This window comes from Pseudomonas sp. RIT409 (assembly GCF_003052515.2).
In the GTDB taxonomy this organism is placed as follows: domain Bacteria; phylum Pseudomonadota; class Gammaproteobacteria; order Pseudomonadales; family Pseudomonadaceae; genus Aquipseudomonas.
This window is the reverse complement of record NZ_QARE02000001.1, coordinates 460,338-572,266: the sequence shown is the minus strand read 5'-3', so window position 1 is coordinate 572,266 and position 111,929 is coordinate 460,338. Positions and strand designations below refer to the sequence as shown.

Genomic DNA, 111,929 nt, shown 5'->3' with positions numbered 1-111,929 from the left:
GTAGGTCATCGTCAAGATTCAATTGCAGAACCCCGTTTGCGAAAGCAGACGGGGTTTTGTCTTTTTCGGGATTTGGAAACCGCGGCACACCTTGAGCGGACCTGCGACGCGGCTACAGGTCATGATCCCCCTCTGTTAGTCTTCTCTCTTTCCAATGCCAAGGAAGCACTCATGCCGGTGACATCCCACCTCCAACCAGGGTTCATGGTGATCCATGGCAACAGGCTGGATGAACTGCGCAGCCTGATCGTGTCGTGGATGCGACGTTATCCGCTGGCCCCCCTTGAAAACGAAATCGCGTTGGTCCAAAGCAACGGTATCGCGCAGTGGCTAAAGCTCGCTTTGGCAGAAGACGCGCAAGAGGACGATCTGGGGGGCTGTGGCATTGCCGCCGCTATCGACGTTCAACTGCCGGGCAGTTTCATGTGGCAGTTGTACCGCGCGATTTTGGGAAAAGACGACATACCGGAAACCTCTCTCCTCGATAAAGCGCCCCTCACGTGGCGTTTGATGCGTTTGCTTCCCGCGCTGATCCACCAACCGCATTTTGAACCTTTGCAGCGGTTTTTGACGGCCGACCACGACCTTCGCAAGCGGTATCAGCTCTCGGAACGCCTTGCCGACCTGTTCGATCAATATCAGGTGTACCGAGCCGATTGGCTGGAAGACTGGGCCGCGGGCCGTCATCAATTGAAGAACGTCAGAGGCGAGGGCAAACCGCTGGGTGCGGACAATTGCTGGCAGGCCGAGCTGTGGCGCGCTTTGCTTCACGACGTCGGGGCCGAAGGCATGGCACAGAGCCGAGCGGGGGTGCATCAGCGTTACATGGAGCGTATCCAGGGCTTGACCGCAGCCCCTGCTGGGCTGCCTGCGCGGGTCATCGTCTTCGGGATCTCTTCGCTGCCAGCCCAAGCGCTTGAAGCGCTGGCAGGTCTGGCCCGGTTCAGCCAGGTATTGCTATGCGTCCACAACCCTTGTCGCCATCACTGGGCGGATATCGTCGCTGACAAGGATTTGTTGCGCCATGAATACAAGCGCCAGTCACGCAAGGCAGGCATGCCGGTCGTGATCAATCCTGACGCCCTGCATCAGCATGCGCATCCGCTGTTAGCCGCCTGGGGAAAGCAAGGCCGCGACTACATCAGCCTGCTTGACAGTCATGATGACCCGACAAGTTATCGTTCGATCTTCCAGGATGGCCGCATTGACCTGTTCAGTGAAAGCGATCCACAGACCCTGCTCAACCAATTGCAGGATGACATCCTCGAACTTCGCCCGCTGAGCGAGACCCGGGAGCGGTGGCCGGCCATCGATGTGCGACACGACCGCTCGATCCGCTTCCATGTAGCCCACAGTGCCCAACGGGAGGTGGAGGTTCTTCACGATCAACTTTTGGCACGCTTCAGCGCAGATCCTGAGCTACGGCCTCGCGATGTCATTGTGATGGTCCCGGATATCGACAGTTACGCCCCTCATATCCGTGCCGTATTCGGCCAGATTGATCGGGACGATCGCCGTTTCATTCCTTTCACCTTGGCGGACCAGGGGCAACGGGGTCGCGATCCATTGCTGATCGCGGTCGAGCATTTACTGAACATCCCGGACAGCCGTTTTCCGGTCAGCGAAATTCTCGATTTGTTGGACGTGCCGGCCTTGCGTGCTCGTTTTGGCGTGCACGAGCGGGACCTGCCGACGTTGCACCGATGGATTGAAGGCGCCGGCGTGCGCTGGGGGCTGAACGCCCGGCAGCGTGAAGGCCTCGGTTTACCTGAGGCGCTGGAGCAGAACAGTTGGCATTTCGGTCTGCGCCGTATGCTATTGGGCTATGCCGTAGGCGCCGGGGATGCGTTCGACGGTATTGAGCCCTACGACGAAATCGGCGGGCTGGATGCGGCACTGATCGGCCCGTTAGTCGCTCTGATCGACGCGCTTCAGGTGGCTCACGCAGAGTTGTCACGGCCAGCGACGCCACCCATTTGGGGAGAACGTTTGCAAGCCTTGATGCGCCTATTTTTCAGTGCCGACAGCGAGCACGACGATTACGTGCTCGGCCAACTCGAAACCCTTCGTGAAACTTGGCTGGAGACCTGTGAAACCGTTGCATTGCTGGAAGAATTGCCTTTGACGGTTGTCCGGGAGGCATGGCTCGCGGGCCTGGATCAAGGAAAGCTGTCGCAGCGTTTCCTCGCTGGCTCGGTCAATTTCTGCACATTGATGCCGATGCGTGCGATTCCTTTCAAAGTCGTGTGCCTGCTTGGCATGAATGATGGCGATTATCCGCGGGCCCAACCGCCCTTGGATTTCGACCTCATGGGCAGTGACTACCGCCCTGGCGACCGCTCCCGTCGTGAAGACGACCGCTATCTGTTGCTCGAAGCAGTACTGTCGGCCCGCAAACAGCTCTACATCAGTTGGGTAGGCCGCAGCATCCGGGATAACTCAGAGCGTCCGGCGTCTGTGCTGATCGGCCAATTGCGGGATCACCTTGCCAGCGGCTGGCGGATCGCCAATGCCGTCGAGCCAGAAGACGATCGCAAGCGTGATCCCGGGCAGCAGTTGCTGCATAAGCTGACTCAAGAGCATCCCTTGCAGCCGTTCAGCGCCAAGTATTTTCAGGAGAGTCCGGAGTTCTTCAGTTTTGCTCGGGAATGGCAAACGCTGCATGAGGTGAAAGACCAACGCGGTCCTGAGAAGCCGCTGGCAGTCTATACGCCCGAGGAGCCGCTCAGCCTGATGCAGTTGCAGGACTTTCTACGCAACCCGGTCAAACATTTCTTCAGCCAGCGCCTGAAGATTTTCTTTGAGGTCGCTCAGGCGCCCTTGGCGGATGAAGAGCCATTTGTGCTCGATGCTTTGGAGCGGTACGGATTGAGTGACCGTCTATTGCAAGTCGCGCTGCACGATCCTGAAGGTGGTGAGGACGCACTCAAGGCGCATGCGCTGCGCCTGCAATCCAGTGGTCTGCTGCCGATGGCCGGTTTCGGTGCGCTGTTGCAGGATGAGCTGATCGAGCCTTTGCCGGCGTTGGTTCGCAGGTACCAAGAATTGCTGGCCAAATGGCCAGACCGACTGCAAAGCGCACTTCCGGTAAGCCATGCCCATCAGGGTATCGAACTGGATGGCTGGCTTGACGGCTTGTATCAGAACGCTCAAGGCGAACTGCTCGCCGTGAGCGCCGTTCCCAACGCGATCGGCGGCAAGAAAACCCGGAAATGGCACAGGCTGACCAAGCCCTGGGTCAACCACCTTGTGGCTGGTGCGTGCAACCTGCCACTCACCACTGCGCTGGTCGCCAGTGACGACACTCTGCTGTTGCCGCCGTTGGAACACGCCGAGGCGACCGACATTCTCAACGACCTGCTACTGGCGTGGCAGCACGGGATGCAACGCCCTTTGCCTGTTGCTGTAAAGACGGCGTTTGCCTGGTTGGGCCAAGGCGACCCTGCCAAGGCAGAGGCCGCAGCGCGCAAGACGTATGAAGGCGATGGTCAGGCTGTACGTGGCGAATGCGCCGACAGCCCGGCCCTCGCGCGGCAATTTCCTGACTTCGATGCCTTGCTCGACAGTGAAGAATTCGCGGGTTGGTGCGAAGCCCTCTACAAACCGCTTTACGATGCGCCCTGGCAATCGTTGTCTGGCGAGGAGGGTAGAGCATGACCCCTACGCAGCCACCTCTGGCCCTGCGTTTTCCACTCAAGGGCAGCCAGTTGATCGAGGCCAGCGCCGGCACGGGCAAGACCTTTACGATTTCCGCGCTGTATCTGCGTCTTGTACTCGGTCACGGCGACGCGGTCTCGGGTTTCGGCCGCGAGCTGTTACCGCCGCAGATTCTGGTGGTCACCTTCACCGATGCTGCCACTAAAGAATTACGCGACCGCATCCGCACGCGGCTCGCCGAAGCCGCCCGTTTCTTCCGGGAGGAGATCGTTGCCTCGGATGCCTTGCTCGAAGATTTGCGCCGCAGTTTCCCTCAGGAACAATGGGCCGGTTGCGCTAGCCGGCTGGACATCGCGGCGCAGTGGATGGATGAGGCAGCGGTGTCGACCATTCACAGTTGGTGCCAGCGCATGTTGCGCGAGCATGCATTCGACAGTGGCAGCCTGTTCACTCAGAGCCTGGAAACCGACCACACCGATTTGCTAAGTGAAGTGCTGCGCGATTATTGGCGCAAATTCTGTTATCCCATGAGCGGCGACGCGCTCGAATGGGTGCGGCAGAACTGGGCTGGTCCCGCCGCGCTGCTGCCGCGGGTTCGCGCGATGTTCGGCAGCCCTCGGGCTGAGGTCACACAGACTCCGACGCAGTTGATCGAGGCCGCGATGCAGGAACGTCGTCAACGCCTGCAAACCCTCAAGGCTCCGTGGGCGAACTGGGCTGCGGAACTGCACGCCATCTGTATCGATGGCGTCAACTGCAAGGTGGTCGATGGCCGCAAAATGCAGGAACGCTACTTCAAACCCTGGTTCGACAAGCTGATCGCGTGGGCCAACGACGACCAGCAGGAACAGCTCGATCTGGGCACAGGCTTTACTCGCCTGACTCCGGAGGGTATTGCCGAAGCATGGAAAAGCAATGCGCCGACGCATCCTGCGTTCGAGGCCATGGTTGAACTGAAAGTCGCTCTGGACACCTTGCCCACACCGGACGCCGCTGTGCTGGAGCACGCCGCCCAGTGGGTCGGTGCGCGATTCGAAGAAGAGAAACGCCGCCGTGCGGAAATGGGCTTCGATGACATGTTGCTGCGCCTGGATGCGGCATTGCGCGGCGCGGGGGGCGAGCGCCTGGCGACCCTGATTCGCGAGCAGTTTCCGGTGGCGCTCATCGACGAGTTCCAGGACACCGACCCTGTCCAATACCGTATTTTCGACAGTATTTACCCGCTGGAAGCCAGTGATGAACACACTGGGCTGTTCTTGATCGGTGACCCTAAGCAGGCGATCTATGCTTTCCGCGGCGCCGATATTTACACCTATTTGCGCGCACGGACCGCCACCGAGGGTCGATTGCACACCTTGGGAACCAACTTCCGCTCCAGCCACGCCATGGTGGAGGCGGTGAACCACGTGTTCTTGCGTGCAGAAGACAACCCTAGCGGACGTGGGGCATTTCTCTTTCGTGCTGTCGACGTCAATCCCGTTCCCTTCACGCCGGTAGGTTCACAAGGCCGCAAAGAGCAGTTTCAGGTGGATGGCAACACGGTCGCCGCGCTGAACGTCTGGCAGTTGCAGAGCGATCAACCCGTTTCGGGAGCCGTCTATCGACAGCAGCTGGCGGCCAGTTGCGCCAGCGAGATCGTGCGCCTGCTCACTGCCGGACAGCAAGGCCGTGCAGGTTTTTCCAAACCCGGCGAACCCCTGGCCGGGCTGAAGCCTGCTGACATCGCTATTCTGGTGCGCGACGGGAAAGAAGCGCAGGCGGTGCGTGAGCAGTTGTCTCGCCGAGGTGTACGCAGCGTCTACCTGTCCGACAAGGATTCGGTGTTCGCCTCGCAAGAGGCTCACGACGTGCTGGCCTGGCTCAAGGCTTGCGCGGAACCCGACGCCGAACGCACGCTTCGCGCCGCTTTGGCGTCGATCACGCTGAACCTGCCGCTCGCTGAGCTCGAGCGGCTCAACCAGGATGAACTGGCGTGGGAAAGCCGGGTCATGCAGTTCCGCGACTATCGCCGTCTCTGGCGCACCCAAGGCGTGCTGCCCATGCTGCGCCGCCTGCTGCACGACTTCGAATTGCCGCAGGTCTTGATGCAACGCAGCGACGGTGAACGGGTGCTCACCAACCTGCTGCACCTGTCCGAACTGATGCAGCGCGCTGCCGCCGAGCTTGACGGCGAGCAGGCGCTCATACGTCATCTGAGCGAGCATCTGGCGATGGCCGGTCAGGCCAATGAAGAACAGATTCTGCGCCTTGAAAGCGACGAGCAATTGGTGAAGGTGGTGACCATCCACAAATCCAAGGGGCTCGAATACCCCTTGGTATTTCTGCCCTTCATTTGTTCGAGCAAACCGGTGGACGGCAGTCGCCTGCCGTTGCATTTCCACGACGCCGATGGCCAGGCGCAGGTCAGCCTGAACCCCACGGCGGCGCTGATCGAACAGGCTGACGACGAACGCCTCTCCGAAGACCTGCGCTTGCTTTACGTTGCCTTGACGCGTGCGCAGCACGCCTGTTGGCTGGGGGTTGCCGACCTCAAGCGCGGGAACACAAAAGGCTCGATCCTGCATCGCTCGGCGCTGGGCTATCTGCTCGGCGGTGGCGAGGCGTTGGCCGAATCCACCGCGTTGGCTCAGTGGCTCCAGGCCCTCGTTGAAAACCAGCCAACGATGCGCGTTGAGCCGGTGCCGGTCCCGACCGACGAGACCTTCAATCCACCGCCCAGCGAAGTGGCATTGAGCAAGCCTCGTCTTCCCAAACGCAGTGCCCGGGAAAACTGGTGGATCGCTTCCTATAGCGCCTTGCGCATCGGTGACGTCATCACCGACAGTGGCGATCAGTCCCCGGAAAACCCGCAGGCGCAGAAGCTGTTCGACGACGAACGCCTCGACCCGGATGCGCCGCGGGAGGCGCAAGCCAGTAGCGGCGACATTCATCGCTTCCCTCGTGGTCCGAATCCTGGAACGTTCTTGCATGGCTTGCTTGAGTGGGCAGGGGAAAAGGGCTTTTCCACGGTCGCGAACGATCCGGCGGCGTTGAATAAGATGGTCGGCCAGCGTTGTGCTCGACGCGATTGGACAGGCTGGATCGAAACCCTGAGCGACTGGCTTGCCCACCTGCTGAACATGCCTTTGCGGCTCGGGACAGACGTCCTGCCCATTGCGCTGAGTCAGCTCGATCAGCCCAATCAGTACCGGGTCGAAATGGAGTTCTGGTTTGCCTGCTCGAAAGTCGACGTGGCGCAAATGGACGCGCTGGTTCGCCGTTACACCCACGGGGGCGCGCCTCGGGCTGCTGCGGAAACCGTGTCGCTCAACGGCATGTTCAAGGGCTTCATCGACCTGACCTTTGAGCATCAGGGTCGCTATTACGTGGCTGATTACAAATCCAACTGGCTGGGGGCCGACGATGAGGCGTACACCCCGGCGGCGATGGAAAGCGCCATTTTGGAAAGCCGCTACGACTTGCAATATGTGCTCTACCTGCTCGCCCTGCACCGCCAGCTCAAGGCGCGGCTGGCCGGATACGACTACGACCGGCATATGGGGGGCGCGGTGTATCTGTTCGTCCGAGGCAGCCGCTCAGCCAGTCGGGGCGCGTGGTTCACACGGCCCCCGCGCGAGTTGATCGAAAACCTGGATCGGCTGTTTCAGGGTAATGCCGTTGCGCGGGAAGACGCGCTGTCAGGAGACTTCGCATGACCCGCACGTTTGCCCATCTGTTGCCCACGCCGCTGGATGCCGAGCGTCTGGCCACGCTCGCCCCTCTGAGCCGCGTCGATGACCTGCTGTTGCTGCTGGAGCGCTGGGTGGAACGTGGTTGGCTCCGCGCGCTCGACAAGGCATTTGTGGCGTTTCTCGCGGACCTGGACCCGGCCGCCGATCCGCTGGTGCTGCTGGCAGCGGCGCTGACCAGCCACCAGCTCGGCCATGGTCACGTCTGCCTGGATCTGTACGAAACCCTTAAAGAACCCGACTTTGCCCTTTCGTTGCCCCCTGAGGGCGATGTGCTTTCCACGCCGATGCTGTTGCCGTCCGCGCTGCTCAGGACGCTGGATGGCGCAACCTGGTGCCAGGCATTGGCGCGCAGCCCATTGGTGGCCAAGGGCGACGATGCCAGCGAAGCGGCGGCTCAAAAGCCTTTGGTGTTGGCCGACCGTCGCTTGTACCTGCGGCGGTACTGGACGTACGAACGCCGGATCGACGCTGCGCTGCAGCGCCGCCTCTCTCACATGGAGTCTGCGCCAAGCGACTTGCGGCAGCGCCTGGACGCGTTGTTCGGCCCGGTCGATGCGGCGCCGGATGCGCTGATCGATTGGCAGAAGCTGGCCTGTGCCGTGGCCACTCGTGGAGCATTCAGCATCATCACCGGAGGGCCGGGGACCGGCAAAACCACGACCGTGGTGCGCTTGCTGGCGTTGTTGCAGTCGCCTGCGGTCGAAGGGGGTAAACCGCTGCGCATCCGCCTTGCCGCGCCGACGGGGAAAGCGGCGGCCCGGCTGACCGAGTCCATCAGCGTTCAGGTGCGCGATCTGAAAGTGCCGGAACTCGTTCGGCAGAAGATTCCCCATGAGGTCACGACCGTCCACCGTTTGCTGGGCAGTCGACCTGGCACGCGACATTTCCGCCATCACGCAGGCAATCCGTTGCCGCTGGATGTGTTGGTGGTCGACGAAGCGTCCATGATCGACCTGGAGATGATGGCCAACGTGCTGGACGCATTACCCCCCCACGCGCGTATGGTTTTGTTGGGTGACAAAGATCAGTTGGCGTCGGTCGAGGCGGGGGCTGTGCTGGGCGACCTCTGCCGCGACGCGGAGGCCGGCATGTACAGCCCGCAGACGCAGGCCTGGCTGGAGGCGGTCAGCGGGGAGGATCTAGCGAAGAGCGGCTTGCAAACAGGCGATGCTCAGCGCCACGCCCTGGCGCAGCAGGTCGTGATGTTGCGCCATTCCCGGCGTTTCGGAGAGGGCAGCGGTATCGGTCAGTTGGCCAGCCGAGTCAACCGGCAGGAGGATCAGCAGGCGCGCTCGCTGTTGGTGGAGGGGGGCTATCGGGATCTGTACTCGCTGGTGCTCAAGGGCGAGCAGGACCGGGCGTTGTCACGGTTGCTGCTCGACGGCCATGGAAACGGTCCGCAGGGCTACCGTCACTACTTGGAGCTGATGCGAGCGCGTCGGCCGCTGGAGCTGACGTCTATCGAAGATCCCCGCTGTGTGGAATGGGCGCGCCAGGTTCTTCACGCCTTCGACGAGTTCCAGCTGCTATGCGCCGTGCGCAAGGGGCCTTGGGGCGTCGAAGGGTTGAACCAGCGCATCACTCAGACGCTGTTTGCGTCGGAGCTGATCGAGAGCGATCAACAGTGGTACGAAGGCCGTCCGGTGTTGATGACGCGCAACGACTACGGGCTGGGCTTGATGAACGGCGATATCGGCATTGCCTTGCGCTTGCCCGAGGGCCCGGTGGAAGAGCGCCGCACCGCGTTGCGGGTGGCCTTCCCGCGCAATGACGGTGAGGGTGGCGTACGCTTCGTCTTGCCGAGTCGACTCAACGATGTGGAAACGGTCTACGCCATGACGGTGCACAAGTCCCAAGGCTCGGAATTCGCGCACACCGCGCTGATTCTGCCGGAGGCGCTCAACCCGGTGCTGACCAAAGAGCTGATCTACACCGGGATCACGCGGGCCAAGCACTGGTTTAGCCTGATCGAGCCACGTCAGGGCGTGTTCGAGGAGGCGCTGCGGCGCAAGGTCAAGCGTTTGAGCGGGTTGATGCTCGGCCTGTAGCTGGACAGGCCGGCGTCACGTTGCGCAAAAGGCATTGCTCAGGTCCACCCTCCCGAAGCTGGCGCCCTCGTCCAACGGGGTGATGGCGGCCAATTGGTCCAAACGTACATCGTCCAGTCCCTCGGCGAATTGCAGGAATTCTTCCTTGCTGGGGGCGGTGCGCGTCGTGACCGGTCGGCCCTCGAAGTGCGTGCCGTCGACCAACTCGACCTTCAGGCGATAAGCGTGCATGCAGGCGATCTCCAGGTAGTCGTAGAGATCGCAATTGAGGGGTGTGTATCGATCCATGGCAAATTCCCGGGCGGCGTGATGCTTTATACGGCGTGTGCATCACGATAGCCGCTCAGGCTTCTTTGCGCACCGGCGCCGACGGGATGTCCAGGCTTTCCAGGCCCATGAACTGGCGCACCCGCTCACCACACTGGTTGCCACGGATGGCCTGCGGCGATGCGTCAACCTGCACCACGCCGTTTTCCATGAAGATGACCCGGTCGGAAATCGACAGCGCGAAGTCCATTTCGTGAGTCACGATCAGCATGGTCATCCCGTCTTTCGCCAGGTCGCTGATTACCTTGAGCACATCGCCCACCAGCTCCGGGTCCAGCGCCGAAGTGGGTTCGTCGAACAGCATGATGTCCGGATCCATTGCCAGTGCCCTGGCAATCGCTACCCGCTGTTGCTGTCCGCCGGAAAGCTGGTGGGGGTATTTGTGGGCGTGGGCCAGCAAGCCGACTTTGTCCAGCAGGGCATAGGCGCGTTGTTCGCTGATGGCTTTGTCACGGCCGTGGTAACGCGGCGCGAGGGTCACGTTGTCGAGGATGGTGCGATGGGGGAACAGGTTGAAATTCTGGAACACCATCCCGATGCGCTGTACGCCGTTGCGGATCTGCCGCGCAGTGGGGCTGTCACCGGCATGAATGTAGCCTTCGCCGAAGAGAATGATCTCGCCTTTATCGATGCTTTCCAGGCTGTTGACGGTGCGAATCAGCGACGTCTTGCCGGACCCGGACGGGCCGATGATCGAGATGACCTGGCCCGGATTGACGTCCAGGTCGATCCCCTTGAGCACCTCATGCTGACCATAGCTCTTATGGATGTTCACCAGTTGCAGCGCAGGGGCCGAACCCGGCCCGGTCTGAGGCTGGCGCGCCTTGATGGGGTGGGTGACCAGAGAGGATCGCAGACGCGCCACTGCATTGTCGTCCAGCGTCTGGGGTTTGCGATTGTTCAGTTCCAGATGTTGTTCCAACCAGTGAAACAACCAGCCGAACACGGTCACGATCATCACGTAATACACCGCCACCGCTGCCAAGGTCTCCATGACCAGGAAGTTCTGCGCATACAGGCGTTGGCCGACCGTGAGCAGCTCGGTCAGGGAAATCACAGACACCAGCGAGGTCAGTTTCACCACCGTGATGTATTCGTTGATCAGCGTGGGCAACGAGATGCGGAAGGCTTGCGGAATGACGATCAGGCGCTGCATGCCGATCAGCCCCACGCCCAGCGCGCGGCCTGCTTCTTTTTGCCCCTTGGCGACCGAAATCAGACCGCCTCGGTGAATTTCGGCCATGTAGGCCGCTTCCGTGACGACCAGCGCCAAAAGGCCGGAGTAGAACGGATTGGACAACACCTCGCGGGTGGCAGGCACCATTTGCGGGAGGTTGTAGGTAAAGATCACCATGACCAGCAGCGGAACACTGCGGAAGAACCAGATATAAAGCGACGCGGGCACGCTCAGCCAGCGCGCGGTCGAGAGTTTGGCCGACGCCAGGAGGAAGCCCAGCAGCATGCCGATGAACCAGCCCAGCGCACTGAGCTCGATGACGGTGATGCAGGATTCCCAGAAGTCGGAGACCGAAAACAGCGAAAAAAAGTAGGACCATTCAAATTGCATAACACACCTCGGCGGGGCATGACCCAGCGGGGAAAATCTCTATCGAACAGGGTTCCTGTAGGCGCGCGCTTGCCCGCGATGACTTTCGTTCAGACACAGTTTCATAATCTGACACGACGCATCGCGGGCAAGGGCGCTCCTACAGGGGTGAAGCCTCAGCCGTCAGTTACTCGGCTCTTCCAGGTTGTACTTTTTCAGCAACGCCGCGTATTCACCGGATTTCTTGGTTTCATCGAAGGCTTTGAGCAGTGCCTGATACAGCTCTTCATTACCCTTCTTCACATAGATGCCGAGGGTCTGCTGGTAGATCGAGTGTTCGGTGCTGACCATCACGCGACCCTTGGTGCGCTCGGCGATCATCCCGGCGGCGCCGTCGATTTCCACCTGCGCTTGCACGTTGCCGGACAATAGGGCCTGGGTCACTTCGGGAGCCGAGGGGAATTCGCTGACCGCTATCGCGCCTTTATTGTTCGGCACGCAGTAGTCGGTTGACAGCTTGTTGAACTGCGCCACCCAGGTGGTGCCCTTTTCCAGGCCGACTTTGAGGCCGCAGAGGTCCTCCGGCACCTTGGGTTTGATGGGGCTGTCCTTGAGCACCATGATCGCAGCGCCCGTCTTGGCGTAGGCGATGGTCTGGGCCTGGGTCTGGCGCTCAGGCGTGATGTACATGCCCGAGATGATCGCGTCGTAATGGCCGGCGTTCAGGCTGAGGATCAGGCTGGAAAATTTGGTATCAACGAATTCGGCCTTCAGCCCCATGTGCTTGGCCAGCAGGCGGGACAGATCCGGATCGGAGCCGACGACGTTTTTCTTTTCGTCGTAGGATTCGAACGGTGGATAGGTGATTTCCATACCGACCTTGAACTGGCCGGGCGTCACGGTGCTGGCTGCCTGGGCCGCCGTGCCGAAAACAGCGGCGCCGAGTAGGGCGGTGGTCAGAACGCTCAGGCGAACAGCAGTGTTCAAAGTGTTGCGCATCGTCGGTGACTCCACGTCAGGAAAGTAAGGCACGGTGTAGTGAGAGGTGCTGGGGGGCATCAGGACGCGTCCTGTGCCTGGTTTTTCAAGTGGCCGAAGCTCGAAGGCTTGCGGGCCTTTTCGTACAGTTTCAGCTCGCCGCTTTCGACCTTGCGCCGCAGGTACTGGTAGGTCTGCAGGGCTTGGCCGAACATGTGTTCACCAATGGTGATCGCTTCATATTCCTGATTGCCGTTGTCGAATTGAGGCAGCGGCTTGATCTGCGTGTGGAAATCGCAGGCGAAGAACAGCGGGAACGAATAGCGTTCTTCGCTGACCGTTCGTACCCGGTGAGCCGTAGCAACGAACGTACCAGCGGTCATCACCTCCAGCATGTCGCCAATGTTGACCACGAAGGCGCCCTCCACCGGTGGCGCATCGATCCATTGGCCCAGATCGTTCATCACTTCAAGCCCCGGCTTGTCGGCCAGAAGCATGGTGAAGCATTCGTAATCGGTGTGTGCACCAATACCGGGCGCGTCCTGCGCGGCGTCATCGAAGGGGTAGTGAATCAGACGCAGCTTGGACGGCGGCCGGGTGACCATCGCGTCGAAGTAACCTTCTTCCAGCCCCAACGCCAGGGCGAAGCCGTCGAACAGCCGTCGGCCCAGCGCGAAGACCGCTGCGTAGTAGGCTTCGACGGCTGGACGGAAGCCAGGCAGGTCAGGCCACTCGTTGGCGCCAATCAACGGCGTTTTGGCGATCACCAGCGGGTCCTCATCGCCTACCTCGAACCCGATGTCGAAGGCTTCCTTGTGATCCGGCTTGCCTTTGGCATACACCTCTTCGCCCTCGGGCACGAAGCCTTTGTGGCTGCGGGATGTGCCGATGTAATGCTGCATCTTGTAGTCGAGGGACTGGGCGAACAGGTCTTTGGCCGCCTGACGCAGTCCGGCGATCAACGCTGGGTCGATACCGTGATTCTTGACGTAGAGGAAGCCGACCTCCCGAGCGGCCTTGCCCAGCTCGTCGGCCACGGCCTGACGATCGGCAATGTCGGCGCTGTACAGGCCGGCGATGTCCACCACCGGAATGCTGTTGAAGTTGGCGACCCTGGGTTCGGCTGCTGCGGCATCCGGGCGAGACTGATCAACCATGGCGGAAACGCTCCTTATCGGCTTGTTGTGTGGATGAAGCGCTGAAAGTGCTCTCGCTCGGCTTGGCCCATCCAGGTGTTCAGCGACCAAAGATCGGCCACCGGGACGTTGGTGAAGGGCAGGTGATGGAGATAACCGTCTGCGCCGAATTCCGGAGTCAGCGTCGTGGCTTCATAGCCCCGCGCCTGTTGGGATTTCCAGACCGCCTCCCAGTGCTGCTGATGGAACGCGAGCTCGGCGGCGCGTTCGGGGGCGGCAGGGTGCGGCACTTGCGGACCCTGGTCGTAGCCGACCCGGGCTTGAATGTGATGAACGCGTTCGACGAAGGCGCTCAAGTCGTCTTCCGGGTCGTCGAGCAGCCGCTCGCAGGTGACGATCCAGTGGCTGATGTCGCTGGTAAAGCGCAGGTCGGGCAACTGGCGGATCAGTTCAAGCGTGACCCACGGGTTGAACAGCGAGCGGGCGCGGTGAGTCTCGAAGGTGACGGGCTGGCCGTGCTTGCGCGCCAGTTCAAGCGCCTGGCCAAAGAACTCGACTTGCTGCGGTAACTGCCAGCGGTCATTACCGGCCAGTACGTTGACGAAGCGCGGTGCCAGTTCGCTGGACCAAGCGAGCTTCTTTTCAAGGTCGTTCAGGTGCTCGGTGACGGTGGCCGACTGCTCGGGGAGCACGTCATAGGCGGTGAAAACGGTGGCGATGTACGGCAGTTGGTTGGCCCGCAGGAAAGCACTGAATTCCGCGCGTTCGACCGGCGTCAACGGCAGACGCGCTTCCATGCCGTCGAAGCCGGCGTCCAGCAGCTCATCGAGCGCCTGAGCCTTGCTGGCGGTGTAGCCCCACATCGTGCGGAAGATTTCCAGTTTCATCGAACGTCCCCAAAGATTGCATCAAGCGCGACTCAAGACATGGCTCCGCCGCGGCGCGGGCCGGAACGGGATACAACGGCAGTCACAACTGAAAAGGCAATCTTCGGGCCGGGTCTCTTACTGGACGGGCTCCTTGTTGAGGGGGATGTTAGGTTCGCCCCGTGAGCGGAAAAAATAGTAAAGCTCAAATGCATAGTTCAGAGATTTCTAAACTATGGTGGCGAGGTGCGATCTAGACATTCACGCCCATGTAGGGGCGCGCGCTTGCCCGCGACTGCGCTCGCCTGCCTGATACATTTTCGCCCTGTGTGCCGGCCCTTCGCGGGCAAACCCGTTCCTACCGGGTTAGTCGATAAACGTCATCACCTTCGTACTCCCCAGCAAAAACGCCTGATTCTGTTCGGTCACCCCTCGGATGTAATCCCACAGCAGGGTAATCCGCTTGAGCTTCCTCAAATCTTCCCGGCAGTACATCCAGAATTGCCGCGTGATGCTGACATCGCTTTCCAGCACCGGGAGCAATCGCGGGTTTTGCGCGGCGAGGAAGCAGGGCAGGATTGCCAACGCTCGGCCTTGCAGCGCGGCGACGTACTGGGCGATGACGCTGGTACTGCGCAAATGGGCGTGCGCTGCGGGCACCAGGTTATTCAGGTAGAGCAGTTCGGAGCTGAACGCCAGGTCGTCGACATAACTGATGAAGGGGTGATCGGCCAGATCCTCAACGCGTTGGATGGGGCGGTGGGCATCGAGGTATTCCCGCGTCGCGTACAGCCGCAGGGTGTAGTCGCACAGTTTGCAACAGACGTAAGGGCCATGTTCGGGGCGCTCCAGGGCGATGACAATGTCTGCTTCGCGCTTGGACAGGCTGATGAAGTGCGGCAGCGGCAGAATATCCACCGAGATGGCAGGGTAGAGGTCGATGAAATGGCTGAGCTGCGGGGTGATGAAAAAGCTGCCGAACCCTTCGGTGCAGCCCATGCGCACATGCCCGGACAATGCGACGCCGGAGCCTGAGACCTGTTCGCAAGCGATGTGCAGGGTGCTTTCGATGGACTCTGCCGAGCTCAGCAGACGCTGACCCTCGGCGGTCAGCACGAAGCCGTTGTTGCGCGACTTTTCGAACAGCAAGGTGCCGAGAGAGGCTTCCAGCGAGTTGATGCGTCGCGACACCGTGGTGTAGTCCACCCCCAGCCGTTTGGCTGCCGAGCTGGCTTTACGCGTGCGCGCCACTTCCAGAAAAAACTTCAAGTCATCCCAGTTCAGTGCGCTCAGAGACGTGATGCTTTTTTGCATGTTGGACCTGCTTTTATGTGCGTTCTTGTTAGAAGTTTGCACATCTATACTTCGAAGCGGGCTATAACGCGAATCTACTTACGTCGGAGTGCGCTTGCCCTCGAATGACGTGGCTACATCCAGTACATCTGTATCGCCCGTACGGACCCTGCGCGGGCAAGCGCGCGCCTGCAGTGTTCAATCAAACCGGAGACTCACCCCTCAACCGACACACCCACACGCCATAACACCCTGCACAACAATAAATAAGCGGAGGAGTTTATGAAGAACGCTATTACGGCGAACGCCGGCGCACTCGATGCCAGCGCTGCCCGTCAAAAGACCAAGGCCTATCGGCTTGCCGGTGCGGCGAGCATGGCAGGCACCACCATCGAGTGGTATGACTTTTTCCTGTACGGCACCGCGGCCGCTCTGATTTTCAACAAGATCTTTTTTCCGGCACTGGACCCGATCATCGGCGTGCTGGCAGCGTTCGCCACTTACGCGGTGGGTTTTCTCGGACGGCCATTGGGCGGCATTGTGTTTGGCCACTTTGGCGACAGAATCGGCCGCAAATCGATGCTGCTGTTCACCCTGATGCTGATGGGGATTCCCACCATCATCATCGGCTTGATTCCCACCTATCAACAGATTGGCTACTGGGCGGCTGTGATTCTGGTGGCGATGCGTTTTCTGCAGGGCATGGCAGTCGGCGGCGAGTGGGGCGGCGCGGTGCTGATGGCGGTCGAGCATGCGCCCGAAGGCAAGAAGGGCTTCTATGGCAGCCTGCCGCAAACCGGCGTGGGTGCGGGGCTGGTGCTGGCGTCACTGGCAATGGCGCTGGTCGCCAGGCTGCCGGAAGCCGACATGCTGAGCTGGGGCTGGCGCATTCCGTTTCTGGCCAGCGTCGCATTGCTCGGGGTTGGCTGGCTGATCCGCATGAAGGTGCCCGAATCCCCTGATTTCGAGAAGTTGAAGAAAGCCAACATTGCGGTCAAGGTGCCGCTGTTCAAGGTGTTCCGCGATCACCCGAAGGAAACCCTGACCATCATCGGCGCGCGCACTGCGGAGAATGCGTGGTTCTACATGTCGGTGACGTTCGCGCTGGCGTATGCCGCCAACCAACTGCAGATTCCCCGCGCCGACGTCCTGGGCGCAATCACCGCCGGGGCGGCGCTGTCGCTGGTGACCATGCCCTTGTGCGGGCACATCTCCGACCGGGTCGGTCAGAAGCGTCTCTATTTCACGGGGCTGTTGCTGCTTTGCGCCTTTGTCTACCCCTTCTTCGCCATGCTCGGCACACGCGACCCCGTCCTGGTGTGGTGGGCGATGGTGCTGGCTGTTGGCGTGGTGTTTCCGATCCTGTATGCCCCGGAATCGCTGCTCTTTGCCCGGCAGTACCCCGCTGAAATCCGCTACAGCGGCATCTCGGTGTCGGTGCAGTTGGCCGGTGTGCTGGGCGGCGGTTTCGCGCCCATGATTGCCACCCAATTACTGGCGATGGGCGATGGCAGCCCTCGTTACGTCATCGTTTATCTGATCGCCATGGCACTGGTGGCGCTGGTCTGCACTGCCCTGATGAAGCGCGATCCCGCTCGTCATCGCCTGGTCTGAAGCACCCCTTACCCGTGGCTGCACGGTGGGGCAGTGGTGAGCCTTGAAGCCCCTGCCCGCTGGACGGCTCGAACGAGGCACGCGACGTCACGAACAGGACGTCGCTTCGAATGGAGAACCTGCAATGAACGTGTCCCTCAACAAAAACAATACGACTGTCGCCCGCGTGAAGATGCTGATCGGCGGCGAGTGGGTCGAATCGCAGACGAGTGAATGGCTGGACGTGGTCAACCCTGCAACACAGGAAGTCCTCGCCAAAGTCCCCTTCGCCACTCCAGCGGAAGTCGACGCTGCCGTGGCGTCGGCACAGCAGGCGTTCAAGACCTGGCGCGACACCCCCATCGGGGCCCGGATGCGCATCATGCTCAGGTTGCAGGCGCTGATTCGCGAACACTCCAAGCGGATCGCCAGCGTGCTCAGCGCCGAACAGGGCAAGACCCTCGCCGACGCCGAGGGGGATATTTTTCGCGGCCTGGAGGTGGTGGAGCACGCCTGCTCCATCGGCACGTTGCAAATGGGCGAGTTCGCCGAAAACGTGGCCGGCGGCGTCGACACTTACACGCTGCGCCAGCCCATCGGCGTCTGCGCGGGCATCACCCCGTTCAATTTCCCAGCCATGATTCCGCTGTGGATGTTCCCCATGGCCATCGCTTGCGGCAACACCTTCGTGCTCAAGCCCTCCGAGCAGGATCCGATGTCGACCATGCTTTTGGTCGAATTGGCCGTCGAGGCAGGTGTACCAGCGGGCGTATTAAATGTCGTCCACGGGGGCAAAGCGGTGGTCGATGCCATCTGTACCCACAAGGACATCAAAGCCGTTTCATTCGTCGGCTCGACCGCAGTGGGCACCCATGTCTATGACCTGGCCGGTCAACACGGCAAGCGCGTGCAATCCATGATGGGCGCGAAGAACCATGCAGTCGTGCTCCCGGATGCCAATCGCGAGCAAACGCTCAACGCACTGGTGGGCGCCGGTTTCGGCGCGGCAGGGCAGCGCTGCATGGCAACCTCGGTGGTGGTGCTGGTTGGAGCAGCCAGGCAGTGGACTCCGGACCTCAAAGCGTTGGCACAGAAGCTCAAGGTCAACGCTGGAAGCGAGCCGGGCACCGATGTCGGGCCGGTGATTTCCAAACGTGCGAAGCAGCGGATTCTCGACCTGATCGACAGTGGCATCCGCGAAGGGGCTACGCTGGAGCTTGATGGCCGGGCCATCGAAGTGGCTGGGTACGAAGACGGCAATTTCGTCGGCCCTACCTTGTTCACCGGTGTGTCGACCCAGATGCAGATTTATACCCAGGAAATTTTCGGCCCGGTGTTGTCCGTCATTGAAGTCGACACGTTGGATCAGGCCATCGAGCTGGTGAATGCCAACCCGTTCGGCAATGGCGTTGGGCTGTTCACTCAGAGCGGCGCTGCGGCGCGTAAATTCCAGAATGAAATCGACGTGGGCCAAGTGGGCATCAACATTCCCATTCCGGTGCCGGTGCCGTTTTTCAGCTTCACCGGTTCCCGGGGTTCCAAGCTCGGCGACTTGGGGCCTTACGGCAAACAGGTGGTGCAGTTCTACACTCAGACCAAGACCGTCACCAGCCGTTGGTTCGATGACGACAGCGTGAATGACGGCGTGAACACGACGATCAATTTGCGTTAAGGCAATCACGCGCGATTAACGCACCCCTTGTAGGAGCGCGCTTGCCCGCGAACGCGTCGGGTCAGATAACGAGGAGGTGTCTGAACGAATGCATTCGCGGGCAAGCGCGCTCCTACAGGCGGTGCCCTTGAAGCTGAAAAGGAAAACACCATGAAAATCGCATTCATCGGTCTGGGCAACATGGGGGCGCCAATGGCGCGCAACCTCATCCGGGCCGGGCATCAGTTGCACCTGTTCGACCTCAACAAGCAGGTGCTGGCCGAACTCGCCGAATTGGGCAGTCGCATCAGCGAATCGCCTAAACACGCTGCACAAGGTGCGGAGATGGTCATCACCATGTTGCCGGCGGCTGCACACGTCAGAGCGGTCTATTTGAATGACGACGGCGTACTGGCGGGGATTTCAGCCGGAGTACCCGCGGTGGATTGCAGCACCATCGATCCACAGACCATTCGTGACGTGGCGACGGCGGCGGCCAAGCAGGGTGTGGTGGTGGGCGACGCCCCGGTGTCCGGGGGGACCGGTGGTGCTCAGGCCGGAACCCTGACCTTTATGGTCGGTGCCAGCCTTGAACACTACACCGTCCTCAAGCCGGTCCTCGCGCAGATGGGGCGCAACATCGTGCACTGCGGCCATGTCGGCACCGGGCAGATCGCCAAGATCTGCAACAACATGCTGTTGGGCATTTCCATGATCGGCGTCGCCGAAGCCATGGCGCTGGGCGATCGCCTGGGTATCGATACCGGCGTGCTGGCAAGCATCATCAACAGTTCGACGGGCCGCTGCTGGAGCTCGGAGATGTACAACCCCTGGCCGGGCGTCGTCGACACTGCCCCGGCTTCGCGTGGATACACCGGAGGCTTCGGCGCGGAGTTGATGCTCAAGGATCTCGGGCTGGCCACCGATGCCGCCAAGGCGGTGAAACAGCCCGTGATTCTGGGTGCGCTGGCACAGCAGCTCTACCAGGCCATGAGCCTGCGCGGAGATGGCGGGAAGGACTTCTCGGCAGTGATCGAGGGCTATTTGAAGAAGGATTAGCCGTTCGGCCGAAGACGCTGTTGGCGTCTTACCCGCACGCCAACAGCGAGGGCTGCCATCGCTTATCCGTCAAGCCGCCAACAGCGCATCCAGTTCGCCTTTGCGTTCGAGCAAAGCCATGTCATCGAATCCGCCGACGTGGTGCTCACCGATGAAAATCTGCGGCACGGTCCGGCGACCGCTGCGTTCCATCATGATGCTGCGCTGTTCCATCGAGGCTTGGACATTGATCTCGCGGTAACTCACGCCCTTGGCCTTGAGCAGGTTTTTCGCCGCTACGCAGTAGGGGCAGGTTTGGGTGGTGTACAAGGTGACTTCAGACATGATCGAACGCTCCGGAGTGGCTGCGGACAGACAGCCTTGGGCAGAAAAGGAAAGGCGCCGCAAGTGGCGGCGGATTTCATGACGGTTTACATACTATCCTCATTTGCTCAGGTTTCGGCGGCCGCATGTCGCGCGACGTGATGAATGTGTGGAAGGTCTTAAACCTGGTGCTGGCGCAGGCGCAGTTCGGGTTCATCCCGCGCGGCATTGAGTGCCTCGCAGGCCTCGTTGATGGCGCCTTGGATCTTGGCGGACACCTGAGAGAGGGTGAAGCGCGGGATGCGTTCGTAGTTGGCCACCGTGCGCAGCTCGATGCGCGGCAGTGAAGGCAGTAGTGGGCTGTCGATGATCGGCGTGGTTTTCGGAATCAGCGAGCGCTCGCTCAAGCCGATGCCAGCACCGGCATTGATGGCGTTGAACACCGAGAAGTTCGAATCGGAACTGAAGCTCACACGCGCTTCGATCCCGGCCATGCGCAGCGCGTTCACCGAAATCTCGCGGCAAATGCAGCCTTCGGGAAAATGCACCAACGGCAGGGGTTGCCCGGGTTGCATCAGGGATTGGTCACCGATCCAGTTCAGTTCCTCGTAGCGAATGTGCTCCGCGTTGGCGAGGGTTTGCCCTTCGGGTGTGGCGATGATCACCAGATCCAGATTCCCGTGTTCGACATCGGTGATCAGCAGTTGCGACGTCTTGCAGGTGACGTTCAGGTGGATCGTCGGTTCGAGCGTGTTCAGCGCGCGGATGATGTCGTGGAGAAAGAACAGAGAATAGTCATCGGGTAATCCAAGACGTAATTCGTAGGAGTTGACCTTGTCCTTGAGCCTGAACAGGTTGTCGTTCATGGTCAGGATCTTCTCGGCGGTCATGAGAACTTCTTCGCCGATGGGCGTCAGCCTGAATCCATGGTCCCCCCGAATGAACAACTGCAGGTCGAGCAGTTCTTCCAGTTTTTTGATTTGCATGCTGATGGCCGGTGGCGTCTTGCACAGCACAGCGGAAGAGCGAGTGATGCTCCGGGTTTCGCTGACCGACTTGAATGTGCGCCAGAGGTTGGTATCAACATCGAAAATTCGAGACATGCAGTTCTTTCCTGAAGTGGCTGATTTCGGCGGTTGAAATCAGTTCACTACCCGCGTTCGTATAAAGGTAATGGTGATCGCGCAAGCCTGCGCAGGGCGTTTGGTCGTGAGGTTCAGCACTTCCATGGTGGGCCGAATGATTGGTGATGTGCAAGTGCTAGCAAGACGGGAGGAAGCGCATTTGGTCGTGTTTCATACCATGGCGCGCCGTGGCTCGCCGAGGCGGGCAGGCCGAAAGCATCCGGCCTGCCGGGTGATTCATAACGCGTCGAAAAAGGCCAGGCGCGCTTGAATCATCTGAAACGCTGCGTGGCGCACCACCTCTGAACGCGCCGGGTGTTGGTCGACCTGTCGCGCCAGGATGGCCAACAGCGTGTCGGCGTGTCCATCATCGCATTCGATGTGCAGGGTGAAGAATCGCAGCCTTTGCCGGTCGATGCCCTGCTGCACGAAACCGCTGACGATGTCGCTGTAGATGGCAGGCACAATGGCTTCTGCGCCCAGGCACAGTGCCGCCAGGCCGTAGGCAGCTTCGGGCTGTTTGCAGAAGTTCATCATGCTGTCGATCAGCCGTTGAGTCGCGAGATGGGTTGGATGTGCATCGAGTTGCAAATCGAAGTCTTGCAGCATGTCGCGGTAGATCTGCGAATGAGGTGGCTCGGTCACGTCGCCGAAACCCAGCTCCTCGAACAGGTTGTCGAACACCTCGAGCACGTCCTCACTGGACTCCAGATTGACCATTAGCTGGCAGATGTAGCGGGTGAAGTGTCGGCTGTACTTGCCCTGCTGCACCAGGAAGCCCTTGAGCCGCTCCAGCGACACGTCGCCGTTGCGGCATCCGGTCAGAAAAGGATGGCTGGTGATCTGCGAGATCAATGCCTGCTTCAGGGCAGCCAGGTCTTGAAGGACGTGGGCGCTGGGGTTCCAGTGAGCAATTGGTGTGTCGAGCGGTTGAATCAGGGTGTTCATCAGGCAATTCCTCGCAGCGAGTGGGTGAGTGGGGTGTCAAAGGCCATGGTGCTGAGGCAGGCGCGTTCAAGCGTGTCCAGGCCCTGTTGCAAGGTGGCCGTGTCGATGGTCAGTGGCGGCATCAGCTTGAGGACTTCGTTCTGCGGGCCGCAGGTTTCCACCAGCAGACCCTGTTCGAGACAGGCACCGACCAATGCGCCGGCGACGCTGGCGTCCCGGAACCTCAGGCCCAGGAACATCCCGCGCCCGACGACGTGCGCGTAGCCCGATGGAAAGCCGGAGAGGATCCTTTCGAGCGCGGTGCGCATCAGCGACGCATGCTCGGCGATGGCGTCCTGCAGTTGGCTGTTCTGCCAATAGTCCAAGGCGGCACAGGCGGTGACAAACGCTGGGTTGTTGCCGCGAAAGGTGCCGTTGTGCTCGCCCGCTTCCCAGCAGTCGTGCTCGGGTTTGATCAGCACCAGCGACATCGGCAGACCGTAGCCGCTGATGGACTTCGACAGGCAGATGATGTCCGGAGACAAACCGGCCTGTTCGAAGCTGAAAAAGGTGCCCGTTCGCCCGCACCCTGCCTGGATGTCATCGACAATCAGCAGCGCCCCCAGCGCCCGGCACAAACGCTCGATGCGTTGCAGCCAGCCCGGTTGCGCGCAGTTCAGGCCGCCTTCGCCCTGCACCGTCTCCAGGATGATCGCGGCGGGCGCCTCATAACCGCTGCCCGCGGTCTGGTAGAGCGAGGCGATGATTTCGGCGCTGTCGATGTCCGGGCCAAAAAAACCGTCGTAGGGCAGGCGCACGACGTTGGAAAGCTCGACCCCCGCGACGGCGCGTTTGTCCGCGTTGGCGGTGGCAGCCAGCGCACCCAGAGACACACCATGAAAACCATGGGTAAAGGCCGCGACGCTCGAGCGGCCGGTGACCTTGCGCGCCAGTTTCAGCGCTGCTTCAACGGCGTTGGTGCCTGTGGGGCCGGTGAATTGCAATTGGTAACGCATGCCTCGCGGCGCGAGGATCACTTGTTCGAAGCGTTCGATGAAGCGCGACTTGGCATCGCTGTGAAAATCCAGCGTGGTGGTCACGCCATCCTGTTCGATGTAGGCCAGCAAGTGCTTTTTCAGGTAAGGGTTGTTGTGGCCATAATTCAGCGAGCCGGCGCCGGCAAAAAAGTCGATGTAGGGCTGGCCTTCGATGTCCGTCAGGGTTGCCCCAGATGCGGTGGCGAATACCACGTCGCAGCTCCTGCAGTAGGCGCGCACATTGGATTCGAGCCGGTAAATGGAAGTCGGTGTGTTCATAAGGGTCCGTCCTGCGCGGCGTCAGCCGGCGTTGCGCATCATGATGTAGTTGCCCAGCCCGTCTTCCTGGCCATAAAAGATCGACAGCATGTCTTTGATGTCCAGGTGCAGCACGGTGCATTCCGACGCTTCGTTCAGCTCATCCCGAAAGCGGATGTTCAGGTCACGAAACCCCAGATGAGTGAGGGCCTTGATCGGTGTGGTGCGGGTTTCGACGAAACAGTTGGCCAGCACGTTGTAGTTCTTCTCCCTGAGGCAGTGGTGCAGCGCGGCCTTGACCAGCGCGGCGAATACGCCATGAGGGTAGGCGGCGAATTTCTGGTCGCGGTATCGAGCCGGAACCATCAGGCGCGCACATTCCACCAGCCGGCCTTGTGCTGATTGGCGAAGGGCGGCGATGTCGATGAAGTTCTCCACCGGCAGGCCCTGATCACCGTCGATGACCATGCGCATCACGCCCACCGGTTCACCGTCAGGCCCGGTGGCCAGCAAGTACACTGAAGTGGCGTGATAACGGTCGGTGCACGGGTTGGTGTGGTGCTCGTCGAGCCAGCCGAGTTCTTCTTTGTAGACTTCTTCCCAGACCGTGCGGACCTTGGCCAGATCGTCTTCGCTCTGGGCGATGATGACCCGATTGGTGCACCGGTTCGGCATAGGGAAGTCAAGCGCATGTGTTGAGCGGCGCATGGTGCAGACTCCAGAAACGATGGGTGTAGGAAATGAAAACGAGGGCCGCCGTCATGGCCAGCGCACTGCCTAGGCTCACGATGGTTGCGTCCAGGTATTCGAGCAGGGTGCCGAGCAGCAACGACCCAAGGGGATTGCCGCCCATGAAGAACAGCATCAGTAGCGCCAACACTTGGGCCCTGTTGCGTGGCGGCGCATGTTCTTGGATCAGGGTCTGGCCCATGCTCAGCGCGACGCCACCGAGGAACCCCCAGCCAAACAGCAGCGAGAGCAGCAGCCCACGGTTGAACACGAACGGCAGGGCAGCCAGCAACAGCGCCGCCAACAGGCAGCTAGCGATCAACGCGCGCGGTTTGTGGCGAAGGCCGCCCGTGACCACCAGCGTCACGACTGAAGCGATCAGCCCGATCATGAACACGGTGTTCGCAGTGGCCAGCAGCGAGGCGTCGCCGCCTGCCAACTGCGAGACATGCAACGGCATGACGACGAAATACGAACCGAGGAAAAAGACCCCGATCAGGCCGTTTATCAAGAGCACGGGAAAGACCACCGGATGGTGTGTCGAGTAGCGCCAGGCCGCGCGCGTTTCGTCCAGCACGGCCGAGCGAGGCTTGGTGGGCGTGCTGGTGGAGATGCGCGACACGCTGAGCGAAGCGGTCACGAACAGCAGTGCCAACAAGACGAACATCCATCCGATGCCGAGCTCAGGCGCCTGTCCGCCGAGGGCGTAACCGACGATCTGAATGCCGAATTCGATGCCGATGTTGAGCGTGACCCACTTCTGCAACTGGTGCTGCCCGAGCAGGTTCAACCAGGCTTCCCTCGCCGGGGCGCAAAAAGCCGACAATGCGCCGAACAGCAACGAGTACATCAGCACCATCGGATAGCTCAACCAGCCCTGTGCCACTCCAGCGGCGAACACGAGCGCGAGCAGTCCGGCGCACAGGTAGATCCGCGCCAGCCAACGACGCAAGGGCTGCCGGTCTGCCAGATAGCCCCCGTAAATCACCAGCAACAACACGGGCAGCATCAGGCACATCTGCGCGATACCGAACTGAAAGGGCGAGACGCGAAGCTCGCTGAGCAAGACCCACGGCAAAAAAATGCTGTGGATGCCGACACCGATGAACCACAGGCCGGAGCCGCCAAGGAACAGCGCGATATCGCGGGTTGCTCCGAGTGAAGGGGTGATGTTCAAGACGCTGACCTCGGTGTGGCCCCCGCGAGCGAGGGCCGTGACACGTCAGGCGACGTGGAAGTGTTTTTGGTGTTCGTCCGGGTTGGCCCATTGCCCATCGAACTCGAAGATGCCGTTGTCGAAGGTCGAACCGTCGAACCAGTAATACTTGGGCATGGCCGGCAGCGGTGTGCTGTAAGGGGCGCCTTCCAGGTCGCAGAGCATCAGCGCCGAACGGCACAGGATCAGGTAGTGAGACGCGGTAGGCGCGATCGACAGGATCGGCACATTGCCGGTGTCCTGCATCCAGCCGTAGATGTCGGGGATGCTCGGGAAGCGCGGCTGGTAGGACGCTTGTAGCTTCACGAGCTTATCCACCAGGTCAGGCGTCATCTGCACGTCTTCAGGAACGCCATAAAAGTCTTCCAGCGTGAGACCGTCCTTCTCGAACTTGTAGATGTTGGCGCCCCAGCCCACGACGGAAGAGGCCAACATGCCTTTGCATTTCGCCGATTTGCGATAGGCGCGATGCAGGGCGTAGCGTTCGCCGATGCTGTAGAAGTCCATCTGGTCCAGCACCAGATCGCAGCCGTCGACGAAGGCATCCGCGGTGTGTTTTTGAATGCCCTCGGGATAGACCTCAAGCGTCACGTCACCGGCCAGTTTGTGGACTTCTTCGGCCACCACCAGGGCCTTGTTGCGGCCTACGGTGGAAACCGAAGCGCCAAACTGACGGTTGATGTTGCTGATCTCGAACGAGTCCGGATCGGCGATCTTGATGTGCCTCACTCCCAGACGCGCCAGCCCCAGCGCTACAGCGCCCCCGATGCCGCCAGCCCCTGCCACGCCCACTACGGCGTTGGAGAGCTTGGCCTGGTTCGCGACCTGTTGCTCGGGCGTATTTCCCAGAAAACAACCGCTGCGCGAGACGCGCTCCTGGTACACCTGTTCATTGAGGACGCCTTGCAGCGTAACGATGCGTGCTTTCTTCAGCATGATGGTGCTCCTTTTCTCAATTGCGGCCGCCGCAAAAACTGCAGGTCAATGCCAGTGGGGTATACGTGCCGTCCAGAAACAGTTGAACTTCGCGGTACAGTTCAAAACGCTTTTTTTCGAACAACATGGCGTGGGTGCCTTTATCAATAAGTACCGAGCGCTTGCTGGGGGCATTTACTAAATGGCTGTATAGCCAGTCCGTATCTTCGCGAGGGGTCAATACATGGTCGTAATCACCGCGGATAATTAATACCGGGACTGTGATAGTTGCCGGGTCCCAATAAGTACCGTGCCACGCGTCATAAATATCCTGGGCGAATCCGCCCGGAACTTTGATCGTGCCCTGTGGCGTGCCGCGCTCGGAGAGCGAGTCTTTTGGCCACTGAGTCATGAAGTCCTTTTCCAGCTGTACCTCGGTGCCTGGCGGTCGGTCGTCGGTGAGCATCGCCAGGCGCTTGTCCATGGGGATCTCGTAGAAGTTCTGGCTCGGTCTGTCGGCGCTGCCGAACAGGCTTTTGATGATCGCTGGATCGATGTTGTCCCTTCGCACGATGGGCGAGTTGAACACCACCTTCTCCAGCTTTTCGGGGTGGGCGGTGGCGTAGTAGCCCGCTGGAATCGCACCGCGCGAGGTTGCGATAAGGGTCAGTTGGGTGGCGCCGCTCTGCTTGAGGATGAAGTCGACCGCAGCGTCCAGCACCGGCACCAGGCTCTTTGCATTGCCCACGGGATCGGCCGTGGTCTGGGCCTCGGACTTGCGCATTTCGGGGTAGTCGTCCGAGCGGCCATAACCGGGCAGGTCGATCACCCAGGCGTCCCGCCCGGAATTGGCGACATCCTTCGACCACGAATAACCGTCGATGGGATAACCCGCCGATAACTTGCCGGAGATCGTGGCGCCGTGAACGAAAAGTACAATTTGAGATTGTTTGGGTACCGACTGTTGCGGGCCCGTGGCGGGGTCGTGCCATAGCGCAACTTTCATTGAAGTGCCCGGCAGATTGAATGTGCTAAGTGCTGTTTCGGGCGGCGAGTGAGTTGAGTGAGTGTTTTGCGTTACTTGTTCGGAAAATGCAGTTGTACAGGCGAGCGAAAGCAATAAAGCGGTTACGGTCCGTTTCATGAAAGTGCGTCCAAGGCAAAAGGTGGGGCAAGACTTTCATGATCGTTCCGCGCTGTCTTTTCATGATTTTTGAAATCGATTCAATTTTTTTGAATGGGGTACCGGCGCGAGGCGCTTTAGTCTTGCACCCAGGAGGACGCCATTCATGAATGCAAGCAAGCGCTTCAACGATCTGCACAGGCCCGGTAGCCCCATGTTTGTGATGCCAAATGCCTGGGACGAGGGCAGCGCGCGACTGATCGAACAACTGGAATACCCCACCCTGGGGACCACCAGCGCAGGGATTGCCTATGCCCACGGGTACGGCGACTCATCGGTGACGATGGACAACCAGTTTCGTTTCGACGCCATCGACCGCATCGTGCGCGCCGTGCGGATTCCGGTCAGCGCGGACCTGGAAAACGGTCTGGCGAAAACCGCCGAAGGGGTGGAGAGCAACTTCCGACAGGTTTCCGATATGGGATGTGGCGGTGCCTCCATCGAAGACATCGCCGATTACAGCTCGCCGCAGGGCCCGCTTTTCTTCAGCGTCGAACAGGCCAGCGAGCGGGTGATTGCGGCGTGTGAAGCGGTGCGCACCCGCAATCCGCATTTTGTGGTCACGGCGCGAACTGACTACTTGCTCGGGTCTCATGAATATTCGTTGAGCGAAGTCATCAGGCGCCTCACCGCTTTCGAAGCAGCGGGTGCCGACTGCCTGTTCGCGCCGGGTCTGCGCAGCATGGAGGATTTGAAGACGGTGCAAAGCGAACTGAGCAAGCCGATCAACGTGCTCCCTGCCAAACGCATGACCCTCGATCGATTGCGCGCGGCGGGCGTTCAGCGCGTGAGCCTCGGCAGCTCATTGTTTCGTGCGGCCTACAAACAGATCGCAATGGTCCTGGCGGAGTTGGATCAGGTCACCGGAATGGATTACATGCAGCGGGCGTTGGCGCCCGGGCATCTTGAAAAAATAATGCGCTGACCGGCCCCATCCTGCGCAAGCGTGGTTGCGCAGGATGGGTGGCTACCGTGGCGGCTGATCCACTGTAGGGGACCCGCTTCGGCCTTTACGCAAACACGAAGTACTTGCGCACGGTCTCAACCACTTCCCACGTGCCTTTCATTCCGGGCTCGACGATGAACTTGTCACCGGCTCGCAGGTGAATGGGCTCTTTGCCTTCCGGCGTGATGATGCAATAGCCTTCCTGGAAGTCGCAGTACTCCCACTTCACATACTCGACATACCACTTGCCCGGCGTGCAGATCCAAGTGCCCATGATTTTCTGGCCGTCGGCGCTGGTGTAGGCGTTGAGGTTGACGGTATGCGGGTCGCCGCCGATGCGTTCCCATTTGCACGCGTCGACGACGGGCACCGGTGTGGTATCGCGAAGAACAATGATCGAGTCGCTCATGAAAGCTCCATACGAGGTGGCGAAAGAGGGGTGAATGGCGCTCGCACACCTTAGGGGGCCCGGTGGGCGCTCAGTTGTCTGTGCTCGACATCGGGGTGTCTGGAAGCGCAACGGTGCTCGCCGTTGTCGGCCGGGAGTGACGTGTTGATTACCCCTCCCAGCGAGCAGGGGATGACGGTCGCAACCGGCCTGCCCACGCCACCCTTACAGTTCGGTTCGGATTCTGAAGGCAATAATGACTTAGAGATTCGTGACTTTAACGCAAATGTTTTTTGCTCTGACGCAGGTTATTCAACGCGTGTTGAACCGCTATCCTGCCGTCCATTCCCTATCCATTCTCCCTGACTGATCCCCCGCATGGCCCACTTTGAGTCGGCCAGCGCTTGGGCAGTGACGAGGTGCTTTCATGAAAAAAATACTCTTCATCAATGGCGGCAAGCAGTTCGCTCACTCCGATGGCCGTTACAACGCGACCTTGCACGAAGCGGGCATCGCTTTCATGGACCGTGCCGGATTCGACGTGAAGCAGACCTTCATCGACGGTGGCTACGACATCGCCGAGGAAGTGCAGAAATTCCTCTGGGCCGATGTCATCGTGTGGCAAATGCCGGGGTGGTGGATGGGCGCGCCCTGGACCGTGAAGAAGTACATCGACGAAGTCTTCACAGAGGGCCACGGAAGCTTGTACGCCAACGACGGCCGTACCCGCTCCGACAGTTCCCAGAAGTACGGCAGCGGCGGCTTGCTTCATGGCAAACAGTACATGATCTCGGCCACTTGGAACGCTCCCCAGCAGGCATTCGACGACCCGACCGATTTCTTCGAAGCCAAGGGTGTAGACGCCGTTTACTTTCCGTTCCACAAGGCCAACCAGTTCCTGGGCATGACCGGCTTGCCGTCCTTCCTGGCTGTGGACGTGATGAAAGTGCCGAACATCGAACACGATGTGAAGCGCTACGAGGCTCACCTCGCCTCGGTGTTCGGCGTCTGAAACGTGTCGTGCGGAGTTTCGCCGCACGGCACACCGGGCCTCACTTCACGCCGTTCAAAAACAGGGTGGCGTGTTTGACGAACAGTTCCGGATATTGATAGATCGCGCCGTGATTCGAATCCGGGTAGATCACTAATTGGGCGTTCGGCAGGTTCTGTTGCAGCGTCACGTCGTTCACCGTGTAGAACACGATGTCGTTGCTGCCGGCCACCACCAGCGTAGGCTGATGAATGTTCTTGAGGTAGTCGTTGGCATGCTCCGCTGGAGTGCCCCAGCCGGCGATCGCGGCGGCTTGCGCGGGGGCCGTCTTGTCGTTGACGTCGACGTCGCGGTTAACCTTGCGCGCCCGCAGCCGCGTCAGGAATTCCCGCCCCGATGCCTGGCTTTCGGCGCTTTGGGTGAAGAATACGTCGAGCAACAGTTCGTCCGGCACTTCGCGTTTCTTGGCCAGATACCCCTGAAACTCCGGTGTGAGCGAAGCCATCCCTACACCCGCGCGAGGGGATGAACCGACCAGAATCAGGCGACGCACCAAATCAGGATGATCGAGCGCCACCTGCTGAGCGATCAGACTGCCCATCGAAAACCCCAGCAAGTCGGCTTTTTTCACGCCCAGCGCCTGGAGCAGGCCAGCGGCGTATTTGGCCATATCTTGGATGTTGTTCGGCACCTGGCCGCTCGAGCTGGCAACGCCTGCGTTGTCAAAGAGAATGACTTCGCGATCACGGGCGAAGCCGTCGATGACTTCGGGGTCCCAGCTGTCCAGATTGCCGACGAAGTGCTGAAGAAACACCAATGGCACGCCCCCTGTTTTGCCGAAACGTCGGTAGGCGAGTTGGGCGCCGTCCACATTGACGAATTGAGTCGGGGCGGTCTGATGGGTGTAATGGCTGCCTGCTTTGCCAGCTACGCGGGTGGTATCGGCGTGAGCCGTCATCAGCGTGCAGGCGGAGGTGAGCGCGACGATGGTCAGGGCGTGACGCAACGCACGACTAGGGGTGTAAACGGTCATGAACAGTCTCTTCAAAGCGTGAGATGAAGGGGTGGGGTGCCCTGATGCTGTGCCGCTCATGGCGGGAAGAATCAAGCCGGATTACGCACGCTCGGACGCTGCTGTACGTTGGCTTGCCAGGATTTCAGCGCGGTGCATTCATCCGGAATGTCGATATTGGCGAAACCGGCGAAGATCAGGCCCCCGAGCACGGTAATGTCGGCCATCGAGAAGTGATCCCCGGCAACGTAGGGCTGGCTGCGCAGCACGTGGTCGAAATATTTCATCCCGGCCACTGCCTTGTCGCGCTGGCGGTTGCCCCACTCGACGCGGCCTTCCCACTCAGGGCTCTTGTACGGTTGCAGCGCAGCACCCAGGCCAGGCGTCGCGTGGTGGAAGTAAAAGCCGACCGGGTCGGCAAGCTCGGACTCGGCGCGTTTCTGCATCATGTGAATGACCGCTTTTTCCTTCGGCGTCTTACCGGTCAGCGTCGGGTTGCCGTCGAGATTATCGAGGTATTCAGTAATGGCCGTGCATTCGGAGATGTATGTCCCGTCATCCAGTTGCAATACGGGGACGGTCCCGGTGGGGTTGATCGCCAGAAACGGCGGCTGTTTGTGTTCGGCGGCGGGCAAGTCCACCTTGATGAACTCCACGCTCGACGCCAGACCTTTTTCCGCAAGAACGATTCGGATGCGCAAAGGATTGGGAAAACCGGGAATATCGAAAACTTTCATGCGAGCTCCATAGCTGTCTATCTATCGGTAGGTATACACTGCGCTGAGATGATTTCGCCTGTCAACGTCTATCTATCGATAGGAAGGTAAATTTATGACGATGGATACTCGGGAAACGATCATGACGGTCGCCCGGAAAATGGTTCAAACCCGCGGCTACAATGGCCTGAGCTTTCGCGAATTGGCCAAGGAAGTGGGCATCAAAAGTGCGAGTATTCACTACCATTTCCCTACCAAGGGGGATCTGGGCAGCGCGTTGGCCCGACGCTACACCGAAGACGGCATCGCCTATCTGAGCGGTCTGCGCGAGGACTCCGACGACCTGAACCTCTGGATGAAGGGCTACACCGAAATTTTTCGCATGGCGCTGGTCAACGATAATCGGATGTGTCTATGCGGCATCATGGCCGCCGAGTACGACGATCTTCCCCCCGAAGTCCGGGTTGAAGTCGACAACTTCACGGACGTCAACGTGCGTTGGTTGAACGACGTGCTTTCGGTCTGTCGGCCTCAGTTGACCGACGATGAGCGATTGAGCCAGGCGCTGGCGATCTACGCAGCGGTGGAAGGGGCACAGTTGGTGGCTCGCGGGCGTGGCGATATCGCCGTCTTCGATACCACGATCCAGGCCTATCGAACTGCAGGGCTGCTGCCGTGATGCGGATGGTGTTTGCTGGCGCCGCGTTTCCACAGCCACGACGTACAACGGAGAATGACCTTGAAAGCCCGATCCGATGAGCTGCAGGTGTTCGTGTCTGTGATCGAAAGCGGCTCTATCTCCGCTGCTGCCGAACAGATGAACCAGACGCCGTCGGCGATCAGCCGCACGCTGTCCCGTCTTGAAAACAAGCTCGACACGACATTGATCAACCGTACGACTCGGCGGATGGACCTGACCGAGGAAGGCAAATTCTTTCTCGAGCGGGCGCGGCAGATCCTGGCGCAGATGGAAGACCTGGAAGAGCGCCTGTCTCTTCGGCAACAGACGCCCTCCGGGCGTTTGCGAATCAATGCAGCATTTCCGTTCGTGCTGCATTCCATCGTTCCGTACGTGGCAGAGTTTCGGGCGTTGTATCCAGAAATTCAGCTGGAGCTGAACAGCAACGACGTGATCATCGACCTGCTGGAGCAGAGCACCGACGTCGCCATTCGTATCGGAGACCTGGCCGACTCGACGCTGCACGCGCGCTCCCTGGGCACCAGCCCACTGAACATCTTGGCCAGCCCCGAGTACCTGAAAAAACACGGCACACCCAGGACAGTCGATGACTTGAACGGGCACGCCTTGCTGGGTTTCACCCAGACCGAAACGCTCAACCACTGGCCGTTGCGACATGCCGATGGCGAGCAGTTTCTCATTCGGCCCACCGTGGCAGCCTCCAGCGGTGAAACCCTGCGCCACCTGGCGCTGGCGGGCGAAGGCATCGTCTGCCTGTCGCACTTCATGACCCATGAAGACATTCGTCAGGGGCGCCTGGAGGTCGTATTGCCCGACGCGAACAATGGCTACCGTCAGCCTATCCACGCGGTTTATTACCGCAATTCCCAATTGGCGCTGAGAATTCAGTGCTTTCTGGACTTTATCCAGCAGAAGTTGCGGCGGTACGCGGCGTGAGTTTCACGGTTTGCGCCTTCAACGGCGTCTCGTGCGATCACGCCGTGCGATGACCTCTGGACAAGGGAGGAAGCGATCTTTGCCACACACGCAAAGGTCATTTGGTTCGATGCTGGTTTTTTTCAACAGTGGGGCCGTAGTTCCATGGGCGCATTCCATTCGATTCAACGGAGGCATTCATGAACGTTTTCATTACCGGCGCGGCGGGTTTCATCGGCGGTTCCATCGCCACGGGTCTGGTCCAGAAAGGCCATCACGTTACGGGTCTGGTGCGCAGTGCCGAACAGGCGGAAGAATTAACGGCGTTGCGTATTGTCCCGGTCGTCGGGACGCTCGACGACAAGGCTTTGCTGATCGAGCAGGCACGCCGGGCTGATGCGGTGATCAATGCCGCCAGCAGTGATCACTTGGGCGCGGTCCTAGCGCTGATCGAAGGGCTCGAAGGTTCTGACAAGCCGTTGCTGCACACCAGCGGCTCCAGCATCGTCGGCGATGCTTCGGGCGGCGAGCACTCTGACGTGATCTATTACGAAGACAACCTGCCAGCGCCGACCTCCGACAAAGCGGCTCGCGTCGCCATCGATGATCGGGTGATCGCCTCTGCCCAAGAGGGCGTGCGCTCGGCCGTGCTCTGCAACACCTTGATCTACGGCCACAGCCTGGGCGTGAACCGCGACAGCGTGCAACTGCCAAGTCTGGTCAAAAAGGCTCGCAAGAGCGGGGTCGTCCGGCACGTCGGCAGCGGTGGCAATATCTGGTCGAATGTGCACATCGACGATGTGGTCGAGCTTTACGCACTGGCGCTGGAAAAGACCCGGCTGGCACCTTCTATTTCGTTGAAAGCGGCGAAGCGTCATTTCTGGACATGAGCAATGCCATCGCACAGGCCATGGGGCTTGGCAAGGCGCAGGACTGGCCGCTCAAAGACGCTGAAGCCGAGTGGGGTTACGAGATGGCCAATTATGGCTTGGGCTCCAACAGCCGCGTGCGTGGCAAGCATGCACGGGAATTGTTGGGCTGGGCTCCGAAAACCACCTCGGTGATCGACTGGATCAAACACGACATGATCAAGAACTGAGTTGCGGTGGTAGGCGCGCGCTTGCCCGCGATGGCGTCCTTTCTGACACAGTGCTGTCGGTCAACCAAACGCACTCGCGGGCAAGCGCGCGCCTACAGATATCACGTTGAATGATCGTTCCCATGCTCTGCGTGGGAACGATCAAGGCGCCGGGCCGGGGGGCGGCGCTATCAGCTATTAATGATGCTCCCGCGTCGCGCGGAATTTGACATCTGGCCAGCGCTCTTCCATCAGGCTCAGGTTGACCCGTGTCGGCGCTAAATAGGTCAGGTGACCGCCGCCGTCCACTGAAAGGTTTTCCACCGCCTTGTTTTCGAATTCCTCGAGTTTCTTCTTGTCGGCGCAGTCGATCCAGCGCGCGGACCACACGGTGATCGGCTCGTAGGAGCATTCCACCTTGTATTCCTCTTTCAATCGGCTGGCCACCACGTCGAACTGCAGCACACCCACCGCGCCCAGGATGATGTCGTTGCTGCGCATTGGGAAGAACACCTGCGTTGCACCTTCTTCGGCCAGTTGCTGCAGGCCTTGGCGCAGTTGCTTGGATTTCAGTGGATCCTTCAGACGCACGCGACGGAACAGTTCCGGGGCAAAGTGAGGGATACCGGTGAAGCCGAGACCTTCCCCTTCGGTGAACGTGTCGCCGATTTGAATCGTGCCGTGGTTGTGCAGGCCGATGATGTCGCCGGCATAGGCCTCTTCCAACTGCTCGCGCTCGCTGGAAAAGAACGTCAGTGCATCGCCGATTCGGACGTCCTTGCCGGTCCGCACATGACGCATCTTCATGCCCTTGTCGTACTTGCCTGAACAGATGCGCATGAACGCGATGCGGTCACGGTGCTTGGGGTCCATGTTCGCCTGGATCTTGAACACGAACCCGCTGAACTTCTCCTCGACCGGCTCGACCGTACGCTCATGGGCAACCCGGGCCAGTGGCTGCGGCGCCCAGTCCACGACCGCATCCAGTACATGATCGACACCGAAGTTGCCCAGTGCAGTGCCGAAAAACACCGGCGTCATGTGGCCGTCGAGGAATTGCTGTTGATCGAACTCATGGCAGGCACCCTGAACCAGTTCGAGCTGTTCGAGGAAGCGCTCGTACTCGTCGCCCAGATGAGCCCGGGCTTCGTCGGAGTCCAGTTTCTGGATGATCTTGGTCTCGGTGCGCTCATGGCCATGACCGGGCGTGTAGACGATGATGTAGTCGCCCGCCAGGTGGTACACGCCCTTGAAGTCACGGTAGCAGCCGATGGGCCAAGTGATGGGCGCCGCCTTGATCTTCAGGACGGCTTCGATTTCGTCGAGCAGTTCGATCGGGTCGCGAATGTCGCGGTCCAGTTTGTTGATGAAACTGACGATCGGCGTGTCGCGCAGGCGGCAGACATCCATCAGCGCGATGGTCCGCGGTTCGACACCCTTACCGCCGTCAAGCACCATCAAGGCCGAGTCCACTGCGGTGAGGGTACGGTAGGTGTCTTCCGAGAAGTCTTCGTGGCCGGGGGTGTCGAGCAGGTTGATCATGTGTTCGCGGTAGGGGAACTGCATGACCGACGTGGTGATGGAAATACCCCGCTGTTTCTCCATCTCCATCCAATCGGATGTGGCATGGCGATCGGACTTGCGGGATTTCACCGTACCGGCGACGGCAATGGCCTTGCCCATCAACAGAAGCTTTTCAGTGATGGTGGTCTTACCGGCGTCGGGGTGAGAAATGATGGCGAAAGTGCGGCGCTTCGCGACTTCGGCGGCCTGTCTGGTCATGGGAAATCGCCCGAGAGGTGATTCAAAAAAGGGCGGCGATTATAGCCCAAACGAACGCAATATCCGAACCGTTCAGTCAATCAGGGGTGGCCAAGTAGCATCTCACGTGGGAACCTTTGCGGTTCCGGAGACGTCCATTCCCCTGCTGCCCATGACGCGGCAAGCGTTGCCAGGGGACGCACTATCTGCAAGTCAGCTTGACGAAGCTGCGCTCATGGCTCGTGTTTTCGCCGCTTATCGGCGACCCACCCGCTGCTCTTCGCGACCCTTCGCGGGCGGCCTGAAAAGGCCCGTCACGGGAGGTGTTCGCCGACTGAAATAAGGAGTCCGCCCGTGGCTAATCGCTATGGCAAGGGGCTGATGGGAGGTGCGATCGCTATCGTGCTCCTGGCCCTGCTGGTCCAATGGATCGGCATCGACACAATCAAGCAGTATCAGGACGATCTGCTGTTTTATCTGCAAGCCCATGTGATGCTGGTACTGGCATCGATGCTGGCGGCACTGGTGGTCGGAATCCCGACCGGCATTGTGCTCAGCCGACCGAACATGGTTGGCCGCGCCGAACGTTTCATGCAGATCTTCAACATCGGTAACACCGTTCCTCCTCTGGCCGTATTGGCCATCGCCCTGGGCATTCTGGGCATCGGCAGTGGGCCTGCCATCTTCGCGCTGTTCCTCGCTTCGTTGTTGCCCATCGTGCGCAACACTTATGAAGGCCTGAAAAACGTTCAGGGTTCGCTCAAAGAAGCCGCGACCGGCATCGGCATGACACCTCGCCAGGTCTTGTGGCGTGTCGAGTTGCCCAACGCTGTGCCGATCATCGTCGGCGGCGTTCGGGTCGCGCTGGCGATCAACGTCGGTACTGCACCGCTCGCGTTCCTGATCGGTGCCAACAGCCTCGGCAGCCTGATTTTCCCCGGTATTGCGCTGAACAATCAGCCCCAGTTGGTCCTGGGTGCAGCCTGCACAGCGCTGCTCGCGCTGTTGCTCGATGGCGCCGTGACCCTGATGAGCCGCCTCTGGCTGGAACGAGGGCTGGCTCGCTGAGCGAGTGGCCGAGAGAAAGGAATTTTCATGAAAAAACTCTGCACATTCATCATGGGCGCAGGCTTGCTGTTGGCCGGATTTGCCCAGGCGGCCGAAGCGCCCGCCGAACGTCCTGTCCTGCGCATCGGCGCGCGGGTGTTCACCGAACAGACCATCCTCGCCGAGCTCACCGCCCAGTACCTGCGTGACAAGGGTTACCAAGTCCAGATCACCGGTGGCCTGGGCAGTAACCTGGCTCGCAGTGCCCAGGAAAGTGGACAGCTGGACATGCTCTGGGAATACACCGGGGTCTCGCTGGTGTCTTACAACCACGTCGATGAAAGGCTCGACAGTGAACAGACTTACCAGCGGGTCAAGGAGCTGGACGCCAAGAAAGGTCTGGTCTGGCTCTCGCCGTCCAAGTTCAACAACACCTATGCATTGGCCCTGCCGGAAAAGATCGCCAGACAGTATCCGCAGATTTCCACCATTTCCGGGCTGACCGCATTGCTCAAGGATGAAGTCGGGGAAGGTCATATCGTGGCGCTGGACACCGAGTTCGCCAACCGCTCCGACGGCCTCGTGGGGCTGGTCAAGCACTACGACATGAACCTGAGCCGCGAGAACACCCGGCAGATGGACGCCGGCCTGGTCTACACCGCGTTGAAGAACGGCCAGGTATTCGCCGGGTTGGTGTACACCACCGACGGTCGGTTGAACGCGTTCAAACTCAAAGTGCTGGATGACGATAAACACTACTTTCCGGACTACACCGCTGCACCGGTCATTCGCAAGGAGTATCTGGACAAGCACCCGCAATTGGCTGACCTGCTCAAGCCCTTGGCGGCGCTGTTGGATAACCAGACGATGATCGACCTCAACGCTCGCGTCGACGTCGACCACGAGAGTCCCACTGTCGTTGCCGCGGATTTCCTGCGCAGCCATCCGATCCATCCATCTTCCGAAAGCGTGCCGGTCAAGCAGACCCCGGCGCTTGATCCGGTAGGCCAACAGGAGGAGACACCATGAGCTTCCTCAGCGCGTTTTCTCATCTGGACTGGCAGCAGGTGCTTCATCTGACGCTGCAACACATCACCCTTGTCGGTATCGCCGTGTCGCTGGCGATTCTCGTCGGGGTGCCGCTGGGCGTATTCATGACGCGCTTTCCAGTCCTCGCCGGACCGCTGCAAGCCAGCGCCACGGTGCTGCTGACCGTGCCATCGATTGCCCTGTTCGGCCTGCTGTTGCCGTTCTACTCGAAATTTGGCCAAGGGCTTGGGCCGTTGCCCGCGATCACCGCCGTATTCCTCTATTCACTGTTGCCCATCATGCGCAACACCTACCTCGCCCTTACGGGTGTCGAGCCCGGCATTCGTGAAGCGGCCCGCGGCATTGGCATGACCTTCGGTCAGCGCCTGCGGATGGTCGAGTTGCCCATCGCGGTTCCAGTGATCCTGGCCGGGGTGCGCACCGCTGTGGTCATGAACATCGGCGTCATGACCATCGCCGCGACCATTGGCGCCGGTGGTCTGGGCGTGCTCATCCTCGCTTCCATCAGCCGCAGCGACATGTCGATGCTGATCGTCGGCGCTGTATTGGTCAGCATCCTGGCCATCTTCGCTGACCTGCTTCTGCAGTGGCTGCAACGCTCGCTGACTCCAAAAGGACTCCTGAAATGATTGAACTCCAGAACCTCTCCAAGACTTTTCAAAGCAACGGCAAGGAAGTGAAGGCCGTCGACTCGGTGAGCCTGACTGTCAACGAAGGCGAGATCTGCGTGTTCCTCGGGCCGTCCGGTTGCGGCAAAAGTACGACGCTGAAAATGATCAACCGCCTGATCATGCCGAGCTCCGGCAAAGTCCTGATCAACGGCGAGGACACCACGCAACTGGACGAAGTGACCCTGCGCCGCAACATCGGCTACGTGATTCAGCAAATCGGGTTGTTCCCGAACATGACCATCGAGGAAAACATTGTGGTCGTGCCCAAACTTCTGGGTTGGGACAAGCAGAAGTGCCACGACCGGGCCCGCGAGCTGATGAGCATGATCAAGCTGGAGCCCAAGCAGTACTTGCATCGCTACCCACGAGAGCTGTCCGGCGGCCAGCAACAGCGCATTGGCGTCATACGCGCGCTGGCCGCCGACGCGCCGCTGCTGTTGATGGACGAGCCGTTCGGTGCGGTCGACCCGATCAACCGCGAGATGATCCAGAACGAATTCTTCGAGATGCAGCGGGCGCTGAACAAGACCGTGATCATGGTCAGCCACGACATCGACGAGGCGATCAAACTGGGCGACAAGATCGCGATCTTCCGCGCAGGCAAGCTGTTGCAGATCGACCACCCGGATACCTTGCTGGCCCATCCTGCGGACGATTTCGTCAGCAACTTCGTTGGCCAGGACAGCACCCTCAAGCGCCTGCTGCTGGTCAAGGCCGAAGACGCCGCAGACAACGCCCCTTCGGTCAGCCCGGAAACCCCTGTGGCCGATGCGCTCGAAATCATGGATGAGAACGACCGCCGGTATGTGGTCGTGACCGACGCGCAGAACAAGGCCAAAGGCTATGTACGGCGCCGCGACCTGCATCGCCAGGCAGGCACCTGCGACCAATTTCTGCGCCCGTTCAACGCCACTGCTGCCTACGACGAGCATTTGCGGATTCTTCTGTCGCGCATGTACGAATTCAATCGTGCCTGGCTGCCGGTGCTGGATGCTGAGAATGTGTTCCTGGGTGAAGTGACACAGGAGTCGATTGCCGCTTACCTGAGTTCAGGGCAGTCGCGAGGCAAGAAGACAAACATCGTTTCTCCGGCGGAGGTGGCGGAGCAGGCATCGGTGTGATGTGACGCCAATATATTGTAGGAGCGCGCTTGCCCGCGATTGCATTTTGCCTGTGACGAATGTTCTGTCTGGCACACCGCAATCGCGGGAAAGCGCGCTCCTACAATTGGGATCTGCGGGAACATCGTTTTGTCATATCGGTCGGTTACTACAGGGTGAGTGAACGAGCACGCCTGTCCGTCTGGCAAAAACGGGCAGAAACGCGACATTTTTTGTTGATCTCCAGCCCCTCAGGTCCTAAAGTTCGCGCCGAACGTCCATGCTGGAAACGATCCATCCGGCTCAAGTACTGACGACGAGACAGCAAGGCCACCGGGGGTGCACCACCGGATGGCCTTTTTGCTTTCGGTCAACGGCCTTGGGAAGTAGGCGAACCAAAGTGGGGATACGGAGGACGTTCATGAGCTCGAGGCTCGCACCCATTGTTTTAATCCGTTTGCCAACAGGAGTACCCGCCGCATGTCGATTCAGGTCGAAGACTATTTCGAGAAAAACACCTTCGCCAAAATGAAGGCGTTCGCCGACAAGCAAGAAACCCCGTTCGTGCTCATCGATACCGCGATGATCGCCCAGGCCTACGATGACCTGCGCGCCGGTTTCGAATTCGCCAAGGTTTACTACGCAGTCAAGGCCAACCCGGCCGTCGAAATCATCGACCTGCTCAAAGAGAAAGGGTCGAGCTTCGACATCGCCTCGATCTATGAGCTGGACAAAGTGCTGGGCCGCGGCGTTGGCCCGGAACGCATCAGCTACGGCAACACCATCAAGAAATCCAAGGACATCCGTTACTTCTACGACAAGGGTGTGCGCCTGTACGCGACCGACTCCGAAGCCGACCTGCGCAACATCGCCAAGGCCGCGCCGGGCTCGAAAGTCTACGTACGCATCCTGACAGAAGGCTCGACCACTGCCGACTGGCCACTGTCACGCAAGTTCGGTTGCCAGACCGACATGGCCATGGACCTGCTGATCCTGGCGCGTGACCTGGGCCTGGTGCCTTATGGGATCTCCTTCCACGTCGGTTCGCAACAGCGCGACATCAGCGTATGGGACGCCGCGATTGCCAAAGTGAAGGTGATCTTCGAGCGTCTGAAAGAAGAAGACGGCATCGAACTGAAGCTGATCAACATGGGTGGCGGCTTCCCGGCCAACTACATCACCCGTACCAACAGCCTGGAAACCTACGCGGAAGAAATCATTCGCTTCCTGAAAGAAGACTTCGGCGATGACCTGCCGGAAATCATTCTGGAACCGGGCCGTTCGTTGATCGCCAACGCCGGTATCCTGGTCAGTGAAGTGGTGCTGGTCGCCCGCAAATCCCGCACCGCCGTCGAGCGTTGGGTTTACACCGATGTGGGCAAGTTCTCTGGCCTGATCGAAACCATGGACGAAGCCATCAAGTTTCCGATCTGGACTGAGAAGAAGGGTGAGGTCGAAGAAGTGGTCATCGCCGGCCCAACCTGCGACAGCGCCGATATCATGTACGAAAATTACAAATACGGCTTGCCGCTGAACCTGGCCATCGGTGATCGCCTGTACTGGCTCTCCACAGGTGCCTACACCACCAGCTACAGCGCTGTTGAGTTCAATGGCTTCCCGCCGTTGAAGTCTTTCTACATCTGAGACGGATCGAGGTACCGAGGAGCCCGCGATTGATCGCGGGCTTTTTTATTGGGTTCGATCTAGCCTCGAAGGCTGGCGACCTCATCACAATGGCGACGTGCTTGTTCAAGTTCAATCATGATCAGCCGGAGATGGGCGACCGCTCTGATTACGCTACTTTGGCCGTCGAGAACATTGAACGACTTATGGGCCTGATTGAGCAGGAGGGTAATGCGCTGGTTCATTACGAGAAAATCGGCAATGCCGCTCATGGCAAATGCGTAATGCCGACGCGCTTCTGCTTCAATTGCGGCTGCTCGTGCAATGCCCTGATGCGCCGGATTGTTCAAAACAGCCAGTTGCCGATTAAGCGACATGAAGTCGATCACCCGCGTCAGGCTGCTGTAGAGGGTGGTTCGCATGCCTTGGTAGGTCGACAGGGCGAATTGACTTATCTCTGCAAGCTGCCAGACCCAATGCCTATGGTGCTCCAGCCACGCCAGGCAGTTGTCCATGGACCCACTGGCATATTGGGGCAAAGGAAGGGGGGGCGAGGGAATATTGTTCCATCTGTGGGCTGCAGCCTCGGTACGGGAGCCGCCTGTTATTGCACTTTGCTCGACCAAATAGTTGAGAAAATCCAATCCCTCCTGCACAAAATCTCGCATGTGCCTGAACAGCCCCGGGCTTGCCTTCATGTTCCATGAAGTGTTGAGTCTTTCCAGTTTTCTTACCGGCAACACAACGGCCCGTTTGACTCGGTAATTCGAGCCCGATTCGAGGTGGAAACTGAAGTCCCTGAGTTTCGCGTTCAGCGTAGCGAGGTACACCATGCAGGCGTCAATATCGTCCAGTTGAGTCTGGCTGATAGAAGTGATGGTCATACAGTGTCTCGATAAGGGGATACCAGAACGACAGTTGTCGTTCCGGTATTCGTTTGTCAGAACATCAGCCCATCACGTACAAATGCTTGGCCAGCGCTTCGGCGTCCACGCCGAATTGCGCCACCTGGCTGCTGTCCGCTGTGCTGATTTTGTTGTATGCCGCAAGAAAGGTGTCAACGGACACGATGATTTTTTCCAGTTCGCCGACGAACCGAACACGGTGGGTTTCAAATCCAAGGCTGGCGTTGATCAGGTCACCTTTGAGCACCGTCAGGCGGAGCTCACTTTGTTTGGCCGCGATATCGTTCACTAAACCGGTAATTTGTCTGCGAATGGTGTTGCGTGCTTCCATCAGCCCCAGGTAATTCACCAGCGACTCGATTTTCTCCATGGTTTGTCGGGCCAGTTCAATCGCTTGATCCAGGACTGCAACCTCTGGCGTCGCCATGGCCAACTGCGAAATTGCCTTGGCGTCCAGCATCGTCTCTTTGCCGACCTGAGCGAAACTTTTGGACTCGATCAGCGCCATGGCTTCGGTCAGCGTCTGCCGCTTCTGTTCCAGATTCGCTTGTCGTTGCTTGATCTCCTGGATTTCAGCCGGCAGGCGCTCCTGATCCGCTGCCAATTGCGACATGTATTGTTCCGTGGCGTCGGGGACAGGTGACGCTGTCAAGGGCGAGTGCAGGCGACCAAGCACGGCGCCCCCCTTAGCCACTGCAGCCAGGATTTTATCGAGCTGATGTTGGATGTCCTCGCGAATTTCAGCTTCGTCCACACCATTAGCATCCTGCAACTCCTGTTGATACTCCCTGAGCACCGGTACATTGATACCGATCTTGGTATTCAACTCCAGCACGACCTCCCGTGCTTTGAAATGCGCTTCGCGTATGGCTGTGTCGACCCGAACCACATTATTGTGAAGGGTGGGCAAGTAGTCGGTCTGAAGGAAAAGATGTTTAACGGTAACGGTGGCATCGCGTGCGCCATTCGAAGATAGGCGAAGCGTGACGGCGTCCAATGCCGGATACTCGATGCTGGCGGGCAGGTAAGTAATGCTGTTCATTTTAAACTCCGTATTCGGCTCTGAATTCACGGTCTGCTTCTGCAAACACGTTCAGTAATTTTTTGGCATCGACTTCGATAGTCGCCCACGGCGTGACCACGAGGTTGAATTGGTTCTTGAAGCGGCGCATGGACAGCCCGTCATGGATTCCGTTGACCTGCATGCTGGACTCGGCAATGAAAGTGGCAAGCTTGTTCCAGACGGTAATCAGGTTCTTGGTGGCGATATCCGCATCGATCACGATCAGGTCAAGGTCTTGCAAATCCATGCGTACCCGGCCCAGCGACGCCAGAATCCGATTTTTCTGTTCCATGAAGGCAATATCGGCTTGTTGCTCACTCCGCAATTTATTGCGTTCCTTGCGCACTTTTTCAGCTTGCACGCTGGTGTAGATCATCAAGATCAAGCCGCCCGCGGCTACACTTCCGATCGCTTCCTTGACCAGTTGTTTGTACTCTTTGTTCTTTTCCTCGATGGCGGTGGCGCGCTCATCGATTTTCTTTTGCAATGCCGCGATTTCAGTGTTCAGCGCGTTATTGTCAATGCAAGCCAATCGCAGTTTTATTTCCGGCGCCACGCGATTGGCCAGTTGTTTTCCGAAGTCATCCAGGCGGTTTTTGATGGCATTCGCCTCAGACTCTCGTTCGCGGACCTTCTCCAGAATTCGGTTCAGGAAATATCCAAGATCCTCTCGGTCAGCTTGTTCGATGCCTGGGAATCGATGGCCGAGTTGCAGTTCAACCTTGCGCAGCTCTTCGAGGGTTTTGATATCGTATTTTTCGACCAGGCCCAGCGCTCGGACATCATCAAACACTTCCATCATGCTGTCGCCGTAGACTTGCATTAAACCTGCAAACACGACGAGTTTGTCACTAACGGTCAGCAAGTCCGTCCTCAATGGGTTCCATAAACTGGCATGATCATGGATGAGGGTAAATGAGCCTTGAAAGTCGACTGCTTCGAGTCCTCGGCCGGCCCCGGTCTCATACCCGAGGTAGGCAATCACGTCATCGAGTTGCGTGGGAAGCGCCAGCCCTTTGATTTCATAGTGTTTTAGATGCTTGATTTGATCTTTCGTCAGAATCAAACCACCACTGCGCGTGGTGTCGCTTTCTTCACCAACGGAAGAGTGAAACAACAGTGCCGGATCAGTGGCGGCACTCTCGGGTAAAGATTTAATGCTTTGAGGCATGATCATTAATCCTTTAATGATATGTAATTAATTGCCTGTGAAAGTGCACGCGCGGCGTCCTTTTAAAACTGCGCTGCACGGGAGGGAAGATTAGGTATCTAGGCTGAAGGCGTCAAAGTGGAAATGCGAACTTTAGCTGTAGGAACTTTCCAATACTATTTTTTACGTAATGCTAAGTCTTTGTATTTTAAGTGTATGTAAGAGGTGGTGAAATATGCGCTCATCTAATCCTGAACGAAGATGTGCAGTCGACTGGCGAAAAAGGGAGGTTTGCTCGTTGATCAACGGCGTGAGCGGATGATCCGCTGGTATTCGGCGATATCCTCATCATTACCCAACTGCGCTGCGCGCTGATGGTAAGCCAGGGCCAGTGAGCGAATGTCCGGGTGAGAGGCGTCCAGGAGTGCCTTGCGGCTGACCCGCAAAAAATTGAGGTTGCCAACATGCAGAGCGGCTTCGAACCAGTGAATGGCTTGTGTGATGCGCCCTTGATCGGCAAGTACGCCCGCATGGCTGAATTGCCCGCGGAAGTCTCCTCCTTCCGCGGAGCGCCGATACCACTCATGAGCGCCCGACAGGTCTCGCTCGCAGCACAACCCCTGTTCCAGATAACGGCCCAGAATGTTCATGGACTTTGCGTGGCCCAGATGCGCTGCTTTGCGATAGCAGGCCAGTGCGCGAGCCTGGTCCTTGTTCACGCCTCGCCCCGTGGCGAGCAGATTGCCGTAATTGTAGAACCCCCAGTCGAGCCCGGCCTCGGCAGCGCGTCGATAGTGTTCGGCGGCCCTGGCAGCGTCGGGCTTGCAACCCCAGCCGTGCTCATGGCAACGTCCGGCCATGTTGGAGGCCATGGCGTGGCCGTTGCGCGCGGCGATCTCAAACCAGGTCAGTGCCAGCGCCGCGTCCTGCTCGATGCCACTGCCATCCAGCAGAATCTGGCCAAGCAGTGCTTGAGCGTCGACTATGTTTTGCTGCGCCGCGATCAGAATGGCTCGTGCCGCGCTCGCCGGATTGTCATTGAGCATGGCCCGCAGGTGCTCGCCGTCCAGTACATCTTCGCGTCGCAGCGTCCAGTTCACCGGTCAGACCTCTACCCACTGTCGCAACAGGTTGTGATACGTGCCGGTGAGCTGAATCAGCGCCGGGTGCTCGGGCACATCGCGGGTCAGTTGCTGGATCGCCGTGTCCATTTCGAAAAGCAGCGTGCGATGACCGTCGTCACGCACCAGGCTTTGGGTCCAGAAAAACGACGCATAGCGAGCGCCGCGCGTCACTGGGTTGACCTTGTGCAGGCTGGTGGAAGGGTAAAGCAGCATGTCGCCGGCCGGCAGCTTGATCGAGCGCGTGCCGAAGGTATCTTGAATGACCAGTTCACCGCCGTCGTAGTCATCTGGGTCGCTGAAAAACAGCGTCGATGACAGGTCGGTGCGCACGCGTTCGACGCCGCCTCTGGCCTGGCGCACGGCGTTATCGATGTGGAAATCGAAACTGCCGCCTCCGGTGTAACAGTTCACCAACGGGGGGAATACCTTGTGCGGCAGCGCGGCGGACATGAACAGCGGGTTCTGCCACAAACGCTCCAGCAATGCGGTGCCTATCTCGGCTGCAAGGGGGTGACCTTCGGGCAACTGCAGATTGTGCTTGGCCTTGGCCGACTGATGGCCGGCCGTGATTCTGCCGTCCGCCCACTCGGTCCGCTCCAGTGCCTCCCTGATACGCAGCACTTCCTCGCGGGTGAACAAACCGGGAATGTGTAAGAGCATGGCGTGGCCACTCGGCAGCGGAAAAGGTAGCGAATGTTAGTGATTCTTATTGCCTGTGTAAAACCTGGTGCGCACCGGCACGGATGAGACGGGCAAGAAGTGGAACCCGAAAAATGTAAAGAATGTAAGTTTTCTGCGAATACAAATGATTCCCATCTATATTCCGCGACCTCAAACGTTCCTTGGGGAAGGAAAATGTCGCGCTCATCACAACCATCATCCGTTTTTGCCCAGCGCTCCATCGCGGGTGCCGTCGGGGTCGCCATTGCCGCGATGTCAGCGGCCCATGCGGCGCAGGCAGCAGACACGTCTTCGGACACCGCGCTGAACATCGGCGCCACCACCATTGATGGCGAGCGCGCCGACACGACCTATCGAACCGAAGAGTCGGCTTCGAAAAAATACACGGCCCCTTTGCGCGAGACACCGAAGAGTGTCACCGTCATTCCGCAGCAAGTGATCCGTGACACCGCGGCGACCAGCCTTGCCGATGCATTGCGGACCACGCCGGGAATCACCTTCGGTGCGGGAGAGGGGGGAAACCCGAACGCCGACCGTCCGATCATCCGTGGCTTCAACGCCGAAAGCGATGTGTTCATCGACGGCATGCGCGACATCGCCGCGCAGAACCGTGAAATTTTCAATGTCGAGTCGGTCGAGGTCAGCAAAGGCCCCGGCTCTGCGTTCACCGGTGCCGGTTCCACCGGCGGCAGCCTGAACCTGATCACCAAGGGCGCTCATTTGGGCGACGCCTACAACGGTGGCTACACCTTCGGCTCCGATCAGACTCAGCGTTATACGCTGGACCTGAACAAGCAGATGACCGACACCTCCGCCGTTCGCCTGAACTTGATGAAGCATGACGCCAATGTGGCCGGTCGCAACGACGTGGACGTCAGCCGCTGGGGCTTTGCGCCGTCCTTCGCTTTCGGGCTGGGCACCGACACCCGCGTCAAAGTCGACTATTACCACCTGTCGACCGATGACATGCCCGACTATGGCATCCCGCTGACCAACACACCGGGGCGGAGCAAATACGTGGTCGACAAGCCGGCTCACGTCAATGAAAACAATTTCTATGGCCTGACCGATCGTGACTACCGCAAGAGCGTCAACGACAGCGGCACGTTCCGGATCGAGCACGACCTGAACGAAAACCTGACCCTGTCCAACAGCTTCCGCATGTCCCGGTCGACGCTGGACTACATCGTCACCAACCCCGATGACAGCCGTGGCAACGTCGCCCGTGGCCTGGTGTCTCGCTCGGCGAAAAGCCGCAACTCGACCTCCAGCGGTTTCATCAACCAGACGGACCTGCAAGCGAAGTTCAACACTGGGTTCGTCGAGCACAGCCTGGTCACCGGTGTCGAATTTTCCTACCAAGACACGCACAACCGGGCCTACAACGTCCTGTCGGCCAGCGGCGGAACCATCGGCTCGACCTGTAACGCAGCGCTGATTCGTTCAGGCGACTGCACCAGCCTTTACGATCCGACACCGAAAGATGCCTGGAACGGGACCATCACCGACAGCCTGGCCTACACCGATACCGATACCAAGACCAGCGCGGCCTACGTATTCGATACGCTCAAATTCAATGAACAGTGGTCGTTGAACCTTGGCCTGCGTTACGACGACTACGATGTCGAATCCAGCGGTTACAGCACGGGGGGCCGTGGTTCGGTCGCCGGGCCGTTCAAGCGCGAGAACACCAGCCAACTGTGGAACTACCAAGTCGGGCTGACCTACAAGCCATTGCCGAACGGGAGCATCTACGCCGCCTGGTCGACTTCCAGCAACCCGTCAGGGGAGACGAGCGGCAACGGTGGCCTGGAGCTTGCGGCCAACAACACCGACCTCGATCCGGAAAAGAACCGCAACTACGAGATCGGCACCAAGTGGGACTTCTTCGATGACAACCTGTCGCTGACGGCGGCCCTGTTCCGCACCGAGAAAACCAATGCGCGGATCACTGACCCTGACAACGCCACTTTCCAGGTGCTCGATGGCGAGCAGCGGGTCGATGGCCTCGAGTTGACGTACAGCGGCAACCTCACCAGCAAGTGGAAGGTGTACGGCGGGTACACCTATATGGAAAGCGAAATCGTCAAGGCCAGCAACGCTGCCGATGAAGGCAACCACATGCCGAGCACGCCACGTAACACGTTCAACTTTTGGTCGACCTACGAGTTGATGCCCAAGCTGACGGTCGGCGGTGGTGCCACGTTCGTGGATTCTCGCTTCGGCAACGAAGCGAACTCCGTGGAAGTACCGTCGTACTGGCGCTACGACGCGATGGCCACCTATGCCCTGACCAAGAACGTAGACCTGCAATTGAACGTGCAAAACCTGACCGACAAGCGTTACTACGATCAGGTCTTCACCACGCACTACGCCCACATGGCCGCCGGCCGTACCGCACTGATGAGTGCGAACTTCCACTTCTGACCATCAAGTGAGAGCGCAAAGCCCCACCTGCCTTCGGGCGAGTGGGGCTTTTGTGCATGAGGCGCGCAGGGTGGTATGAGCCCGTTTGCGAAGCGGGTTATGGCGCAATGGGCGCAGCAGCTCCCAATAAAGAATCAGATACGGATGAGAATGCATCCGTTTATGCGCATAATGCGCGCAGCAGCGGGTTATCGAGGTCATGAGGGTGTTGAAGAAAGTCCTGTTTCAACTGCATTGGTTCTTCGGGATAACAGCGGGCCTGGTGCTGGCCCTGATGGGCATCACGGGTGCGTTGTACTCTTTCGAGGACGAAATCCTGGACGCGCTCAACCCTGAGGCGCTGTTCGTCCAACCTGGTGAGCATCAACTGTCGCTCGGCGAAATGGTCAGCCGACTCGAAGCACAGGGCCAGGACAAGGTGGCCATGTTCCGCATCGAAGTCGCCGGGGACCGGGCCGCTCAAGTCTGGTTCAAGCCTGCACCGGGCGAGCGCCGCGGCGAGATGCACAATTTCGACCCCTACACCGGTGAGTTCAAGCCGGACGCGACAGGCCAGGACGTGTTTGGCTTCATCCTCAACCTGCACCGTTTCCTTGCGGCGGGTGAGTACGGCAAGCAGGTCACCGCCGCCTGTACCCTGATCCTGGTGTTCTTCTGCCTGTCCGGGCTCTATCTGCGCTGGCCAAGGCAGGCACTGAACTGGCGTGTCTGGTTGACACTGGACTGGGCCAAGAAGGGCCGGAGTTTCAATTGGGATCTGCATTCGGTATTCGGGACCTGGTGCCTCATCGTGTATCTGCTGCTGGCTGGCACGGGGCTGATGTGGTCCTACGACTGGTTCAGCAACGGCATGAACAAACTGATCGGAGATCCGCCGGTCGCGGGCGAACAACGCCGTGGCCCAGGCCCGCGCCCGGCTGCAGGCACTCGCGACGCGGCGCCGGAGCAGCCCGTGGTCGTCGATTACGCCGCCATCCAGAACACCATCGAGAAAACGGCCGGGCCGGGGCTGAAAGCTTATAACCTGCGCCTGCCTCAGGCAGCCGGTCAAATGGCAACGGTGTTCTACCTCCTGAACGACGCACCGCACCCTCGCGCGCTGAACCAGATCACCCTCGACCCGGCCGATGGCAATCTCAAGGCCATCTCACGCTACGCCGACAAGGGTTATGGGGCGCAACTGTTGATCAGCAACTACGCGCTGCACACTGGCAGCTACTGGGGCATCACCGGTCGTATCGTGGTAACCCTTGCGGCCATCCTGATGCCGTTGTTCTTCATCACCGGGTGGTTGCTGTACCTGGATCGTCGTCGCAAGAAGCGCGAGATTCGCACGGCCCGTGGTGAAGTCGGTCAAGCCGGTTCCAGCACCTCCGGCACTCAAGGGCCTGCGTGGTTGATCGGTTTTGCCAGTCAGAGTGGGTTCGCCGAGCAATTGGCGTGGCAGACCGCAGGGCAATTGCAGGCCGCCGGTTTGCCCGTGCGGGTGCAACGATTGGCCGACATGACGGAGCATGAACTTCAACAGAGCGAGCATGCGCTGTTTGTCGTCAGTACGTTCGGCGATGGCGAAGCACCCGACAGTGCACGAGGGTTCGAGCGCCGGCTGCTAGGACGGGCGGTGTCGCTGCAGCACCTCAACTACGCGGTTCTGGGCCTGGGTGACCGTCAATACACGCAGTTCTGTGGATTCGCCCGCAGGTTGCACGACTGGTTGGCCGAGCGTGGCGCAAGCACGCTGTTCGCGCCAGTGGAAGTGGACAGTGGGGACAGTGCCGCGCTTCAACACTGGCAGCAACAGTTGGGTGAACTGACTGGTTCGACGCCAGCCAGCCCTTGGAAAGCGCCGGAATACGAGAATTGGGTGCTGTCCCAGCGAGATTGGTTGAACCCCGACAGCATGGGCTCGAAGGTGTTTTTGCTGGGCCTGATTTCAGCTTCCGACACCCGATGGCAGGCGGGGGACTTGATCGAAGTGTTGCCGCGTAATGGGATGTTTGCCGTCGAGCAGTTCCTCGCCGGGCTGGGCATTGCTGCGGATACACAGGTCAAGGTCGATGGTCTGCATGAAACGCTTGCGCAAGCGTTGGGCGGCCGTCAGTTACCTGCCAACCGTAGCCACTTGGTGGGCTTGCATGCGCAAGCGCTGGTGGATGCGCTGGTGCCATTGGCCATGCGTGAATACTCGATTGCATCGATTCCCGAAGACGGCACGCTGCAACTGATCGTGCGACAGGAAGTGCACCCGGACGGCAGCCTGGGCCTGGGGTCTGGCTGGTTGACCGAGCATGCGGCAGTAGGCGATACGATTAGCCTGCGCATTCGTCGCAACAGCAGTTTCCATCTGGCAAGTGAGCCTGCGCCGCTGATTCTGATCGGTAACGGCACCGGGCTGGCGGGGCTGCGCAGCTTGCTCAAGGCGCGTATCGCCCAAGGCGAACCGCGTAACTGGCTACTGTTTGGCGAGCGAAACGTGGCTCACGATTTCCATTGCGGCGATGAGCTGAATAACTGGTTGGCGTCCGGTGATCTGGCGCGAATGGACCTGGCGTTCTCCCGTGATCAGGCGCAGAAGGTCTATGTCCAGGATCGGTTGCGCGAAGCGGCAGATGAATTGCGTGTCTGGATCAATGAAGGCGCAGCGATTTACATCTGCGGCAGTCTGGAAGGGATGGCTGGCGGCGTGGATGAGGTGTTGAAAGCAGTGTTGGGCGAACACGTCGTGCAACGCCTGATTGAGCAAGGGCGCTATCGCCGCGACGTGTACTGATGTTGCTGGCCCCGTAGCAGTCCGGCTTGCCGACGGTGACGTCTGGGTGATCGCCGCCGACAAGCCGGACTGCTAAGGGTAGGCGGTAAGTCCGATTGATCGTTCCCACGCTCCGCGTGGTAATGCCGCTCTGGGCGATCCGCGTCCGTTTTGGCGGTGACGCGGAGCGTGGGCACGATCATTACCCTCTTAAGCCACGAACTGCTCAGCGTAGTGGCAGGCCACTTGACGGTTATCGACCGGCCGTAGCTCAGGGACTTCGGTGCTGCAACGCTCGGTCGCGTACGGGCAGCGCTTGTGGAACGCGCAACCTGAGGGCGGGTTGAGCGGGTTGGGAAGCTCGCCGACGATCTTGATCTTCGGCTTCAGCGGGTCCGGGTGAATCGCCGGGGTCGCCGACAGCAGCGCCTGAGTGTATGGATGCAGCGGGCGGCTGTAGATTTCTTCCTTCGGCCCCATTTCCGCAGGGCGACCCAGGTACATCACCAGCACACTGTCGGCGACGTGACGTACCACCGCCAGGTTGTGGGAGATGAACACGTAGCCGGTGTTGAATTCCTGCTGCATGTCCATGAACAGGTTCAGCACCTGCGCCTGAATCGACACATCCAGTGCAGAGGTCGGTTCGTCCGCCACCAACACTTTCGGTTGCAGCATCATGGCGCGCGCCAGCGCGATACGTTGACGCTGACCACCGGAGAACATGTGCGGATAGCGCTGATAGTGCTCTGGGCGCAGACCCACTTGCTTGATCATCGCCTGCACTTTCTCACGACGTTCAGCCGCCGACAGGCCGGTGTTGATCAGCAGCGGTTCGGCCAGTTGGTCACCGATCTTCTGCCGGGGGTTGAGCGAGGCATATGGGCTTTGGAACACCATCTGCACGTCTTTGCGCAGTTGCTTGCGTTGCGCCTTGGTGGCACCCGCCACTTCCTGGCCTGCGATTTTCAACGAGCCGGAAGACGGCTCTTCAATCAGCGTCAGGGCGCGGGCGAGGGTGGATTTGCCGCAGCCGGATTCACCGACCACCGCCAGCGTCTTGCCCGCTTCCAGTTCGAACGATACCCCGTTGAGGGCGCGTACGGTCGCGTGGGGTTTGAACAAGCCTTGGGATACATCGTAGTGACGGGTGAGGTCACGGGCGGTCAGTACGATCTCGCTCATCACGCCACCTCCTGATTCAGCGGGTAGAAGCAACGCACCAGACCGTGGACCTGTGGGTCCAGTGTCGGGCGCTGTTGACGGCATTTGTCTTGGACGTACGGGCAGCGCGGCGACAGCAGGCAGCCACTCGGACGGTCATAGCGGCCTGGGACGATGCCGGGCAGGGTCGCCAGACGTTCGGCGCCCATGCTGTGTTCGGGAATCGCGGCCAGCAGCGCCTCGCTGTATGGGTGCGCCGGGACGTCGAACAGCGCGGGCACCTGACCGACTTCAACCGCCTGTCCCGCGTACATCACGCACACCCGTTGCGCGGTTTCGGCCACCACAGCCAAGTCATGGGTAATGAGCACCAGCGCCATATCCTGCTCTTTTTGCAGGGCCAGCAGCAGGTCCATGATTTGCGCCTGAATGGTCACGTCGAGGGCCGTGGTCGGTTCGTCGGCGATCAGCAGCTTCGGCTCACCGGCGATGGCCATGGCGATAGCCACGCGTTGGCTCATCCCGCCAGACAGTTGGTGCGGATAGGCTTCCAGCCGTTGGGCTGCGCCGGGAATTTCTACTTTTTGCAGCAGTTCCAGCGCGCGTTGATGAGCGGCTTTGCCTTTCAGACCCAAGTGTTGACGCAGGACTTCCTTGATCTGGAACCCCACGGTGTAGCTCGGGTTCAGGGCGGTCATCGGGTCCTGGAAGACCATCGACAGGTCCTTGCCCACGATCTGGCGACGCTGGCGCGGGGACAGCTTGAGCATGTCCTTGCCGTCGAAGCTCAGGGCATCGGCGGTCACGATGCCGGGGTGATCGATCAGACCCATCAGCGCCATCATGGTCACGGATTTCCCCGAGCCGGACTCGCCCACGATGGCCAACACTTCGCCTTTGTCCACGCTCAGGCTCAGGCCGTCGACCACCGGGGTGGCGTTGGCGTCGCCGAAGCGCACGTTCAGATTCTTGATTTCTAACAATGACATTCTGGCGTCCTCAGGCGGCGTTCTTGAGTTTCGGGTCCAGCGCATCGCGCAGGCCGTCGCCCATCAGGTTGATTGCCAGCACGCTGAGCAAAATGGTCAGCCCCGGAAGGCTCACGACCCACCAGGCGCGTTCGATGTAATCGCGGGCCGAAGCGAGCATAGTGCCCCACTCAGGCGTTGGCGGCTGGACGCCCAGGCCGAGAAAGCCCAGCGCCGCGGCGTCGAGAATCGCCGAAGAAAAGCTCAAGGTGGCCTGAACGATCAGCGGTGCCATGCAGTTCGGCAGCACGGTAATGAACATCAGGCGCGGCAGTGTGGCACCGGCCAGACGGGCCGCGGTCACGTAGTCGCGGTTCAGCTCACCCATCACCGCTGCACGGGTCAGCCGCACATAGGACGGCAGCGACACGATGGCGATGGCGATCACCGTGTTGATCAGGCCTGGGCCAAGGATGGCGACGATGGCCACGGCCAGCAGCAGCGATGGCAAGGCCAGCATGATGTCCATCAGGCGCATGATGGTCGGACCGAGAATCTTGGGGAAGAAACCGGCCAGCAGACCCATGAGGATGCCGGGAATCAGCGACATTACCACCGACGAAAGACCGATCAGCAACGACAGCCGCGAGCCTTGAATCAGGCGCGACAGCAAGTCGCGTCCCAGTTCGTCGGTGCCGAGGATGAACTGCCATTGGCCGCCCTCCAGCCAGACCGGCGGAGTCAGCAGGAAGTCGCGGTATTGCTCGCTTGGATCATGGGGCGCGACCCATGGGGCGAAGATGGCGCAGAAGACGATCAAGGCCATGAAGGCCAGGCCGGCGACAGCGCCTTTGTTCTTGGCGAAATGCTGCCAGAACTCTTTGTAGACAGAGGGGTACAGCAGGCTTTGATCGACTGCCGTTACGGGAGCGGGTGTGTTCATGGTCGTGATCTCAGCGCTGGTGACGAATGCGTGGGTTGGCGAAGCCGTAGAGGATGTCCACCACGAAGTTCACCAGAATCACCAGGCAGGCGATTAACAGGATGCCGTTTTGCACGACGGGATAGTCACGGGCGCCGATGGCTTCGATCAGCCATTTGCCGATGCCCGGCCAGGAGAAAATCGTTTCGGTCAGCACGGCGCCGGCGAGCAGGGTGCCCACTTGCAGGCCGAACACGGTCAGGACCGGAATCAGCGCGTTGCGCAGGCCGTGGACGAACACCACGCGGGCTGGCGAGAGCCCTTTGGCGCGAGCGGTGCGCACATAGTCTTCACGCAACACTTCGAGCATCGAGGAGCGCGTCATCCGAGCGATCACCGCCAGCGGAATGGTGCCGAGCACGATGGCAGGCAGGATCAGATGGCGCAAGGCGTCCATGAATGAGCCTTCCTCATCGCTGAGCAGGGTATCGATCAGCATGAAGCCGGTTTTGGGAGGAATGTCGTACAACAGGTCAATCCGTCCCGAGACCGGGGTCCAGCCCAGGGACACCGAGAAGAACATGATCAGAATCAGGCCCCACCAGAAGATCGGCATCGAATAGCCCGCCAGTGAGACCCCCATGACGCCGTGGTCGAACAGGGATCCTCGTCGCAAGGCGGCGATGACGCCCGCCAGCAGCCCGATGATGCCAGCGAAGATCAGCGCCGCAATCGACAGTTCCAGAGTCGCCGGAAACAGCGAAGTGAATTCGGTCCACACGCTGGTACGCGTGCGCAGCGATTCGCCGAGGTCGCCGTGGGCGAGCTTGCCGACGTAATCGAGGTACTGCGCATACAAGGGTTTGTTCAGGCCAAGACGTTCCATGGCTTGGGCGTGCATTTCCGGATCGACCCGGCGTTCCCCCATCATGACTTCGACCGGGTCACCCGGAATCAGGCGAATCAGTGCGAACGTCAGCAAGGTAATGCCGAAGAAGGTGGGTATGAGCAACCCCACTCGGCGGGCGATAAAACTAAACATCTTCTCGTGTACCTCATCTGCCGGTTAGGCGTATGCCGACGGGTCAAAACGTCCTGACACTCGGTGATGCTGCATTGAAAGCCGCTTCGGACTGCTCATTTACAATTCGTAAACTCCGCTTCCTCGACTGTTTTCGCTTTGCCTCACCTTCGCGTCAAAACGTTCTGAACAATGCCTGTAGGCCCGCCGGATTCTTCTTCTACTTCACTTGGGTGGTAGCGAAGTTATTGGTAGTCAGAGGGCTGATTTGGTAGCCCTCTACGTTTTTGCGCATGGCGGTGAACATTTTTGTGTGCGCCATGCTGATCCACGGCTGATCCTGGTTGAAGATCACCTGTGCCTGCTCATACAGCGCAGCGCGTTCGGCCGGGTCGGTTTTTTCCCGTGCCTGATCGATCAGTGCCTGGAACTTCTCATTGCACCAGCGTGCGTAGTTTTCACCGTTTTTGGCGGCTTCACAGCTGAGGTTCGGCGTCAGGAAGTTATCAGGGTCGCCATTGTCACCTGCCCAGCCCGCCGACACCATGTCGTGTTCGCCGTTTTTCGCCCGTTTGAGCATTTCGCCCCATTCCATGACGCGTATATCTAACTTAATGCCGACTTTTGCCAAATCGGCTTGCATCATTTGCGCCCCCAGCATCGGGTTGGGGTTGGTCGGTCCGCCACCGTTGCGGGTGAACAGGGTAAACGTGGTGCCCTCCGGTACGCCTGCTTCCTTGAGCAAGGCGCGTGCCTTGTCCAGATCGTGCGCCGGGTTTTTCAACTGCTTGTTATAGCCCAGCAGGGTGTCCGGATAAGGGTTGACGCCCACAGTGGCATTGCCTTTGCCGAACAGCGCGTTGACGTAGGCCTCTTTGTCGAAGGCGATGTCGATGGCTTTGCGCACCCGCACGTCGCTCATGTATTTGTGGGTGGTGTTCATTGCGATGTACGCCGTGGTCATCGCGTTCAATTCGTCGACCTTCAGGTTCGGGTCTTTCTTGATGCTTGGGATGTCGTCGGGCTTGGGATACAGCGCGACCTGGCATTCGTTGGCCTTGAGCTTCTGCAGACGGACGTTGTTGTCAGTGGCGATCGCCAGGACCAGCGTGTCGGCCGGCGGCTTGCCACGGAAATACTCCGGGTTGGCCTTGAAGCGCACCTGAGCGTCTTTTGCGTAACGCTGGAAGATGAAGGGCCCGGTGCCGATCGGCTGGCTGTTCAAACCGTCGAGCTTGTTGCTCTTGAGCAGTTGGTCGGCGTACTCGGCCGAGTAGATGGAAGCGAACGCCATCGCCACGTCAGCGAGAAACGGTGCTTCACGGCGGGTCAGCGTAAAGGTGACCGTATTGTCGTCCACTTTTTCGACGCTCTTGAGCAGTTCCTTGAAACCCATGCTCTCGAAATAAGGGAAACCGACGGTGGACTGTTTATGCCACGGGTGATTAGGGTCCAGTTGGCGCTGGAAGCTCCAGACCACATCGTCCGCGTTCATGTCACGCGTGGGTTTGAAATAGTCGGTGGTGTGGAATTTGACACCCTTGCGCAGGTGGAACGTGTAATGAATACCGTCGTCGCTGATCTCCCAGGACTCCGCCAGTGCTGGCTCGATGTCGGTGGTGCCAGGCTTGAAGTCCACCAGTCGGTTGTAAATGGTTTCCGCCGCAGCGTCTGCCGTGACAGCGGTGGTATACAACGCCGTATCGAACCCTTCCGGGCTGGCTTCGGTGCAGACCACCAGAGGTTTGGCTGAGACGCCGACGGCTGTGCTGAGCAGTGTCAGTCCTAGCGCCAGTGCGACTGCGTTGCGCAATGTTGCGAGTTTGAATGTCGATTTCAAGTGAACGCCCTCCGCAAGTGATGAAGCCATGTATGAGTGGGGTATCGGACCACTCGGTTTTTTTGGAACCGGGGTCCGAAACCATCCACGGGTCAGTGATTACAGGATGTTGAACGGGATCGTGGTGACCAGGCGGAACTCGTTGATGTTGCCATCTGCCTGGAATTCGCTCGCACGGTGCGTGGTGTACGTACCGCGCATGGTCGAGGCTTTCAGTGGGCCGTTCTGTACGGTGTAAGTTGCGCCGACGCCGTATTCGTAGTGGGTCTCGCCATCCATGCTGCGGACATCGTATGCAGTGCCCTTGTAATGCGTGCCGTCGATGTCGAAGCCGCGTGCCTGGTAAATGTTGAATTTCAACCCAGGTACACCGTAGTCAGCCATGTTCAACAGGTAGCTCAACTGGACCGACTTCTCGTTCGGGCCGTTGAAGTCCGAGAGCAGGGAGTTGGCCAGGAAGATGGCGTTGCTGTCGTGGATGTAGTCGAAGTAGGTGTCGCCTTCCACTTCCTGATAGGAAATGCTGAAGCTGTGCGCCTTGTGGGTCGCGGTCAACGACAGGGAGTAGGTGTCGTTGTCGATCGGGCCCATTTTCTTCTGGCCCGAATCTTTGGTCTTGTAGTAGTTCAGGTTGGTGGACAGCCCCAGGACGTCGGTGTCACCCATTTCGTGCAGGAACGCGAAATAGTACTGGTGCCAGAAGTCCTCGACGTTCGAGACGTAGAAGTTGGTGGTCAGGCTCTTGAATGGCGTGTAGTCGACACCGGCGATGTCCACACGGTCGGCTTCGACGTTGGCGTTGGCCGTGTACTCGGAGCGGAATTTGGTCAGGCTCTGTTCGGAGCGCGGGGATACGCGGTCGAAGCTGCCAGCGGTGAACGACAGGTTGTTGAATTCTTTGCTGTCGATGCTCACGCCTTCGAAGCTGGAAGGCAGTGCACGGTTACCGATGTAGGCCAGAACCGGGGTGTTGAGCGACTGGCGGCCGGCGGTCAGCGTGGTGTTGGAGATGCGTGCCTTGACGTTGGCCAGGCCCAACTTGCTCCATTGGCCGACCGGGTCGCCGTTGTTTTCAGTCAGGGTGCGGTTGCCGCCACCCATGACATCGTCTTTGTCTCGGTCCAGCGCCACCGCGTTATAGACCGCCACTTCAGAGGCAAACCCTACCGTGCCCTGGGTGAAACCCGAGCTGAAGTCGACGATGGTGCCTTGCACCCAGTTGATGCGGCGAGGATCGCGATCGACGACAACGCCGTTTTCGCTACGCGACCAAGTCGCGCCGCGGCGCAGCAACTCGTTGGAGTACCAGTTCCTGGTTGAACCAGTGATTTTCATATCTTCCAGAAAGCCCTTGGCTTCACTCTGCAGATTGGAAGGCGCCAAGGTCGTTGGAACGAATTCCTGACTGGTCGGCTCTGCCTGGGCCGCCACGCTCAAGGCGAGGGCGGAGAAGGCGAATACAGCAGTGCTGGCTTTTTTCACGTCTTATAGCTCCCGAATACAGCTTTTATAGAGGCCGGCTTTTATGGGTTGACCGGCTTTGGTGTCGCAGCCTTTTGGGCCATTTTTCGCTCGCTCCGCGGATTGCGGCTAAAGCAATGCCACGATGAAGGTCATCGGTGGCACGGTTTCGTTTAGTCGGCGAGGGTGACGCCGGAGAAATTGTTGCGGCCGAACGGGCTGACTTCGAAGCCCTTGACGCTGGCCCTCAGGGGCTGGCTGACGGTCGAGTGGGCCACGGGCGTGATCGGAACCTGTTGTTTGAGATAGTGCTGCGCCTCTTTGTACAGGCCGATGCGCTGGTCTTTGTCGGCTGTGGCGATGGCCGCTTTGATCAGCGCATCGTATTTTTCATCGCACCACATCGAGTAGTTGTTGCCGCCAATGGACGCGCAGCTGTACAGCGTGCCGAGCCAGTTGTCCGGGTCACCGTTGTCCCCGGTCCAGCCAATCAGCGAGATGTCGTGCTCGCCGTTCTTCGAGCGCTTGAGGTATTCGCCCCATTCGTAACTGACGATGGTCGCCTTGATGCCGACCTTGGCCCAGTCTGCTTGAAGCATCTGCGCCATCAGCTTGGCGTTGGGGTTGTAAGGGCGCTGGACGGGCATGGCCCACAGGGTCAATTCGGTCCCTTCCTTGACGCCGGCAGCGCGCAGGAGCTCACGGGCCTTGTCGGGGTTGTAAGGTGCATCCTTGACGGTTTCATCGTAGGACCACTGGGTCGGTGGCATGGCGTTCTGAGCCAGTTGACCCGCACCCTGATACACCGCATCGATGATCGCTTTCTTGTCCACGGCCATGTCCAGTGCCTGACGCACTTGCAGCTTGTCCAGCGGCGCATGGCGCACGTTATAGGCGATGTAGCCGAGGTTGAAGCCAGGTTTCTGAATGACCCGTAGCTGTGGGTCGGCTTTCAAGGCCTCGACATCCGCCGGGCGCGGGTTGGAGGTGACCTGACATTCGTTCTTCTTGAGTTTCTGCACGCGCACCGAAGCATCGGTATTGATCGCGAAAATCAGTTGATCGACTTTTACACGTGCCGGATCCCAGAACTGTTTATTGGCGGAGTAGCGAATCTGCGAATCTTTCTGATAACGCTGAAAGACGAAGGGGCCGGTGCCGATGGGCGCTTGATTGATATCGCGAACATTACCGGATGCCATTAGTTTGGCAGCATATTCGGCCGACAGAATCGACGCGAAGTTCATGGCAATGTTTTGAATAAAGGCAGCGTCGACATGATTGAGTGTAAATGCCACGGTCATAGCGTCGGTTTTTTCGACCGCCTTGATGTTCTTGTCCAGACCCATGCTGGTGAAGTAGGGGAATTCTGTAGGATAGGCAACGCGGAAGGGGTGCTCTTTATTCAACATTCGATTGAAAGTAAAGAGCACGTCGTCGGCATTTAAATCCCGTGTTGGCGTGAACGTCTTGCTGCTATGGAATTTCACGCCCTCCCTCAGATGAAAGGTGTAAGTCAGTCCGTCCGCAGAGACCTCCCAGCGGGTGGCCAATGCAGGCACCACTTGGGTCTGGCCGCGCTCGAATTCGACAAGGCGATTGTAAATGGGCTCGGCGGCATCATTATCGGTGCCGGAGGTATATTGCGCGATATCAAATCCGGCGGGACTGCCTTCAGAACAAAACACCAGGCTCTTTGTCGCTGCTTGGGTCGTGTGAATAGTGGCAAATAGCCCTGCAGTGAACAAGGTGGAAATGACTTTATTTGTTTTACGCATGACGATCCTTATCGCTTGGGACTCGAATGGCCTGAATGATGCGGGAAACTCCGTGGCAATCGTTTGCGCAAACAGACTCTCTCAGACAGGAATACCCGACCGACCGATATATCTAGAAATCTCAGGTTCGGGTGCATATGACGGTATGTCCGCCAAGCGCTCCAGTAAAGACTTCCAGTTGATTCAATATTTGTAGGAAAAGTGCTTATCGTTAGTAGGCAAATTCTTTCCGGTACGGATTACTCATCTAACGATAGTCATTTTCATTTCAATAGTGCACGTACAACGACACGGTCGCGGTACCCGAAGGTAACGCGACCGTGAAGTCATGGAGAGGTGTTACTTACCGCTGACGCTCACGCCGTAGAACGAGTTCAGACCGAATGGGCTGATCTTGAAGTCCTGAACTTCTTTACGCATTGGCTGGTAAACAGTCGAGTGCGCAATCGGTGTCATTGGAACCGCTGCCTTGAGCAAGTGCTGAGCCTGTTTGTACAGCTCGGTGCGCTTGGCCTGGTCGGTGGTTTCCTTGGCCTGGTGAATCAGCGTGTCGAACGGTTTGTCACACCATTTGGCAAAGTTGTTGCCGTTGATCGCGTCGCAGCCAAACAGGGTGCCGAGCCAGTTGTCCGGGTCACCGTTGTCGCCGCTCCAACCGATCAGCATTGCGCCGTTTTCGCCGTTTTTCGCACGCTTGATGTACTCGCCCCACTCGTAGGAAACGATCTTGGCGTTGATGCCGATCTTCTTCCAGTCGTTCTGGAGCATTTCAGCCATCAGCTTGGCATTGGGGTTGTACGGACGCTGAACCGGCATCGCCCACAGGGTAATTTCGGTACCCTCGGCCACGCCTGCCTTTTTCAGCAGTTCCTTGGCCTTGGCCACGTCGTACGGGGCGTCCTTGATGGTCGTGTCGTAAGACCACTGGGTCGGCGGCATGGCGTTGACGGCCAGTTGGCCAGCGCCCTGATAGACCGCATCGATAATCGCTTTCTTGTCGACAGCCATGTCCAGCGCCTGGCGCACTTCCAGCTTGGCCAGCGGGTTGGGCTTGGTTTCGCCTTTGATGGTCGGCATCACGTTATAGGCGATGTAGCCCAGGTTGAAGCCTGCCTGGTCGGGCATCTTCAGCGCCGGATCGGCCTTCAGCGGAGCGAGGTCGGCCGGACGGGGATAGGCAGTGATCTGGCACTCGCCTTTCTTGAGCTTTTGCGCACGGACCGATGCATCGGTGGTGATGGCGAAAATCAGGTTGTCGACTTTGACGTCTTCAGGCTTCCAGTAATCCTTGTTTCCGGTGAAACGGATATTGGAATCCTTCTGGTAGCTTTTGAAGACGAACGGACCCGTGCCGATCGGCTTCTGGTTGATGTCTTCCGGTTTGCCTTCCTTGAGCAACTGGGCGGCGTATTCGGCGGACTGAATCGACGCGAAGCTCATCGCCAGGTTCTGAATGAATGCCGCGTCGACAGTGCCCAGCGTCATTTTGACGGTGTGGTCGTCGAGTTTCTCGATCTTGGTGATGTTGGTGTCCATCGCCATGTCGGTGAAGTAAGGGAATTCGGTGGGGTAAGCCTTACGGAACGGGTCGTCCTTGTTGATCATGCGGTTGAACGTGAACAGCACGTCATCGGCATTGAATTCGCGGGTCGGCTTGAAGTAAGGCGTGGTGTGGAACTTGACACCTTCGCGCAGGTGGAAGGTGTAGGTCAGGCCGTCTGCCGAGACGTCCCAACTGGTAGCCAGACCTGGAATGACGGCGGTGCCGCCACGTTCGAATTGACTCAGACGGTTGAATACGGTCTCGGCCGAAGCGTCGAAGTCGGTGCCGGTGGTGTACTGACCTGGGTCGAAACCAGCAGGGCTGCCTTCGGAGCAGAACACCAGATTCGATGCTGCATGAGCGAAGGGAGCGCTGGCGATCAAACCTGCGCCGAGAAGAAACGGAATGACCGCTTTTTTGAGCATGGTGGCCTCAGTTGTTGTCATTTTTTAATTGAGGATACGGCCTTGTGGGCCAATCCCGGGGATACTTATGCAGGCGCCATACCCAAAGCAAGATGCTGGCGCCAAACAAGTGGCAAAGCGTGGCACGAACGTACACGAATGTCGCAAAACTATAATTCCTGGCGGAGTTGAACGTTTGCGTGTCGCATATCGGCATGTTTAGTGCGCAATTCGGGTGCATGGGCCCGTTGCGAATGCACCCGTTTGTGCCTCAACTGTTACTTCGCTGTTGATCGGCTGCTGCCTCACGGGGCCAGGCTTACCCCGTAAAACGGCGTCAGGCCGAACGGGCTGAGCTTGAAGTCCTGCACCTCCTTGCGCATTGGCTGGAACACCTTCGAGTTGGCGATCGGGGTGATTGGCACGTCGTTTTTCAAGATGTTCTGGGCCTGGCGGTAGAGCTTGATGCGCTCGTCACGATCCGTCGTCACCTTGGCCTGAGTCACCAGCTTGTCGTAGCTCGGGTTGCACCACTTGGCGTAGTTGCTCCCCGTGACCGCTGCACAGCTATAGAGCACGCCGAGCCAGTTGTCCGGGTCTCCGTTGTCGCCTGTCCAACCATAGATCATGACGTCGTGTTCGCCAGCCTTGGCGCGTTTGATGTACTCCCCCCACTCATAGCTGACGATGTTGGCTTCGATGCCGATTTTTGCCCAGTCGGACTGGATCATTTGCGCGGACATGCGCGCGTTGGGGTTGGAAGCGCGCTGTACGGTCATCGCCCAGAGATTGAGCTGTGTTCCCGGCGCAACGCCGGCCTCCTTGAGCAAACGCCTGGCCTTCTCCGGATCGTAGGGCGCGTCCTTGATGGAGGGGTCGAAGCCCCATTGCGCTGGGGGCAAGGCGTTCTGAGCCAACTGGCCCGCCCCTTGATACACCGCCTTGATGATGGCGGGTTTGTCGATGGCCATGTCCAGTGCCTGCCGTACCTTGAGCTGATCCAGCGGCGGGTGCGTGACGTTGTAGGCCAGGAAACCCAAGTTGAATCCTGGCTGGCTCATCACTTTCAGATGAGGGTCCTTTTGAGCCTCTTCGATGTCCTGCGGGCGAGGGTAGCCGCTGATCTGGCATTCGCCCGCCTTGAGTTTCTGCAAGCGCGTGGCCGCATCGGGAGTGATCGAAAAGATGAGGTTGTCGAGTTTCACATCCTCAGGTTTCCAGTAGTGCTTGTTGCCAACGAAGCGAATCTGCGCGTCCTTCTGGTAGCGCTTGAACACAAAGGGGCCCGTTCCGACAGGTTTCTGATTGATCTCGGCTGCTTTGCCCTCCTTGAGCAACTGCGCCGCATATTCGGCAGACTGGATGGACGCGAAGCTCATCGCGAGGTTTTGAATGAACGCTGCATCAATGTTGTTCAGGTGAAAACGAACGGTCTGGTCGTCCACCTTTTCCACTCGCTTGATGGTCTTGTTCATGTCCATGTCGCTGAAATAGGGCGATTCGGACGGGTAAGCCTTGCGGAACGCATCTTCGGGATCGAGCAGGCGATTGAACGTGAACAGCACATCGTCGGCGTTGAAATCTCGGGTGGGTGTGAAAAAGTCAGTGGTGTGGAATTTCACCCCTTCACGAAGATGGAACGTGTAGGTCAAGCCATCATCGGAAGCTTCCCACTTCGTCGCCAGTCCAGGTTCGACTTCGGTGCCGCCCCGTTTGAATTGCGTCAGGCGGTTGAAGACGGTCTCGGCTGACGCGTCGAACTCAGTGCCGCTGGTGTACTGGCTCGGGTCGAACCCCGCCGGGCTCGCTTCAGAGCAGTACACCAGCGTGCTGGCTGCCTGTACCGATGGCGCACACAGGGCCATCGCAGCAGCCAGAAGCAGGGGTTTGAAGGTGTTCTCCATGTCGACCTCTTGCAAGTACGGCATTCATGCCTGGAAATCATCGGACGATGATAACCAGGGAAAATGCCGTACTGTCGAGGGTTAATGACGGGGCACACAGGTCACTTGCGGAAGAAGCCCAGCTTTTCCAGCGCCAGTCTAAGTAACGACCCCTGTGGCGTCAGGTTGAGTAACACCCAGTAAGGCGAATGGGGATCCATGATTTCGCCGCGCAGGAAATCCAGGTAAGCGGCACCATCTTTTTCCATTTGGTTCAATGCCCGGCGTCCAGATTGAGCGACCTTTTCACTGATGCTCAGCATTTCCTCTTTGGACGTGCTGAATCTCACCGCTTCCGGGTTAGCGGCGGCCCAGTCGGTCACCTGTGCATCCTGCCAGTCGCTGTTCTGGGGATGAGTGAAGTAGGAGACGGCGGTGGCGATCGGGTCGGCTTCGGCGTCGCCGTTCCAGTAGGCCACCATGGCTTCACCGACTTTTCTGACCGCTTCAAATGCGAGCGCGGCTGCAATCGAGTGCAAGGGATGTTCTGCATGATCCTTCGCCAATTGCGAATGCGTCGGGTCGGTGGAGCCGTTCTCGTGCGGGTCTGCTCCGTAGCGGGTCTGCCAGTCATCGATGTTCTCGCTGAACTGGATCAACAGATCCTTCATGACGATGCCGGTCGCATTGCCTACCACCGCGTACAAGCCTTCCAGGTATTTCGCACTGCGTTGGAAAAACTCAACCAAGGGCAGCTCTACCCACTGATCTCGTGTCTCGAGATAGGTCTGGTAAATGTCCAGGTAGCGGGGGTTCTGATGCTCGGCCAGGAGGATCAGCAGAATTTGCTCGCGTTCGCTACGGTCCCCAGCCTTCGTCGGCTGGTAGATCAGGTCGCGTGGCGAGAAGAGAAGCGCTCCCAGTGGCCCGATCAGGCTGGCCAGCGTGTCCGAGGCGCCGAAGGTCCCGGTGACCAATGGCAAGCCGGCCTTGCAGTGGGCGGGAGAGGTCCACGGCAGGACGGCCTCGTGCCCATTCTTGATCAGCGCCAATTCGACGAAGTTGGAATGGGCGAAGAAATCCTCGAGTACATGCAGTGCCGAACCGAATGCGCTCAGCCCCGCCGGGGACCTTTTCAGCGTCATGGCCCGTTGCAACTCGCTTGTCATGAAATCCACCGAGCGCGCCAGATAACGCTTCATGGAGGTATCGTAATCGATGTCCAGCAGCGGATCGCCGGGAAACACCAGCGCTTCGAATTGCGGATCGCGAAGTCTAGGATCCGGGGTGTCGAGGTCGTCCGTCCTGGGGTTGTCGAGGTGTTCGCTGGGACGGTAGACACCTAGCTTTTCCGGCGTGACCGTGTGGTGAAGCGCCGCGTTCTTGCGCAGTTGCGGGAAATGCTTGATCGACAGAACGTCGACGATACGTGTCAGCGCTTCCCGTGACAGGACCTCTGGAAAATGCTTGTCCATGCCGGGGGCGCGAACGACTTTCGGATCGACCAACTGCGAATAATCTCGCAGCCAGTTGCCAAAATAGATGGCGTCCAGTTCGTATCGGCTCAGGTCCAGCTCCAGCAGTGCGCGTTCAATCTGCTGGTGAGTCTGATGCTGGGCATCGCCGTGACCCGCTTCGAAACGGGCGAGCGGCGGGGTGTCGGGGTTCGGGAACAGAATTTCCACGTCATCGTCCACACTGTCCGAAGGGTGGGCGGGGGCGTTCAGCGTCTTGTCTAGTTTCATTTCAAATTTCTTCCGTGAAAATGGGCGACACGTCGTGCTCGCGAAAGCGCGATCCCTGTGTCGTCGTGGGGTGTACTGCGGTGCTTATACTGGTCTGCGGAGAGATAGCCGGGAATCAGCCATGTCAGTTTGGGGCGTAAGAACCGGCGAGGGCATTAGTGTGAGAAGGAGGATGTGCCAAGAAGGGAATGGCACATCGCAAGCCGGGAAACAGCGGCAGCTTCAGGCTGCCGCGGGCAAAAGGATCAAGGGATCGCGACTTCGATGACACCGTCCGCGGTGACGCTGACCTGGCTTGTGCCGGCCTCGACATCAGGGGTGGGCGCGGCATCGGCGCGTGCCGCTTTCATCATCATCACCGGCGCTCGCAGGTAAGGCTGAGGATAGCCGGAGGTGTTCAGGTTGAGGTTGACCAGCTTGTAGCCGCTGCCACCCAGGGCCTCGGTGACCAATTGCGCACGGGCCTTGAAGGCCGTGACGGCACTTTTCAGGAGAGTGTCTTCACTGGCTTTGCGAGCGGGGTCAGAAATGGAGAAGTCCATGCCGCCCATCTTCATATCGCTGCCCAACAACTCGCCGGTCAGTTTGGACAAGGCGGCAAAGTTCGGACTTTCCAGGCGCAGCTCGGCGCGCTCGCGCCAGCCGGTGATTTTCTGGCCTTTATCGTCATAGATCGGGTAGCTGTTGCGGCTGCCTTGGCGAATGGTCACATCCTTGACCTGGCGTGCTTCGCCCAGTGCCTTATTGAGGGATTCGGTAATGCCGGCGGCCAGTTTCGCCGGGTCGGTGTCCTGCGATTCGGTGTACAGAGTGACGTTCATCAGGTCGCGCTGGACGTCCTGATTGACCTCGGCGCGAACGGATACCTGATTGTAATGAACGTCTTCAGCCAGCGCGGAGACGCTGGTCAGCGCTGTGGCACCGAGGGCGAGGAGAGAAACGGTGGAGCGAAGGCTGAGCATGTGAAACTCCTTGTTTGGCGAGCCGCCCGGTATGCAGTGATGCGCGTTGTCGGACGGATGCCCATCAGACTGTGATCCCGGGATCTTGTTCCTGATGCCGCATGCGCGTCTGTAGGGCATCCGGACGTCCCCATACACATTCTGCTGTGGCGGTTTGACGCACTTTAGCGGAAAGCCGCACGCCATTGGTTATACTCGCTCGGATCCGCCTGGAGCGCTCATCAGGAGAGCTCATGCTCGCCGTACAATTGACCTCAGCCACGCGCCAGAACCTCTGGCGATTGACCTTCATCCGCATCCTGGTCCTGGGGGCCCAAGCCGGTTCCGTGGGCTTCGCATACCTGTTCAACTTGCTGTCCCTGCCGTGGCTGCAACTGGACATCACGCTCGGTTTTTCAGCCATTGTCTGTCTGTTGACGGCGATCCGCTTGCGCACTTCGTGGCCCGTCACCGAACTTGAATACGCCGTGCAACTGGCGTTCGACCTGTTTATCCACAGTGCCTTGCTGTACTTTTCCGGCGGTTCGACCAACCCATTCGTCTCCTACTATCTGGTACCGCTCACCATCGCCGCCGTGACGCTGCCCTGGCGCTATTCGCTGATTCTGTCGGGGATCGCGCTGGCGCTTTACAGCCTGATGCTCGCCAATTTTTACCCGGTCGCGACCTTCGCCATCGCCCGCGAAAAGATGCAGATTTATGGCATGTGGTTGAGCTTCGCTCTGGCGGCTGGGGTCATTACGTTCTTCGCCGCGCGCATGGCCGAAGAACTGCGGCGTCAGGAGCAGATGCGCGCTCTGCGCCGCGAAGAGGGCGCGCGGGACAAACAACTGCTCGCCGTGGCCACTGAAGCGGCGGGGGCCGCCCACGAACTGGGTACACCCTTGGCGACCATGAGCGTGTTGCTCAAGGAGATGCAGCAGGACAACAAGGACCCCGCCTTGAAGGAAGACCTGGCCGTGCTGCAGGATCAGGTCAAGCTGTGCAAGGAAACGCTCCAGCAATTGGTACGCGCTGCAGAGGCCAATCGGCGAATGGCGGTCGAGGAACAGACGGTGAGCCGCTGGCTCGACCAGGCCTTGGACCGCTGGCACCTGATGCGCCCCGAAGCGACTTACCGTTTCCAGCGGCTGGGGCAGGGCGATGTACCGATGGTCGCGCCACCTCCCGATCTGACCCAGGCCCTGCTGAACTTGCTGAACAACGCAGCGGACGCCTGCCCGGACGGTCTGGAGGTGACGCTGGACTGGGACATCGCCGAGATCAGCATCACCATACGCGACCATGGTGCTGGGGTGCCGTTGGCCGTGGCTGAACAGATAGGCAAACCGTTTTTCACCACCAAAGGCAAAGGCTTCGGTCTGGGCCTGTTTCTGAGCAAGGCCAGCGTGACCCGCGCGGGCGGCTCGGTAAAACTCTATCCTCACGAGGAAGGCGGCACGCTCACCGAGCTGCGTCTACCCCGGAACGCAACAGGAGATGAAGCATGACTGACGAAAACCAGGTCGAAGGCGAAGAGTTGCCGCACCTGTTGCTGGTGGACGACGACGCCACCTTCACCCGCGTCATGGCCCGCGCCATGGCGCGCCGCGGCTTTCGGGTCAGCACGGCCGGCTCCGCCGAAGAGGGCCTGGCCCTGGCGCAGCAGGACATTCCCGACTACGCGACCGTCGATTTGAAGATGGAAGGCGACTCCGGACTGGTGCTGCTGCCCAAACTGCTGGAACTGGACCCGGAAATGCGAGTCCTGATACTGACCGGTTATTCGAGCATCGCCACTGCCGTCGAAGCCATCAAACGCGGGGCCTGCAACTACCTGTGCAAACCGGCTGACGCGGACGATGTGCTGGCCGCCTTGTTGTCTGAACACGCCGATCTGGACACGCTGGTGCCGGAAAACCCGATGTCTGTCGACCGCTTGCAGTGGGAACACATCCAGCGGGTACTGACCGAGCACGAGGGCAATATTTCGGCCACGGCGCGGGCGTTGGGGATGCATCGCAGAACGCTTCAGCGCAAGTTGCAGAAGCGCCCGGTCCGCCGCTGAGCAGAGGAAGGCCAGTTAAAGATTTATTCATGGAAGACCGCGCGTGGCGTCTGGCACATTGGTGCCAACGCCCATCATTACCTGCGTCCGAGCCTATACATGAATGTCGATATCGATGAATCCAGGGTCAATGACACGGTGACCGGGAATTTTTTTTCCCGCGTCTGGAAGCTGGTGACGCCCTACTGGCGTAGCGAAGAGAAGGGCATGGCGTGGGTACTGCTGATCGCCGTGATCATTCTCTCGCTGTTCAGTGTCTTCATTTCCGTGCTCGTCAACAGTTGGTACCGGGATTTCTACAATGCGCTTCAGGAGAAAAACCTGGCGGCGTTCACCCACCTCATCCTCTATTTCTGTGGCATCGCCGCCATCGCGATTCTGGGGGCGGTGTACCGGCTTTACCTCACGCAAATGCTCACCATACGCTGGCGCCGCTGGCTCACGGAGCAGCATTTCACCAAGTGGCTGTCGCACAAGAACTACTATCGGCTGGAGCAGGGCGGTTACACCGACAACCCTGACCAGCGTCTGTCCGAAGACCTCAACAACTTTACGTCCGACACGCTGAGCCTGAGTCTGGGGCTGCTGCGTACAGTCGTCAGCCTGGTTTCCTTCTCGATCATCCTGTGGGGCGTCTCAGGCAGTATCGAACTGTTTGGCGTGACGATTCCCGGCTACATGTTCTGGGCCGCGTTGCTCTACGCGGCGGTGGGCAGTTGGCTGACCCATGTGATCGGCAGGCGGTTGATCGGCCTCAGCAACCAACAACAACGCTACGAGGCGGACATGCGTTTCTCGCTGGTGAGGGTCCGTGAAAACGCTGAGAGCATTGCGCTGTCCGGCGGCGAGGCCAACGAAAACCAGCGTCTGAGTGCGCGCTTTGGCATGGTCTGGTCCAACTTCTGGACCATCATGAAGGTGCAGAAACGCCTGACGTTTTTCACCGCTGGCTATTCTCAGATCGCCATCGTCTTCGCCTTCGTCGTTGCCGCGCCACGCTATTTCGCGGGCAAGATCGAGTTAGGCGAACTGATGCAGATCAACTCGGCGTTCGGCAACGTGCAGGAAAACTTCAGTTGGTTCATCGACGCTTATACCCAGTTGGCGTCTTGGCGCGCCACCTGCGATCGCCTGCTCAGCTTTCGCCAGGCCATGGACGAAAACGAGGCGCGCATTCCGTCCATCCAGATCACCCACGATAGCGATGCCCTGCATGTGCAGGACCTGGCGCTGTCGCTGGTGGGCGGGCGTCACTTGCTGGACAACGCCAACATCGACATCGCGGCCGGCGAGAAAGTCATGCTCGGCGGGCGTTCCGGCAGCGGAAAGAGTACGTTGCTGCGCGCCATGGGCGGCCTGTGGAACGAGGGCCATGGCGCGGTGAGGTTGCCTGCGCGGCGCGCTTTCTTCCTGCCACAAAAGCCCTACCTGCCGATCGGCACCTTGCGCGAAGCGTTGAGTTACCCCCAGCCCCCCGAGGTCTACCCTGCCGAACGCTTCGCTCAGGTCTTGGAAACCTGCCGGCTGAACACGCTCGTGCCGCGCCTGGATGAAAGCAATCACTGGCAGCGGATGCTCTCGCCCGGCGAGCAGCAACGCGTGGCCTTTGCCCGGGCGCTGTTGTTCGCGCCGGACTGGCTTTACCTCGACGAAGCCACGTCGGCGATGGACGAAGAAGACGAGGCTGCGCTGTACCAGGCGTTGCTCGATGAGCTACCGGGTGTGACGCTGCTCAGCATTGGCCACCGCAGCAGCCTCAAGCGTTTCCATCGCCGTTACGTGCGTATTGACGCTGGCAAATTGCAGGAGCAACCCCTGGCCGAAACAGTCTCCTGAGCTGCTGTAGCGTCAACGTGCCGCAAAAACCTATGAACTCGCCGGGTTTGTTATGTGATCGTACAACTCGGTGAGCTATCATGAGCTTTTCACGGCATTTAGAGACGCATGTTGGATATGGAAAATCAGAGTGCTCCGCCCCGCGCACGTCGAAAGCACCGCAGCCTGGCGCAGGAACTGGTCACTGAACTCTCCGAGCGCATCCGCAGCGGCGAGCTCAAGCGTGGCGACAAACTGCCCACCGAGTCCGCCATCATGGAAGAGCAAGGCGTCAGTCGCACGGTAGTGCGCGAGGCCATTTCCCGGCTGCAGGCGTCAGGGCTGGTGGAGACCCGCCACGGTATCGGCACATTCGTTCTCGATGTGCCGAGCGCCAGTGGGTTCCGCATCGACCCTGCGACCATCGTCACCCTCCGCGATGTGCTGGCAATTCTCGAATTGCGCATCAGCCTCGAAGTGGAGTCCGCCGGTCTTGCCGCACAACGTCGTTCTGCCGAGCAATTGGCCGATATGCGGGCCGCCCTCGATGCCTTGAACGAAAGCGCTGCCCATGCGACCGATGCCGTCGGAGCCGATTTCCAATTCCACATGGCGATTGCGCTGTCCACTGGCAACCGCTACTTCACCGACATCATGAATCACCTGGGCACCAGCATCATCCCGCGGACCCGCTTGAACTCAGCGCGCCTGGCCCACGACGATCAACAGCACTACATGAGTCGTCTGAGCCGTGAGCACGAAGAAATCTACGATGCCATCGCCCGCCAGGACGCCGACGCCGCGCGTGCTGCCATGCGCCTGCACCTGACCAACAGCCGCGAGCGCTTGCGCCATGCTCATGAAGAGGCAGAATCACAGCGGGCTTGAGGCTGTATGACCTGATTACTTGTTTGGTGCTACATCGAACCGAGCGCCGGACTGATTCGTGCACACATCGTTGATGTCTACACGCTGTTTTTGTAGAAGCCGACTTGCCGGCGAAGGGGCCCGTAAGTCAACCCATTGATGACTGAACCACCGCTTTCGCCAGCAAGCGGGCTCCTACAAGATTTGTCGTGTGTCGGAGAGGTATCGGTGAACCACATCCCTGTAGCAGCCGGGCTGGCCCGCGGTAGCGATTTAAACGGCGCCCCGGTCGGCAAGCCGTGCTGCTGCGGGCTTTGTCTTTTGTCAGACTTGCATCGGAGACGCCTTCCAAATAATGGGTCACTCATACGTTGTGGATTCGATACCCTCCATGTCCACCTGCGTCAGCAACCAGCCGAAGGCATCGCTGCCTGTCTTAGTATGTATTATCCAGTGGGTCCGCCCCAGATTGAAACATGAAGTAGCCAAGCAGTATTCTAAGACCGGACGAGGAAATGGTTCTCGCGGAGATTGTTAATATAGATATGGCATGTGATTTAGGGGGTATCACTAGATGTCATGGTTTTGGGTGTGTAAATATTTATCTTGGATGGTTGTAATGTAATATGCGGTAGCGGTCTGTCTGAGGTGGTTGGGGAGTGTTGGGCACTCCCCATTTTTAACTCTCCTGATCAGGCGATGAGGTTGAGTCACTTACATGGGCATTTTCTCATGGCTGTCCTTAGCGATCGAAACAGTCGGGTCATTGCCTCGCATATAAAAATAGAGGGAATTAGCATCGAACTCAGTGAAAGCAAGCTAATTAAGTCTTCCGCGCCTTCTGTGCCTTGCCAGTCCACTAGGCCAAATATCCAATAAAAAACGCTTCTTCCCGTCTCATTCTCCAGTATCCATGTGGCAGGTCCAAAATTCATCACGCAATAACCGAGGGCGATGGTCGTGATTATAACGAAGATGGCTTTGATGGCTAAGATCGAGAATGCCTTCATTGAGTTGTGATCACTTTTTCCTCGATGACTTCCAGAATGCCGTAGTATCGAATGTCTCGGCCCGGTATTATTGCCCCAGACCTGTTACGGATGTTGCGCCTAAGTTCCTCGAAGCCAATTCCGGATGTCAATGTCACACAGCCTTCGCTGATGCCTCGGGGGCCCACTGGATGAATCCTGAATGCGCCTCTTTGAGTGTTGTTAATAATTGTTTGGTCATCGATAACTCCGTCATCACGGTACAGGCTTAACCATGTGCTTCTGTTGGTTCCGGCGAAGAAATCGTTTAGAGATTGCCCAGCAACTCCCATTAGTCCTCCGGACTCTCTGTCTAAAATATAATATTTTCCAAGTGGTAGAGGCCCCTTTTTTACGACGTCCTGGAAGCGAACGTCATTCACGTAACTCGCACTATCGCCGGAGAAAGCTTCGTAGGATATGCCGTCACACACCAACCGGCTGATAGGCTCGCCATTCAATACGTAGGTACAATATGCGAGATCTAAGTCTGTTTTTTTCTCGTTTGCCATGGGGGACGCTCCTTATGTTCGCGATCAGGCATAAACCTTATTCGCCACACCATCCCAACCCCCCACAATCTGCCCGCCGCCCGCGCCGTCGGAGCGCTTTTGCTGGATGTAGGTCATCTTGATTCTTGCGTAGTTGAGGCGGACGATCTCACTCGGAAACCCACTGTCCACACTGCCATTCCCGGTCAGGGATACGGACGAGACGATGACTTCTTCGAGTTTGATTTCCATGTACTTCACCCGGTTGTCACCCGCACGGTTAAGTGCAATGGTCACTTCTTTAAGGTGTTTCCCGCTGCAGCAGGCTTCGTGGAGTTTGGGCGTCGCTTTGTCTACCGCCTTACGAAAGTAAAGGTCGCTCATGCGAGCTCGACCGCTGGACGCGCCTCCGGCGCTGGTCTTGGTTGTTGAGGCGCTTTGGCTGGCGCCCACGTCGAAATCTTCCAGCTCAATCCAGTCTTTGAACTGGGCGTCAAGTGACTCGCCCGGGATGTCTTCGATCTTCAAAAATGCATCGATGGCCATTTCAGATTCTTTCCTTGATGGTTGATAGATGAGGTGTTCAGACCTCGCAGAAAACTCTAAAGGGTCGATTGCGTGCTCGATAGGTTTGGAAGGGGGGGCTCGAAATCATTTTCAGAACGGTCCTACAGCCGCGACGGTGTGGTCTGACAGAAAGTTCTGAGATGTAAGGACGCGACGTGCGAAGGCCTATTTGGGGCTGTGTCGCCAGTTGACCAACGACCGTGACTGGCTGCGTCAGCCGATGAAAAGGCGGAATCGCGTCGGGCTTGAGGTTGTACGACCTAATTACCCATTCGGGTGACATCGAATCGACCTTTTCTATGAATTGAGCACTCGTAAGTGCCGATCACATGTTTCTGTAGGGGGCGGCAAGTCGGCTCCTACAAGGTTTATCGTGTGTCTCAAACGTAGCATCCCATGCATGGCCGGGCGGCGTTCCGCTGGCCGACGGCAGCTTCTAAATGACGCCACCGCCGACCATTCGACTGCTACGAGAATCACAGACGCTCGCGCCCGTTTCCCGGCTCTATCACCACTCATCTCCTTGTCACATAAAAAATTCGCTCGCCGTATTGAGTGATGTCATTCCTAGTTGTACGATGACCTACGACATCGGCCTATGGCTGGTGCGCTTTTCACACAATTGGCTCCCCAGGGTGTTCGAATAATGAATCCACAAGAACTGAAGTCCATCCTCTCCCACGGTCTGCTGTCCTTCCCGGTCACCGATTTCAATGCGCAGGGCGATTTCCATCGTGCCGGGTACATCAAGCGCCTGGAGTGGCTGGCCCCCTATGGCGCCTCGGCGCTGTTCGCTGCGGGCGGCACGGGTGAGTATTTTTCCCTGTCTGGCAGCGAATATTCCGAAATCATCAAGACGGCCGTCGACACCTGTGAGAAGAGCGTGCCGATTCTGGCTGGCGTGGGCGGGCCTACCCGCCAGGCCATTCAACAAGCTCAGGAAGCTGAAAGGCTGGGCGCCAAAGGCCTGTTGTTGTTGCCTCATTACCTGACTGAGGCGAGCCAGGACGGCGTGGCGGCGCATGTGGAAGCGGTTTGCAAATCGGTCAAGATCGGCGTGGTGGTCTACAACCGCAACGTCTGCCGTCTGACCCCGGTTCTGCTCGAGCAACTGGCTGAGCGCTGCCCGAACCTGATCGGCTACAAGGACGGCCTGGGCGATATCGAACTGATGGTGTCGATCCGCCGCCGCCTGGGTGACCGTTTCTCCTACCTGGGTGGGCTGCCGACTGCGGAAGTCTACGCTGCCGCCTACAAGGCACTGGGCGTGCCTGTCTATTCTTCGGCGGTGTTCAACTTCGTGCCGAAGCTGGCCATGGATTTCTACCACGCGATTGCCAAAGACGATCACGCCACCGTAGGCAAGCTGATCGACGATTTCTTCCTGCCTTACCTCGACATCCGCAATCGCAAAGCCGGGTACGCTGTGAGCATCGTCAAAGCCGGAGCGAAAATTGCCGGCTACGACGCCGGTCCGGTCCGCGCGCCGCTCACTGACCTCACGTCCGAAGAGTTCGAAATGCTCGCTGCGCTTATGGACAAACAAGGCCGGCAATGACCGTGACGTCCCGCAAACCGCTGAGTGATCAGCGGTTTTTTGCCATCGGGGCTTTCTTTCAACATCCGGACGGCGCCGTCCCAGGCTCCCTTGCGCTGACACGTCGTGCCCTCGCTCCACCGATTTCCAACGCGTCTGAGTGAAGGCAGAGGCGAGCAGCACACACACCTGAAAATCGTTTAACCCGCGTAAAAAAATAATGAGTGGGAGTTCGAACATGCAAAAAACCAGGCCGACGCACGTCCGCTATTTGATTTTGCTCATGCTGTTTCTCGTGACCACAATCAACTACGCCGACCGTGCCACCATCGCCATCGCCGGTTCCAGTCTGCAAAAAAGCCTCGGCATCGATGCCGTTACCCTCGGATATATCTTCTCCGCCTTTGGTTGGGCGTATGTCGCCGGCCAGATTCCCGGCGGCTGGTTGCTGGACCGCTTCGGTTCGAAGAAAGTCTACGCACTGAGCATTTTCACCTGGTCGCTGTTCACCGTGCTGCAAGGCTATGTCGGTGAATTCGGCCTCTCCACGGCCATCGTGGCGCTGTTCATGTTGCGGTTTCTCGTCGGGCTGGCCGAAGCGCCGTCGTTCCCCGGAAACGCGCGCATCGTGGCGGCCTGGTTTCCCACGTCGGAACGCGGCACGGCGTCGGCGATCTTCAATTCGGCGCAATATTTCGCGACGGTTCTGTTTGCTCCGATCATGGGTTGGATCGTTTTCACCTTCGGCTGGCAGCATGTGTTCATCGTGATGGGCGGCGTCGGCATCGTGTTCTCGCTGATCTGGCTGAAGATCATCCACAGCCCGCGCAATCACCCGATGATCAACCGGGCCGAACTCGACCACATCGCTCAAAACGGCGGCATGGTCGACATGGACAACGAAAAGAGCAAAGGCAGCGGCGGCCCGAAATGGGATTACGTGCGCCAACTGCTGACCAACCGCATGATGCTGGGCATTTACCTGGCGCAATACTGCATCAACGGGATCACGTACTTCTTTTTGACCTGGTTCCCGGTGTATCTGGTGCAAGAACGGGGGATGACCATCCTCAAAGCCGGTTTCATCGCCTCGCTGCCTGCCATCTGTGGCTTCGTCGGCGGCGTGCTGGGCGGGATCATCTCCGACTGGCTGTTGCGCCGCGGCAACTCGCTGACCTTCTCCCGCAAGGCGCCAATCATCGGTGGCCTGCTGCTCTCGACGTCCATCGTGACCTGCAACTACGTGGACATCGAATGGGTGGTCGTGGGCTTCATGGCGTTGGCGTTCTTCGGCAAGGGCGTAGGGGCGCTGGGCTGGGCTGTCATGTCTGACGCGTCGCCCAAGCAAATCGCTGGGCTGAGCGGCGGTTTGTTCAACATGTTCGGGAATATCGCTTCGATCACCACGCCGATTGTCATTGGCTACATCATCAGTTCAACCGGTTCGTTTAAGTGGGCGCTGGTGTTCGTCGGCGCCAACGCGCTGGTCGCGGTGATCAGCTACATCTTCATCGTCGGTGAAATCAAACGTGTGGAATTGAAAGATACCCCGGCACCCGGGGGCTCACGGGCCAGCGAAGCCCATGAACTCTCTCAAGCGAACTCCTGAGGAAACGCTGTGATGAACCTGATTCAACATGCCGATTCGCCGCGTTACATTCGCCTGCATGAACGCGACAACGTGGTCGTCGTGGTCAACGACCAAGGTGTACCGGCGGGGACGTCTTTCGATAATGGCCTCGTGACCCGGGACAATGTGCCCCAGAGCCACAAGGTCAATACCGTGGACATTCCCGAGGGTGGCGCGGTGATCCGTTATGGACAAACCATCGGCTACGCCTTGCAGCCGATTCCGCAGGGCAGTTGGGTCAAGGAAGACCAACTGCGCATGCCCAGCGCGCCACCGTTGGACAGCTTGCCGCTGTCCACCGACGTACCGGGCCCGGGGGAGCCATTGGAGGGCTACACCTTCGAGGGGTACCGCAATGCCGACGGTACGGTGGGCACGCGCAATATCCTGGGCATCACCACGACGGTGCAGTGCGTGACCGGTGTTCTGGATTTTGCCGTCAAGCGCATTCGCGAAGAATTGCTGCCCAACTACCCGAACGTCGATGATGTGGTGGCCATCACTCACACGTACGGCTGCGGCGTGGCCATCACCGCCAAAGATGCCTATATCCCCATCCGTACGGTGCGCAATCTGGCACGCAACCCGAATTTGGGCGGCGAAGCCCTGGTGATCGGTTTGGGGTGCGAGAAGTTGCAGGCCGAGCAGGTGATGCACGCGAACGACCCATCGGTCGACCTCAGCGAACAATGGATGTACCGCCTGCAGGATTCGAAACACGGCTTCAACGAAATGATCGAGCAGATCATGGAGCTGGCCGAAGTGCGCTTGCGCAAACTCGATCAACGCCGCCGGGAAACGGTACCGGCTTCCGAGTTGATTCTGGGCATGCAGTGCGGAGGCAGCGATGCCTTCTCCGGCATCACTGCCAACCCGGCCCTGGGCTACGCTTCCGACTTGCTGTTGCGCGCGGGCGCCACGGTAATGTTCTCCGAAGTGACCGAAGTGCGCGACGCGATTTACCTGCTGACCTCCCGTGCCGAAACCCCTCAGGTGGCCGAGGAACTGGTGCGCGAGATGGATTGGTACGACCGCTATCTGGCCAGAGGGGAGGCGGATCGCAGCGCCAATACCACGCCGGGTAACAAGAAGGGCGGCTTGTCGAACATCGTCGAAAAGTCGCTCGGCTCGATCGTCAAGTCCGGCAACAGCGCAATCAATGGCGTGCTCGGCCCCGGCGAGCGGGTGAGCCGCAAGGGCCTTATCTTCTGCGCGACCCCAGCCAGTGACTTCGTTTGTGGCACCTTGCAATTGGCGGCAGGGATGAACCTGCATGTGTTCACGACAGGCCGCGGTACGCCGTACGGCCTGGCCATGTCACCGGTGGTCAAGGTCTCCACGCGGACTGAGCTGGCGCATCGCTGGCCGGACCTCATCGACATCGATGCCGGGCGTATTGCGACAGGGCGCGCGAGCATCGAGGACCTGGGCTGGGAGCTGTTTCATTTCTACCTCGATGTCGCCAGCGGCAGAAAGAAGACTTGGACCGAACACTACCGTCTGCACAACGACATTACCCTGTTCAACCCTGCGCCAATTACCTGAATCCGACCCCGGTGACCGCGGTTCCGCAGGCTCAGGGATGATCGCTCACGGGCACGGCTTGACGGCGCGTCGGGCCTGACGCAGAGCGAGTCCTGCGGTTGCCCGTTGGTCACCTGCGGTTCGGTGGTCTGAACTTCGCTCTGCGCACGCCTATCCTTATGGCATGCCTTCAGAAGTGCTCTGGTCCGCAGGCCAAGGAGAAGATCATGCGTGCATTGACGTACCACGGCGCTCACGATGTGCGGGTGGAAACGGTCCCGGATCCGATCATCCAAGCCCCTGATGATGTTCTTCTGAGGGTGACGGCGACGGCAATCTGCGGATCCGACCTGCACCTGTACCGCGGCAAGATCCCTGCGACCGAGCACGGGGACATCTTTGGCCACGAGTTCATGGGCATCGTCGAAGAGGTCGGGCCGCAAGTGACGGCCGTCAAGCCAGGGGATCGGGTCGTCATTCCCTTCGTGATTGCTTGCGGCAGTTGTTTCTTTTGTGAGATGCAGGCGTACGCCGCGTGCGAGACGACCAACACCGGGCGCGGAGCGATTCTGAACAAGAAATCCATCCCGCCGGGTGCCGCACTGTTCGGTTACAGCCACCTGTACGGTGGCGTTCCGGGCGGTCAGGCGGAGTACGTGCGTGTGCCCAAAGGCAATGTCGGCCCGTTCAAAGTCCCGGGCACGTTGGCCGACGAGAAGGTCCTGTTTCTATCGGACATCCTGCCCACTGCCTGGCAGGCGGTACTGAACGCGGGGGTGACCAAGGGATCGAGTGTCGCGATCTACGGCGCTGGGCCTGTGGGTTTGCTCAGTGCGGCATGCGCGAAAATGCTCGGCGCAGAAACCCTCTTCATGGTCGATCACCATGCCTACAGGCTCGCTTACGCGCAGTTCACCTACGGTGCGATCCCTATCAACTTCGATCAGGATGATGACCCCGCCGACACGATTGTGCGCCAGACGCTAGGCATGCGCGGAGTCGATGCGGTGATCGACGCGGTGGGCTTCGAAGCCAAGGGCAGCACCACTGAAACCATTCTCGCCACGTTGAAGCTGGAAGGCAGCAGCGGCAAGGCGCTGCGTCAGTGCATCGCGGCGGTTCGGCGGGGCGGGACCGTCAGCGTGCCGGGCGTCTATTCGGGGTTCATCCACGGGTTCCTTTTCGGAGACGCGTTCGACAAGGGCCTGACGTTCAAAATGGGCCAGACCCACGTGCATCGGTATCTGCCTCAACTGCTGACGCTCATCGAAGAGGGCGCTCTGGCGCCTGAGGCGATCATCACCCATCGCCTGTCATTGGAGGAGGCGGCGGAGGGCTACGCAATCTTCGACAGAAAAGAGGAAGACTGCCGCAAGATCATCCTCACACCTGGCTTCGACAGTCGAGTGGATGCATCGGCCAATGATGGAGACTTGTTCCGTCAACCCTGACCGCCTTCCATTCGACCGGCCGCCGGGGCGCTACGAGTACGACGTCGCGTGATGTGGATAATCGACCAGGCGAGAACCGATCACCATTTCGCTGATCCAGTCCGTGAGCAGGGTGGTGTAGGCGAGTTGGCTGGTGTCGCTGCTCAGCCCGTGGTCGGCACCGTCCAGCAGCCGATACGTCAGGGAATGGGCCAGGTCGAACGCCGTGCGGTAACTCATGAGCGTGGCATGGGGTACGTAATCGTCCTGTTCGGATTCGACCAACAGCACATCGCCTTTGAAATCTTTGCATGCCGCCAGCGCGCGGTTGTCTGCGGCCGTGACCGCCGAGCGCCGGTAGTGGGCGAGTTTGTCGCGGTCCAGCGCTTGCTTGGGCATGTCCCAGTCAGCGTCCCAGTACAGCGCCGGCACGCGCAGGGCCAGCCAGCGAACCGGGCGCATCGCGCTCAGGATGGTTGCCAGGTAGCCGCCATAACTGCTGCCAATCACGGCGATGGCGCTGGTGTCCACCGCCGGATGGCTGGCAAGCCGGTCATACGCGGCCAGCAGATCCTCCATGCTGTGCTCCCTCGACACCACCGAGCGCATTTCATGCGTGCGTTCATGCCCTCGCAGGTCGAACGTCAAGCACACGCACCCCAGCCCCGTGATGTTCTTGGCCCGAGCCAAGTCGCGCTTCTGGCTGCCGCCCCAGCCATGGACGAAGAGGATGCCCGGCATTTTCGCGCCTGGGGTGAGGATAGTGCCGGAAATGCTATTTTCGCTGACATGAATATCGATGCTTTCACTGCGTACGGTCATAGGGCTGGACCTGTGTGAATTTAGTGATGAGGCCGACATCGGGATCGTCGCCCTCGTAAAGGAGATGGGCCTGGGCGGGCAGCGTGGTGGGGCCGTAGACTTCGTGGCTCGAAGCTCCCATGCGTTGAAGTGCCGGATCGGCTGCGAATGCCAGCAGCGCTTCGACCTCGGCCGGGCTGGCCCCGCCGATCCGCCAGGACTGCTCCAACACGCCGGAACACACCTGTCCGCGCGCATTGACCCCGTGGGCGATGTCGTAGTTGCGCCGCGAGGCCAGCAGAGTGGGGAAGCATTTCAGCGCGGCTCGTTCATAGCACATGGCCTGAGTCACCGAGCGGCGCACAGGGGCATCCAGATCCATTGCCAGCAGCGCGTCGTAATCGCCCCGCACCAACCACAGTTGCGAACCGCCATACACGCACTCGCCTTGGTTGTCCCTGGTCAGGCATTGGGTGCCGTGATAGCTGAGGGTCATCCCCGCAACCTGAACCTGCCCCACGCTGTAGGTGATGACATCGCTCAGGTCCTCTTCCAGTACCAGGCCCCACTCCTGGACTTCGTCCATGTCTTGTTGCGCGATCACTTGATCGAGCTCCGCTTCGCACGTCACCACCTTCTGGCCGCGTCCGGCGGTGGCCAATACCGGCTTGACCCGTACTGGCCCGTCCTCGAGCAACAAGCGTCCGGCGCGCCGAGCATCGTCTTGGTTGAACACGCTGAATCCCCTGAGCACCGAATCCCCCGCGTCTTCAGAAAATGCTGTCGACCAGCCGCGAGGCAGGGCGGTGGCTTCTTTCAAAAGCGGATGGGAAATGGCCTTGGTCGCCATGAATGGGAAGTCGATGAGCCCGCCGAAGAAGTCATTCACGGTACGGATGTTCAACGCGTCGGCCACGTCCTGGCCGACCAATGTGTCTGAGGGAATGAAGTACAGACGATGGCCGCGATGCAAGGCAGCGTCATACGTGCCGACGAATTGGGCACCCAGCAGGCTCGCGATGCGCTCGGCCAATGCGTGTTGCACCACCACCTCGTGAGTGGCGAGTCTTTTGTGTGTCGCCAGCAGCACCACTTCAGATGCGGCGGTGCCAAGTGATTTGCTCATGGGGCAACTCCCTTCGCAAACGGGCGGTGATGCTGCATGTGATTCGAAGAGCGCGCAGCGCTTCGTTGAATGTCCTGGCGATGGCATCCTCGCCGATGGTGGTTCGGCTGACGCGCAGTCCGGTCACCCACTCTGCAGGCGGCGCCGCACAACCTTCAGCGTCACGCCGACTTGCGTATCGCAGTGATCAGCTCTTCCTTGGTCATGGTCGAGCGGCCTTTGATATTCAATCCTCGCGCCCGCTGCATCAGGTCAACCTTGGTTTGGGAGTCCAGTGGCTGGCCACTGCTCCGTGGAGCACCCTGTCGGGTGGCCGCTGCGCGCTTGGCGGAGTCTTTCCGGTCATGGGCCTTTGCGGTTGGCGCCTTTCGGGTCCCCGAGCCGCCTTTTTTCTCCCCGCCGCCAGACTGTTTGTTCACCGTGGCCCAGGCACGGGCCTCGGCTTCTCCCTTCGATACGCCTTTGGATTCATAGCTGTCCTCGATGTGAGCAGCTTTGCGCTTTTGCTCTGCGGTGTAGGTGTCCTTATTTCGAGTCGGCATTGTTTTTCTCCCGGATCGTCATTCGGCACCCGGCTTTTCGTCGGGTCTGCCCGTTAGGAAGAACGACAGCCTGATGAGTTCCCCTGTTAATGATCAGTGGTTCAGTCGGGTTTATCTGCTTTTGCGTGGCTGTCGGCCTCGCATTCGGGGAAGGGGGCAGAGTGGTCGGCTTCTTCTTGATCGCCCATGGCCTTATATTTTTTGCGCAGCGCCCTGAGCTCCTTTTGATCAAGGTTGTCCAGGCTCAACACGGCATTTTGCGCGTCCTTGGTCACGCGCAATAATTCATCGATCTTGATATGCAACTGATCGGTGTCGCGGTTCTGCGTGTTCTGGATCAGGAACACCATCAAAAAGGTAATGATAGTGGTCGACGTATTGATGATCAGCTGCCAGGTATCGTTGTAGTGGAACAGCGGCCCGGTCGCGGCCCAGATACAGATCAGCAACACTGCGAGCAGAAACGTCCGAGGGCTGCCGGTCCATTTCGACAATGCCTGCGCGAACTTGGAAAATCTCATCACAAAATCCTTGAAAATCAACGGGCGACAAAACAGTGACCGTCCTCCGGCCCTGAAATTTCTTTTTACAAAATGAAATCGGTTGGGCGGCGCGTTTTGAGTCCGGGAGGGGGCGCTGTTGCCCGCTTGCAACGATGCTGAAGGCGGTTGCAGGCCATTCAAGCAAATGGGCAGTCGCGCAGTGCAGCGGTCAAACCCAGCCAAATACCGCCATGGCATTGAGGGTGCTGACTTCAGCGAGACGCTCGGCTGGCACGCTCATCCAGTCTGCCAAGGCGTTGCAAATATCCGGCAGGTGTTCAGGGCTGTTGCGCAGGCCGGGATACATCGAAGGCGCCATGTCGGGCGCGTCGGTTTCCAGCACCACGCTGTCGAGGGGCAGTTCGGCGATGACGCGGTGCATGCGCAGGGCCTGGGGCCATGTGGCCGCGCCGCCCAGCCCTAGCTTAAAACCCAGCTTCATGTATTCCTTCGCCTCCTCGCGGCTGCCGGCAAAGGCATGCACGATACCGGCGCGCTTGAGTTTGAAGCGCTTGAGGGCGGCAATGGTATCGGCGTGACTGCGGCGCACATGAAGCAGGGCGGGTAGGTTGAAATCGGCGGCCATCTGCAACTGGCTGTCGAAGAGTTCTTGCTGTCGGGCCCGGTCCAGCGATGGAACATAGTAATCCAGACCGATCTCACCGACGGCGCAGAGTTTCGGGTGGCCAGCCAGGCGCGCGAGTCGGTCGCGCAGGTCTGCCAGGTGCGCGGGGCGATGCTCGTCGAGATAGATCGGATGCAGCCCCAGCGCGGCATGCACCGAAGGCACCTGCAGCGCCAGGTCCCACACCCGCTGCAGATTGCGCTGATATACCCCCAGCACCACCACGCGCTCGACACCCAGCCGTTGACAGTGCTCCAGCACCGACTGCCGGTCGCCATCGAAATCCTCGAAATCCAGGTGCGTGTGGGTGTCGATCAGCCTCACCGGTCAGGCTCCGTGAATGCGCTGTTTGAACGTCCGCACGATCGCGTGCACCCCAGGCTCGTAGTGGGTCTGCTCGATGGCAGAGAGCGCCAGTGCCAAGGCCTTTTCGGCAATCAGATGATGCTGCTGGGCCATGGCGTTGACTGGAAGCGGGAGGAAGTCCAAGAGCTGCGTATCACCGAATGTGCCCAGATGAAGTTGGTCGGGATTCAGACGGCGCTCATGCAGCAGATCGAACACCCCTTGCAGCAGCACATACGATGTGGTGATCAGCGCATCGGGGAAATACCCCAACCGGTCGAGCATCTCGCCTGCGACGCGCAGGCCGCATGGGCGACTGAAGGCTTCGCCATGTTCGATGATGACTGCACCTTCGAACCCCTCGAGCGCGTCTTCGAACCCACCGGCGCGGGCCTTGCTGACGCTCAACTCGGGTCGCGCGCCGATCAGCGCAATGTGTTTGGGGCCGATCTCGAGGAGGCTTCGTGTCAACTGTTGGCTGGCGTCGTGGTCGTCGCTGACGACCGAACAGAAATGGGCGGGGTCCATCTCCCGGTCGATGGCGATGACCGGAATGCCGTGTTTCTGCAGATCGCGATAGCTGTCATCGCTGGGGGGCAGGCAACTGGCGACGAACAGCGCATCGCAGCGGCGGGCGCGGAATAGCTGCATCAGTTGCAACTCGCTGATGGGGTCGTCATCGGAACTGGCAATCAACAGCTGATAACCTCGGGCGCGGGCCCCTTGCTCCAACTGCTTGGCGATGCGCGCGTAACTGGGGTTTTCCAGGTCCGGCAGAATGAAGCCCAGGGTGCGGGTGTGCCGACTGCGCAGACCCGCCGCCTGAGGGTTGGGCCGGAAATCGTGAGCCTCGACCACCGCCCGTACACGCTCGACCGTTGCGTTGCTGATGCGTTGCTGCTCGGCCTTGCCATTGATCACGTAACTGGCGGTGGTGACGGAAACCCCGGCCAGACGCGCAATATCGCTGAGTTTCAAACGGACCTTCCTCTTGTTCTTCGGCTCGGACGCCATCGGATTTTCCCTGATTCGCGGCCATCATTACAGCAGACCAGGGACGGGAATGGCGGCTTTAGCGTTTTTTAGCGCGTTTCATTCGACATTTGATCGGATGAACTTCAAACCACGGAGATTATCGAGTAACGTGCCCGGCGTTCTAGATGAAACGATTCAGCAAGACAATTTTTTGCGCTAAATCAGCAAAACCGTTGGTCTACAACAAGAATCTGGCGCACCGTGCGCCGCACAGGAGAAAGCGATGCTCGAGCTGACCGTTGAGCAAATTTCCATGGGCCAGTCGGCTGCGGACAAACCTGCCGCGTTGCAATTGCTCGCTGATCTGCTGGTCGCCGACGGCCTGGTGGCGCCCGGTTACCTGAATGGCCTGCAGGCACGTGAGCAGCAAGGTTCGACCTTTCTGGGGCAAGGCATCGCCATCCCCCATGGCACCCCGCAGACCCGCGATCAGGTGTTTGCCACAGGCGTGCGCTTGATGCAGTTTCCGGAGGGCGTGGATTGGGGCGAAGGGCAAATCGTGTACTTGGCCATCGGGATCGCCGCCAAATCCGATGAGCACTTGCGCCTGCTGCAGTTGCTCACGCGTGCGTTGGGTGAAACCGACCTCGGCGAGGCGCTGCGTCAGGCAAAAAATCCAGAAGCGCTGCTCAAGCTGCTGCAAGGTGCGCCGCAGGAATTGGCCTTGGACGCGCAGATGATCAGCCTCGGTGCATCGGTCGATGACTTCGAGGAACTGGTGTGGCGCGGTGCGCGCTTGCTGCGTCGTGCCGATTGCGTGAGCAATGGTTTCGCCGCCGTTCTGCAGCAGGTCGAGGCCCTGCCGCTGGGTGAAGGCCTGTGGTGGCTGCACAGTGAACAGATGGTCAACAAGCCCGGGCTGGCGTTCGTCACACCTGACAAACCGATGCGCCATCTTGGCCAGCCGCTCACCGGCCTTTTCTGTCTCGCCAGCCTGGGCGAATCTCACCAAGCTTTGCTTGAGCGCTTGTGCGCGCTGTTGATCGAGGGCCGTGGTCACGAGTTGGGCCAGGCCACCAGCAGCCGCGCGGTGCTTCAGGCATTGGGCGGTGATGTGCCCCCCGACTGGCCGAGCGAACGTATCGCGCTGGCCAATGCCCACGGCTTGCATGCACGCCCGGCGAAAATCCTTGCTCAGTTGGCCAAGGGTTTCGAAGGGGATGTGCGCGTGCGCGTTCTCGACAGCGCTGAAAATCCCGTGTCCGCCAAAAGCTTGAGCAAACTGTTGAGCCTGGGTGTTCGTCGTGGGCAAGTGCTGGAGTTCATCGCCGAACCGTCCATCGCTGCCGACGCACTGCCTGCGCTGATCGCGGCGGTGCAGGAGGGGCTGGGCGAAGCGGTCGAACCCTTGCCCGCCGAGCCTGTTTGCGCCCCCGTCGATGCAACCGTCGAGAAAGCGCCGAGTGCACCGCAGGCTGGGGCGCAGATTCAGGCCGTTCCGGCGTCGCCAGGGATCGCGACCGGTCCGGCCCATGTGCAACGCTTGCCGGTGATCGAATACCCGCTGCGCGGCGAGTCGCCCGGCACCGAACGCGAGCGCCTGCATGGCGCGCTGGTGCAAGTGCGTGAGGACATCGGTGGCCTCATCCAGCGCAGCAGCGCCAAGGCCATTCGGGAAATCTTCGTCACCCACCAGGAGATGCTCGACGACCCCGAGTTGGTACAGGAAGTCGAACAGCGGCTGCAGCAAGGAGAGAGCGCTGCGGCGGCCTGGGCGCAGGTGGTGGAAACAGCGGCAAGGCAACAAGAGCAACTCAACGATACGCTGCTCGCCGAGCGTGCCGCGGACCTGCGTGACGTCGGGCGACGTGTGTTGGCGCAGATCTGCGGTGTTGAGGACCTCGTTGAGCCGGAAGAACCCTACATTCTGGTGATGGACGAAGTCGGTCCGTCCGATGTCGCCCGACTCGATCCTGCCCGCGTGGCCGGCATTCTCACTGCCCGAGGCGGCGCCACGGCGCACAGCGCCATCGTTGCGCGGGCGCTGGGCATTCCAGCGCTGGTTGGCGCGGGGGATGCAGTACTGTCCATCCCGTCCGGCACCCTGTTGCTGATCGACGGCCAGCGTGGGCGTTTGGACGTCGCGCCTGACGACCAAACGCTGGAGCAAGCGTTGCGCGATCGCGACACCCGCGCGCTGCGCCTGAAAGCGGCCGCCGCTCTGCGCATGGAGCCCGCCCTGACCCAGGACGGGCATGGCGTCGAGGTGTTCGCCAATATCGGCGACAGCACCGGCACCCCCGCTGCCGTTGAGCAGGGGGCTGAAGGAATCGGCCTGTTGCGCACCGAGCTGTTGTTCATGGCGCACAGCGCCGCGCCGGATGAGGCCACGCAGGAAGCCGAGTACCGGCGTGTGCTGGACGACCTCGGCGGGCGCCCCCTCGTGGTGCGCACGCTCGACGTCGGCGGTGACAAGCCGTTGCCCTATTGGCCCATCGACAAGGAAGAAAACCCCTTCCTTGGTGTGCGAGGCATCCGCCTGACGCTGCAACGCCCACAGGTCATGGAAAGTCAGTTGCGTGCCTTGTTGCGGGCGGCCGACGACCGGCCGCTGCGCATCATGTTCCCCATGGTGGGCACGGTTGAAGAGTGGCGACAGGCCCGTGAAATGACCGAACGTCTGCGCCGGGAAATCCCGGTGGCGGATTTGCAGCTGGGGATCATGATCGAAGTGCCATCGGCGGCGTTGCTGGCGCCGGTATTGGCCAAAGAGGTCGATTTCTTCAGCGTCGGCACCAACGACCTGACGCAATACACCCTGGCCATCGACCGTGGTCATCCGACGTTGTCGGCCCAGGCCGATGGCCTGCACCCCGCGGTGCTGCAACTGATCGACATCACGGTGCGCGCGGCCCACGCCCATGGCAAATGGGTGGGGGTGTGCGGTGAGCTGGCGGCCGATCCGCGGGCAGTGCCCGTGCTAGTGGGGTTGGGTGTGGACGAGCTGAGTGTGGCAGCGCGCAGTGTGGGCGAGGTCAAGGCTTGCGTCCGTGAATTGAACGTGGTCGGTGCTCGACAACTGGCGCAAAGCGCGCTGGCGCTGGCGAGCGCTGCTGAGGTACGTGCCCTCGTGGAGGGGCTGTGATGGCGAAAATTCTGACATTGACCATGAACCCTGCGCTGGACCTGACCGTCCAGTTGGGGCCTTTGCAGGTCGGCCAGGTCAACCGCAGCGAGTGCATGCTCAGTCATGCCGCTGGCAAGGGCCTCAACGTCGCCCAAGTGCTGGCGGACCTGGGGCACGAGTTGACCGTGGCCGGTTTTCTGGGTGTCGATAATCAACAGCCCTTCGAAGCGCTGTTTGCCCGGCGGGGGTTTGTCGATGAGTTCGTCCGCGTGCCTGGCGAGACCCGCAGCAACATCAAACTGGCCGAACGCAGTGGCCGCATCACCGACTTGAACGGGCCAGGCCCTCAGGTCGATGTGCAGGCACAGCAGGCGCTGGCCGCGCGGGTCGAGCAGCTTGCCGGGGGCTTCGATGCGGTAGTGGTGGCGGGCAGCCTGCCTCGCGGGGTGGATCCGCAATGGCTGAAGACGCTGCTGTTGGCCCTGACCCGCAAAGGGCTGAAGGTTGCGCTGGATACCAGTGGAGCGGCCCTGCGCGCCGGGCTCGAGGCCTCGCCATGGCTGATCAAGCCCAACACCGAAGAACTGGCCGATGCGCTGGACGCACCGATCATTTCCATCGAGGCCCAGGCCGAGGTGGCGGCGGCGCTGCACCAGCGTGGTATCGAACATGTGGTCATTTCCCAAGGCTCGGAAGGTGTGCATTGGTTCAGTGCCGATGTCGCGCTGCAGGCGCTGCCGCCCAAGGTTTCCGTGGCGAGCACGGTGGGGGCGGGAGATTCACTGTTAGCGGGTATGGTGCATGGTCTGCTCAGCGGTCATGCGCCTGAGCAGGTGCTTCGCACCGCGACCGCGATCGCGGCAATGGCGGTGACCCAGATCGGGTTCGGCATCAACGATGCGACGCAACTCAAGCGGCTCCAGGCCGGCGTGGATGTCCGCGCCATGAACCGACAATAAGAGAGGAAGTGTGATGAAGTTAGCGATTGTCACGGCCTGTCCGAACGGCAAGATCAGCAGCGTCCTCAGTGCCCGCCTGCTCGACGCGGCGGCACAGCGTCAGGGCTGGATCACCCAGGTCGAAGTGCATGACCCGCGTCACCCCGAAAAGCAACTGTCCGCCGCTGACATCGAGAGCGCTGACTGGGTGCTGGTGGTCAACACTGGGCCCTTGAGCCTCGACCGTTTCAACGGCAAGCGCCTGTATCAATCCACCCCGTCGCAGGCGCTTCAGGATGTCGACCAATTCCTGCGCTCGGCCCGCGAGCTGGCGCAGGTGCATGTTGCCAGCGAGCACGACAACGCCGTGGTCGATCCCGGCAAGACACCGCGTCTGGTTGCGGTGACCGCCTGCCCGACCGGTGTGGCCCATACGTTCATGGCCGCCGAGGCGATTCAGCAGGCGGCCAAGAAGCTTGGCTACGAGCTGCAGGTGGAGACGCAAGGCTCGGTGGGCGCCCGTAACCCGCTCAGCGCCCAGGCGATTGCCGAGGCGGATGTGGTGTTGCTGGCTGCGGACATCGAAGTGGCCACGGAGCGTTTCGCCGGCAAGCGCATCTATCGCTGCGGCACCGGGGTTGCGCTGAAACACGCCGAGGCCACCTTGAACAAAGCGTTGGCCGAGGGCGAAATCGAATCCTCTGCGGCTGCCTCCAAGTCCCCGGCGAAGAAAGAGAGAACCGGCGTTTACAAACATTTGCTCACCGGTGTTTCGTTCATGTTGCCGATGGTGGTGGCAGGCGGCTTGCTGATCGCGCTGTCGTTCGTGTTCGGCATCACCGCTTACAAGGAGCAGGGCACGCTGGCCGCTGCGCTGATGCAAATCGGTGGCGACGCCGCGTTCAAATTGATGGTGCCATTGCTGGCGGGCTACATCGCTTACTCTATCGCTGACCGTCCGGGCCTCGCGCCGGGGATGATCGGCGGCTTGCTCGCCAGCACGCTGGGCGCCGGGTTCATTGGCGGCATCATCGCGGGGTTCCTGGCGGGGTACGCCGCTGCCGCGATCAACCGTTACGCGAAACTGCCGGCCAGCCTCGAAGCGCTCAAGCCCATTCTCATCATTCCTTTGCTGGCCAGCCTGTTCACCGGGCTGGTGATGATCTATGTGGTCGGCAAGCCGGTGGCGGGCATGCTCGAGGGGCTCACCCGGTTCCTCGACAGCATGGGCACCACCAACGCGATCCTCTTGGGCGTATTGCTGGGCGCCATGATGTGTGTCGACCTGGGCGGCCCGATCAACAAGGCTTCCTATGCGTTTTCCGTGGGACTGCTTGCGTCCCAGAGCTACGCGCCGATGGCCGCTGCAATGGCCGCAGGGATGGTGCCGCCGATCGGCATGGGCATCGCCGCCTTGATCGCCCACCGCAAATTCGCTCAGAGCGAGCGCGAGGCGGGGAAGGCGGCATTCGTGCTGGGGCTGTGCTTCATCTCCGAAGGTGCGATCCCGTTCGCCGCCAAGGACCCGCTGCGGGTCATCCCCGCCAGCGTCGTCGGAGGGGCGTTGACCGGAGCCCTGTCCATGTTGTTCGGCTGCAAGCTCATGGCGCCCCATGGTGGACTGTTCGTGCTCCTGATACCGAATGCGATCAACCATGCGCTGCTGTACCTGCTGGCCATCGTCGCCGGCAGTCTGGTGACAGGCGTGTTGTATGCCGTGCTCAAGCGGCCTGAAGTCGTCGAGCTGGACGCCGTGCCTGCGGGCACTTGAGCGGGTCGGTATTCTCTTGCGCAAAGGTTCCGGGCGGTAGGCTGTCACAAACCTCCAACATTGCCTTGTTAGGTTTCCCTCTTTGCCACTTACGAGAGGGGACAAACATGACTCGGTTCGACCTTACCCGCCGTCGCATCATTCAGGCTGCCGGAGCCGGTTTGCTCATGCCAGGCCTGGCACCGGCGGTCATCGCCTCAGTCAAGGACCGTCCGAAGATGACCGATGGCGTGCAATCCGGCGACCTGCTGGGCGACCGCGCGATGGTCTGGAGCCGCTGTGATCGGCCTTCGCGGATGGTCGTCGAGTGGGACACCCGCAGCCTGTTCACCCAACCCCGTCGTGCCGTTTCGCTCCTGGCCGACCAACGCACTGACTTCACCGCACGCGTCGAGCTGACCGGACTGCCTGCTGACCAGGCCATTTTCTACCGTGTGTTCTTCGAAGATGCCCAGACCGGCGTCGCCAGCGAGCCGTGGTTCGGGCACTTGCGCAGCGCGCCGCAGGCCCGTCGCGACATCCGGTTTGTCTGGAGCGGAGACACGGTAGGGCAGGGCTTCGGCATCAACCCCGAGATCGGCGGCATGCGCATCTATGAAGCCATGCGCCTGCGCTTGCCGGACTTCTTCATTCACAGCGGCGATACCATCTACGCCGATGGGCCGGTGCCCGCGCAGATCGTCACCGAAGGGGGGCGTGTCTGGCGCAACCTCACCACGGAAGCCAAAAGCAAGGTGGCCGAAACGCTCGATGAGTACCGCGGCGCGTATCGCTACAACCTGATGGACGACAACCTGCGCCGTTTCAACGCCGAGGTCCCGCAGATCTGGCAGTGGGATGACCATGAGGTGACGAACAACTGGTCGCCAAGCAAACAGCTGGATGATCGCTATAAGGTCAAGGACATCCGCTTGCTGGCCGCCCGTGGCCGTCAGGCCTTCCTGGAGTACGCGCCAATGCGCCTGCAGCAGGCGGACAACGGCGGGCGTGTCTATCGCAAGCTCGGTTACGGTCCGATGCTCGACGTGTTCGTGCTCGACATGCGCAGTTATCGTGACGGTAACGACGCTAACCTTGCCGAAAAAGCCGGGCCGACCACCGCATTTCTCGGGCGTGAGCAACTGGAATGGCTCAAGCGCGAGTTGCAGGCATCTCGCGCGCAGTGGAAGGTCATCGCGGCGGACATGCCCATCGGGCTAGGGGTGCCGGATGGCGAGATCAGCCCTGGGGTGATGCGCTGGGAGGCCATCGCCAATACGGAAGACGGTGCGCCAAAAGGGCGTGAACTGGAGGTGGCTGAGCTATTGGCGTTCATGCGCCAGCAGAAAATACGCGACACCGTCTGGCTGACGGCCGACGTTCATTACTGCGCGGCGCATCATTACCACCCTGACCACGCGGTATTCCAGGATTTCGACCCCTTCTGGGAGTTCGTCGCCGGCCCGTTGAACGCGGGCAGTTTCGGGCCCAACACGCTGGACAAGACATTCGGACCGCAGTTGGTATTCCAGAAAGCACCTCCGGCCCAAAACACTTCCCCTTTTGCGGGCTTCCAGTTTTTCGGCGAGGTGAATATCGACGGCCAGAGCGGCGAGATGACCGTGACGCTTCGAGATCTGGACGGTGTGTCAGTGTTCGAGAAGAAGCTGGCGCCCGCTCAGGTGTGAAGCCAGTCTGACCGGGTGACGCCTTGCACACTTACTCGCAGAGCACGCGTTTGGGCCTCTGAGTCCACCGCGGCGGTCGCTTTGCGAGCAGTTCCTTTCCTTGGAAGAGCCGTGGCTGAACGCTTCGGCTCGTTGTATGACCACCGCGCAATTCCCGGTAACACTTACCTTGCCACTGGCCTATCATTAGCCTCCTGACGACGGCTCCGGATTGGATGTGCATGCTGGCAATTTTCTGGGAAACCCTGAACATCACCGCGCCGGTGTTCGCCATGCTGTTCCTGGGGGTCGTGCTCAAGCGCATCGGCTGGATCAATGACAGCTTCATCCACACCGCTTCATCCCTGGTCTTCAACTGTACGATGCCTGCGCTGCTGTTTCTCGGCATCATCCACGCCGACCTGCACGCGGCGCTGAAGCCGGGCGTGCTGATCTACTTCATCGTCGCCACCCTTGCAGGGTTTGCCCTGGTCTGGTGCTGGGCGGTCTACCGCGTGCCGTTCGTAGAGCGAGGCATCTACGTGCAAGGGGCCTTTCGCGGTAACAACGGTGTCGTCGGCCTGGCGCTTGCAGCCAGCATGTACGGCGACTACGGCATCTCCCTCGGGGCGATCCTGGCCGCGTTGGTCATCCTGTTCTACAACACGTTGTCCACGGTGGTACTGGCGGTGTACAGCCCCGTCATCAAGTCGGACCCGTGGAGCGTTTGCAAAAGCGTGCTGGCCAACCCGCTGATCCTCAGCATTCTGGCGGCGACACCGTTCGCGTACTGGCAGATTTCGCTGCCCAAGTGGCTCGATACATCTGGCAGCTACTTGGCGCAGATGACCCTCCCGCTGGCGCTGATGTGCATCGGCGGCACGCTGTCCCTCAAGTCCCTGCGGGAAAGCGGCGGGCTGGCGATCAGCGCAAGCTTGATGAAGATGGTCTGGCTGCCGCTGGTCTGTACGCTGGGCGCCTGGTTGCTGGGCTTCCGTCATGCGGAGCTGGGCATTTTGTTTCTTTACTTCGGTGCGCCGACCGCCTCTTCCAGTTTCGTGATGGCCCGGGCCGCAGAGGGCAACCATGAACTGGCGGCCTCGATCATTGTGATGACCACGTTGGCGGCGGCAGTGACCACCAATATCGGGATATTCATCTTGCAGTGGGGCGGGTGGATCTAGTGTGAGGCCTACTGCCGTAGGAGCGCGCTTGCCCGCGATAGCGTTGTGTCATTCAACATCAATTTGTCTGACACGACGCCATCGCGGGCAAGCGCGCTCCTACAGGATTCAGTGTTGTCGCCGCCATGCTCGAGCGGTGCTGATCGCCACAGCAACTCCCAATACCGGCAACGCGTAATGAATCATCAGGCGCTCCAAACGTCCCGCCAGCGGCATCCCGGTGGTGAACGAGATGATGTGCAGGCCGTACACAGCGTAAAGTCCGAGCAGCAGCAAACCCTCCAGCCGAGTGATTCGGTAGCCCGAGTAGAACAGTGGCAGGCACAGCAGGGCCACGCCAAGCATCACCGGCAGGTCGAAATCCAGGGCATTGGGCGAAATCGACAGCGGGCCGGCTGCAATGAGGGAGGTGATGCCCAATACCCCCAATAAGTTGAACAGGTTGCTGCCGATGATGTTGCCTACGGCGATGTCCCGCTCGCCGCGCAACGCGGCGATCAGCGAGGTCATCAGCGCGGGAAGTGACGTGGCGACGGCGATGACCGTGAGCCCGATGACCCGCTCGGACAGCCCTAGATCCTGGGCCACGACCACGGCCGCGCCCACCAGCAAATGACTGCCGACCACCAGCAGAGTCAGGCCGACGCCCATCACAACCAAACGACCAAGGATGGGCCACGCCTTGCGACGCGGCACGTCGTCCGGCGCGCCGACATGCCGCGCACCGTGGGCGAACTGGCGGATGACCACCGCCAGATAGCCGGCCATGCCGATCAACAGCATCACCCCGTCCAGGGTGCTCAAGGTGCCATTCCAGGCCAGCGCGGCGACCAGCACAGTGGCGCCAATCATCAGCGGCAAGTCGACCCGCACCAGTTGCCGCGCCACCCGGAGCGGGATGATCAGCGCCGACAGGCCAAGCGTTACCAGAATATTGAAGATGTTGCTGCCAATGACGCTGCCCACCGCGATGTCCGTGCTGTCGGTCAGCGCTGCCTGCAGGCCAACGGCCATTTGTGGCGCGCTACTGCCCAAGGCAACGACGGTAAGGCCGAGAAACAGTGGACGGGTTTTCAGCAGGGCAGCGAGCGCCACGGCCGCACGCACTGAAAGCTCGGCGCCGATGATCATCATCAGCAAGCCACAGACCAGTTCGATGAGCGTGGGCAATGGCAGGGTCGAGAACGCGAGAATTGGAGGCCTCTTCTGTCGTCAGGTCATTGAAAGTCAGTCGTCCAGGGCTTGCACCCGGACTTGAGCCGTACCGCTGCGCAGCATACCTAATTGCTCGGCCGCCGCGCGGGAGACGTCAATGATCCGGTTGCGGGTGTGTGGCCCGCGATCATTGATGCGCACGATGACCTTGCGGTCGTTGTTCAGGTTGGTGACCTGCACCCGCGTGCCGAAGGGAAGCTGGCGATGGGCGGCGGTCAGGGCGTTTTGGTCGAAGCGCTCACCACTGGCCGTCCGCTGGCCTTGATGCCGCGAGCCGTAGTACGAGGCGCCTCCAGTGGCGTTGTAGCCGTGTGGATCGATGAGGCCTTCGCTGGCGCAGCCGGCCAGCAGGGAGAGCAGGGCGCAAGCGCCGAGTAGCCGCCGCATGGATTTACAATCCTCTTCCTGATCGTTCCCCCGCTCTGCGTGGGAATGCAGTCCGTGACGCTCCGCGTCACAAAAGGCGAACGCAGAGCGTTCGAATAGGTGTTCCCACGCAGAGCGTGGGAACAATCACGACAGGGGTAGACCGTCAGCCTTCCAGCTTACGCTTGAGCAGTTCGTTGACCTGCCCAGGGTTGGCCTTGCCTTTGGACGCCTTCATGGCCTGGCCCACAAAGAAGCCGAACATCTTGCCGCGCTTGGCTTCATCGGCTGCTCGGTACTGGGCGACCTGTTCGGCATTGGCAGCCAGCATTTCGTCCAGGATCGACTCGATGGCGCCGGTGTCGGTCACTTGCTTGAGGCCACGTTTCTCGATGATCTCATCAGCACTGCCTTCACCATTGGCCATGGCCTCGAAGACCATCTTCGCAATCTTGCCGGAAATGGTGTTGTCGGTGATGCGCAGCAGCATGCCGCCCAGTTGCTCGGCGCTGACGGGCGACTCATCGATCTCCACGCCCTGCTTGTTCAGCAGCGAACCCAGTTCGACCATGACCCAGTTGGCCGCCAACTTCGCGTCACCGGCGATGCTGACCACCTTCTCGAAGTAGTCCGCCTGCTCGCGGCTGGAGGCCAGCACGCTGGCGTCGTACAACGACAGGCCGAATTGCGACTGGAAGCGTTCACGTTTCTGCGGTGGCAGCTCCGGCAGGCTGGCGCGGGTCTGTTCGAGGAACGCGTCTTCGATGATCACCGGCAGCAGGTCAGGGTCGGGGAAGTAACGGTAGTCGTTGGCCTCCTCCTTGCTGCGCATCGCGCGGGTTTCGTTGGTGTTCGGGTCATACAGCCGGGTTTGCTGGATGACTTTACCGCCATCTTCGATCAGGTCGATCTGGCGCTGGATTTCACTGTTGATCGCCTTCTCGATGAAGCGGAAAGAGTTGACGTTCTTGATCTCGCAGCGGGTGCCGAATTCGACCTGGCCCTTCGGACGCACCGAGACGTTGCAGTCGCACCGCAGCGAGCCCTCGGCCATGTTGCCATCGCAGATGCCCAGGTAGCGAACCAGCGCGTGCATGGCCTTGACGTAGGCCACGGCTTCCTTGGCCGAGCGCATATCCGGCTCGGATACGATTTCCAGCAGCGGCGTGCCTGCCCGGTTCAGGTCGATACCGGTCATGCCGCTGAAGTCTTCGTGCAGGCTCTTGCCAGCATCTTCTTCCAGGTGGGCACGGGTCACGCCGATGCGCTTGATCGTGCCGTCTTCGAGGGTGATGTCCAGGTGGCCCTTGCCGACAATCGGCAGTTCCATCTGACTGATCTGATAGCCCTTGGGCAGGTCAGGGTAGAAGTAGTTCTTACGCGCGAACACGTTGTGCTGGCCGATCTCGGCATCGATCGCCAGGCCGAACTTGACCGCCATTTGCACGGCTTCCTTGTTCAGCACCGGCAGCGTGCCGGGCATGCCGAGGTCGACGAGGCTCGCCTGGGTGTTGGGTTCGGAGCCGAACGTGGTGGCGCTGCCGGAGAAAATCTTCGACTGGGTGGTGAGCTGGGTGTGAATCTCCAGCCCGATGACGACTTCCCATTGCATGGGTCTTCTCCTTAGAAGCCTGTAGGTGCGCGCAAATGCCAGTCAGTGACTTGCTGATACTGATGAGCGACGTTCAGCAGACGGCCCTCCTGGAAGTACGGGGCAAGCAGCTGCACACCGACCGGCAGGCCATCGGCGAAACCGGCGGGCATCGACAGGCCTGGCAACCCCGCGAGGTTGGCAGTGATGGTGTAGAAATCTTCCAGGTACTCGGCGATCGGATCGGCATTCTTGGCGCCGATCTTCCAGGCTGGGTTCGGCGTGGTCGGACCGAGAATCACATCGACATCCTGGAATGCGTTCATGAAGTCGTTCTTGATCAGGCGGCGAATCTTCTGCGCCTGTAGGTAATAGGCGTCGTAGTACCCCGCGGAAAGGGCATAGGCCCCGACCATGATCCGGCGTTGGACTTCCGGGCCGAAACCTTCACCTCGGGAGCGTTTGTAGAGGTCGGTGAGGTCTTTCGGGTCTTCGCAGCGGTAGCCGAAACGCACGCCATCGAACCGTGACAGGTTCGAGGACGCCTCGGCCGGAGCGATCACATAATAAGCAGGGATCGCATGTTGCAGGTTTGGCAGGCTGACGTCCTTGACCACCGCGCCGAGCTTTTTCAATTCCTCGACACTGGCCATGACCAGGTCGGCGATGCGCGGGTCCAGACCGGCACTGAAGTATTCCTTCGGCACCCCGATGCGCAGACCTTGCAACGAGCCATTCAGGCTGGCGCTGTAGTCGGGCACCGGTTCATCGATGCTGGTGGAATCGTTGACGTCGAAACCGGCCATGCCTTGCAGCAACAGGGCGCAGTCTTCGGCGGTGCGAGCCATCGGGCCAGCCTGATCCAGGCTCGACGCATAGGCGATCATGCCCCAGCGCGACACGCGACCGTAGGTCGGTTTCAGGCCGGTCAGGTTGGTCAGGGCCGCGGGCTGACGGATCGAGCCGCCGGTGTCCGTGCCCGTGGCAGCCGGGAGCAGGCGGGCCGCTACGGCTGCCGCAGAACCGCCGGACGAGCCGCCCGGCACATGCTCGAGGTTCCACGGGTTCTTCACCGCGCCATAGTGGCTGGACTCGTTGGCCGAGCCCATGGCGAATTCGTCCATGTTGGTCTTGCCCAGCGTCACGGTGCCCGCAGCGGCGAGCTTCGCCACGACGGTGGCGTCGTACGGGGCCTTGAAGTTGTCGAGCATCTTCGAGGCACAGCTGGTGCGGATCCCGCGGGTGCAGAACAGGTCCTTGTGCGCCAGCGGGGCGCCCAGCAGCGGACCGGTCTCGCCAGCCGCGCGGCGGGCGTCGGCGGCCTGAGCCTGGGTGATAGCCAGGTCTTCGGTGACGGAAATGAAGCTGTTGAGCTGAGGATCCACTTGGGCGATGCGTGCCAGCAGCGAGCGGGTCAGCTCTTCGGAAGAAAACTGTTTGTCGGCCAGACCACGAGCGATCTCTGCCAGAGTCATATGATGCATTGCAGGCTCATTCCCTTAGTCGATGACTTTCGGAACCAGATAAAGGCCGTCTTCGACCGCTGGTGCGATGGCTTGATAGTCATCGCGGTGATTGACTTCGCTGACCACGTCGTCGCGCAAGCGTTGCGAGGCTTCGAGCGGATGCGCCAGCGGCTCGATACCGGTGGTGTCGACGGCCTGCATCTGGTCGACCAGCCCGAGAATGCTGTTCAGTGCTTCGGTGGTACGCGGGATATCGGCGTCATTGAGGCCCAGGCGGGCCAGATGCGCGATTTTTTCCACGTCGGAGCGATCAAGCGCCATGGGGTTCTCCAGTGGAAGGCGTACGGATTGGACCGTACGTCAGATTGCGGAACACAAATTGCGGAACACCGCGCGATTCGAACGGTCGAAGGGCCGCGATCGGCGAGGGTAGTGCTCGGAAAAACCGCCAATTTAACATATTGGCTCCTTGCCCAAAATCCCTGTCGTTGTTAGAGTTTGCCGCACTTTTTTACCCACGCGTTCCCTAGGGTCCTTTTCCCATGTTCAAGAAACTGCGTGGCATGTTTTCCAGCGATCTTTCCATTGACCTGGGCACTGCCAACACCCTTATTTACGTGCGTGAGCGCGGTATTGTCCTGAACGAGCCATCGGTTGTGGCCATCCGGACCCACGGAAATCAGAAGAGCGTCGTTGCTGTCGGAATGGAAGCCAAGCGCATGCTGGGCCGTACCCCGGGCAACATCGCGGCCATTCGCCCGATGAAGGACGGCGTCATCGCCGATTTCAGCGTGTGCGAAAAGATGCTCCAGTATTTCATCAATAAAGTGCACGAAAACAGCTTCCTGCAGCCCAGCCCGCGTGTGTTGATCTGCGTGCCATGCAAGTCCACCCAAGTCGAGCGTCGCGCGATTCGCGAATCCGCTCTGGGTGCCGGCGCCCGCGAAGTGTTCCTGATCGAAGAACCCATGGCGGCCGCCATCGGTGCCGGGCTCCCGGTCGAAGAAGCCCGTGGTTCGATGGTCGTCGATATCGGCGGCGGCACCACTGAAATCGCCCTGATCTCGCTCAATGGTGTCGTTTACGCCGAGTCCGTCCGCGTAGGCGGCGACCGTTTCGACGAAGCGATCATCACCTACGTTCGCCGCAACTACGGCAGCCTGATCGGTGAGTCCACCGCTGAGCGTATCAAGCAGGAAATCGGCACAGCCTACCCGGGCGGCGAAGTGCGCGAAGTCGACGTGCGCGGCCGCAACCTGGCAGAGGGCGTGCCACGTGCCTTCACCTTGAATTCCAACGAAGTGCTGGAAGCCCTGCAGGAGTCCCTGGCCACGATCGTCCAGGCGGTCAAGAGCGCGTTGGAACAATCCCCTCCAGAGCTGGCCTCGGACATCGCCGAGCGGGGTCTGGTGTTGACGGGCGGCGGCGCACTGCTGCGTGATCTGGACAAATTGCTGGCCCAGGAAACCGGCCTGCCGGTGATCGTCGCCGAAGACCCGCTGACCTGTGTGGCACGCGGCGGTGGCCGTGCGCTGGAAATGATGGACAAGCACACCATGGACCTGCTTTCCAGCGAGTGATTCGCGAGAAAGCACCCTGTTGAGCTAGACGGGCGGCATCTGACGGTGCTGCCTGTTCGTGTCTGAGCTGTTGACGTCGTCTCGCGATGTTGCAAGGCTTGCACACCTGATTCCGTCAATCCGCCCCAGGCCTTTCATGTCCCATGAATAAGTACAGTCAAACTCAAGCATCCCTGGAAGGAGCGGCCTATTAAACCGCTTTTCTCAAAGGGCCCCTCGCTGGGCGTTCGTCTGTTGGTGCTGGTGGTCCTGTCCGTGGCCTTCATGGTCGTGGACGCGCGCTTTACCCTGCTCAAGCCCGTTCGCAGCCAGATGTCCCTGGTGCTGATGCAGTCGTACTGGATCGCCGATCTGCCCGAGCGCCTCTATCAGGGCGTTGCCAGCCAGTTCGGCAGTCGCACGGAACTGGCCGCCGAGAATGAAAAGCTGAAGACCGAAAACCTGCTGCTGCAGGGGCGCCTGCAAAAGCTGGCCGCGTTGACCGAGCAAAACGTCCGGTTGCGCGAGTTGCTGAATTCGTCGGCGTTGGTCAACGAAAAGGTCGAAGTTGCCGAACTGATCGGCATGGACCCCAATCCGTTCACCCACCGCATCATCATCAATAAGGGTGAGCGCGATGGCGTGGTGCTTGGCCAGCCCGTTCTCGATGCCCGCGGCCTCATGGGGCAGGTGGTCGAGTTGATGCCCTATACCTCCCGCGTGCTGCTGCTGACCGACTCCACCCACAGCATTCCGGTGCAAGTGAACCGCAACGGGCTGCGTGCCATCGCCAGCGGCACAGGCAACCCGGAGCGCCTGGAACTGCGTCACGTCGCAGACACCGCTGACATCAAGGAAGGCGATTTGCTGGTCAGTTCCGGCCTGGGTCAGCGCTTCCCGGCGGGCTATCCCGTGGCGACGGTCAAGGAAGTGATTCATGATTCCGGTCAGCCGTTCGCCATCGTGCGGGCCGTGCCGACCGCAGCGCTGAACCGCAGTCGCTACCTGTTGCTGGTGTTCTCCGATGGCCGTTCGCCGGAAGAGCGTGCAGCGGACGCCGCGCAGCAGCAGGAATCGCTGGATCGCCAGGCGGCCGATCCGTCTGCGGTGCCGTCAGCCACGGCGCCGGCAACAGCGCCTGTCACCCCATCCAGCAAGCCCGTGCCGGCCACCGTGCCGAAGCCGGCCGCGTCCTCCCATGGCTCCTCTGCCGCTCCGGCTGCCACGCCTTCCAGCCCCGTGGCAGGCTCCACGACCGCTGCCCCGGCGGCGACGCCGGCCAAACCGGCCGCGAGCAAACCACCTGCCCATCAGCCGGCCAGGTCTTCGGCCCCAAAACCGGCGACTCCTGCCGCTGCACCGGCCGCAACGCATGAGAGGGAAGAATAATGGCCCGTCACGCACCTCCACGAAACGGCTGGGTCGTCTGGCTGACGTTCGCCATCGGCCTGTTGCTCAGCGTGTCGCCGCTGCCCCAGTTCATGGAAATCTTTCGTCCGCTCTGGCTGGCCCTGTTGCTGGCCTTCTGGGCACTGGCCCTGCCGCACAAGATCGGCATGGTGACCGCGTGGATACTGGGCCTGGCCGAAGATGTCCTGTATGGAACGTTGCTGGGGCAGAACGCTCTGATTCTGACGCTGATCACCTTCCTGGTGCTGTCGCTGCAGCAGCGGCTGCGCATGTTCCCCATGTGGCAGCAATGCTTGGTGATCCTGGTGATTTTCGGGCTGGCGCAGCTAGTCCAGTTGTGGCTCAGTGCACTGACAGGCAACCGCCAGCCGACACTCGCACTGGTGTTGCCCGCGCTGGTCAGCGCCTTGCTCTGGCCGTGGGTCAGCTATGGGCTGCGTGGACTGCGGTTGCGTTTGAAGATCAACTGAAACGGCTTTCGTTGTCGGCCGGGGCGGTAGTGGAAAGTCGCTCTGCGCCTCGGTCGGAAGCACGAAGGTAGAGGGCGCCGATGACCCATCATCCGTCCTCCGCAACGCCCAAGCTGAAGGTCACTGACACGGAGACGTCCCATGCCTCAACTTCTGCTCGCCTCCGGCTCACCCCGCCGTCGTGAATTGTTGGCCCAGATCGGTGTGCCATTCACCACGCTGAGCGCAGACATCGATGAGACCCCGCTCAAGGACGAATCCGCCGCTGCTTACGTGGAACGTCTGGCTCGCGGCAAGGCCGATGCTGGCCTGTTGCAGTTGGCCAATGACCCGGCCTATCCCACCGCGTGTGTATTGGGGGCCGATACCGCCGTGGTACTCGATGGTCGCATTCTCGGCAAACCTTCGGATGAAGCTGATGCGTTGGCGATGCTCGCCGCGTTGTCCAACCGCGAACACGAAGTACTGACAGCCATCGCCGTGGTCGACGAGCAGCATTGCGAGACCCGCGTGATCAGCAGCCGTGTTCGCTTCCGTGCGATTTCCGATGATGAGGCACGAGCCTACTGGGCCAGCGGCGAACCCCAGGACAAGGCAGGCAGTTATGGCATTCAGGGGCTGGGCGCGGTCTTCGTGGAGCACCTCAGCGGCAGTTATTCCGCGGTGGTCGGGTTGCCACTTTGCGAAACCGCAGAAATTCTCCAGCGTTTTGGCATACCCTGCTGGCAATGCCTGGAAGGTGACAAGCCATGAGTGAAGAAATCCTGATCAATATCACGCCAATGGAGTCACGCGTGGCCGTTGTCGAAAACGGCGTGTTGCAGGAAGTTCATGTCGAGCGGACCCAGCGTCGCGGGATCGTCGGCAATATCTACAAAGGCAAGGTGGTGCGTGTATTGCCCGGCATGCAGGCCGCCTTCATCGACATCGGGCTGGACCGTGCCGCGTTCATTCACGCGTCGGAAATCTCCATGCGCGAAGGCCCTGCCGTCGAAACCATCAGTTCGCTGGTTCATGAAGGCCAGAGTCTGGTGGTGCAGGTCACCAAAGACCCGATCGGCAGCAAGGGCGCGCGCCTGACCACCCAGCTGTCCATTCCGTCACGCTATCTGGTGTACATGCCGCGCACGGCCCATGTCGGCATTTCCCTGAAAATCGAAGACGAAACCGAACGCGAACGCCTCAAACAGGTGGTGAGCGATTGCGTGGCCAAGGAAGGGATCAAGGAGAAGGGCGGTTTCATTCTGCGCACGGCCGCCGAGGGGGCCGGGGCGGACGAAATCATGATGGACATTCGTTACCTGCGCCGCCTATGGGATCAGATCGGCGAGCAGATCAAGACCATCAGCCCTGCCAGCGTGATTTACGAGGACCTCGGTCTGGCCCTGCGCACGTTGCGCGATCTGGTCAGCCCGAGAATCGAGAAAATCCGCATCGACTCGCGGGAAACCTTCCAGAAGACCACTCAATTCGTGGATGAGCTGATGCCGGAAATCGCCGACCGGCTCGAGCACTATCCCGGCGAGCGGCCGATCTTCGATCTCTACGGTGTCGAGGATGAAATCCAGAAGGCCCTCGAACGCAAGGTGCCGCTCAAATCCGGGGGGTATCTGGTGATCGACCCCGCGGAAGCGATGACCACCATCGACGTCAATACGGGGGCCTTCGTCGGCCACCGCAACCTCGAAGAGACCATCTTCAAGACCAACCTGGAGGCGGCGACTGCCATTGCGCGTCAACTGCGGCTGCGCAACATCGGCGGCATCATCATCATCGATTTCATCGACATGGAAGACGGCGAGCATCAGCGCCAAGTTCTGCGCACGCTGGAGAAGCAACTGGAGCGCGACCACGCCAAGACCAACATCATCGGGATCACCGAGCTGGGCCTGGTGCAGATGACCCGCAAGCGCACCCGTGAGAGCCTGGAGCAAGTGCTTTGCGAACCGTGCGTCAGTTGTCAGGGGCGTGGCAAGCTGAAAACCCCGGAAACGGTCTGTTACGAGATTTTCCGGGAAATTCTGCGCGAGGCGCGCGCTTATCAAGCGTTGGGCTACCGTGTGTTGGCCAACCAGAAAGTCGTCGACCGGTTGCTGGATGAGGAGTCCGGTAATGTCGCCGAACTGGAAATGTTCATCGGGCGGACCATCCGCTTTCAGGTGGAAACCATGTACTCCCAGGAACAATACGACGTTGTGCTGCTCTGATGGCCTCAAGGCGCCGCGTGGCGTGCAACGCAGCCACGGGCGGTAGACCGGATTTGTGCAGACTGACGGCATGGATGCCTTTAAAAGAGATTGATGTGTGGCAAATGAGCAATTCCCTGAACGGTTGGCCACCCGCTTGACCCGGATGCCTCTCGCGGACTCCGGATGTGGAGGCGCAGCGACATGGAGCGTCTGACGCGTTTTCTCGCCACCCTTACCCGATGGGGCCTGAGCCTGTGCGCGCTGGCTGTGGTGCTGACGGCGCTGTACGTCAGTCTGGGCCGCGAACTGGTGCCGACGGTTGCCGAATACCGCGCCGACGTTGAGCTCAAGGCACAGCAGGCGCTGGGCATGCCGGTGAGCATCGGCAAACTGGACGGTACCTGGAGTGGCTTCGCGCCGATCTTCACCGCCCGCGACGTCATGGTCGGGCAGGGTGCCGGTACTGTGCGGCTCGATCACGTCCGCGCCGTCCCGGATCTGTGGGCGAGCCTGAAAGCACGCCAGGTCCGCATTGCGCGCCTTGAACTCGACGGCCTGCAACTGGGCTTGAAAGAGGACAAGGATGGCCACTGGGCGCTACAAGGGCTGCCGGTGATGGACGACAAACCGTTCGATCCCGAGCAGACCTTGACCCAGATGCAGATGATCGCGCAGTTGTCGTTGTTCGACAGCCAGATCACCCTTCAGCCCTACGAGCAACCGCCGCTGACCTTGACCTACGTCAGCCTGACGCTCAAGACCGGGCGGTTTCACCAGCGCCTCGATGCGCGCCTGACGCTTCCCGATGGCCAGCCAGTGGCCTTGAACCTGCGCAGCAAAATGCGCGCAGAGGCCTGGCGGGATGCGGAAGCCGACGCCTACCTCAGTCTGCCTCAGAGCGACTGGGCCAAGTGGCTGCCCAAGAGCCTGACCCGAGACTGGAACATCCGTCAGTTCAAGGCCGGAGGCGAATTCTGGCTGACCTGGGGCAAGGGCGCGCTGCAAACGGCGGTCGCACGGGTCAATGCGCCGCAGTTCAAGGGCGCGTATGCCGACCGACAGGCGGCAAAACTGGATAATGTCGCGCTCAATGCCTGGTTCCAGCGGGGCGACGGTGGCTTCACCCTGTCACTCGATTCGCTGGCCATGGACATTGCCAGCCAGCGCTGGGAAAGCCGCCTGCAGCTCCAGCAAATGGCCGCAACGCCTGACAGCGAAGAACGTTGGCACATACAGGCCGACCGGCTGGATCTGACCCCGGTCACTCCGCTGCTCGATTCGCTCGCGCCGTTGCCGGATAAGCTGAAGGTCGTGCTCGATCACTTGAATGTCACCGGCGGTCTGCGCAACGTGCTGGTGGATTACCATCCACAGGCGCAGGGCGCCAAGCGCCTGAGTTTTGCCGCGAACCTGGACAAGGTCGGTTTCGACGCTTATCACGGCGCTCCAGCGGCGGGCAACGTCAGTGGGGCGATCAGCGGGGATCTAGGGGGCGGCGAGCTGCGCTTGAACACCGATGATTTCATGCTGCACCTTGACCCGATTTTCAAGAATGAATGGCACTATCGCCACGCCGATGCCCGACTGACCTGGGCGCTGGACGACCAAGGCTTCACGCTGGTCGCGCCCTACATCAAGGTGGTGGGCGATGAAGGCAAGATCGCCAGTGATTTTCTGATCCGTCTGCATTTCGACCACAGCCAGGAAGACTACATGGACCTGCGGGTCGGCCTGGTGGACGCGGATGGCCGATACACCTCCAAATACTTGCCTGCCGTGCTCAGCCCGGCGCTGGATAACTGGCTGCGCACTGCGATTCTCAGCGGCAATGTCGACCAGAGTTTTTTCCAGTACCAGGGATCGCTCAATCACGATGCGCCGGACGTGGCACGGGTCATCAGCCTGTTCTTCAAAGTCCGCAATGCCAATCTGGCATTCCAGCCGGGCTGGCCGCCATTGACGGGGGTAGACGGCAATGTGTTCGTGGAGAACAGCGGGGTGCGTATCCGCGCCACCAAAGGTCAATTGCTGGGCACGCAGGTGAGCAATGTCGCAGTGGATGTGCCCCATGTGCCCAGTGGCCAGCCCAGTCATCTTTTGGTTGACGGCGATTTCAAGGGCAGTCTGCAAGACGGCATGAAGATCCTTCAGGAGGCCCCGATCGGCACTGGGCAGACTTTCGCTGGCTGGCAGGCCGAGGGTCCGCTTCAGGGGCACCTCAACCTGGACATTCCGTTGGTCAAGGGCCAGGAGCCCAAGGTGGTCGTGGACTTCAACACCGACGCCGCTCGCCTTCGGCTGGCGGACCCGGTACTCGAGCTGACCCAGCTCAAGGGCAATTTCCGCTTCGACTACAACAAAGGTCTCAGTGGCAAGAACATCAAGGGCGTGGCGTTCGACAAACCGCTCACTGCCGATATTTTCGCCGAGGGCAAAGCCGGCGCGCCCACCACCCGGATCGCCGTGAACAGCCAGATCAACACCAAGCGCCTGACCGATTGGCTGGGCGTCACTCAGCCGCTGCCGGTGTCAGGGGACCTGCCGTATCAACTGCAACTGACGCTCAACAGCAATGACAGCCAATTGCTGATCAATTCGAACCTAAAAGGGGTAACGGTCGATCTGCCGACACCGTTCGGCAAAGCTGCCGATGAGGCTCGCGAGACCGATCTGCGCATGAATCTGCAGGGGCCTGAACGTCGTATCGTCGTCGGGTACGGCAACCTCGCGAATCTGGCGTTCGCCGCACCTGCCGGCAAGTTCGCTGACGGGCGTGGCGAATTGTTCCTGGGTGAGGGTGGGGCGGTCGTACCGAGTGACAAAGGCTTGCGCGTACGGGGTTCGCTGTCCGAACTCGACGTTGCGCCTTGGCAAGCGATGCTCCAGCGCTACACCGGCAACGATCCTGGAGGCAGCGCGCGGCAGTTGCTCAATGGCGTCGACCTGCAGATCGGTCAATTGACCGCGATGGGTACGACACTGAATCAGGCTCGGGTACAGCTCAACCGCAACGACGCAGGTTGGGTACTGGCGCTGGACAGCGAAAAAATCAAAGGCTCGGCAACGCTGCCGGACAACACGGCCACCCCTGCGGACATCAACTTGCTGTATGTGCGCTTGCCTGCTCCGGACCCGAACGTGGCCACGGTCGAGAACGCGCCGGACCCGCTGGCGGACGTCGATCCGCACAACATTCCAGCGATGAACATCAAGATCACCCAATTGTTTCAGGGCGACCAACTGGTCGGGGCCTGGTCGCTCAAAGCCCGTCCAACCGCCAATGGCCTCCAGTTGAACGATATGAACCTGGGCCTCAAGGGCATCGACCTGGTCGGCAGCGGAGGCTGGGAAGGTACGCCGGGCGCTACCAGCAGTTGGTTCAAGGGCCAGGTGGCGGGCAAGAATCTGGCGGACGTGCTGAAAGCCTGGGGGTTTGCGCCCACCGTGACCAGTCAGGAATTCGAGATGAATGTCGATGGCCGCTGGCCCGGCTCGCCCGCGTGGGTCGGCCTCAAGCGCTATTCCGGCAGTCTGGACGCGACCTTGAAAAATGGCCAGTTCGTGGAAGTGGAAGGCGGCGCCCAGGCATTGAGGGTTTTCGGCTTGCTGAACTTCAACTCCATTGGCCGACGGCTGCGACTGGATTTCTCCGACCTGCTGAGCAAGGGGTTGAGCTATGACAAGGTCAAGGGATTGCTGGTCGCCAGCGAAGGCGTCTACGTGACCCGCGACCCGATTACGCTGATTGGCCCATCAAGCAATCTGGAACTCGATGGCACGCTCGATATGGTGCAGGACCGCGTGGATGCCAAGCTGCTGGTGACCCTGCCGGTGACCAACAACCTGCCCATCGCGGCGCTGATCGTCGGCGCGCCTGCGATCGGCGGGGCGCTGTTTCTTGTGGACAAGTTGCTCGGGGACCGCGTGTCGCGGTTTGCCAGTGTGCAGTACAAGGTCCAGGGCCCTTGGAAAGAACCGAAGATCACCTTCGATAAGCCTTTCGAGAAACCGCAGTGACAGTCGGTTGTCTGTCGAAGGCACGGGCGATTGTGTCGTGTTGCAATCCGATGTGATGTTGCGGCGCATTCAACCCTATGCGCAGGCCTGTCGCCCCGTCGGCCCGCAGCGCGACGCGATGTGTTGGAGTACAGTGCAACTTCACCCACCCGAGGAACCTCCATGTCCTTCGCTGTGATTCAAATGGTCAGTCAGAGCGACATCCAAGCCAATCTGGACCGAGCCCGTGCTCTGCTGGAGCAGGCTGCGGCGTCGGGCGCGAAGCTCGCGGTACTTCCGGAGAATTTCACCGCGATGGGGCGTCGGGACGTCGCTGCCATCGGCCGAGCCGAGGCCATGGGCGAAGGACCTATTCTGCCGTGGTTGAAACAGGCGGCCCGCGACCTCAAGTTATGGATTGTCGCGGGTACCGTGCCACTGCCGCCGCTCGGCCAACCGGACGGCAAGGTCACTGCGTGTTCGTTGTTGATCGACGATCAGGGCAACACCGTGGCGCGTTACGACAAGCTGCATTTATTCGATGTGGACGTGGCCGATGCGCGAGGGCGCTATCGCGAGTCCGATGACTATGCTCATGGCAATCACGTGGTGGTGGCTGAGACACCCGTGGGGAAATTGGGTCTGACCGTGTGTTATGACCTGCGTTTTCCCGAGTTATATACCGCCCTGCGCGAAGCCGGGGCTGAGGTGATCACCGCACCGTCCGCCTTCACCGCAGTGACCGGCGCGGCGCACTGGGAAGTCCTGTTGCGGGCGCGAGCCATCGAAACCCAGTGTTACGTGCTGGCGGCGGCGCAAGGGGGGACTCATCCGGGGCCGAGGGACACATTTGGGCACGCGGCGATCATCGATCCATGGGGCCGTGTGTTGGCTGAGCAGGCGCAGGGTGAAGCCGTGCTGCTGGCCGAGCGAGACAGTCAAGAGCAAGCGTCCATACGGGCGCGAATGCCGGTATCTCGACACCGGCGATTTTTTTCGCAGGACGCCTTGCGGCCTGCCAACACCCCGGAGTGAATATGAGCGACTTGTCCTCTGTCAGCGAACACCTTCTGGCGCCAGGCGGCCTGAGCATCGACAGCCTGCAATCGGTGCTCGGAGAGCTTGCCGGCCCCGGCATCGACGCGGCTGACCTGTATTTCCAGGGCCAGATTTCCGAGTCCTGGGCACTGGAAGACGGTATCGTCAAGGAAGGCAGTTTCAACCTCGACCAAGGGGTCGGCGTGCGTGCGCAGTCCGGGGAGAAGACCGGGTTCGCCTACAGCAACGCCATCACCCCGCAAGCGCTGAGCCAAGCGGCTCGCGCTGCCCGCTCGATCTCCCGCGCCGGCCAGAACGGTCGCGTCCAGGCGTTCACCGCTCAAGACGTCACCCAGCTGTACGCGCCGGACAACCCGCTGGAAGTCATGAGCCGTGCCGAGAAAGTCGAGCTGCTCAAGCGTGTCGACGCTGCCACTCGTGCCCTGGATCCGCGTATTCAGCAGGTCACAGTGAGCATGGCCGGGGTCTGGGAGCGTATTCTGGTGGCGTCGACTGACGGCGGCCTGGCGGCGGACACTCGGCCTCTAGTGCGCTTCAATGTCAGCGTGATCGTCGAGCAGAATGGCCGTCGCGAGCGAGGCGGTCATGGCGGTGGCGGGCGTACCGATTATCGCTACTTCCTCCAGGAAGATCGTGCCATGGGTTATGCCCGTGAGGCGCTGCGTCAGGCGCTGGTCAATCTGGAGGCCGTTCCCGCGCCTGCCGGTACGCTTCCAGTGGTGCTGGGCTCGGGTTGGTCCGGCGTGCTCTTGCACGAAGCCGTGGGTCATGGCCTGGAAGGCGATTTCAACCGCAAGGGCAGTTCTGCCTATAGCGGTCGCATGGGTGAACGGGTTGCATCGGCACTCTGCACCATTGTCGACGATGGCACGCTGGCGGGCCGTCGTGGCTCGTTGAGCGTCGATGACGAGGGCACGCCGACCGAATGCACCACCCTGATCGAGAACGGTGTGCTGAAAGGCTACATGCAGGACAAGCTCAATGCGCGCCTGATGGGCGTTGCCCGCACCGGCAACGGTCGTCGCGAGTCCTACGCCCACCTGCCGATGCCGCGCATGACGAACACCTACATGCTGGGTGGCCAGAGTGACCCGGCGGAAATCATTGCCTCGGTCAAGAAGGGCATCTACTGCGCCAACCTCGGTGGCGGGCAGGTGGACATCACCAGCGGAAAGTTCGTGTTTTCCACGAGTGAGGCCTACCTCATCGAAGACGGCAAGATCACCGCACCGGTCAAAGGCGCGACATTGATTGGCAACGGCCCTGAGTGCATGAGCCGGGTCTCGATGGTCGGCAACGATCTGTCGCTGGACAGCGGCGTCGGTACCTGCGGCAAAGACGGGCAGTCGGTGCCTGTTGGTGTGGGGCAGCCGACGCTGAAGATCGATGCGATTACCGTCGGTGGTACGGGCGGGTAACGCGCTGTAGGCGCGCGCTTGCCCGCGACTGCGGTGTCAATCACTACATCTGTCACTGACAGATTGCAATCGCGGGCAAGCGCGCTCCTACAGGGGACGCAGCAGGGCTTAACGCAGGCCGCGCTTGGTTTCATCCAGGTCGCGGATGTATTTGAAGATTTTACGGGCCGCGGAGGGCGTCTTGTTCTGCCTGGCTTCATGCTGGGCCTGACGGATCAGTGAACGCAGTTGCTGGCGATCGGCATCCGGGTACTCGTTGACGAACTGTTCCAGAACGTCGTCGGTGCCACCGATCAAACGGTCCCGCCAGCGTTCCAGATTGTGGAAGCGTTCGTTGTACTGGCGCGTCGATGCGTCGAGCTGATCCAGCAGCACCAGGATTTCGTCCAAGTCCTGATCGCGCATCAGCCTGCCGATGAACGAGATGTGGCGTTTGCGCGCGATGTGCGCGGTGTGCTTCGGCGCATCGGCCAGTGCCCGACGCAATTCGTCGGTCAACGGCAGCTTGGCCAGCACATCGGGTTTGAATGTCGTCAAGCGTTCGCCCAGCTCGACCAGCGCGTGGAGCTCTCGCTTGACCTGGGATTTGCTTTTTTCTCCGTCGAAGGAGTCGTCGTAAGAATCAACCATGGGGGCCGTCCGCAAATAAACGCCGCCATGATAACCAGTCGGGGCCTGCTTGTCCGGCCCGGCTGCCGAAATCGGAATTTGATGGAGTACGTCATGAGTGCATCAGAAAGCGTCGGCCCACAGGCCTTGCCAGCGCTGCAACAGCAGGTCGAGCAGATCGTCGCTGAAGCCAGGCGTCAGGGCGCGACGGCTTGTGAGGTCGCTGTCTCGGTGGATCAGGGCCTGTCCACATCGGTGCGTCAGCGCGAGGTCGAGACGGTTGAGTTCAATCGTGACCAGGGCTTCGGCATCACCCTGTACGTGGGGCAGCGCAAGGGCTCGGCAAGCACGTCGGCCAGCGGCCCCGACGCGATTCGGGAAACGGTCGCCGCAGCGCTGGCCATCGCCGAGCACACCTCGGAGGACGAGAGCTCGGGCCTGGCCGATCCCGCGTTGATGGCCAAGGATCAACCTGACTTCGACCTGTTCCACCCTTGGAACATCACGCCGGAAGAGGCCATCGAGCGCGCCTTGATGTGTGAGGCCGCCGCTTTCGATGCCGACAGCCGGATCAAGAATGCCGACGGCACTACGCTCAACGTGCATCAGGGCTGCCGTGTGTACGGAAACAGTCATGGTTTCATAGGCGGCTATGCGT

At 60.1% G+C, this 111,929-nt stretch carries 86 protein-coding genes and 2 pseudogenes (1 of these 88 only partly in view); 40 read left to right on the top strand and 48 right to left on the bottom strand.

What is annotated here, in order from left to right:
- Nucleotides 1–171 precede the first annotated feature (171 nt).
- Genes recC through recD form a run of 3 tightly spaced genes read left to right on the top strand, consistent with a single transcriptional unit; the run spans nt 172 to nt 9,436 of the window.
- Nucleotides 172–3,657: an exodeoxyribonuclease V subunit gamma gene (gene recC, locus DBP26_RS02515; RefSeq protein WP_108236021.1), complete on the top strand. Its 3,486-nt coding sequence runs from the start codon at nt 172–174 to the stop codon at nt 3,655–3,657.
- Complete coding sequence (gene recB, locus DBP26_RS02510) at nt 3,654–7,352, top strand: exodeoxyribonuclease V subunit beta (RefSeq protein ID WP_108236020.1); 3,699 nt, start codon at nt 3,654–3,656, stop codon at nt 7,350–7,352. The genes recC and recB overlap by 4 nt, the downstream gene beginning before the upstream one ends.
- On the top strand, nt 7,349–9,436 hold the full coding sequence (recD, locus tag DBP26_RS02505) for an exodeoxyribonuclease V subunit alpha (protein WP_108236019.1): 2,088 nt from the start codon (nt 7,349–7,351) through the stop codon (nt 9,434–9,436). Before recB ends, recD begins: the two co-directional genes overlap by 4 nt.
- A 15-nt stretch (nt 9,437–9,451) precedes the next feature.
- Here the strand turns inward: recD and DBP26_RS02500 are convergent, their stop codons facing one another.
- The 6 genes from DBP26_RS02500 to DBP26_RS02475 all read right to left on the bottom strand — a co-directional run bounded on the left by DBP26_RS02500 (nt 9,452) and on the right by DBP26_RS02475 (nt 15,603).
- Complete coding sequence (locus DBP26_RS02500) at nt 9,452–9,724, bottom strand: Rho-binding antiterminator (RefSeq protein ID WP_108236018.1); 273 nt, start codon at nt 9,722–9,724, stop codon at nt 9,452–9,454.
- 55 nt (nt 9,725–9,779) lie between these two features.
- On the bottom strand, nt 9,780–11,330 hold the full coding sequence (locus tag DBP26_RS27440; protein WP_108236017.1) for an amino acid ABC transporter permease/ATP-binding protein: 1,551 nt from the start codon (nt 11,328–11,330) through the stop codon (nt 9,780–9,782).
- A gap of 162 nt (nt 11,331–11,492) precedes the next feature.
- On the bottom strand, nt 11,493–12,308 hold the full coding sequence (locus tag DBP26_RS02490) for an ABC transporter substrate-binding protein (RefSeq protein WP_108236048.1): 816 nt from the start codon (nt 12,306–12,308) through the stop codon (nt 11,493–11,495).
- 59 nt (nt 12,309–12,367) lie between these two features.
- Nucleotides 12,368–13,444, bottom strand: a complete 1,077-nt coding sequence (locus tag DBP26_RS02485) for a 2-oxoglutarate and iron-dependent oxygenase domain-containing protein (RefSeq protein ID WP_108236016.1) — start codon at nt 13,442–13,444, stop codon at nt 12,368–12,370.
- Between the two features lie 14 nt (nt 13,445–13,458).
- Nucleotides 13,459–14,310: a TIM barrel protein gene (locus tag DBP26_RS02480; RefSeq protein ID WP_108236015.1), complete on the bottom strand. Its 852-nt coding sequence runs from the start codon at nt 14,308–14,310 to the stop codon at nt 13,459–13,461.
- Nucleotides 14,311–14,655: 345 nt separating this feature from the next.
- Nucleotides 14,656–15,603: a LysR family transcriptional regulator gene (locus DBP26_RS02475; protein ID WP_218565080.1), complete on the bottom strand. Its 948-nt coding sequence runs from the start codon at nt 15,601–15,603 to the stop codon at nt 14,656–14,658.
- Nucleotides 15,604–15,864: 261 nt separating this feature from the next.
- Here DBP26_RS02475 and DBP26_RS02470 point away from each other — a divergent pair, with 261 nt between their 5' ends.
- The 3 genes from DBP26_RS02470 (at nt 15,865) to mmsB (ending at nt 19,885) form a co-directional block, all read left to right on the top strand.
- Nucleotides 15,865–17,196: an MFS transporter gene (locus DBP26_RS02470; protein ID WP_108236013.1), complete on the top strand. Its 1,332-nt coding sequence runs from the start codon at nt 15,865–15,867 to the stop codon at nt 17,194–17,196.
- A 124-nt stretch (nt 17,197–17,320) separates the two neighbouring features.
- Complete coding sequence (locus tag DBP26_RS02465) at nt 17,321–18,847, top strand: CoA-acylating methylmalonate-semialdehyde dehydrogenase (RefSeq protein WP_108236012.1); 1,527 nt, start codon at nt 17,321–17,323, stop codon at nt 18,845–18,847.
- A 150-nt stretch (nt 18,848–18,997) separates the two neighbouring features.
- On the top strand, nt 18,998–19,885 hold the full coding sequence (mmsB, locus tag DBP26_RS02460) for a 3-hydroxyisobutyrate dehydrogenase (RefSeq protein WP_108236011.1): 888 nt from the start codon (nt 18,998–19,000) through the stop codon (nt 19,883–19,885).
- 69 nt (nt 19,886–19,954) lie between these two features.
- Here mmsB and grxC read toward each other — a convergent pair whose 3' ends face one another.
- From grxC to DBP26_RS02420, 8 genes are all read right to left on the bottom strand, one after another.
- Nucleotides 19,955–20,209, bottom strand: coding sequence for a glutaredoxin 3 (gene grxC, locus DBP26_RS02455; protein WP_108236010.1), 255 nt, complete (start codon nt 20,207–20,209; stop codon nt 19,955–19,957).
- Nucleotides 20,210–20,367: 158 nt separating this feature from the next.
- The gene (locus DBP26_RS02450) at nt 20,368–21,291 is read right to left on the bottom strand and encodes a LysR family transcriptional regulator (protein WP_108236009.1); all 924 of its coding nucleotides are present in this window, start codon (nt 21,289–21,291) and stop codon (nt 20,368–20,370) included.
- A 258-nt stretch (nt 21,292–21,549) separates the two neighbouring features.
- Nucleotides 21,550–22,260 carry an iron-containing redox enzyme family protein gene (locus DBP26_RS02445; RefSeq protein WP_108236008.1) on the bottom strand — a complete coding sequence of 237 codons (711 nt, stop codon included), beginning with the start codon at nt 22,258–22,260 and terminating at the stop codon, nt 21,550–21,552.
- Nucleotides 22,260–23,555 carry a diaminobutyrate--2-oxoglutarate transaminase gene (gene ectB, locus DBP26_RS02440; RefSeq protein ID WP_108236007.1) on the bottom strand — a complete coding sequence of 432 codons (1,296 nt, stop codon included), beginning with the start codon at nt 23,553–23,555 and terminating at the stop codon, nt 22,260–22,262. Before ectB ends, DBP26_RS02445 begins: the two co-directional genes overlap by 1 nt.
- 21 nt (nt 23,556–23,576) lie before the next feature.
- Nucleotides 23,577–24,242, bottom strand: a complete 666-nt coding sequence (locus tag DBP26_RS02435) for a GNAT family N-acyltransferase (RefSeq protein WP_108236006.1) — start codon at nt 24,240–24,242, stop codon at nt 23,577–23,579.
- Nucleotides 24,217–25,440: an MFS transporter gene (locus tag DBP26_RS02430; RefSeq protein WP_108236005.1), complete on the bottom strand. Its 1,224-nt coding sequence runs from the start codon at nt 25,438–25,440 to the stop codon at nt 24,217–24,219. Before DBP26_RS02430 ends, DBP26_RS02435 begins: the two co-directional genes overlap by 26 nt.
- Nucleotides 25,441–25,485: 45 nt before the next feature.
- Complete coding sequence (locus DBP26_RS02425; RefSeq protein ID WP_108236004.1) at nt 25,486–26,415, bottom strand: ThiF family adenylyltransferase; 930 nt, start codon at nt 26,413–26,415, stop codon at nt 25,486–25,488.
- 16 nt (nt 26,416–26,431) lie between these two features.
- Nucleotides 26,432–27,538, bottom strand: a complete 1,107-nt coding sequence (locus DBP26_RS02420) for an alpha/beta hydrolase (protein ID WP_108236003.1) — start codon at nt 27,536–27,538, stop codon at nt 26,432–26,434.
- A gap of 145 nt (nt 27,539–27,683) precedes the next feature.
- Between DBP26_RS02420 and DBP26_RS02415 the strand changes: the two genes are divergently transcribed.
- The gene (locus DBP26_RS02415) at nt 27,684–28,502 is read left to right on the top strand and encodes an isocitrate lyase/phosphoenolpyruvate mutase family protein (protein WP_108236002.1); all 819 of its coding nucleotides are present in this window, start codon (nt 27,684–27,686) and stop codon (nt 28,500–28,502) included.
- 85 nt (nt 28,503–28,587) lie between these two features.
- On the opposite strand, the gene DBP26_RS02410 is transcribed toward DBP26_RS02415, so the two are convergent.
- Nucleotides 28,588–28,932 carry a cupin domain-containing protein gene (locus tag DBP26_RS02410; RefSeq protein WP_108236001.1) on the bottom strand — a complete coding sequence of 115 codons (345 nt, stop codon included), beginning with the start codon at nt 28,930–28,932 and terminating at the stop codon, nt 28,588–28,590.
- A 406-nt stretch (nt 28,933–29,338) separates the two neighbouring features.
- On the opposite strand from DBP26_RS02410, the gene DBP26_RS02405 reads away from it, so the two are divergent.
- On the top strand, nt 29,339–29,923 hold the full coding sequence (locus DBP26_RS02405; protein WP_108236000.1) for an NAD(P)H-dependent oxidoreductase: 585 nt from the start codon (nt 29,339–29,341) through the stop codon (nt 29,921–29,923).
- A 40-nt stretch (nt 29,924–29,963) separates the two neighbouring features.
- On the opposite strand, the gene DBP26_RS02400 is transcribed toward DBP26_RS02405, so the two are convergent.
- Nucleotides 29,964–30,935 carry an alpha/beta hydrolase gene (locus tag DBP26_RS02400; RefSeq protein ID WP_108235999.1) on the bottom strand — a complete coding sequence of 324 codons (972 nt, stop codon included), beginning with the start codon at nt 30,933–30,935 and terminating at the stop codon, nt 29,964–29,966.
- A gap of 71 nt (nt 30,936–31,006) precedes the next feature.
- Nucleotides 31,007–31,651 carry a glutathione S-transferase gene (locus tag DBP26_RS02395; protein WP_108235998.1) on the bottom strand — a complete coding sequence of 215 codons (645 nt, stop codon included), beginning with the start codon at nt 31,649–31,651 and terminating at the stop codon, nt 31,007–31,009.
- Between the two features lie 94 nt (nt 31,652–31,745).
- Here DBP26_RS02395 and DBP26_RS02390 point away from each other — a divergent pair, with 94 nt between their 5' ends.
- From DBP26_RS02390 to DBP26_RS02380, 3 genes and pseudogenes are all read left to right on the top strand, one after another.
- The gene (locus tag DBP26_RS02390) at nt 31,746–32,309 is read left to right on the top strand and encodes a TetR/AcrR family transcriptional regulator (protein ID WP_108235997.1); all 564 of its coding nucleotides are present in this window, start codon (nt 31,746–31,748) and stop codon (nt 32,307–32,309) included.
- 60 nt (nt 32,310–32,369) lie between these two features.
- Entirely contained in the window at nt 32,370–33,266 is an 897-nt protein-coding gene (locus DBP26_RS02385; RefSeq protein WP_177410982.1) for a LysR family transcriptional regulator, read from the top strand.
- Between the two features lie 179 nt (nt 33,267–33,445).
- Nucleotides 33,446–34,344, top strand: a pseudogene (locus tag DBP26_RS02380) (NAD-dependent epimerase/dehydratase family protein).
- 177 nt (nt 34,345–34,521) lie between these two features.
- On the opposite strand, the gene DBP26_RS02375 reads toward DBP26_RS02380, so the two are convergent.
- Complete coding sequence (locus DBP26_RS02375) at nt 34,522–36,105, bottom strand: peptide chain release factor 3 (protein WP_108235995.1); 1,584 nt, start codon at nt 36,103–36,105, stop codon at nt 34,522–34,524.
- Between the two features lie 360 nt (nt 36,106–36,465).
- On the opposite strand from DBP26_RS02375, the gene DBP26_RS02365 reads away from it, so the two are divergent.
- The 5 genes and pseudogenes from DBP26_RS02365 (at nt 36,466) to DBP26_RS02345 (ending at nt 41,596) form a co-directional block, all read left to right on the top strand.
- Nucleotides 36,466–37,152 (top strand): ABC transporter permease, encoded by a 687-nt coding sequence (locus tag DBP26_RS02365; RefSeq protein ID WP_177410991.1) that lies wholly within the window; start codon nt 36,466–36,468, stop codon nt 37,150–37,152.
- 27 nt (nt 37,153–37,179) lie between these two features.
- A pseudogene (locus DBP26_RS02360) lies at nt 37,180–38,085 on the top strand (glycine betaine ABC transporter substrate-binding protein); the annotation flags it as partial.
- 71 nt (nt 38,086–38,156) lie between these two features.
- Complete coding sequence (locus DBP26_RS02355) at nt 38,157–38,810, top strand: ABC transporter permease (RefSeq protein WP_108235993.1); 654 nt, start codon at nt 38,157–38,159, stop codon at nt 38,808–38,810.
- Nucleotides 38,807–39,973, top strand: a complete 1,167-nt coding sequence (locus DBP26_RS02350) for an ABC transporter ATP-binding protein (protein ID WP_108235992.1) — start codon at nt 38,807–38,809, stop codon at nt 39,971–39,973. Before DBP26_RS02355 ends, DBP26_RS02350 begins: the two co-directional genes overlap by 4 nt.
- Before the next feature lie 459 nt (nt 39,974–40,432).
- A complete protein-coding gene (locus DBP26_RS02345; protein ID WP_108235991.1) occupies nt 40,433–41,596 on the top strand; it encodes a type III PLP-dependent enzyme in 1,164 nt (387 codons plus the stop codon).
- A 59-nt stretch (nt 41,597–41,655) separates the two neighbouring features.
- On the opposite strand, the gene DBP26_RS02340 is transcribed toward DBP26_RS02345, so the two are convergent.
- From DBP26_RS02340 to DBP26_RS02320, 5 genes are all read right to left on the bottom strand, one after another.
- Nucleotides 41,656–42,459, bottom strand: a complete 804-nt coding sequence (locus DBP26_RS02340) for a hypothetical protein (RefSeq protein ID WP_108235990.1) — start codon at nt 42,457–42,459, stop codon at nt 41,656–41,658.
- Between the two features lie 64 nt (nt 42,460–42,523).
- On the bottom strand, nt 42,524–43,522 hold the full coding sequence (locus DBP26_RS02335; protein WP_108235989.1) for an alpha-xenorhabdolysin family binary toxin subunit B: 999 nt from the start codon (nt 43,520–43,522) through the stop codon (nt 42,524–42,526).
- Nucleotide 43,523: 1 nt separating this feature from the next.
- Nucleotides 43,524–44,714: an alpha-xenorhabdolysin family binary toxin subunit A gene (locus DBP26_RS02330; RefSeq protein WP_158541386.1), complete on the bottom strand. Its 1,191-nt coding sequence runs from the start codon at nt 44,712–44,714 to the stop codon at nt 43,524–43,526.
- A gap of 281 nt (nt 44,715–44,995) precedes the next feature.
- Nucleotides 44,996–45,793 (bottom strand): tetratricopeptide repeat protein, encoded by a 798-nt coding sequence (locus DBP26_RS02325; protein ID WP_108235988.1) that lies wholly within the window; start codon nt 45,791–45,793, stop codon nt 44,996–44,998.
- A 3-nt stretch (nt 45,794–45,796) separates the two neighbouring features.
- On the bottom strand, nt 45,797–46,477 hold the full coding sequence (locus tag DBP26_RS02320) for a Fe2+-dependent dioxygenase (protein ID WP_108235987.1): 681 nt from the start codon (nt 46,475–46,477) through the stop codon (nt 45,797–45,799).
- Between the two features lie 195 nt (nt 46,478–46,672).
- Between DBP26_RS02320 and DBP26_RS02315 the strand changes: the two genes are divergently transcribed.
- On the top strand, nt 46,673–48,925 hold the full coding sequence (locus tag DBP26_RS02315) for a TonB-dependent siderophore receptor (protein WP_108235986.1): 2,253 nt from the start codon (nt 46,673–46,675) through the stop codon (nt 48,923–48,925).
- Nucleotides 48,926–49,133: 208 nt separating this feature from the next.
- A complete protein-coding gene (locus DBP26_RS02310; RefSeq protein WP_108236045.1) occupies nt 49,134–51,695 on the top strand; it encodes a sulfite reductase flavoprotein subunit alpha in 2,562 nt (853 codons plus the stop codon).
- Between the two features lie 189 nt (nt 51,696–51,884).
- Here the strand turns inward: DBP26_RS02310 and DBP26_RS02305 are convergent, their stop codons facing one another.
- The 11 genes from DBP26_RS02305 to DBP26_RS02255 form a co-directional block, all read right to left on the bottom strand.
- Nucleotides 51,885–52,859, bottom strand: a complete 975-nt coding sequence (locus DBP26_RS02305) for a peptide ABC transporter ATP-binding protein (protein WP_108235985.1) — start codon at nt 52,857–52,859, stop codon at nt 51,885–51,887.
- Complete coding sequence (locus tag DBP26_RS02300; RefSeq protein WP_108235984.1) at nt 52,859–53,827, bottom strand: ABC transporter ATP-binding protein; 969 nt, start codon at nt 53,825–53,827, stop codon at nt 52,859–52,861. The genes DBP26_RS02305 and DBP26_RS02300 overlap by 1 nt, the downstream gene beginning before the upstream one ends.
- A gap of 10 nt (nt 53,828–53,837) precedes the next feature.
- Nucleotides 53,838–54,749 (bottom strand): ABC transporter permease subunit, encoded by a 912-nt coding sequence (locus DBP26_RS02295; RefSeq protein WP_108235983.1) that lies wholly within the window; start codon nt 54,747–54,749, stop codon nt 53,838–53,840.
- A 10-nt stretch (nt 54,750–54,759) separates the two neighbouring features.
- Nucleotides 54,760–55,770: an ABC transporter permease subunit gene (locus tag DBP26_RS02290; protein ID WP_108235982.1), complete on the bottom strand. Its 1,011-nt coding sequence runs from the start codon at nt 55,768–55,770 to the stop codon at nt 54,760–54,762.
- 199 nt (nt 55,771–55,969) lie between these two features.
- Entirely contained in the window at nt 55,970–57,589 is a 1,620-nt protein-coding gene (locus DBP26_RS02285; protein ID WP_256600336.1) for an ABC transporter substrate-binding protein, read from the bottom strand.
- 99 nt (nt 57,590–57,688) lie between these two features.
- Nucleotides 57,689–59,071 (bottom strand): OprD family porin, encoded by a 1,383-nt coding sequence (locus DBP26_RS02280; RefSeq protein ID WP_108235980.1) that lies wholly within the window; start codon nt 59,069–59,071, stop codon nt 57,689–57,691.
- Between the two features lie 152 nt (nt 59,072–59,223).
- Entirely contained in the window at nt 59,224–60,828 is a 1,605-nt protein-coding gene (locus DBP26_RS02275; protein ID WP_108235979.1) for an ABC transporter substrate-binding protein, read from the bottom strand.
- A 339-nt stretch (nt 60,829–61,167) separates the two neighbouring features.
- Nucleotides 61,168–62,796 (bottom strand): ABC transporter substrate-binding protein, encoded by a 1,629-nt coding sequence (locus DBP26_RS02270; RefSeq protein ID WP_108235978.1) that lies wholly within the window; start codon nt 62,794–62,796, stop codon nt 61,168–61,170.
- Nucleotides 62,797–63,080: 284 nt separating this feature from the next.
- On the bottom strand, nt 63,081–64,679 hold the full coding sequence (locus tag DBP26_RS02265; RefSeq protein WP_108235977.1) for an ABC transporter substrate-binding protein: 1,599 nt from the start codon (nt 64,677–64,679) through the stop codon (nt 63,081–63,083).
- Nucleotides 64,680–64,780: 101 nt separating this feature from the next.
- Nucleotides 64,781–66,403 (bottom strand): Het-C domain-containing protein, encoded by a 1,623-nt coding sequence (locus tag DBP26_RS02260; protein ID WP_256600337.1) that lies wholly within the window; start codon nt 66,401–66,403, stop codon nt 64,781–64,783.
- Nucleotides 66,404–66,648: 245 nt separating this feature from the next.
- On the bottom strand, nt 66,649–67,365 hold the full coding sequence (locus DBP26_RS02255; RefSeq protein WP_108235976.1) for an SIMPL domain-containing protein: 717 nt from the start codon (nt 67,363–67,365) through the stop codon (nt 66,649–66,651).
- 233 nt (nt 67,366–67,598) lie between these two features.
- Here DBP26_RS02255 and DBP26_RS02250 point away from each other — a divergent pair, with 233 nt between their 5' ends.
- The 4 genes from DBP26_RS02250 (at nt 67,599) to DBP26_RS02235 (ending at nt 72,115) form a co-directional block, all read left to right on the top strand.
- A complete protein-coding gene (locus tag DBP26_RS02250) occupies nt 67,599–68,855 on the top strand; it encodes an ATP-binding protein (protein ID WP_108235975.1) in 1,257 nt (418 codons plus the stop codon).
- A complete protein-coding gene (locus DBP26_RS02245) occupies nt 68,852–69,412 on the top strand; it encodes a response regulator transcription factor (RefSeq protein WP_108235974.1) in 561 nt (186 codons plus the stop codon). The genes DBP26_RS02250 and DBP26_RS02245 overlap by 4 nt, the downstream gene beginning before the upstream one ends.
- A 99-nt stretch (nt 69,413–69,511) precedes the next feature.
- Complete coding sequence (locus DBP26_RS02240) at nt 69,512–71,248, top strand: ABC transporter ATP-binding protein/permease (protein ID WP_108235973.1); 1,737 nt, start codon at nt 69,512–69,514, stop codon at nt 71,246–71,248.
- Nucleotides 71,249–71,365: 117 nt separating this feature from the next.
- The gene (locus DBP26_RS02235) at nt 71,366–72,115 is read left to right on the top strand and encodes a FadR/GntR family transcriptional regulator (RefSeq protein WP_108236043.1); all 750 of its coding nucleotides are present in this window, start codon (nt 71,366–71,368) and stop codon (nt 72,113–72,115) included.
- A 985-nt stretch (nt 72,116–73,100) separates the two neighbouring features.
- Here the strand turns inward: DBP26_RS02235 and DBP26_RS02225 are convergent.
- Nucleotides 73,101–73,634, bottom strand: a complete 534-nt coding sequence (locus DBP26_RS02225; RefSeq protein ID WP_108235971.1) for a DUF2778 domain-containing protein — start codon at nt 73,632–73,634, stop codon at nt 73,101–73,103.
- 24 nt (nt 73,635–73,658) lie between these two features.
- Nucleotides 73,659–74,159, bottom strand: coding sequence for a type VI secretion system tube protein Hcp (locus DBP26_RS02220; protein ID WP_108235970.1), 501 nt, complete (start codon nt 74,157–74,159; stop codon nt 73,659–73,661).
- Between the two features lie 667 nt (nt 74,160–74,826).
- Here DBP26_RS02220 and kdgD point away from each other — a divergent pair.
- From kdgD to DBP26_RS02200, 4 genes are all read left to right on the top strand, one after another.
- A complete protein-coding gene (gene kdgD / locus DBP26_RS02215) occupies nt 74,827–75,738 on the top strand; it encodes a 5-dehydro-4-deoxyglucarate dehydratase (RefSeq protein WP_108235969.1) in 912 nt (303 codons plus the stop codon).
- A 217-nt stretch (nt 75,739–75,955) separates the two neighbouring features.
- Entirely contained in the window at nt 75,956–77,326 is a 1,371-nt protein-coding gene (locus tag DBP26_RS02210) for an MFS transporter (RefSeq protein ID WP_108235968.1), read from the top strand.
- 12 nt (nt 77,327–77,338) lie between these two features.
- Complete coding sequence (garD, locus tag DBP26_RS02205; protein WP_108235967.1) at nt 77,339–78,892, top strand: galactarate dehydratase; 1,554 nt, start codon at nt 77,339–77,341, stop codon at nt 78,890–78,892.
- 206 nt (nt 78,893–79,098) lie between these two features.
- Complete coding sequence (locus DBP26_RS02200; RefSeq protein WP_108235966.1) at nt 79,099–80,322, top strand: zinc-dependent alcohol dehydrogenase; 1,224 nt, start codon at nt 79,099–79,101, stop codon at nt 80,320–80,322.
- Nucleotides 80,323–80,352: 30 nt separating this feature from the next.
- Here the strand turns inward: DBP26_RS02200 and DBP26_RS02195 are convergent, their stop codons facing one another.
- The 6 genes from DBP26_RS02195 to cra all read right to left on the bottom strand — a co-directional run bounded on the left by DBP26_RS02195 (nt 80,353) and on the right by cra (nt 85,260).
- Complete coding sequence (locus tag DBP26_RS02195) at nt 80,353–81,123, bottom strand: alpha/beta fold hydrolase (RefSeq protein ID WP_108235965.1); 771 nt, start codon at nt 81,121–81,123, stop codon at nt 80,353–80,355.
- Complete coding sequence (locus DBP26_RS02190) at nt 81,107–82,228, bottom strand: DUF3182 family protein (protein WP_108235964.1); 1,122 nt, start codon at nt 82,226–82,228, stop codon at nt 81,107–81,109. The genes DBP26_RS02195 and DBP26_RS02190 overlap by 17 nt, the downstream gene beginning before the upstream one ends.
- A gap of 161 nt (nt 82,229–82,389) precedes the next feature.
- A complete protein-coding gene (locus tag DBP26_RS02185) occupies nt 82,390–82,770 on the bottom strand; it encodes a Rho termination factor N-terminal domain-containing protein (RefSeq protein ID WP_108235963.1) in 381 nt (126 codons plus the stop codon).
- A gap of 101 nt (nt 82,771–82,871) precedes the next feature.
- Nucleotides 82,872–83,291 carry a low affinity iron permease family protein gene (locus tag DBP26_RS02180; RefSeq protein ID WP_108235962.1) on the bottom strand — a complete coding sequence of 140 codons (420 nt, stop codon included), beginning with the start codon at nt 83,289–83,291 and terminating at the stop codon, nt 82,872–82,874.
- 190 nt (nt 83,292–83,481) lie between these two features.
- Entirely contained in the window at nt 83,482–84,261 is a 780-nt protein-coding gene (locus tag DBP26_RS02175) for a TatD family hydrolase (protein WP_108235961.1), read from the bottom strand.
- A 3-nt stretch (nt 84,262–84,264) separates the two neighbouring features.
- Nucleotides 84,265–85,260, bottom strand: coding sequence for a catabolite repressor/activator (gene cra / locus DBP26_RS02170; RefSeq protein WP_108236042.1), 996 nt, complete (start codon nt 85,258–85,260; stop codon nt 84,265–84,267).
- Nucleotides 85,261–85,540: 280 nt separating this feature from the next.
- Here cra and ptsP point away from each other — a divergent pair, with 280 nt between their 5' ends.
- The 5 genes from ptsP (at nt 85,541) to DBP26_RS02145 (ending at nt 93,923) form a co-directional block, all read left to right on the top strand.
- Nucleotides 85,541–88,402, top strand: a complete 2,862-nt coding sequence (gene ptsP / locus DBP26_RS02165) for a phosphoenolpyruvate--protein phosphotransferase (protein ID WP_108235960.1) — start codon at nt 85,541–85,543, stop codon at nt 88,400–88,402.
- The gene (gene pfkB, locus DBP26_RS02160; protein ID WP_108235959.1) at nt 88,402–89,343 is read left to right on the top strand and encodes a 1-phosphofructokinase; all 942 of its coding nucleotides are present in this window, start codon (nt 88,402–88,404) and stop codon (nt 89,341–89,343) included. The genes ptsP and pfkB overlap by 1 nt, the downstream gene beginning before the upstream one ends.
- A gap of 13 nt (nt 89,344–89,356) precedes the next feature.
- Nucleotides 89,357–91,093, top strand: coding sequence for a PTS fructose-like transporter subunit IIB (locus DBP26_RS02155; protein ID WP_108235958.1), 1,737 nt, complete (start codon nt 89,357–89,359; stop codon nt 91,091–91,093).
- Between the two features lie 107 nt (nt 91,094–91,200).
- The gene (locus DBP26_RS02150; protein WP_108235957.1) at nt 91,201–92,760 is read left to right on the top strand and encodes an alkaline phosphatase D family protein; all 1,560 of its coding nucleotides are present in this window, start codon (nt 91,201–91,203) and stop codon (nt 92,758–92,760) included.
- A 221-nt stretch (nt 92,761–92,981) separates the two neighbouring features.
- Nucleotides 92,982–93,923 (top strand): AEC family transporter, encoded by a 942-nt coding sequence (locus DBP26_RS02145; protein WP_108235956.1) that lies wholly within the window; start codon nt 92,982–92,984, stop codon nt 93,921–93,923.
- Between the two features lie 108 nt (nt 93,924–94,031).
- On the opposite strand, the gene DBP26_RS02140 is transcribed toward DBP26_RS02145, so the two are convergent.
- The 5 genes from DBP26_RS02140 to gatC all read right to left on the bottom strand — a co-directional run bounded on the left by DBP26_RS02140 (nt 94,032) and on the right by gatC (nt 98,882).
- Complete coding sequence (locus DBP26_RS02140) at nt 94,032–95,099, bottom strand: calcium/sodium antiporter (protein ID WP_108235955.1); 1,068 nt, start codon at nt 95,097–95,099, stop codon at nt 94,032–94,034.
- Nucleotides 95,100–95,150: 51 nt separating this feature from the next.
- Nucleotides 95,151–95,525 carry a septal ring lytic transglycosylase RlpA family protein gene (locus DBP26_RS02135; RefSeq protein WP_108235954.1) on the bottom strand — a complete coding sequence of 125 codons (375 nt, stop codon included), beginning with the start codon at nt 95,523–95,525 and terminating at the stop codon, nt 95,151–95,153.
- Nucleotides 95,526–95,670: 145 nt separating this feature from the next.
- Nucleotides 95,671–97,116, bottom strand: coding sequence for an Asp-tRNA(Asn)/Glu-tRNA(Gln) amidotransferase subunit GatB (gatB, locus tag DBP26_RS02130; RefSeq protein WP_108235953.1), 1,446 nt, complete (start codon nt 97,114–97,116; stop codon nt 95,671–95,673).
- Between the two features lie 11 nt (nt 97,117–97,127).
- Nucleotides 97,128–98,579, bottom strand: coding sequence for an Asp-tRNA(Asn)/Glu-tRNA(Gln) amidotransferase subunit GatA (gatA, locus tag DBP26_RS02125; RefSeq protein ID WP_108235952.1), 1,452 nt, complete (start codon nt 98,577–98,579; stop codon nt 97,128–97,130).
- Between the two features lie 15 nt (nt 98,580–98,594).
- A complete protein-coding gene (gene gatC, locus DBP26_RS02120) occupies nt 98,595–98,882 on the bottom strand; it encodes an Asp-tRNA(Asn)/Glu-tRNA(Gln) amidotransferase subunit GatC (protein WP_108235951.1) in 288 nt (95 codons plus the stop codon).
- Between the two features lie 221 nt (nt 98,883–99,103).
- Here gatC and mreB point away from each other — a divergent pair, with 221 nt between their 5' ends.
- The 8 genes from mreB (at nt 99,104) to tldD (ending at nt 110,662) form a co-directional block, all read left to right on the top strand.
- A complete protein-coding gene (gene mreB, locus DBP26_RS02115; RefSeq protein ID WP_020292894.1) occupies nt 99,104–100,141 on the top strand; it encodes a rod shape-determining protein MreB in 1,038 nt (345 codons plus the stop codon).
- A 189-nt stretch (nt 100,142–100,330) separates the two neighbouring features.
- Entirely contained in the window at nt 100,331–101,509 is a 1,179-nt protein-coding gene (mreC, locus tag DBP26_RS02110) for a rod shape-determining protein MreC (protein WP_108235950.1), read from the top strand.
- Complete coding sequence (mreD, locus tag DBP26_RS02105; RefSeq protein WP_108235949.1) at nt 101,509–102,000, top strand: rod shape-determining protein MreD; 492 nt, start codon at nt 101,509–101,511, stop codon at nt 101,998–102,000. The genes mreC and mreD overlap by 1 nt, the downstream gene beginning before the upstream one ends.
- Before the next feature lie 141 nt (nt 102,001–102,141).
- Nucleotides 102,142–102,753 (top strand): nucleoside triphosphate pyrophosphatase, encoded by a 612-nt coding sequence (locus DBP26_RS02100; protein ID WP_108235948.1) that lies wholly within the window; start codon nt 102,142–102,144, stop codon nt 102,751–102,753.
- A complete protein-coding gene (gene rng / locus DBP26_RS02095; protein ID WP_108235947.1) occupies nt 102,750–104,207 on the top strand; it encodes a ribonuclease G in 1,458 nt (485 codons plus the stop codon). The genes DBP26_RS02100 and rng overlap by 4 nt, the downstream gene beginning before the upstream one ends.
- A 183-nt stretch (nt 104,208–104,390) precedes the next feature.
- Nucleotides 104,391–108,206 (top strand): YhdP family protein, encoded by a 3,816-nt coding sequence (locus DBP26_RS02090; protein WP_108235946.1) that lies wholly within the window; start codon nt 104,391–104,393, stop codon nt 108,204–108,206.
- A gap of 162 nt (nt 108,207–108,368) precedes the next feature.
- Nucleotides 108,369–109,220 (top strand): carbon-nitrogen hydrolase family protein, encoded by an 852-nt coding sequence (locus tag DBP26_RS02085; protein WP_108235945.1) that lies wholly within the window; start codon nt 108,369–108,371, stop codon nt 109,218–109,220.
- Nucleotides 109,221–109,222: 2 nt separating this feature from the next.
- Nucleotides 109,223–110,662, top strand: a complete 1,440-nt coding sequence (gene tldD / locus DBP26_RS02080) for a metalloprotease TldD (RefSeq protein WP_108235944.1) — start codon at nt 109,223–109,225, stop codon at nt 110,660–110,662.
- 108 nt (nt 110,663–110,770) lie between these two features.
- Here tldD and yjgA read toward each other — a convergent pair whose 3' ends face one another.
- On the bottom strand, nt 110,771–111,292 hold the full coding sequence (gene yjgA, locus DBP26_RS02075; RefSeq protein ID WP_108235943.1) for a ribosome biogenesis factor YjgA: 522 nt from the start codon (nt 111,290–111,292) through the stop codon (nt 110,771–110,773).
- 93 nt (nt 111,293–111,385) lie between these two features.
- On the opposite strand from yjgA, the gene pmbA reads away from it, so the two are divergent.
- Nucleotides 111,386–111,929, top strand: the 5' end (the start) of a protein-coding gene (gene pmbA / locus DBP26_RS02070; protein WP_108235942.1) for a metalloprotease PmbA. 803 nt of this gene lie beyond the right edge of the window; only the first 544 of its 1,347 coding nucleotides appear in the window; it begins with the start codon at nt 111,386–111,388; its stop codon lies beyond the right edge, outside the window.

Coding starts and splice junctions, on each gene's coding strand:
- recC (WP_108236021.1), top strand. CDS start 172: ATGCCGGTGACATCCCACCTCCAACCAGGGTTCATGGTGATCCATGGC.
- recB (WP_108236020.1), top strand. CDS start 3,654: ATGACCCCTACGCAGCCACCTCTGGCCCTGCGTTTTCCACTCAAGGGC.
- recD (WP_108236019.1), top strand. CDS start 7,349: ATGACCCGCACGTTTGCCCATCTGTTGCCCACGCCGCTGGATGCCGAG.
- DBP26_RS02500 (WP_108236018.1), bottom strand. CDS start 9,724: ATGGATCGATACACACCCCTCAATTGCGATCTCTACGACTACCTGGAG.
- DBP26_RS27440 (WP_108236017.1), bottom strand. CDS start 11,330: ATGCAATTTGAATGGTCCTACTTTTTTTCGCTGTTTTCGGTCTCCGAC.
- DBP26_RS02490 (WP_108236048.1), bottom strand. CDS start 12,308: ATGCGCAACACTTTGAACACTGCTGTTCGCCTGAGCGTTCTGACCACC.
- DBP26_RS02485 (WP_108236016.1), bottom strand. CDS start 13,444: ATGGTTGATCAGTCTCGCCCGGATGCCGCAGCAGCCGAACCCAGGGTC.
- DBP26_RS02480 (WP_108236015.1), bottom strand. CDS start 14,310: ATGAAACTGGAAATCTTCCGCACGATGTGGGGCTACACCGCCAGCAAG.
- DBP26_RS02475 (WP_218565080.1), bottom strand. CDS start 15,603: ATGCAAAAAAGCATCACGTCTCTGAGCGCACTGAACTGGGATGACTTG.
- DBP26_RS02470 (WP_108236013.1), top strand. CDS start 15,865: ATGAAGAACGCTATTACGGCGAACGCCGGCGCACTCGATGCCAGCGCT.
- DBP26_RS02465 (WP_108236012.1), top strand. CDS start 17,321: ATGAACGTGTCCCTCAACAAAAACAATACGACTGTCGCCCGCGTGAAG.
- mmsB (WP_108236011.1), top strand. CDS start 18,998: ATGAAAATCGCATTCATCGGTCTGGGCAACATGGGGGCGCCAATGGCG.
- grxC (WP_108236010.1), bottom strand. CDS start 20,209: ATGTCTGAAGTCACCTTGTACACCACCCAAACCTGCCCCTACTGCGTA.
- DBP26_RS02450 (WP_108236009.1), bottom strand. CDS start 21,291: ATGTCTCGAATTTTCGATGTTGATACCAACCTCTGGCGCACATTCAAG.
- DBP26_RS02445 (WP_108236008.1), bottom strand. CDS start 22,260: ATGAACACCCTGATTCAACCGCTCGACACACCAATTGCTCACTGGAAC.
- ectB (WP_108236007.1), bottom strand. CDS start 23,555: ATGAACACACCGACTTCCATTTACCGGCTCGAATCCAATGTGCGCGCC.
- DBP26_RS02435 (WP_108236006.1), bottom strand. CDS start 24,242: ATGCGCCGCTCAACACATGCGCTTGACTTCCCTATGCCGAACCGGTGC.
- DBP26_RS02425 (WP_108236004.1), bottom strand. CDS start 26,415: ATGCTGAAGAAAGCACGCATCGTTACGCTGCAAGGCGTCCTCAATGAA.
- DBP26_RS02420 (WP_108236003.1), bottom strand. CDS start 27,538: ATGAAACGGACCGTAACCGCTTTATTGCTTTCGCTCGCCTGTACAACT.
- DBP26_RS02415 (WP_108236002.1), top strand. CDS start 27,684: ATGAATGCAAGCAAGCGCTTCAACGATCTGCACAGGCCCGGTAGCCCC.
- DBP26_RS02410 (WP_108236001.1), bottom strand. CDS start 28,932: ATGAGCGACTCGATCATTGTTCTTCGCGATACCACACCGGTGCCCGTC.
- DBP26_RS02405 (WP_108236000.1), top strand. CDS start 29,339: ATGAAAAAAATACTCTTCATCAATGGCGGCAAGCAGTTCGCTCACTCC.
- DBP26_RS02400 (WP_108235999.1), bottom strand. CDS start 30,935: ATGACCGTTTACACCCCTAGTCGTGCGTTGCGTCACGCCCTGACCATC.
- DBP26_RS02395 (WP_108235998.1), bottom strand. CDS start 31,651: ATGAAAGTTTTCGATATTCCCGGTTTTCCCAATCCTTTGCGCATCCGA.
- DBP26_RS02390 (WP_108235997.1), top strand. CDS start 31,746: ATGACGATGGATACTCGGGAAACGATCATGACGGTCGCCCGGAAAATG.
- DBP26_RS02375 (WP_108235995.1), bottom strand. CDS start 36,105: ATGACCAGACAGGCCGCCGAAGTCGCGAAGCGCCGCACTTTCGCCATC.
- DBP26_RS02365 (WP_177410991.1), top strand. CDS start 36,466: ATGGGAGGTGCGATCGCTATCGTGCTCCTGGCCCTGCTGGTCCAATGG.
- DBP26_RS02355 (WP_108235993.1), top strand. CDS start 38,157: ATGAGCTTCCTCAGCGCGTTTTCTCATCTGGACTGGCAGCAGGTGCTT.
- DBP26_RS02350 (WP_108235992.1), top strand. CDS start 38,807: ATGATTGAACTCCAGAACCTCTCCAAGACTTTTCAAAGCAACGGCAAG.
- DBP26_RS02345 (WP_108235991.1), top strand. CDS start 40,433: ATGTCGATTCAGGTCGAAGACTATTTCGAGAAAAACACCTTCGCCAAA.
- DBP26_RS02340 (WP_108235990.1), bottom strand. CDS start 42,459: ATGACCATCACTTCTATCAGCCAGACTCAACTGGACGATATTGACGCC.
- DBP26_RS02335 (WP_108235989.1), bottom strand. CDS start 43,522: ATGAACAGCATTACTTACCTGCCCGCCAGCATCGAGTATCCGGCATTG.
- DBP26_RS02330 (WP_158541386.1), bottom strand. CDS start 44,714: ATGCCTCAAAGCATTAAATCTTTACCCGAGAGTGCCGCCACTGATCCG.
- DBP26_RS02320 (WP_108235987.1), bottom strand. CDS start 46,477: ATGCTCTTACACATTCCCGGTTTGTTCACCCGCGAGGAAGTGCTGCGT.
- DBP26_RS02315 (WP_108235986.1), top strand. CDS start 46,673: ATGTCGCGCTCATCACAACCATCATCCGTTTTTGCCCAGCGCTCCATC.
- DBP26_RS02305 (WP_108235985.1), bottom strand. CDS start 52,859: ATGAGCGAGATCGTACTGACCGCCCGTGACCTCACCCGTCACTACGAT.
- DBP26_RS02300 (WP_108235984.1), bottom strand. CDS start 53,827: ATGTCATTGTTAGAAATCAAGAATCTGAACGTGCGCTTCGGCGACGCC.
- DBP26_RS02295 (WP_108235983.1), bottom strand. CDS start 54,749: ATGAACACACCCGCTCCCGTAACGGCAGTCGATCAAAGCCTGCTGTAC.
- DBP26_RS02290 (WP_108235982.1), bottom strand. CDS start 55,770: ATGTTTAGTTTTATCGCCCGCCGAGTGGGGTTGCTCATACCCACCTTC.
- DBP26_RS02275 (WP_108235979.1), bottom strand. CDS start 60,828: ATGCGTAAAACAAATAAAGTCATTTCCACCTTGTTCACTGCAGGGCTA.
- DBP26_RS02270 (WP_108235978.1), bottom strand. CDS start 62,796: ATGCTCAAAAAAGCGGTCATTCCGTTTCTTCTCGGCGCAGGTTTGATC.
- DBP26_RS02265 (WP_108235977.1), bottom strand. CDS start 64,679: ATGGAGAACACCTTCAAACCCCTGCTTCTGGCTGCTGCGATGGCCCTG.
- DBP26_RS02260 (WP_256600337.1), bottom strand. CDS start 66,403: ATGAAACTAGACAAGACGCTGAACGCCCCCGCCCACCCTTCGGACAGT.
- DBP26_RS02255 (WP_108235976.1), bottom strand. CDS start 67,365: ATGCTCAGCCTTCGCTCCACCGTTTCTCTCCTCGCCCTCGGTGCCACA.
- DBP26_RS02250 (WP_108235975.1), top strand. CDS start 67,599: ATGCTCGCCGTACAATTGACCTCAGCCACGCGCCAGAACCTCTGGCGA.
- DBP26_RS02245 (WP_108235974.1), top strand. CDS start 68,852: ATGACTGACGAAAACCAGGTCGAAGGCGAAGAGTTGCCGCACCTGTTG.
- DBP26_RS02240 (WP_108235973.1), top strand. CDS start 69,512: ATGAATGTCGATATCGATGAATCCAGGGTCAATGACACGGTGACCGGG.
- DBP26_RS02235 (WP_108236043.1), top strand. CDS start 71,366: ATGGAAAATCAGAGTGCTCCGCCCCGCGCACGTCGAAAGCACCGCAGC.
- DBP26_RS02225 (WP_108235971.1), bottom strand. CDS start 73,634: ATGGCAAACGAGAAAAAAACAGACTTAGATCTCGCATATTGTACCTAC.
- DBP26_RS02220 (WP_108235970.1), bottom strand. CDS start 74,159: ATGGCCATCGATGCATTTTTGAAGATCGAAGACATCCCGGGCGAGTCA.
- kdgD (WP_108235969.1), top strand. CDS start 74,827: ATGAATCCACAAGAACTGAAGTCCATCCTCTCCCACGGTCTGCTGTCC.
- DBP26_RS02210 (WP_108235968.1), top strand. CDS start 75,956: ATGCAAAAAACCAGGCCGACGCACGTCCGCTATTTGATTTTGCTCATG.
- garD (WP_108235967.1), top strand. CDS start 77,339: ATGAACCTGATTCAACATGCCGATTCGCCGCGTTACATTCGCCTGCAT.
- DBP26_RS02200 (WP_108235966.1), top strand. CDS start 79,099: ATGCGTGCATTGACGTACCACGGCGCTCACGATGTGCGGGTGGAAACG.
- DBP26_RS02195 (WP_108235965.1), bottom strand. CDS start 81,123: ATGACCGTACGCAGTGAAAGCATCGATATTCATGTCAGCGAAAATAGC.
- DBP26_RS02190 (WP_108235964.1), bottom strand. CDS start 82,228: ATGAGCAAATCACTTGGCACCGCCGCATCTGAAGTGGTGCTGCTGGCG.
- DBP26_RS02185 (WP_108235963.1), bottom strand. CDS start 82,770: ATGCCGACTCGAAATAAGGACACCTACACCGCAGAGCAAAAGCGCAAA.
- DBP26_RS02180 (WP_108235962.1), bottom strand. CDS start 83,291: ATGAGATTTTCCAAGTTCGCGCAGGCATTGTCGAAATGGACCGGCAGC.
- ptsP (WP_108235960.1), top strand. CDS start 85,541: ATGCTCGAGCTGACCGTTGAGCAAATTTCCATGGGCCAGTCGGCTGCG.
- pfkB (WP_108235959.1), top strand. CDS start 88,402: ATGGCGAAAATTCTGACATTGACCATGAACCCTGCGCTGGACCTGACC.
- DBP26_RS02155 (WP_108235958.1), top strand. CDS start 89,357: ATGAAGTTAGCGATTGTCACGGCCTGTCCGAACGGCAAGATCAGCAGC.
- DBP26_RS02150 (WP_108235957.1), top strand. CDS start 91,201: ATGACTCGGTTCGACCTTACCCGCCGTCGCATCATTCAGGCTGCCGGA.
- DBP26_RS02145 (WP_108235956.1), top strand. CDS start 92,982: ATGCTGGCAATTTTCTGGGAAACCCTGAACATCACCGCGCCGGTGTTC.
- DBP26_RS02135 (WP_108235954.1), bottom strand. CDS start 95,525: ATGCGGCGGCTACTCGGCGCTTGCGCCCTGCTCTCCCTGCTGGCCGGC.
- gatB (WP_108235953.1), bottom strand. CDS start 97,116: ATGCAATGGGAAGTCGTCATCGGGCTGGAGATTCACACCCAGCTCACC.
- gatA (WP_108235952.1), bottom strand. CDS start 98,579: ATGCATCATATGACTCTGGCAGAGATCGCTCGTGGTCTGGCCGACAAA.
- gatC (WP_108235951.1), bottom strand. CDS start 98,882: ATGGCGCTTGATCGCTCCGACGTGGAAAAAATCGCGCATCTGGCCCGC.
- mreB (WP_020292894.1), top strand. CDS start 99,104: ATGTTCAAGAAACTGCGTGGCATGTTTTCCAGCGATCTTTCCATTGAC.
- mreD (WP_108235949.1), top strand. CDS start 101,509: ATGGCCCGTCACGCACCTCCACGAAACGGCTGGGTCGTCTGGCTGACG.
- DBP26_RS02100 (WP_108235948.1), top strand. CDS start 102,142: ATGCCTCAACTTCTGCTCGCCTCCGGCTCACCCCGCCGTCGTGAATTG.
- rng (WP_108235947.1), top strand. CDS start 102,750: ATGAGTGAAGAAATCCTGATCAATATCACGCCAATGGAGTCACGCGTG.
- DBP26_RS02090 (WP_108235946.1), top strand. CDS start 104,391: ATGGAGCGTCTGACGCGTTTTCTCGCCACCCTTACCCGATGGGGCCTG.
- DBP26_RS02085 (WP_108235945.1), top strand. CDS start 108,369: ATGTCCTTCGCTGTGATTCAAATGGTCAGTCAGAGCGACATCCAAGCC.
- tldD (WP_108235944.1), top strand. CDS start 109,223: ATGAGCGACTTGTCCTCTGTCAGCGAACACCTTCTGGCGCCAGGCGGC.
- yjgA (WP_108235943.1), bottom strand. CDS start 111,292: ATGGTTGATTCTTACGACGACTCCTTCGACGGAGAAAAAAGCAAATCC.